At 60.3% G+C, this 115,343-nt stretch carries 94 protein-coding genes (2 of these 94 running past the window's edge); 60 read left to right on the forward strand and 34 right to left on the reverse strand.

Going from position 1 to position 115,343, the window contains the following annotated elements:
• The 3 genes from EWR20_RS13125 to EWR20_RS12765 all read left to right on the forward strand — a co-directional run.
• Positions 1-183: the 3' portion of a lactococcin 972 family bacteriocin gene (locus EWR20_RS13125; RefSeq protein WP_129359525.1), read on the forward strand. 99 nt of this gene lie to the left of the window's left edge; 183 of the gene's 282 nt are visible here — the last part of the coding sequence; the start codon falls outside the window, past its left edge; the stop codon is at positions 181-183.
• Between the two features lie 314 nt (positions 184-497).
• The gene (locus tag EWR20_RS13030; protein WP_202864778.1) at positions 498-2,225 is read left to right on the forward strand and encodes an ATP-binding cassette domain-containing protein; all 1,728 of its coding nucleotides are present in this window, start codon (positions 498-500) and stop codon (positions 2,223-2,225) included.
• Between the two features lie 17 nt (positions 2,226-2,242).
• Entirely contained in the window at positions 2,243-2,710 is a 468-nt protein-coding gene (locus tag EWR20_RS12765) for an ATP-binding cassette domain-containing protein (RefSeq protein WP_202864779.1), read from the forward strand.
• Between the two features lie 73 nt (positions 2,711-2,783).
• Here the strand turns inward: EWR20_RS12765 and xdhC are convergent, their stop codons facing one another.
• The 3 genes from xdhC to EWR20_RS04870 are packed head-to-tail and all read right to left on the reverse strand — an operon-like array spanning position 2,784 to position 7,491.
• Positions 2,784-3,581, reverse strand: coding sequence for a xanthine dehydrogenase accessory protein XdhC (gene xdhC / locus EWR20_RS04860; protein ID WP_129359526.1), 798 nt, complete (start codon positions 3,579-3,581; stop codon positions 2,784-2,786).
• Positions 3,581-6,025, reverse strand: a complete 2,445-nt coding sequence (xdhB, locus tag EWR20_RS04865) for a xanthine dehydrogenase molybdopterin binding subunit (protein WP_129359527.1) — start codon at positions 6,023-6,025, stop codon at positions 3,581-3,583. Before xdhB ends, xdhC begins: the two co-directional genes overlap by 1 nt.
• Positions 6,022-7,491 (reverse strand): xanthine dehydrogenase small subunit, encoded by a 1,470-nt coding sequence (locus tag EWR20_RS04870; RefSeq protein ID WP_129360113.1) that lies wholly within the window; start codon positions 7,489-7,491, stop codon positions 6,022-6,024. The genes xdhB and EWR20_RS04870 overlap by 4 nt, the downstream gene beginning before the upstream one ends.
• A 566-nt stretch (positions 7,492-8,057) precedes the next feature.
• Here EWR20_RS04870 and EWR20_RS04875 point away from each other — a divergent pair.
• From EWR20_RS04875 to EWR20_RS04885, 3 genes are all read left to right on the forward strand, one after another.
• Positions 8,058-9,668, forward strand: coding sequence for a nucleobase:cation symporter-2 family protein (locus tag EWR20_RS04875; protein ID WP_129359528.1), 1,611 nt, complete (start codon positions 8,058-8,060; stop codon positions 9,666-9,668).
• 69 nt (positions 9,669-9,737) lie between these two features.
• Complete coding sequence (gene guaD / locus EWR20_RS04880) at positions 9,738-11,063, forward strand: guanine deaminase (protein ID WP_202864780.1); 1,326 nt, start codon at positions 9,738-9,740, stop codon at positions 11,061-11,063.
• Between the two features lie 163 nt (positions 11,064-11,226).
• Positions 11,227-12,690 carry an NCS2 family permease gene (locus tag EWR20_RS04885; RefSeq protein ID WP_129359529.1) on the forward strand — a complete coding sequence of 488 codons (1,464 nt, stop codon included), beginning with the start codon at positions 11,227-11,229 and terminating at the stop codon, positions 12,688-12,690.
• Positions 12,691-12,786: 96 nt separating this feature from the next.
• Here EWR20_RS04885 and EWR20_RS04890 read toward each other — a convergent pair whose 3' ends face one another.
• Positions 12,787-13,620, reverse strand: a complete 834-nt coding sequence (locus EWR20_RS04890; RefSeq protein WP_129359530.1) for a carbon-nitrogen hydrolase family protein — start codon at positions 13,618-13,620, stop codon at positions 12,787-12,789.
• Positions 13,621-13,745: 125 nt separating this feature from the next.
• Between EWR20_RS04890 and EWR20_RS04895 the strand changes: the two genes are divergently transcribed.
• A complete protein-coding gene (locus tag EWR20_RS04895) occupies positions 13,746-14,402 on the forward strand; it encodes a GntR family transcriptional regulator (RefSeq protein ID WP_129359531.1) in 657 nt (218 codons plus the stop codon).
• Between the two features lie 40 nt (positions 14,403-14,442).
• On the opposite strand, the gene EWR20_RS04900 is transcribed toward EWR20_RS04895, so the two are convergent.
• The gene (locus EWR20_RS04900) at positions 14,443-15,783 is read right to left on the reverse strand and encodes an MFS transporter (protein WP_129359532.1); all 1,341 of its coding nucleotides are present in this window, start codon (positions 15,781-15,783) and stop codon (positions 14,443-14,445) included.
• A 129-nt stretch (positions 15,784-15,912) separates the two neighbouring features.
• On the opposite strand from EWR20_RS04900, the gene EWR20_RS04905 reads away from it, so the two are divergent.
• On the forward strand, positions 15,913-16,593 hold the full coding sequence (locus EWR20_RS04905) for a DUF2848 domain-containing protein (RefSeq protein ID WP_129359533.1): 681 nt from the start codon (positions 15,913-15,915) through the stop codon (positions 16,591-16,593).
• A gap of 143 nt (positions 16,594-16,736) precedes the next feature.
• Here EWR20_RS04905 and EWR20_RS04910 read toward each other — a convergent pair whose 3' ends face one another.
• Together EWR20_RS04910 and EWR20_RS04915 are read right to left on the reverse strand one after the other, a co-directional pair.
• Positions 16,737-17,798 carry a Gfo/Idh/MocA family protein gene (locus EWR20_RS04910; RefSeq protein ID WP_238147590.1) on the reverse strand — a complete coding sequence of 354 codons (1,062 nt, stop codon included), beginning with the start codon at positions 17,796-17,798 and terminating at the stop codon, positions 16,737-16,739.
• Positions 17,795-18,622 carry a sugar phosphate isomerase/epimerase family protein gene (locus EWR20_RS04915; RefSeq protein WP_129359534.1) on the reverse strand — a complete coding sequence of 276 codons (828 nt, stop codon included), beginning with the start codon at positions 18,620-18,622 and terminating at the stop codon, positions 17,795-17,797. The genes EWR20_RS04910 and EWR20_RS04915 overlap by 4 nt, the downstream gene beginning before the upstream one ends.
• A 225-nt stretch (positions 18,623-18,847) precedes the next feature.
• On the opposite strand from EWR20_RS04915, the gene EWR20_RS04920 reads away from it, so the two are divergent.
• Positions 18,848-20,482 carry a glycoside-pentoside-hexuronide (GPH):cation symporter gene (locus EWR20_RS04920; protein ID WP_165000958.1) on the forward strand — a complete coding sequence of 545 codons (1,635 nt, stop codon included), beginning with the start codon at positions 18,848-18,850 and terminating at the stop codon, positions 20,480-20,482.
• Positions 20,483-20,495: 13 nt separating this feature from the next.
• Positions 20,496-21,674, forward strand: coding sequence for a Gfo/Idh/MocA family protein (locus EWR20_RS04925; protein WP_129359536.1), 1,179 nt, complete (start codon positions 20,496-20,498; stop codon positions 21,672-21,674).
• Between the two features lie 105 nt (positions 21,675-21,779).
• Here EWR20_RS04925 and EWR20_RS04930 read toward each other — a convergent pair whose 3' ends face one another.
• Together EWR20_RS04930 and EWR20_RS04935 are read right to left on the reverse strand one after the other, a co-directional pair.
• Positions 21,780-22,637, reverse strand: coding sequence for a sugar phosphate isomerase/epimerase family protein (locus EWR20_RS04930; RefSeq protein ID WP_129359537.1), 858 nt, complete (start codon positions 22,635-22,637; stop codon positions 21,780-21,782).
• A gap of 284 nt (positions 22,638-22,921) precedes the next feature.
• Positions 22,922-24,466, reverse strand: a complete 1,545-nt coding sequence (locus EWR20_RS04935) for a sulfatase-like hydrolase/transferase (RefSeq protein ID WP_238147591.1) — start codon at positions 24,464-24,466, stop codon at positions 22,922-22,924.
• 265 nt (positions 24,467-24,731) lie between these two features.
• Between EWR20_RS04935 and EWR20_RS04940 the strand changes: the two genes are divergently transcribed.
• The gene (locus EWR20_RS04940; protein ID WP_129359538.1) at positions 24,732-26,675 is read left to right on the forward strand and encodes an aconitate hydratase; all 1,944 of its coding nucleotides are present in this window, start codon (positions 24,732-24,734) and stop codon (positions 26,673-26,675) included.
• A gap of 115 nt (positions 26,676-26,790) precedes the next feature.
• Here EWR20_RS04940 and EWR20_RS04945 read toward each other — a convergent pair whose 3' ends face one another.
• The 7 genes from EWR20_RS04945 to EWR20_RS04975 form a co-directional block, all read right to left on the reverse strand.
• The gene (locus tag EWR20_RS04945; RefSeq protein WP_129359539.1) at positions 26,791-28,185 is read right to left on the reverse strand and encodes a D-serine ammonia-lyase; all 1,395 of its coding nucleotides are present in this window, start codon (positions 28,183-28,185) and stop codon (positions 26,791-26,793) included.
• 296 nt (positions 28,186-28,481) lie between these two features.
• Positions 28,482-30,224, reverse strand: a complete 1,743-nt coding sequence (locus EWR20_RS04950; RefSeq protein ID WP_129359540.1) for an FAD-dependent oxidoreductase — start codon at positions 30,222-30,224, stop codon at positions 28,482-28,484.
• Positions 30,225-30,274: 50 nt separating this feature from the next.
• Positions 30,275-31,111: a sugar phosphate isomerase/epimerase family protein gene (locus EWR20_RS04955; RefSeq protein WP_129359541.1), complete on the reverse strand. Its 837-nt coding sequence runs from the start codon at positions 31,109-31,111 to the stop codon at positions 30,275-30,277.
• Complete coding sequence (locus EWR20_RS04960; RefSeq protein ID WP_129359542.1) at positions 31,108-32,244, reverse strand: Gfo/Idh/MocA family protein; 1,137 nt, start codon at positions 32,242-32,244, stop codon at positions 31,108-31,110. The genes EWR20_RS04955 and EWR20_RS04960 overlap by 4 nt, the downstream gene beginning before the upstream one ends.
• Before the next feature lie 163 nt (positions 32,245-32,407).
• On the reverse strand, positions 32,408-34,201 hold the full coding sequence (locus EWR20_RS04965; protein ID WP_202864781.1) for an FAD-dependent oxidoreductase: 1,794 nt from the start codon (positions 34,199-34,201) through the stop codon (positions 32,408-32,410).
• A 191-nt stretch (positions 34,202-34,392) separates the two neighbouring features.
• Positions 34,393-35,727, reverse strand: coding sequence for an MFS transporter (locus EWR20_RS04970; protein WP_129359544.1), 1,335 nt, complete (start codon positions 35,725-35,727; stop codon positions 34,393-34,395).
• Positions 35,728-35,882: 155 nt separating this feature from the next.
• Positions 35,883-36,788: a LysR family transcriptional regulator gene (locus tag EWR20_RS04975; RefSeq protein WP_165000959.1), complete on the reverse strand. Its 906-nt coding sequence runs from the start codon at positions 36,786-36,788 to the stop codon at positions 35,883-35,885.
• Positions 36,789-37,007: 219 nt separating this feature from the next.
• Here EWR20_RS04975 and EWR20_RS04980 point away from each other — a divergent pair, with 219 nt between their 5' ends.
• The 7 genes from EWR20_RS04980 to EWR20_RS05010 all read left to right on the forward strand — a co-directional run bounded on the left by EWR20_RS04980 (position 37,008) and on the right by EWR20_RS05010 (position 44,611).
• Entirely contained in the window at positions 37,008-37,319 is a 312-nt protein-coding gene (locus tag EWR20_RS04980; RefSeq protein WP_129359546.1) for a YciI family protein, read from the forward strand.
• The gene (locus EWR20_RS04985; RefSeq protein ID WP_129359547.1) at positions 37,316-38,374 is read left to right on the forward strand and encodes a zinc-dependent alcohol dehydrogenase; all 1,059 of its coding nucleotides are present in this window, start codon (positions 37,316-37,318) and stop codon (positions 38,372-38,374) included. The genes EWR20_RS04980 and EWR20_RS04985 overlap by 4 nt, the downstream gene beginning before the upstream one ends.
• On the forward strand, positions 38,371-39,999 hold the full coding sequence (locus EWR20_RS04990) for an FAD-dependent oxidoreductase (RefSeq protein WP_129359548.1): 1,629 nt from the start codon (positions 38,371-38,373) through the stop codon (positions 39,997-39,999). Before EWR20_RS04985 ends, EWR20_RS04990 begins: the two co-directional genes overlap by 4 nt.
• 109 nt (positions 40,000-40,108) lie before the next feature.
• Positions 40,109-41,017, forward strand: coding sequence for a LysR family transcriptional regulator (locus tag EWR20_RS04995; protein ID WP_129359549.1), 909 nt, complete (start codon positions 40,109-40,111; stop codon positions 41,015-41,017).
• A 131-nt stretch (positions 41,018-41,148) separates the two neighbouring features.
• Entirely contained in the window at positions 41,149-42,411 is a 1,263-nt protein-coding gene (locus EWR20_RS05000) for a CaiB/BaiF CoA transferase family protein (RefSeq protein WP_129359550.1), read from the forward strand.
• Positions 42,408-43,172 carry a crotonase/enoyl-CoA hydratase family protein gene (locus tag EWR20_RS05005; RefSeq protein ID WP_129359551.1) on the forward strand — a complete coding sequence of 255 codons (765 nt, stop codon included), beginning with the start codon at positions 42,408-42,410 and terminating at the stop codon, positions 43,170-43,172. Before EWR20_RS05000 ends, EWR20_RS05005 begins: the two co-directional genes overlap by 4 nt.
• 248 nt (positions 43,173-43,420) lie before the next feature.
• Entirely contained in the window at positions 43,421-44,611 is a 1,191-nt protein-coding gene (locus EWR20_RS05010; RefSeq protein ID WP_129359552.1) for an acyl-CoA dehydrogenase family protein, read from the forward strand.
• Positions 44,612-44,769: 158 nt separating this feature from the next.
• Here EWR20_RS05010 and EWR20_RS05015 read toward each other — a convergent pair whose 3' ends face one another.
• Positions 44,770-46,146, reverse strand: coding sequence for an NAD-dependent succinate-semialdehyde dehydrogenase (locus EWR20_RS05015; protein ID WP_129359553.1), 1,377 nt, complete (start codon positions 46,144-46,146; stop codon positions 44,770-44,772).
• 62 nt (positions 46,147-46,208) lie between these two features.
• Complete coding sequence (locus EWR20_RS05020) at positions 46,209-47,150, reverse strand: Lrp/AsnC family transcriptional regulator (protein WP_238147593.1); 942 nt, start codon at positions 47,148-47,150, stop codon at positions 46,209-46,211.
• A 243-nt stretch (positions 47,151-47,393) separates the two neighbouring features.
• On the opposite strand from EWR20_RS05020, the gene EWR20_RS05025 reads away from it, so the two are divergent.
• From EWR20_RS05025 to EWR20_RS05045, 5 genes are read left to right on the forward strand one after another with little or no spacing between them, the layout of a single operon-like run.
• The gene (locus EWR20_RS05025) at positions 47,394-48,734 is read left to right on the forward strand and encodes an MFS transporter (RefSeq protein ID WP_129359554.1); all 1,341 of its coding nucleotides are present in this window, start codon (positions 47,394-47,396) and stop codon (positions 48,732-48,734) included.
• The gene (locus tag EWR20_RS05030) at positions 48,734-50,401 is read left to right on the forward strand and encodes an amidohydrolase (protein WP_129360117.1); all 1,668 of its coding nucleotides are present in this window, start codon (positions 48,734-48,736) and stop codon (positions 50,399-50,401) included. The genes EWR20_RS05025 and EWR20_RS05030 overlap by 1 nt, the downstream gene beginning before the upstream one ends.
• Before the next feature lie 3 nt (positions 50,402-50,404).
• Entirely contained in the window at positions 50,405-52,027 is a 1,623-nt protein-coding gene (locus tag EWR20_RS05035; protein ID WP_129359555.1) for a thiamine pyrophosphate-binding protein, read from the forward strand.
• Entirely contained in the window at positions 52,024-53,043 is a 1,020-nt protein-coding gene (locus EWR20_RS05040) for a C-terminal binding protein (RefSeq protein WP_129359556.1), read from the forward strand. The genes EWR20_RS05035 and EWR20_RS05040 overlap by 4 nt, the downstream gene beginning before the upstream one ends.
• Before the next feature lie 20 nt (positions 53,044-53,063).
• Entirely contained in the window at positions 53,064-54,629 is a 1,566-nt protein-coding gene (locus EWR20_RS05045) for a zinc-binding metallopeptidase family protein (RefSeq protein WP_129359557.1), read from the forward strand.
• 439 nt (positions 54,630-55,068) lie between these two features.
• Here the strand turns inward: EWR20_RS05045 and EWR20_RS05055 are convergent, their stop codons facing one another.
• The 3 genes from EWR20_RS05055 to EWR20_RS05065 form a co-directional block, all read right to left on the reverse strand.
• Entirely contained in the window at positions 55,069-56,016 is a 948-nt protein-coding gene (locus EWR20_RS05055) for a fatty acid desaturase family protein (RefSeq protein WP_129359559.1), read from the reverse strand.
• Between the two features lie 330 nt (positions 56,017-56,346).
• A complete protein-coding gene (locus EWR20_RS05060; protein ID WP_129359560.1) occupies positions 56,347-57,717 on the reverse strand; it encodes an APC family permease in 1,371 nt (456 codons plus the stop codon).
• Positions 57,718-57,770: 53 nt separating this feature from the next.
• On the reverse strand, positions 57,771-58,952 hold the full coding sequence (locus tag EWR20_RS05065; protein ID WP_129359561.1) for an FUSC family protein: 1,182 nt from the start codon (positions 58,950-58,952) through the stop codon (positions 57,771-57,773).
• 353 nt (positions 58,953-59,305) lie between these two features.
• On the opposite strand from EWR20_RS05065, the gene EWR20_RS05070 reads away from it, so the two are divergent.
• Positions 59,306-59,767 (forward strand): RrF2 family transcriptional regulator, encoded by a 462-nt coding sequence (locus EWR20_RS05070; protein ID WP_129359562.1) that lies wholly within the window; start codon positions 59,306-59,308, stop codon positions 59,765-59,767.
• Positions 59,768-59,870: 103 nt separating this feature from the next.
• Positions 59,871-61,058: a globin domain-containing protein gene (locus EWR20_RS05075; protein ID WP_129359563.1), complete on the forward strand. Its 1,188-nt coding sequence runs from the start codon at positions 59,871-59,873 to the stop codon at positions 61,056-61,058.
• Between the two features lie 193 nt (positions 61,059-61,251).
• On the opposite strand, the gene EWR20_RS05080 is transcribed toward EWR20_RS05075, so the two are convergent.
• The gene (locus EWR20_RS05080) at positions 61,252-62,166 is read right to left on the reverse strand and encodes a LysR family transcriptional regulator (protein WP_129359564.1); all 915 of its coding nucleotides are present in this window, start codon (positions 62,164-62,166) and stop codon (positions 61,252-61,254) included.
• Positions 62,167-62,237: 71 nt separating this feature from the next.
• Here EWR20_RS05080 and EWR20_RS05085 point away from each other — a divergent pair, with 71 nt between their 5' ends.
• The 5 genes from EWR20_RS05085 (at position 62,238) to EWR20_RS05105 (ending at position 68,855) form a co-directional block, all read left to right on the forward strand.
• Positions 62,238-63,098, forward strand: coding sequence for an amidohydrolase family protein (locus EWR20_RS05085; RefSeq protein ID WP_129359565.1), 861 nt, complete (start codon positions 62,238-62,240; stop codon positions 63,096-63,098).
• 5 nt (positions 63,099-63,103) lie between these two features.
• On the forward strand, positions 63,104-64,504 hold the full coding sequence (locus EWR20_RS05090) for an MFS transporter (RefSeq protein ID WP_129359566.1): 1,401 nt from the start codon (positions 63,104-63,106) through the stop codon (positions 64,502-64,504).
• 497 nt (positions 64,505-65,001) lie between these two features.
• Positions 65,002-66,450, forward strand: coding sequence for a sugar porter family MFS transporter (locus tag EWR20_RS05095; RefSeq protein WP_238147594.1), 1,449 nt, complete (start codon positions 65,002-65,004; stop codon positions 66,448-66,450).
• A gap of 314 nt (positions 66,451-66,764) precedes the next feature.
• A complete protein-coding gene (locus EWR20_RS05100) occupies positions 66,765-67,724 on the forward strand; it encodes an alpha/beta hydrolase (protein WP_129359567.1) in 960 nt (319 codons plus the stop codon).
• Positions 67,725-67,772: 48 nt separating this feature from the next.
• Positions 67,773-68,855 (forward strand): cupin domain-containing protein, encoded by a 1,083-nt coding sequence (locus EWR20_RS05105; RefSeq protein ID WP_129359568.1) that lies wholly within the window; start codon positions 67,773-67,775, stop codon positions 68,853-68,855.
• A 139-nt stretch (positions 68,856-68,994) separates the two neighbouring features.
• Here EWR20_RS05105 and EWR20_RS05110 read toward each other — a convergent pair whose 3' ends face one another.
• The 11 genes from EWR20_RS05110 to pdxR all read right to left on the reverse strand — a co-directional run bounded on the left by EWR20_RS05110 (position 68,995) and on the right by pdxR (position 80,107).
• A complete protein-coding gene (locus EWR20_RS05110; RefSeq protein ID WP_129359569.1) occupies positions 68,995-70,194 on the reverse strand; it encodes a 4-hydroxybenzoate 3-monooxygenase in 1,200 nt (399 codons plus the stop codon).
• Positions 70,195-70,325: 131 nt separating this feature from the next.
• Complete coding sequence (locus EWR20_RS05115) at positions 70,326-71,411, reverse strand: iron-containing alcohol dehydrogenase (protein WP_129359570.1); 1,086 nt, start codon at positions 71,409-71,411, stop codon at positions 70,326-70,328.
• Positions 71,408-72,643: an aminotransferase class III-fold pyridoxal phosphate-dependent enzyme gene (locus tag EWR20_RS05120; protein WP_129359571.1), complete on the reverse strand. Its 1,236-nt coding sequence runs from the start codon at positions 72,641-72,643 to the stop codon at positions 71,408-71,410. Before EWR20_RS05120 ends, EWR20_RS05115 begins: the two co-directional genes overlap by 4 nt.
• On the reverse strand, positions 72,644-73,402 hold the full coding sequence (locus EWR20_RS05125; RefSeq protein WP_129359572.1) for a class I SAM-dependent methyltransferase: 759 nt from the start codon (positions 73,400-73,402) through the stop codon (positions 72,644-72,646).
• 45 nt (positions 73,403-73,447) lie between these two features.
• On the reverse strand, positions 73,448-74,185 hold the full coding sequence (locus EWR20_RS05130) for a hypothetical protein (RefSeq protein WP_129359573.1): 738 nt from the start codon (positions 74,183-74,185) through the stop codon (positions 73,448-73,450).
• 441 nt (positions 74,186-74,626) lie between these two features.
• On the reverse strand, positions 74,627-74,809 hold the full coding sequence (locus EWR20_RS05135) for a hypothetical protein (protein WP_129359574.1): 183 nt from the start codon (positions 74,807-74,809) through the stop codon (positions 74,627-74,629).
• A gap of 44 nt (positions 74,810-74,853) precedes the next feature.
• A complete protein-coding gene (locus tag EWR20_RS05140) occupies positions 74,854-75,849 on the reverse strand; it encodes a glycosyltransferase family 2 protein (protein ID WP_129359575.1) in 996 nt (331 codons plus the stop codon).
• A gap of 9 nt (positions 75,850-75,858) precedes the next feature.
• Positions 75,859-77,427 (reverse strand): site-2 protease family protein, encoded by a 1,569-nt coding sequence (locus EWR20_RS05145; protein ID WP_129359576.1) that lies wholly within the window; start codon positions 77,425-77,427, stop codon positions 75,859-75,861.
• A 76-nt stretch (positions 77,428-77,503) separates the two neighbouring features.
• Positions 77,504-77,662 (reverse strand): daptide-type RiPP, encoded by a 159-nt coding sequence (locus EWR20_RS12655; protein ID WP_165000960.1) that lies wholly within the window; start codon positions 77,660-77,662, stop codon positions 77,504-77,506.
• Between the two features lie 49 nt (positions 77,663-77,711).
• Positions 77,712-77,876 carry a daptide-type RiPP gene (locus tag EWR20_RS12660; protein ID WP_165000961.1) on the reverse strand — a complete coding sequence of 55 codons (165 nt, stop codon included), beginning with the start codon at positions 77,874-77,876 and terminating at the stop codon, positions 77,712-77,714.
• Between the two features lie 740 nt (positions 77,877-78,616).
• On the reverse strand, positions 78,617-80,107 hold the full coding sequence (gene pdxR / locus EWR20_RS13190; protein ID WP_129359577.1) for a MocR-like pyridoxine biosynthesis transcription factor PdxR: 1,491 nt from the start codon (positions 80,105-80,107) through the stop codon (positions 78,617-78,619).
• A gap of 118 nt (positions 80,108-80,225) precedes the next feature.
• Here pdxR and EWR20_RS05155 point away from each other — a divergent pair, with 118 nt between their 5' ends.
• The 3 genes from EWR20_RS05155 to EWR20_RS05165 are packed head-to-tail and all read left to right on the forward strand — an operon-like array spanning position 80,226 to position 83,545.
• Positions 80,226-80,471 (forward strand): hypothetical protein, encoded by a 246-nt coding sequence (locus EWR20_RS05155; RefSeq protein WP_129359578.1) that lies wholly within the window; start codon positions 80,226-80,228, stop codon positions 80,469-80,471.
• On the forward strand, positions 80,468-81,928 hold the full coding sequence (locus EWR20_RS05160) for a sodium:solute symporter family protein (RefSeq protein ID WP_129359579.1): 1,461 nt from the start codon (positions 80,468-80,470) through the stop codon (positions 81,926-81,928). Before EWR20_RS05155 ends, EWR20_RS05160 begins: the two co-directional genes overlap by 4 nt.
• A complete protein-coding gene (locus EWR20_RS05165; RefSeq protein ID WP_129359580.1) occupies positions 81,929-83,545 on the forward strand; it encodes an amidohydrolase in 1,617 nt (538 codons plus the stop codon).
• 211 nt (positions 83,546-83,756) lie between these two features.
• Here EWR20_RS05165 and EWR20_RS05170 read toward each other — a convergent pair whose 3' ends face one another.
• Complete coding sequence (locus EWR20_RS05170) at positions 83,757-84,197, reverse strand: MarR family winged helix-turn-helix transcriptional regulator (protein ID WP_129359581.1); 441 nt, start codon at positions 84,195-84,197, stop codon at positions 83,757-83,759.
• A 147-nt stretch (positions 84,198-84,344) separates the two neighbouring features.
• Between EWR20_RS05170 and EWR20_RS05175 the strand changes: the two genes are divergently transcribed.
• From EWR20_RS05175 to carB, 27 genes are all read left to right on the forward strand, one after another.
• Entirely contained in the window at positions 84,345-85,958 is a 1,614-nt protein-coding gene (locus EWR20_RS05175; RefSeq protein WP_129359582.1) for a DHA2 family efflux MFS transporter permease subunit, read from the forward strand.
• A gap of 626 nt (positions 85,959-86,584) precedes the next feature.
• A complete protein-coding gene (aroA, locus tag EWR20_RS05180; RefSeq protein WP_202864783.1) occupies positions 86,585-89,713 on the forward strand; it encodes a 3-phosphoshikimate 1-carboxyvinyltransferase in 3,129 nt (1,042 codons plus the stop codon).
• 7 nt (positions 89,714-89,720) lie between these two features.
• Positions 89,721-90,890, forward strand: coding sequence for an acyl-CoA dehydrogenase family protein (locus EWR20_RS05185; RefSeq protein WP_129359584.1), 1,170 nt, complete (start codon positions 89,721-89,723; stop codon positions 90,888-90,890).
• The gene (locus tag EWR20_RS05190) at positions 90,887-91,702 is read left to right on the forward strand and encodes an SDR family oxidoreductase (RefSeq protein ID WP_202864784.1); all 816 of its coding nucleotides are present in this window, start codon (positions 90,887-90,889) and stop codon (positions 91,700-91,702) included. Before EWR20_RS05185 ends, EWR20_RS05190 begins: the two co-directional genes overlap by 4 nt.
• Complete coding sequence (locus tag EWR20_RS05195) at positions 91,699-93,744, forward strand: oxidoreductase (protein ID WP_202864785.1); 2,046 nt, start codon at positions 91,699-91,701, stop codon at positions 93,742-93,744. The genes EWR20_RS05190 and EWR20_RS05195 overlap by 4 nt, the downstream gene beginning before the upstream one ends.
• Positions 93,745-93,954: 210 nt before the next feature.
• Positions 93,955-94,350, forward strand: coding sequence for a DoxX family membrane protein (locus EWR20_RS05200; protein ID WP_129359586.1), 396 nt, complete (start codon positions 93,955-93,957; stop codon positions 94,348-94,350).
• Positions 94,351-94,430: 80 nt separating this feature from the next.
• Positions 94,431-94,868, forward strand: coding sequence for a D-aminoacyl-tRNA deacylase (dtd, locus tag EWR20_RS05205; RefSeq protein ID WP_129359587.1), 438 nt, complete (start codon positions 94,431-94,433; stop codon positions 94,866-94,868).
• A 34-nt stretch (positions 94,869-94,902) separates the two neighbouring features.
• Positions 94,903-96,291: a replication-associated recombination protein A gene (locus tag EWR20_RS05210; RefSeq protein ID WP_238147596.1), complete on the forward strand. Its 1,389-nt coding sequence runs from the start codon at positions 94,903-94,905 to the stop codon at positions 96,289-96,291.
• 483 nt (positions 96,292-96,774) lie between these two features.
• Positions 96,775-97,440, forward strand: coding sequence for a hypothetical protein (locus tag EWR20_RS05215; protein WP_129359588.1), 666 nt, complete (start codon positions 96,775-96,777; stop codon positions 97,438-97,440).
• Between the two features lie 290 nt (positions 97,441-97,730).
• Complete coding sequence (gene rpsD / locus EWR20_RS05220; RefSeq protein ID WP_129359589.1) at positions 97,731-98,372, forward strand: 30S ribosomal protein S4; 642 nt, start codon at positions 97,731-97,733, stop codon at positions 98,370-98,372.
• Between the two features lie 150 nt (positions 98,373-98,522).
• On the forward strand, positions 98,523-98,960 hold the full coding sequence (locus EWR20_RS05225; RefSeq protein WP_129359590.1) for a DUF948 domain-containing protein: 438 nt from the start codon (positions 98,523-98,525) through the stop codon (positions 98,958-98,960).
• The gene (locus tag EWR20_RS05230) at positions 98,957-99,460 is read left to right on the forward strand and encodes a hypothetical protein (protein ID WP_129359591.1); all 504 of its coding nucleotides are present in this window, start codon (positions 98,957-98,959) and stop codon (positions 99,458-99,460) included. Before EWR20_RS05225 ends, EWR20_RS05230 begins: the two co-directional genes overlap by 4 nt.
• Positions 99,461-99,532: 72 nt before the next feature.
• Positions 99,533-102,217: an alanine--tRNA ligase gene (gene alaS / locus EWR20_RS05235; RefSeq protein WP_129359592.1), complete on the forward strand. Its 2,685-nt coding sequence runs from the start codon at positions 99,533-99,535 to the stop codon at positions 102,215-102,217.
• A 28-nt stretch (positions 102,218-102,245) separates the two neighbouring features.
• Positions 102,246-102,767: a Holliday junction resolvase RuvX gene (gene ruvX, locus EWR20_RS05240; RefSeq protein WP_129359593.1), complete on the forward strand. Its 522-nt coding sequence runs from the start codon at positions 102,246-102,248 to the stop codon at positions 102,765-102,767.
• Positions 102,764-103,978: an endolytic transglycosylase MltG gene (mltG, locus tag EWR20_RS05245; RefSeq protein WP_129359594.1), complete on the forward strand. Its 1,215-nt coding sequence runs from the start codon at positions 102,764-102,766 to the stop codon at positions 103,976-103,978. Before ruvX ends, mltG begins: the two co-directional genes overlap by 4 nt.
• Positions 103,948-104,904: a shikimate dehydrogenase gene (locus EWR20_RS05250; protein WP_238147597.1), complete on the forward strand. Its 957-nt coding sequence runs from the start codon at positions 103,948-103,950 to the stop codon at positions 104,902-104,904. Before mltG ends, EWR20_RS05250 begins: the two co-directional genes overlap by 31 nt.
• A gap of 74 nt (positions 104,905-104,978) precedes the next feature.
• Positions 104,979-106,199 (forward strand): chorismate synthase, encoded by a 1,221-nt coding sequence (gene aroC / locus EWR20_RS05255; protein WP_129359595.1) that lies wholly within the window; start codon positions 104,979-104,981, stop codon positions 106,197-106,199.
• Complete coding sequence (locus EWR20_RS05260) at positions 106,196-106,732, forward strand: shikimate kinase (protein ID WP_238147598.1); 537 nt, start codon at positions 106,196-106,198, stop codon at positions 106,730-106,732. The genes aroC and EWR20_RS05260 overlap by 4 nt, the downstream gene beginning before the upstream one ends.
• Before the next feature lie 59 nt (positions 106,733-106,791).
• On the forward strand, positions 106,792-107,892 hold the full coding sequence (gene aroB, locus EWR20_RS05265; protein ID WP_129359597.1) for a 3-dehydroquinate synthase: 1,101 nt from the start codon (positions 106,792-106,794) through the stop codon (positions 107,890-107,892).
• A gap of 98 nt (positions 107,893-107,990) precedes the next feature.
• Positions 107,991-108,554, forward strand: a complete 564-nt coding sequence (gene efp / locus EWR20_RS05270; protein WP_129359598.1) for an elongation factor P — start codon at positions 107,991-107,993, stop codon at positions 108,552-108,554.
• Positions 108,551-108,964: a transcription antitermination factor NusB gene (nusB, locus tag EWR20_RS05275; protein ID WP_129359599.1), complete on the forward strand. Its 414-nt coding sequence runs from the start codon at positions 108,551-108,553 to the stop codon at positions 108,962-108,964. The genes efp and nusB overlap by 4 nt, the downstream gene beginning before the upstream one ends.
• A gap of 319 nt (positions 108,965-109,283) precedes the next feature.
• The gene (gene pyrR / locus EWR20_RS05280) at positions 109,284-109,946 is read left to right on the forward strand and encodes a bifunctional pyr operon transcriptional regulator/uracil phosphoribosyltransferase PyrR (protein WP_129359600.1); all 663 of its coding nucleotides are present in this window, start codon (positions 109,284-109,286) and stop codon (positions 109,944-109,946) included.
• Positions 109,943-110,926, forward strand: a complete 984-nt coding sequence (locus EWR20_RS05285) for an aspartate carbamoyltransferase catalytic subunit (protein ID WP_129359601.1) — start codon at positions 109,943-109,945, stop codon at positions 110,924-110,926. The genes pyrR and EWR20_RS05285 overlap by 4 nt, the downstream gene beginning before the upstream one ends.
• Positions 110,927-110,934: 8 nt before the next feature.
• The gene (locus tag EWR20_RS05290; RefSeq protein ID WP_129359602.1) at positions 110,935-112,257 is read left to right on the forward strand and encodes a dihydroorotase; all 1,323 of its coding nucleotides are present in this window, start codon (positions 110,935-110,937) and stop codon (positions 112,255-112,257) included.
• 6 nt (positions 112,258-112,263) lie between these two features.
• Positions 112,264-112,854, forward strand: coding sequence for a PH-like domain-containing protein (locus EWR20_RS05295; protein WP_178945686.1), 591 nt, complete (start codon positions 112,264-112,266; stop codon positions 112,852-112,854).
• Between the two features lie 4 nt (positions 112,855-112,858).
• Positions 112,859-114,046, forward strand: a complete 1,188-nt coding sequence (gene carA, locus EWR20_RS05300; protein ID WP_129359603.1) for a glutamine-hydrolyzing carbamoyl-phosphate synthase small subunit — start codon at positions 112,859-112,861, stop codon at positions 114,044-114,046.
• A 4-nt stretch (positions 114,047-114,050) separates the two neighbouring features.
• On the forward strand, positions 114,051-115,343 hold the start of the coding sequence (gene carB / locus EWR20_RS05305; protein ID WP_129359604.1) for a carbamoyl-phosphate synthase large subunit. 2,022 nt of this gene lie beyond the right edge of the window; the window shows 1,293 of its 3,315 coding nt (coding positions 1-1,293); its start codon is at positions 114,051-114,053; the stop codon falls past the right edge of the window.

Genomic DNA, 115,343 nt, shown 5'->3' on the forward strand with positions numbered 1-115,343 from the left:
GGTCACGGAGTAAGCGGTGGAGGGGTGTTCTCAGATTACCTGTATCACGGGCGATGTCACGGTAGCACGGCGAAGGGGACCTTTGTGGCGAAGTCGGGCAATACACCTGCTGGACATTGGGCTAAGGTCTCTGCGCCGTCAAGATGGTATGCCATTGACAAGGCATATTGGAACTACTGCTAAGAATTTCGAGGTAGAGCGTCCCGATCTGAGCGGACCGGGGCGCCCCCGAACCATGAAAAACAATGTGAGACTTTCCCTAGCTTACTTACTTCTCCCCGTGGTGGCTTTCGTTTTCGTCTTCGGAGCTTTGTTCTCCAGTGATACCGAAACGACCCTGGGATTTGGCGATATCACGTGGTTCAAGAATTCTGAAGAGAATTCAGACCCCCCAGAAATTCCACGATTCGTTGACGACAACGGCAAAACAGCGGGGGGTCAATATAGCCAAGATTGGGGCCGATTCAGAGCGTCCCGAAACCGGTCAACATTTGGAGATGGTGGTTGGAAACCCCGAGCTGCCGTCGGCGCACTGGCCTGATTCCGGGTATCCGGCGTTCAATCTAAGCCAGGGTGTGAGAGTTGCCGTACGGGAAAGTCCTGAGGCGGACCCGCTCGGATGGTACGTGATCTACGGGGACCGTGACCGGGCTGAAAGGTTGGTCTCCAAGGTCGGCGCTCAGAGCGGGTATTCGGGGATGCAATACGGAATGTTTTCTGCGGACAATGTCATGCGCTCCATGGGGCGCACCCCCTTGGTCGCTGCATTTATATCGAGCATCGGAATCATTCTCTTCAGTCTGCGTTCCTCGATCCTACTGGGCGGCCGTCGGTACGCCAGAAAACGCCTCTATGGAGCCAGCCCCTGGGAAGTTTTCAAGCAGGATATTGCCGATATTGCTGTTCCCTTGCTGGGGTCCGCCATCCTCACCGCCACCCTGTCTGCGGCATTTCTCAAAATCTACAACGACCTTGCTTTCGCGTCTCTGTTTCTCCTGCTCGGTGCGGCAATTCTTGGCCTACCCGTCGTTGTGTGCTTGGCCGTTCACGCCGCCACCATATTCTTTTGCATCCGTGTCCCCATTTCAGATGCTCTCAAGCGAAAACAGCCAGCACGATTTGTTTACGCATCCATGGGTTTGGCCAGGGGCTTCGCGCTCATCATGATTCTTGTGACGGCCTTCGGGGCCATCGGAACAGCGCTGATTCTTCGATCCCACGCGGAATCGCGGTCCTCCTGGGAATCCAACCCTCACGCCTACTTCGTCAATATTGCTGGTGCCGATCGTAGTGAGGACGAGGAAAAACGGCTGACGCAATGGTTCGCCGAAGAGATCAAACAGAACAACATCATTGCCGCACACCGGGACAACCTCATTTCCACCTCAACGAACGAACCGTGGCGACCTGAAGGCTCGATACTGTTCGTCAACGATCAGTACATTCATCACAATGCTCAGCGTTTCCCGGATGCGGAAAAAGACGTTCGTCAGGACCCACGCTCGATGAGGCTCACCGTCCCGGACGAGGCCGAGACAACTATCGAGAACGTAGTGGATCACCTCCCGTACGGAGTCGACAGGCCCGAAGAACGCGATGTCCGGGTCTCCCACTACGAGTCGAAGGAACCAATCTTCGACTACGGGTGGTCCCAGGGGCTCGACCGAGTCGACTCCTTCAGTTCCGTGTACTCGATCTGCCTTCTGGTGGTTCTACTCTTCCTCGCGACCGTCGAATTCTCCACAATCCATGTCTCGGAACGGGATCAGCGGCTCTTCCGCGGCCACTTATTCGGAGAATCGTGGGCCCGAGGTTTGCGTCATGTCCTCTGGCTCGAAGTGGTGGTTGGCGTGGCCTTCGGCTGGTGGATTCTGCACAAAGTAGCGGTGGCCTCCGAACTCGACATACTCACCGGAGTGTCATTCCACGAAAACCGTCAGTACTACACGGGAATGTTCGATCTTCGGAGCACTCCTGGTCCTGCTCAATGCTTCGCTCATGCTCACGTCCCTGAACCGCACCTATCGTCACCACATCTCCAGGAGGTCCCGAGATGCCTGAACCGATCGTCGTCGTCAGCGAGGGGGGAGAAAGTCATTGGTTCGTCGACTATTTGGCGCGGCGGCAATCTCACGATCGAACCCGGCGAAATGGTCGCGCTCGTCGGTCCGTCCGGATACGGCAAGACGACCCTGCTGAACTGTCTGGGGGCCTCAGCGAACTGACCTCGGGGCGGCTCACCATGATGGGCCAGGATTTCTCACGCCGCGCGCCACGGAAACAAAGGGAATTCCGACGCCGACATCTCGGCTATCTCTTCCAGAACTACGCGCTGGTCGAGTCGGACACGGTACTCAAGAACCTTCAGGAGCCGTTGCGTCTGCTCCCACGCCGTGACCGGCCCGACCGAGAGGAGATATCGCGGGCGCTGGCCGACGTCGGAATCGAGGGCCGCGAGAACAGCAAGGTCTACCACCTGTCCGGCGGTGAACAGCAGCGGGTCGCGCTGGCCGGTGTGATGCTCAAACGCCCGAGCATGATCCTGGCCGACGAACCCACCGGCGCCCTCGACGCCGAGAACGGTGCGCTGGTCCTGACCAAGGTCCGGGAGATGGTCGCTCGCGGCTGGGCCGCGGCCATCGCAACGCACAACCAGGACGTCATGGATCTGTGCGACCGGACCATCGACGTCGCGCACTTTCGTCCCTGAACGCCGACGGCGCGTGGCGCCCCAAACACCAGCAAGACCGTACCGGGCCCACGGGACGCTCAACCCGCGGCACTCAGGGCCAGTCGATCACCTGGGCTAGGGCCGCCACCACGCTGATTGCAATGACTGCGGGCGATTTTCCATCGATTCCGGGGATACCGATGGGGCACGTGATCCCGTCAAGGGCTGCCTCGCTGTGCCCCAGATCCAGCAATCGCTTCCGAAAGCGTGCCCACTTGGCTGAGGAACCGATCAACCCCACCGAAGCAAGGTCATCGCGTCCCAAAGCCGTATCGCACAGAATGAGGTCCTCGGAGTGGTCGTGGGACATGATCAGAATGTGGCTACCCGCGGGCAGCTCCTTCAAAACTGCTTCCGGAGCCGGAGCATGGTTCACGCGAAGTGTTGCGGAACCGTCGAGGGGCTTGAGAGCTTCGGCCGCATCGACTGCGGCCTGGCGGCTGTCCGTCAGGTTCAAGGTCACGGGGAGGCGGGACAAGGCCCGGGCCACCTCGAGACCCACGTGCCCGGCTCCGAAGATTGCAACGACGGGCGGTGCGGCAATCGGCTCGAGAAGGGCCGTGACCTTCCCGCCGCAGCACTGCTGACCGTACCGGGTCGTGGCGTGTTCGTTGAGGGAGATCTCCTCGGAACGGGGATCGGATTCGCCAGCGCTCAGCATTTCGCGCGCCTGCTCCGTCAGGGTGGCCTCGAGATTCCCGCCGCCGACGGTGTCCCACGCACGGCCACGGGCCACGACCATCTTTGCCCCGGCCGCGCGAGGGGCGTGACCTCGCACCGATGTCAAAGTCACCAGAACCCCCGCGGCCCCTTCCTCGTGCAGCTCTTGGAGACCAGCCAACCATTCCATCAGACGGACTCGGTTTCAGGTTCCGGAGACTTGGCGGCGTGAGGGCCCGGCCCCGGTGCGCTGCCGACGTCTTCTCGATCTTCTTCGGCTCGCACAGCCTCACCACCGGCAACCTTGCCCCTTGCTTCCTGGATTGCCCAGAACACCGCTTCTGGTGTGGAAGGACATCCCAGGTCTACTTCGACCCCCTCGGGGCCGAATGCCTCGACCGCGGTTCGCAGGGCCTCCCGCACGCTCATCGCAAGCATCAGCGGCGGCTCTCCGACGGCCTTGGAGCCGTAGACGACCCCCGATTCGGTGGCCCGCTCGTAGAGGTGGACGTTGAACTCTTCAGGAAGTTCGGAGAAGCTCGGCAGCTTGTACGTGCTCGCTGCCTGCGTCGCGAGGCGCCCCCTCCTCTCGCCGTCGGAGGTGTCCCAGCGAAGCTCCTCGAGGGTCAACCACCCCGTGCCTTGGACGAATCCGCCTTCGATCTGGCCCACGTCCACCAATGGGGACAGCGAGTCTCCGACGTCGTGCACGATATCGGTCCTGAGTACACGGTAAGCCCCGGTGAAAGCATCGACCTCCACCTCGGTCGCAGCGGCACCATAGGCGAAGTACTTGAAGGGGGAACCGTGCATATTCGCAGAGTCCCAGTGGATTCCCTCGGTGCGGTAGTAACCAGCGGCGAAGAGCTGAACCCTTTGCAAGTAGGCATCCGAGACCACCTCTTCGAAACGTACAGGGTCCTTGCCTAGCGCCGCGACGCCGTCATCCTCGAATCGAACGTCGTGTGGATTGGCGCCGAACTTTCCTGCGGCGACCTGTGCCAGGCGCCCCCGAATCTGCTCACACGCGTTCTTCACCGCGCCGCCGTTGAGATCTGCGCCGGAGCTCGCGGCCGTCGCGGAGGTATTGGGCACCTTGTCCGTGCGAGTCGGCGCCAAGCGCACCCGCTCCAGACCCACCCCAAGGGTCGTTGCGGCGACCTGCCGCATTTTGGTGTGCAGCCCCTGCCCCATCTCGGTGCCGCCATGATTGATGAGCACGGAACCGTCCTTGTAGACGTGTACCAGGGCTCCGGCCTGGTTGAAGGCAGCGAAGTTGAACGAAATTCCGAACTTGACCGGTGTCATGGCCAGGGACTTTTTGGTATCAGTGTGCGCGGCGTTGAATTCCGCGATTTCGGCCTTCCGGCGCACCACGTCCGCGCGTTCGTTCAGCGTCCCCCAGATCTCCGCGATCCGTTCGGCATGCCGAACCGGTTGGCCGTAGGGTGTGGTGTCGCCGGGCTGATAGAAGTTACGGCGGCGAAGCTCGCCGGCATCGAGCCCGATCAAGGGAGCGCAGCGGCCGAGAATGTTCTCCAGGACCAGCATTCCCTGGGGGCCGCCGAATCCTCGGAATGCGGTCTGGGAGGTTTTATTCGTCTGGGCGATTCTTCCGGTGACCGACACGTTGGGGATCATGTAGGCATTGTCGATGTGGCACATGGCCCGGGAGAGCACGGGCTCCGAAAGATCCATCGCCCAGCCGCCATCGGCGGTCAGGGTGGCCTCGAGGGCCGTGAACCTGCCTTGCTCGTCGAAACCGGCCTCCCACTCCGCGTGGAACGGATGACGTTTTCCGGTCATGGTGATGTCCTGTGTCCTGGTCAGTCGCAGGCTGACCGGCTTTCCCGTGCGCACAGTCGCGATCGCGGCGATGGCTGCGAGACCATGTGGCTGCATTTCCTTGCCGCCGAATGCGCCGCCCATGCGCAAAGATTGGACCGTGACGTCGTGGCTGGACAGCCCCAGCACGTGGGCCACGATTTCCTGGGTCTCGGACGGGTGCTGGGTCGAGGAATTGACCAGGACCTGACCACCCTCGTCCACGCGCGCATAGGATGCGTGCGTCTCCAGGTAGAAATGTTCCTGCCCGCCGAATTCGAAAGTCCCGCGGAACCGGTGCGCAGAATTATCGAGCGCGGGACCGGATTGACCACGTTCCAAGAGGTGCTGCGGGCCCTGGAAACTGCCTGAATCGATCGCCTCAGGAAGGGTCACGATCGAGGACAGAGGCTCGTAGTCGATCTCCACGGCCTCCGCGCCCTGCCGGGCTGCCTCCGTGGTCTCGCCGATGACCCAGCACACGGCATGTCCGAAGTACATGACCTCGGAGGGGAAAAGAGGCTCATCGTGTTTGACGCCGGCGTCATTGAGTCCCGGCACGTCCTCGGCCGTCAGGACCTCAACAACACCCGGGACCTTGCGGGCACGTTCGGTGCGCAGGGAGGTGACGAACGCGTGGGCGTGAGGGGATTGGACGGGCCAAGCGTGAAGGGCGCTCTTGTCCCGGGTGGCGAGGTCGTGGGTATACAGGGCCTCACCGGTGACGTGTAGCGCGGCGCTCTCATGGGAGACTCGCGTGCCGACGCCGGCAGGGTTCGAGCTGGCTGGGGGTTGGGTGACCGTGTTCATGATTTCGCTCCTATGTATTCGGAGGGACGGTATTGGGCGAAGAATCGCATCATGCTCTGCTCGAGCATTTGTGATCGATAGCGCGAGCTCGCGCGGTGGTCGTCCATGGGTGTGCTTTCGGCGGTCATCAGGGCGGAGGCCTCACGGGCCGTCTCCTCCGTCCATGGCTGGTTCACAAGGGCTCGCTCGGCGGCGAGCGCACGAATGGGCGTGGCCGCGACACCACCCATTCCGATCCGAATCGAGGAAATGCGACCTTGTTCGAGCTGCATGGAGAAGGCCGTTGCGACCGATGAGATGTCGTCGAATCGTCGTTTGGCGACCTTGTAGAAAGCCGTGGTTTCCGAGAGTGGCATCGGGATTCGGACCGCGCGAATGAACTCTCCCGGTTCCCGGACGGTCTGTCTGTACCCGGTGAAGTATTCGGAGATCGGCACGGTGCGCTCGCCCGACGTCGAGAACAATACGAGGGAAGCGTCCAGGGCCAGGAGTACGGGAGCGGAGTCGCCGATTGGCGACCCCGTGCCGAGGTTGCCGCCCAACGTAGCGCTGTTGCGCACCAGCCGTGATGCGAACTGGGGGATGAGCTGGGCAAGCAGCGGAATCCGACCGTCCAGGCCACGCTCCAGTTCAGAAAGGGTCATTGAGGCTCCGAGCTCCACGTAGTCCTCCGCGAATCGGAAAGAGCGGAGCCCCTCGAGGTGATCGATGGCCAGGACCGTCTCGGGGCGAATATGCCGAATATTGGTTTCGACCCCGACATCGGTCCCACCGGCGAGGAGCACCGCATCCGGGTGGTCCGCGCACCGTTGCGCCAATTCCTCAATGCTGGAAGGGCGGACGAACGTCGAGGTCTCGGTGTGCACTTCGGTGCGGCACGCCGGCGGAGCCGAGGACGATTGGCGTTCGAACAGGGGGTCGTCCTTGTCCGGTGTCTCGAGTGCATATGCGGCATCCTTGATGGGACGGTATCCGGTGCAACGGCAGAGGTTTCCCGATAGGGCGTGCAGGTCGAAACCGTTGCCACCCATCTCTTCGGTCGCCTCGGAGACGGATTCGGTGGCGCGTTCGGGTCGGTAGTACTCGGCGGCCATCGAGCAGATGAAGCCGGGGGTGCAGAAGCCGCACTGGGATCCGCCACGGTAGGCCATTTCGCGCTGTACAGGGTGAAGGTCCTCATCGGACCCTGGTCCGGGGCAGGTCCCGAGCCCTTCCGAGGTGATGACCTCCTGGCCGTTGCATGCGAGTGCCGGTGTCAGGCACGCGTTGACGGACGTCCATCGGGAACCCCCGTCACCGTCCGGTCGAGCGATCAGGACGGCGCACGCGCCGCATTCCCCTTCTGCACAACCTTCTTTGGCACCGGTGAGGCCCAGATTGCGGAGCCAGTCCAGCAGATTGAGGTACACAGGTACGTTGGCATCTTCTCGGGGTTGGCCGTTGACGGTGATGTGAAATGAACCCATCATCACGTCCTCCTAGTTCTTCGGATTCTCTGAACGCTCTGAGAGCGGGAGGCGCCTCGGGGGCCTTTTTCCCGCTGCCCCTGACGAGGTGCGTCACAACCACCCCGTAGAGTGTGATGTGGCTCTCCAATATTTGTGTTCCGGTCATGTTAGCACTCCTGATGGAATTTGGAATCCACATCGTGGAAACTCACGTGTCGTTCTGGGTTCCCTTATTGGGGTGTCAGGGGCATCTCTGTGAACTTCCCGGCGGCAGAGGGTGTCGGGTTCCGGGGTCTGTGGATTGGTGACGCAGTGTCCCGGGTTGTGCCGAAAAATGAATGCGCTTCGGCTTGTTCTCGGCATTTCGTGCAAAAAATGCGGCACTGACGGTTGACGAGGTGCCCAGTCAAGAAATCACGAACTTTCTCCTCGAGGGGCTTGTCAAAATCTGAGTGACTCAGGTTACACTGGGTCCACGATGCGGATCTTAGATACCGCATCATGAAATAAATTCCGTATTTCCCACGGACCAGGGACGGGCCGCATTGCCGCTCCGGCCCCTGCGTTCGGGAAGGTTCTATACGATGACCAGCGAGAAAACCGTCAAAAGACCACCTCGGCGGACGTCAGTGCCCGCCTCGTCCGATCGCCCCGAGGATGCTTGGTTGCCCGCCGGCAAGCTGATCACTTTTGGTCTTCAGCACGTCTTGACGATGTACGGCGGAATCATCGCGGTACCCCTGGTCATGGCCAATGCCCTGGGACTATCGGCGGGTCGGACCGCCATCATGGTCACGGCCAGCCTCTTTGTAGGCGGTTTGGCCACAATTCTGCAGAGCGTGGGAGTGCCATTTCTCGGAGCCAAACTTCCCGTGGTCCAGGGCGTCACCTTCGGCGGCGTGGCCACCATGTTGGCCATCCTGGCCACGCCCGGCAGCAACATCACGACCGTTCTTGGGGCGGTGATTGTCGCGAGCATCGTCGGATTCCTGATCGCTCCGTTCTTTGCTTCGGTGGTTCGGTTCCTGCCACCCGTCGTCACCGGAACGGTTATTGCGGGGATCGGGCTGAGCCTGATTCCCGTTGCCTCCGACTGGTCAATGGGCGGCGACGCGAAGGCTTCGGACTACGGTTCCATGGCCAACGTGCTCCTCGCCTTCATGACCCTCGCGATCACGCTGGTCTTCAGCAAGGTCGGTTCGGCGGCATTGTCCCGCCTTTCGATCCTCTTGGGACTCGTCGCCGGCACGATCGCCGGGTTGTTCATGGGACTGACCGATTTCTCCGGCGTCGGGGAGGGGGCATGGGCTGCGCCGCCGGAGATATTCGGATTCGGGTGGCCGACTTTCGATCCTGCCGCGATCATCTCGATGGTGATCGTGATCCTCGTCGCGATGACGGAATCGGTTGCAAATCTGTTGGCGGTCGGCGAAGTGGTCGGGACACGCGTAGGTCGTCGTCGGATTGCTCGCGGCCTCCGGGCGGACATGCTGTCTTCCGCCGCCGCACCAGTTTTCGGGTCATTCACGCAGACCGCTTTTTCGCAGAATATCGGGCTGATCGCCCTAACCGGGGTCAAGAGCCGATTCGTGGTGGCCACGGGCGGAGTGATTCTGGTGGTCATGGGCCTCCTGCCGGTTCTGGGCCAAGTCGTGGCCGCGATTCCCATGCCGGTCCTGGGCGGTGCGGGGATCGTCCTGTTCGGGACCGTTGCGGGCTCGGGCATCCGCACGCTGAAAGGGGTTTCCTACGAAGGGAATATGAACCTCATCATCGTTTCCGTTTCCCTGGCCTTCGGGATGATCCCCATGGTCCAACCGGACATCTACCAAGATTTTCCGTCCTGGTTCCAGACGATCTTCTCCTCCGGAATCTCCTCGGCCGCGATCATGGCCGTGCTCCTGAATCTCATCTTCAATGAGATTCATCTCGGAAATTCCAAGGGTGCGTCGGTATTCGCCGCCAGGCCGGTCCGTTATCTCACGTCATCGGATCTCGAGAAGCTTCAGGAGGGTGACGTCGTGACCGACGGCAAGCTCGTCGACCGGGACGGCGAAGAGGTGCCTTGCGTTCCGGACTCGAGGACAACTGAGGTCCAGGAAGCGATCGCTTCCGGTGAGGTGACCGATACGAGCCAAATCCGAATGATCCTCGACGGAGACAAACCGATAGCACGGAAGGCGCCGCAGGACTAGCCGGAAGCCGGCCCTCACGCGGGCCGACCGGAATCAAGGCAGCACAGTGACCAACGGAGGAATTGCGCCATGAACATCACCGAAAGACACGAGGATGACATGCCCAGGGCGAGATCCGCGGCCATCCGGATCATCACAGGCCACGTGGTAACCCCAGTCCAGGGGTCGGCGAAAGAGACCATGGACCTCGAAAACGGTGCCATAGCGGTGAGGGAAGGTCGCATCATCGCGGTGGGCGAGGCAACGGACATCGTCAAGACATACCCGACGGGATCGATAGAGGCCTATGGCGATCGCCTGGTCGTTCCGGGTTTCGTCGACTGCCACGTCCACTACTCGCAGATGAACATGATCGCTTCGCCAGGCCTACAGCTCCTCGAATGGCTGGAGAATTACACGTTCCCCACCGAAGGCCGCTTCGCGGATCGCGCGCATTGCGCCGAAATGGCGAATTTCTTTACCGATCAGCTCATCGCCCACGGCGTCACCTCGGCGTGCGCTTACTCCACGGTCCATCCGGAGTCGGCCCGTGCGCTGTTCCAATCGGCTCGAGCCAAGAACCTCCGTCTGATGACGGGGAAGGTCTGTATGGACCGCAACGCCCCCGAGTACCTGCTCGATACTCCGGAGCAGGCATACGAGGAGAGCCTTCAGCTGCTGGAAGAGTGGCACGGGGTGGAACGACTGGAATACGCACTGACTCCGCGATTTGCCCCAACGTCGTCATCCCGGCAATTGGAACTTCTCGGGAAGATCGCGGAGGACCATCCCGACGTGGTGGTCCAGACCCATCTTTCGGAGAATCCTGCGGAATGCGATTGGGTTTCCGGACTTTTCCCGGATGAAAGCGACTACACGGCCGTCTACGAACGTTTCGGTCTGGTCAGACGCCGCTCGGTCTTCGGGCACGCGACTCATGTCTCCGCCAACGAACTGGAACGACTGGGATCTGCCAGGGCTTCCCTCGCGCACTGCCCTACTTCAAATCTATTTCTCGGTTCGGGTCTCTTCGAGCTCAAGAAAAACCAACGGTACGAAGGACTGCGGATCGGGCTGGGATCCGACGTCGGCGCCGGCACCAGCCTTTCGCCTCTCGCATCGCTCAACGAGGCCTACAAGGTCAGTCGTTCCGTCGGCGAACCATTGGAATCTTTTGAAGCTCTTCGCCTGGCAACACTGGATGGGGCCGAGGCGCTGGGCACGGACCATGCGGTCGGCAGCCTCGAGACCGGGAAGGAGGCGGACATCGTGATCCTGGATCCCGAATCCAGCCCGGTTCTCCGCCAGCGAGCCGACTATGCACAGAGCACCGAGGAATTGCTGTTTGCCACGATGCTGCTCGGCGACGATCGGACCGTTCACAGCGTCTACGTCGCCGGCTCGAAATCGAGGTGAAGAGCTCAGGGGCGTTTACCGCTCGACCATAAACCACCATCAAATGCTCGGGACTCCTTCTCCGCCGTGACAAGAGTTCCGTAAGGGTAAAAATTCATCGTCGCCAATCCCCACAAACAATCTCCATTTCAATTCTGGGAATGGTAGGGAAAAGAGGCACCCAATGGCTGTAGTCAACCTCAAATCCGAAAAGAAACCGACGGGACGGCGTTCCAACCTGGACCGCTATTTCGAGATCACCGCACGTGGGTCCACGGTCAAACAAGAGCTCCGGGGCGGACTCGTGGCTTTCGTGGCCATGGCGTACATCGTCGTACTCAACCCCCTGATTCTCGGAGCCTCACCGGATGTGGAGGGGAACAGCCTCGACTTCGGACAGCTGACGGCCGTGACGGGTCTTGTGGCGGGTTGCATCACTGTGCTCTTCGGCCTCGTTGCTCGGCTGCCATTTTCTCTGGCTGCCGGATTGGGTATGAACAGCTTCCTCGCTGTCTCCGTGGTGCATGACGTGACCTGGCCGGAGGCGATGGGGCTGGTCATCATCAATGGGGTCATCATCGTGTTCTTGGGGGCCACGGGCGTCCGCACGGCTATCTTCCATGCTGTTCCGGCGCCGCTGAAGAAAGCAATCACCGTGGGCATCGGTCTGTTCATCGCATTCATCGGATTCGTCAATTCGGGTTTTGTCACCCGAACCCCGGACGGCCCACCGGTCCAACTCGGCCAGGGCGGCTCCATCACTGCATTGCCCACGGTCATATTCGTGTTCGCTCTTCTTCTGATCGGCGTTCTGGTCGTCCGTCGAGTGCCAGGTGGAATCCTCATCGGCATGGTGGTCGCAACCGTCGTGTCGATCATCGTGCAGGCCTTTGCACATTTGGGAACGGTGGGGGACCCTGTTCATCCGGACCCCCAGGGGTGGAACCTGAGCGCTCCTGAAGTGCCCAGTCACATCGTTGCACTGCCTGATTTCGGGCTCGTCGGCGCTTTCGACCTTTTCGGATCCATCGAAAGAATCGGCCTGCTTTCCGTGATCATGCTGGTGTTCACCTTGTTGTTCACCAACTTCTTCGATGCCATGGGCACCATGACGGGGCTCGCCGGCAACGCCGGTCTCGCGCGTCCGGACGGCACTTTTCCCAGAATCCGCCAAGCATTCATCGTCGAGGGCATCGGCGCTATCGGAGGGGGCGCCGCTTCGGCCTCGTCCAATACCGTATTCGTGGATTCGGCCGCGGGCGTCGCCGAGGGTGCCCGAACCGGCCTCGCAGCTTGCGTGAGCGGCGGCCTATTCCTGGTGTCTATGTTCTTCACCCCGTTGATCGAGGTGATTCCCATGGAAGCCGGTGCTGCGGCCCTCGTCGTCGTAGGGGCCATGATGGTCATCCAGATCCAAGAGATCGAGATGAACGACTTTCGCGTCTCGCTTCCGGTTTTCCTGACCATCGTCTCCATGCCGCTGACATACTCGATCGCCAATGGAATCGGCGTCGGATTCATTTCCTGGGCCGTGATTCACGTGCTCACGGGCAGAGGCCGTCAGGTGCACTGGTTGATGTGGTTGGTCTCAGCGGGATTCCTGCTCTACTTCACCCGCGACGGGATCACCGCGCTCCTCGGGGGATGAGGAAGCGCTTGTACTGCGTCTCCGGGGCCGATCCTGGTCGGCGGTGAACCCCGAGGTCGGCCGGATTTCCACCGGCCCGGTGTGCAGCGATACCGCTCACTCGGCTACGACCGCCACCTCGCCCTCGAGGAGCGAGTTCGCGAGCACCGGAATCGCAGCACGCGTCTGACGAACGACGTGGGGAGACAGCTCCGCGTAGATGATTTCGTCACCGGCGTCGGCGGAAGCGATCAATTCTCCCTTCGGACCTGCCACGTACGAATGTCCCACTCCCGTCGGGCTGTCCTGGGCTGCTGGGGCACCCGTGATCCTCGGATCCGCCTGGCCGCACGCGAGTACGTATGCCGTCGCATCCAATGCTCTTGCTTGACCGAGCAATTCCCACTGTTCGATCTTCCCGGGGCCGGACCCCCACGATGCGGACACGACGATGGCGTCCGCACCCGAGCGCGCCTGCGCCGTGAAGAGGGGAGGGAACCGCACGTCATAACAGATGGCCAGCCCTATGGTGAGATCACCGAATGAGAACGTGCGGATCGTCTGGCCGGGCGAGACGGAATCTGATTCCTTGTGCCCGAACGCGTCGAACAGGTGGACCTTGTCGTAATGCGCGGCTACGGCGGTGCCCTCGGGATCAACGCCACGGGCCACGAGCGTGTTCTTCACGGTGCCGTCGGTTCCGGGGCGGAACATACCGGCGATCACGGTAACCCCGTTCTCGCGGGCGATCGCCTCCAGGCGCGTTGTCCAAGGGCCACCGAGTTCCTCGGCGGCAGCCATGAGATCCGTGCCAAATGGAGTCTGTGTCGCTTCGGGGAAGACGACGAGGCTGGCGCCGTTCTTCGCTGCCTTTGCCGTGCGGTCGGCGATCGTGCGCAAGTTCGCACGGGGGTCCGCCACCGAATTCATTTGCACGAGTGCTGCCTTCATTGTTCTGCTCCTTCATCGTGTTCGGATGTGTCTTCGTCCTGCGATTTCGTGTGATGTGCTTCCGGTGTGTCCGATGCGGTGGGCACCGGGTTCGTCATGGTCCGGTACCGGTAGGCTTGTGAATCATGCAGAAGTTAACGGGACCCACAGCACGCCAGAACGCCTACGATCGTCTGCGTGATCTCGTTCTGACCGACCCGTCCGTGCAAGGAACCTTTCTCAATGAGGGAGATCTCGTCGACAAGTTCGGGCTCTCCCGCACTCCCATCCGCGAGGCGCTCATCATGCTTGCCTCCGACGGACTCGTGGAACTCATTACCCATCGAGGTGCCTACGTGCGTCCGAGCGATGATCGGGCAATCCGGGAGACGATGGAAATGCGTACCCTCATTGAGCTCGAGGCGGCCCGCCAGGTTCTCGCCTCCGGCCGAGTGCCCTTCGAAACCATGTCCGACCTCCTGGAACAACAGGCGAATCTTCAGGTCTCCTCGGAGACGGTCCCGGACTTCATCTCTATAGATCAGCGGTTTCATGCGGCGATGGTGGACGCCCCCGGGAACAGAGTGATGTCGGATTTCTACACCCGCCTCCGGGTGATGCATGTGCGATTCGGTATCTCGGCGACGTGGACCAGCTCGCAGCGTCCTGCCGAAGTGCTCGAGGAGCATACGCGTATCCTTGAGGCCCTGCGCGCCGGTGACGCAGCAGAGACCGAAGTCGCGATCCGGCACCACATTGAACGGACGCAGTGCCTTCTGCTCCACGAAACCCCGATCCCCTGAGATTTCCGCCAGGTTGCCGTGCTGGCCATTGGTTTCGATCTCAGGCATCGGCAGTGCTCGCCTGTACTTTTTCGAGGTGATCGAGATCTTCCTGGACGTTGTTGTCGCGTCCGAGCAGTAGCCCGATGATCGTGAGGACACACGTTCCGGCCAGGTAAACGGCAACCCACGCCCAAGTGCCCGTCGTATCGAGGAGCAGCGTGAACATCATCGGCGCGATCGCTCCACCGAGCACACCGGCGATGGTGTAGGCGAGCGATGAGCCGGTGTATCGCAGCCGCGGAGAGAATTGCTCGACGACGAATGCCGCCTGGGGGCCGTACATGAGCGAGTGAAAGAACAGCCCGATGGGAATGCCGATGTACATCCACAGCGCGCTGCCGGCCTGCAGTTGGGAGAAGAAGACGAACGTCCACACGACCGTGCCGACGGCCGAAATCCCATAGAGCAGACGCCGGTTGATCAGGTCGGAGACGTATCCGGCCAGCGGAATGCACACGATCTGGAATGCGGAACCGAACATCACTGCGCCGAGGACGGTCGTTCGGTCGAGATCGAGGACGAGGGTGCCGTAGGTGAGGGTGAAGACGGTGAACAGTGCGTACGTGACGTCGGGGCCGATGCGGGAGAGAACGGCCGCAATCAGAGGCCGCAGCTCGTCTCGGAAGAGTTCGGAAATGGGCTTCTCCGCACGCTGTCCGGACTTTTCCACGGCCTTGAAGACAGGGGTGTCCTCGAGCTTGAGACGGATCCACAGTCCGAAGAGGACGAGCACAGCGGAGATGAGGAAGGCCACCCGCCACCCCCAGGCGAAGAACGCGTCCTCTGACAACAGCAGGGTGAGGCTCGCGAAGACACCGTTGGCGAGGAGATTTCCGGCCGGTGGGCCGATCTGCGCGGCGGAGGACCAGAAACCGCGGTAGCGCGGGTCGCCGTATTCGCTGGAGAGCAGGACAGCGCCACCCCATTCGCCCCCGACGCCCACACCCTGCGCAAACCGCAGGAGCACGAGGATGAGCGGGGCGAAGAACGAGATGCTTTGGTACGTAGGCAGCAGCCCGATGAGGAATGTCGAGGCGCCGATCAGGACCAGAGTCCACACGAGGACCTTCTTGCGGCCGACCTTGTCACCGAGACGCCCGAAGACGATCCCGCCGAGCGGGCGGGAGACGTACCCGACAGCGTAGGTCGAGAAAGCGAGGAGAACGCCGACCATCGGATCGCCCGTGGGAAAGAAGAGTACCGGAAGTACGATCGCGGCTGCCGCCGAATAGATCGCGAAGTCATACCACTCGAGCGTCGTGCCACTGAGACTCGCGGCGAATGCCTTGACGAGGTCTTTCTTGGTGACAGGTGGACGGGCAATTGTCGATGTGCTCATGACTGCCTTTCGTGTCGGTGCCGTGTGACGCTTCACACGCAATGATTGCGTCAACGTTATACTGGTTGTATACAATGAGACAACCCCGTCCGATCGGTCGCGGTTACCCGAGAAGGAAGTAGGCCACCAATGCTCAGATTCGAACTCCCCGATGGGTCGACCACCGACGTCGAAGTCACTCGCCTGTTCAACGCGGGATACGCCGGACGCGATCAGTCTTCCGTACAAGCACACATCGATGAACTCGCCGAACTGGGCGTTCCCGTCCCCGCGGCCATCCCTGCGCTCTACCCGGTCTCGCCGTATCTCGCGCAGCAGACGGAAACCGTCGCGGTGCAGCGCGGAAAGTCTTCCGGTGAGGCCGAATGGGCCATTGTTGTGACGGATGGGGGAGTGCTCATCACCGCCGCATGCGACCAGACCGACCGCGACCTTGAGACTTACGGCGTGGCGTGGAGCAAGAACGCCTCGCCGGATGTTCTTGCGAAGAAGGCTTGGCGCCTCGACGACGTCGCGGACCACATCGACGACATCCGGATCGAGGCATGGGTTGCCGACTCCACGGGCGAGGAGACACGGATTCAGGACGGCAGCTTCGCTGAGCTCCTTCCTCCGGAGCATTGGCTCGAGCAGCTTCGGGAAAAGGGATATGCCCATCCCGGGACTGTCCTCATTTCAGGCACGATCCCCATGGCCCCCGGTGTCGACCAGTTCGCCTCGAAGTGGCGCGTACGCCTCACGGACCCGACCAACGGCAACACGATCGAACTCGCATATGCCGTGGAGCCGATGCCTGAGCCCGTCGGCTGAGGACCTTGCGGGGAACAAACTGGAGTGACTGCCCCAAATACTTGTTCAGGAGAACCGATGAACCACGCTCTTAATGCAGATGCGTTCGCCGCGTACGGAAAGGTTCTGGGCAGCACATTCCAGGCCGGCGATGCCGTACGGTTTCACACCAGATAAGGGTTGGTTGAGTCCAATTCCCGTCCGGCCCTCTCGGGGAATCCGCCGGCGCCGTCGTAGGCGGCCTTCACGATGCGCAATGAATTCATCGCTTCGTCCGGGTCGATCCAGAATTTCTCGCCGGCCTCGAAACCCTCGTAGAAATCCCTGATGAGTTCGACGTGGGAGGATCCCAGATATGCCTTGGACCGGTCCGATGGAAGGCGCTCCTTGACCACTTTGTCCGGCGTGCCTTCCCCCGTAATCAATAGTTCGGTTCCGGACCGCATCTGTCCTCGCTCCATGACGACGTCCATGGTCACGGGGAGATTCGCTGGGGCTGCATTGGTTGCCATGAGGACGCTCCGCACGCCGGACTCATGAGTCAGGGTCAAGGCTGCCGTGTCCTCGACCTCAATGATTTCGTTCAAGGCATCGGTGCCGACTCGCCCGCGTACGTCGACCACGGGACCCATAATCCACTGGAGCAAATCCACCGTATGGATTGCTTGGTTGATCAGCAGCCCGCCACCGCTTCCGGACCATGTGCCGCGCCACGGTTTGTCGGTGTAGTACTCGGGCGGACGGTGCCATGCGACGGTCGCCACGGCTCCTTTGATCGCGCCGAATTCGCCGACCTCCACGACCTCTTTCATAGCCCGTGCCGAGAGGTTGTAACGATTCTGGAAGCACACGCCGACGCGCGGCCGACGTCCGGCACGGCCGAGGCCCGGGGTCCTGGCGGTCTCAGCAATCCTCTCCGCACTAGCCAAATCGGAACTGAGCGGTTTCTCGGTCAGCACGTCGCACCCGGCTCGCAATGCCTCGAGAATCACGGGCTCGTGCTGACCATGGGGTGTCGTGACGTGTACGACGTCGGGGGTGAAACTCTGGAGTGCGTCACCGACGGATTGGGCGGTGGGCACCCCGAGTTCGAGTTCGGCTGCCGTCCTCCGCTCCGGGTTCACGTCGCACACGCCCACGATGCGGGCGTTGGGCATGGACGTGAGCGCCTCGGCGTGCACAGCGCTCACGGAACCGTAGCCGACAATCAAGGCACGAAGAGTCACTGGTACCGGATCCCCTTCTCCTTGAGCAGGTTCGTGAAAGCCGTGTGTGCCTCGGTGAACAGTTCGGGTCCGGAGAAGCCTCCGAGCTCGTGCGTTGTGGACAGATGCGGTTCGAGTGAGAAGAACCCGTCGAATCCGTCCGCGACCAGGGCATCCAGGGTCTCGCGCAGCTCGCCGTCGCCCTCGCCGGTCACGACCACTTCGCCGTCGGACAGGTGCGCGTCCTTGACTTGCACATACTCAAGATACGGGCGGATCTGGGCATAACCCTCGGAGTAGGGGCGCAGACCGCACTGCACGAAGTTCGCGGAGTCCCACGCCGCCCGGAGCCGCGGTGAGCCGACGCTCTCAAGGATGTCCGCGCACCGACGCGGGATGTCGCCGTAGATCTTCTTCTCGTTTTCGTGCAAGAAGGTCACGCCGCCTTCCTCGGCGACGTCGGCGAGTGCCCGCATGCGTTCGACGACCTTGTCCCGATGGCCGTCCGGATCCTCGCCGTCGGGCATGAAGAAGGAGAAGATGCGCACGAACGGCGCGCCAAAGACGTGAGCGACGTCGACCGCTTGCCGAGCACGCTCGAGGTGGGGGTCGATGGGGTCGTGGATTCCGATCTTGCCGATCGGTGAGCCGATGCTCGAGACCTTGAGTCCGTGTCGATCGAGGATTTCCACCGCTTGCTCGAGCTGCTGGTCGTCAAGGTCCAGAACATTGGTATCCCATGCGCTGCGGAACTCGATGTATTCGAGCCCCAAGGAGCGCGCATGGGCGCACTGGGTTTCGAAATCCGGCGAGATTTCGTCGACAAATCCAGACAGAGTCCACATGTACTTCTCCTCATTGAGTGACGTCTTCCGGTCTCCAGCCTGGCCTAACCGGGAACGCGCGACAATCGGTTGCCATTTGTTGCCTGGATCACAGATCTGACGTGGGAAGCGGCGACGACAACAAATGGCAACCACTAGTTCGCAGGAGCGGCCGGCCCCAGGATGTAGGAAAGCAACGGCCACTTGTGGCTTGCGACACTTTTTTGACAGCGAAGGATGACAACGATGTCACACCCATCCGTTTCCGAGACCGAAGCGTCGACCGCTACGGCCCCCTCGAAAGGCGCAACCCAAAAACTCCCGCTGCGGTCCTTCCTGGGTTATGCGGCCGGCGACGCGGGCAACAATCTCGCGTTCAACATGGTCAGCACGTTCCTGCTGCTCTACTACACGGACGTCGTCGGTATACCGGCCGCTTATGCTGCCCCGATCTTCCTGATTGTCCGCATCTGGGACGGGATCGGGGACATCGTCGTCGGGCGCTGGGTGGACAAAACGGTCAGCCGGTGGGGCAAATTCCGTCCATGGATCCTCTGGTCCTGCCTACCGCTCATGCTGACCTCGGTATGGGTCTTCTCGCTTCCGGAAGCGGACAGCCTCACGATGAAGCTGTTCTGGGCATATCTGTCCTACGGAATCATGATGATGTTCTATTCCATGGTCAACATCCCGTACGGCTCGCTCGCCTCGGCGATGACCCAGGCGCCCGTCGAGCGTGCAAAGCTCGCGACCTTTCGAACCATCGGTTCCCAGGTCGCGGTCATGTTGATTGCTATCGTCGTGGCCCCGCTCGTACAACGCTTCAGCGCGGCGAACCTGTATCAGGACAAGGTGTCCGCACTAGGCGGCGAGGAGAACGCAACGGATGCGCAGCTGTCCGCGGCCAAGGCCGCGGCGGCCCACGACGCAACCACGGGCCTGCAGGGATCGTTGACCACGATCACCCTGGTCTTCGTGGTGTTGGGCGTCGCCCTGTACGTCTTCACGTTCTTGACCGCCAAAGAACGTGTGGTGCGCCCACCGGAGGATCAGGTCAGCCTGAAGCAGGCCGTGGTTGTACTGGCCAAGAACAAGGCGCTGATTTGGCTGTCCGTTGGTTCGATCATCGTTCTGACCTCCCACGTATCGCTGCAGACAATGGGCATTTACTTCGCTCGCGACGTCATGGGCAACGCGGGCTTGTTCTCGATTCTCACGCTCATCCAGACCGCGTCGATCTTTGTTGCCGCGCCATTCATCGGACGCGCCGTCGCGCGGTACGGCAAACGCTTCGTTTACTTGTCCGGAGCCGTCGCTTTCATGCTCGGAGGGATCCTGGTGTTCCTGTGCCCGCCGTCCATGCCCTGGCTCGCGTGCGTCGCATTCTTCTTCCTGGGCCTTGGTGTCGGGTTGCTCAACACGCTGATGTGGGCCATGGAAGCGGACACTGTCGAGTACGGCGAGTGGAAAACCGGTCGCCGCACCGAGGGCACCACATACGCTGTTTTCTCGTTTGTCCGGAAACTGGGCCAGGCATTCGGCGGTGCCGCCGCGGCGGGGCTGATCGGCTTGACCGGATACGTGGGAGGCGCCGCGGTGCAGTCCGATCACGCTGTCTTGGGCATCCGGCTGACCGCGGGGATTCTGCCGGCAGTCCTATGTTTGATCGCTTTCTTCGTGATGCTTCGCTATCCGTTGACCGATACGTTGTTCAGCCGGATCGTGGAGGAGAACGAGACGCGCAAACAGATGAAACTCGCGATGTCCGACGGACGAGCCGTTGTTCCGCCCGACACGGACGCCGCGCAGGGCACGGAGTCCGGAAACGACAATCACGGCGAACCGGTTCCGGAGACGACATCACAACAGACCGAGAAATAGAAAGAAGACACACATGACATCCACGGGAACCCAAGACACGGTTCGCCTCGGCATCATCGGATACGGCGCGCAAGGTTCCACTTATGCGACATTCATTGCCGAAGGCCGCGTGCCGCACATGAGAATCGGTGCGGTCTGCGACACGGACCCTGAGCGCCGCGCACAGGCCGAGCGAGATCACCCAGGGGTCACGACTTTCTCGAGCTATTCCGACGTCCTGGCATCGGGGAACGTCGACGCCGTGGTCACGTGCGTACCGCATTACCTTCACCCGGAGATGGGAATCGAGGCTCTTCGTAACGGGACACCCGTGCTGGTCGAGAAGCCAGCGGGCGTCTACACGAAGCAGGTGGCCGAGCTCAACCGGGTCGCAAAGGAGACTCCCGACGTCCCGTTCGCGATCATGTTCAATCAGCGCAACAATCCGCTGTACCGCAAAATCAAAGACGTCATTGATGCTGGGGATATCGGCACCCTGCGTCGCACCAACTGGATCATCACCACGTGGTGGCGCCCCCAGGGCTACTACGACCAGTCCGCGTGGCGGGCCACCTGGGGCGGTGAGGGAGGCGGCGTCCTGGTCAATCAGGCTCCGCACCAACTCGATCTGCTGCAGTGGATGTGCGGGGTTCCCCGCTCGGTCTTCGCCAAGGCCGCTTTCGGTTTCCGACGGAACATCCCGGTGGAGGACGAAGTGACCGCCGTTCTGGACTACGGCAACGGCACGACCGGTGTCTTCATCACCGCGACGCACGATCTGGTGGGCACGGACCGTCTCGAAATCCTGGGCGACAAAGGCAAGATCGTGGTGGACGGCTCGAAGAAGGCGCACATCTACCGCCTGCGCGACGACGAGCAGGAGATCTCCAAAGGACTCGATATGGAGGCGGTGCGAGGACTATTCCAGGGTTCGCTCGATCCGCATGATTTCTACGAGGAGGAGGACCTCGAATTCGAGTCGGTATGGGGCGAACAACACACCGGTGTCCTGGAGAACTTCGCGCTCCACGTGCTGGATGGGACGCCGCTTCTCGCGCCGGGCTCGGACGGGATCAACGGGGTCCGGCTCGCCAACGCGATCCACCTGTCCGCGTGGAAAGGGGAGGAGGTGCCCCTGGATTTCGATACCGAAGAGCATTTGGCTCTGCTGAATCGGCACATCGCCGAGGAAGGGACGTACCCTCAGCGCTAGTCGGGCTGCTCCTCGTGGGCCACGTGCACGGGCCACGCGCTGCAAAGGGCCTGCCGATGACCATCGGCAGGCCCTTTCCGTGATAGCCGTGTCAGGGCTCAAGCTTCAGTAACCGATCGAGCGGAGGTATTCCCTGGAATCGGCGAGGCAGTCGAAAGGATCGCGTCCGTAGAGCTCATCTTGCTCAACGAAGAAGTGTTCCGCTCCGGCTTCGAGCGCCGCCGGCAGGAGCTCCGGCCAGTTCATATTGCCGGCACCGACTTCCGCGAATTGGGGAAGAAGGGCGAATCTGCGCATGAACTCTGCGTGAGCCTCGGGCGTTTGGTCCTCGAGGAGCGCCATATTCTCCGCAGGCAGCGGGACCACCCGATAATCCTTGACGTGGATGAGCTTGCAGACCCCCGAGTACTCCTTGAGCATGTCCAGCGGGTTCATGCCTCCGCGCTGCACCCAATGAAGGTCCACCTCGAATCGCACACTCGGGGCGAGACGCCGAACGATGTCGAAGATGCGCTCGCCGTCGAATTGGGCCAGATCCACGTGGTGGTTGTGGTAACAAAGCGTGATGCCTTCGGCGGCCAGACGTCGCCCGGCCTTCTCACACTCGCGCCCCCACGCTTCGCAAGCCTCCTTGGACGCCATCGCATCGAACGGCATCATCCCGATGCGGACGAATGAGACGTCGAGCCGCCGGCAGTCCGAGACGACCTTCTCGAAATCGGTGTCCAGGGCGTCGCCGGTGGCCGTTGCGGTTTTCTTGAGCGCTACGGAGAGGGCCCCAACGCTCAGGCCGAGCTCGCGGACGCCGCGCTCGAGATCGTTGGTATTCGCCTCGTTCATCGGGATCTGGGAGACCTCGACCGACTCGTATCCGAGGCCCTTGATCCTCTCCAGGACAGGGAACATGCCCTCCACGGCAACTCGGTCCTTGAGCATCATCATCTGAACACCCAGCGTCGTCATCTTCGCTCCTCACGTTCCGGTGCCCGCGGCGGTGCGGGTTCGGCTTCAGGTCTACCGGCGGGGTGTAGCGCAGGTCACGCGATTGCCGGGGGTTGCCGCGGCCTGATGGTCGATCCGCGACCCCGCCCCAGCTGCGCTCGCCGCCGAGGCGACACGGACTCATCGTCGCTGATGCAGGGGGTGCGACGAACGACCGTGGGTTCACGTCTTTCCTCGCAGCTGCCGGAAGGTCGGCTTCATCCTCAGGCGTCGGTCGCCCGCCCACATGCTCGTCTTTGCGGTTCCTAGCTCCTGACGTGCTCGCCGTCCCACGCCTTCGTGTAGAAGTTCTTGGAGCGCGTCGTCAGCAGCTCTCTATATTCCTGAGCGGTCAGGGCCTGAGCTGAATCTTGAGGAATACTGTCCGTGAATCCGGAGACGCCCAGCCCTGCCGAATGGTCCTTCAATTGCAGGCCGGCGGCCTCGAGCATCGTCGGATACATGCTGAGCTGGTCCATACCGGGACGCAACTGACGATTCCGGTCTTCACCCGGCACCCACACACGATTGAAGATGCTGCGGTTGTTGTTCTTGTCCAGCTCCTTGTGGAAGGAATCACTGGATGCCATGTGCTTGAGATGGTCTCCCTGGATAACAACGGCGGTGTCGTCCAGATAGCCTTTTTCCTCCATGTAGTTCACATAGTCGACAACTTTTTCCATGGAACACTGGTAGACCGATGTCAGCTTTTTGTTCGTGTCCACCTGACAATAGTCGTATACCGTGGTGGGTTCGTGGGTGTCCAAAGTCAGCGTCGAAAGATTGAATGGCTGTCCAGTCTTTTCGGAATCGGCGTGCAACTGGTCGATCTCGTCCTTGGCGTGGTCCAATAGTCTCTCGTCGCTGAGACCCCAATCCTCCCGGAAGTTCTTCTCCGGCTCACCGGCAGCCTTCCAATCTGCCAGGTCCTTGGTCTCGTCGAAACCGTGGTTTTGCAAGAACGTGTCCTTGCTGGCGAACTCGCCGCCGGCTCCGCCCATGAACACGTTCTTGTACCCCTGTTGTTTGAGTACGTCACCCAAGCACGTCGTGCCGTTGAGGTAGGAATCGATGCCGTCCGGAGGAGCGGTGTTCCCACCGCCGTACCACGGTGAACTGGTTCCCTTGAGCGGGATACCGCACTGCGTCGAGACCATCCCGGCCATGGTCCAGCCTCCGCCTTCGTACTGCTGATAATTCTCGACGCTCTGCCAATCTGCCGTCCGATCTTCGAGAGGGGCATAGGGATCCTTCTCGAACAGGTTTTCGTCGCCCAGGGTCTGTTCTCCGGATTCGAGATAGATATTCACGATATTGCGTTTGTGCGTGGAGTCGGTGATCTCCGGCTCGGCGTAGTAGTCTCCGATGTCCATGTCGGAACTCGCCGCGCGGACGAAATCGGCCAGACCCACGCTGCTCGAAAACACCGATGTTCCGGTCACAATCAGGATCAGGACCAAGCTCGCGGAGAGTGCCCGGGTCATACGACGTGTCGTCCGCGGACGCGGATCCCAAGAACCAAGCCGCCTTTTCCGGATACGGAGGAGATGGACAAGCGCAATGGCAAGAGTAATGACCGCCGGGACGACGACGATTCCGAAGAACCCCAGCCATTCACTGGCGAAACCGTGCGATAAGTCGACGTCCTTGACGCTGGTCGCCATCTGTCGAACACTGACCTCACCCCAGAACCAATGGATTCCGAGGCCGGCAACGAGCAGCACGAGCCCGAACCAGATCACGAGATAGAAGAGGACCATTCCCAAGATGGCGCCGATTCGTCGGCTCGGTTTCGGATACTTGGTGGGCACAGTCACTCCTCGGCTTCAATCGCCCGCATCGGTCTCGTCCCGCGTCTCGGCGGCCTCACACGATCGCCCAGCCTAGCGAATTTTGAAAGGAATATGATGTCTCATGCGGGGGCGAAGACCCAGAGTGGCCCCGGACCCCGGGCACGACGCGGGCGGGACGGTCCGACATCCGCGCTTAACCTTTCGTTTCCTGGGGCATAGCCTGGGGTCAGGGGCCCGGGTCAAAGTTGACTCGGTGCTCATCTCGAGCCGGGAGGGCAGGATAGTGTCTCAGAACGTCACCCAGAAACTCATCGCGAATCATCTCATCGAGGGGGAGATGACGCCAGGCGAGGAGATCGCCCTGAAAGTTGACCAGACCCTTACCCAGGACGCCACGGGCACCATGGTGATGCTCGAATTAGAGGCCATGGGCCTGGAACGCATCCAGACCGAGCTGTCGGTGCAGTACGTGGACCACAACCTGTTGCAGACCGACGAGAAGAACCCTGACGACCACCTGTTCCTGCAGTCCGCGGCGCAGCGTTTCGGCCTGTGGTTTTCCAAGGCCGGTAACGGGGTTTCGCATCCGGTGCACCAGTCTCGTTTCGGCCGGCCTGGGGCCACTATGATCGGTTCCGACTCGCACACGTGCGCTGCGGGCGCTCTGGGGATGCTCGCGGTGGGGGTCGGCGGCCTGGAGGTCGCGATGGCAATGGCCGGTCAACCGCTCTACGTGACCATGCCCGAGGTTTGGGGTGTGGAGTTGACTGGCGAGCTGCCCGACTGGGTCTCGGCCAAGGACGTGATCCTGGAGATGTTGCGTCGTCACGGTGTGAAGGGCGGTGTAGGCCGCGTGATCGAGTACCACGGACCAGGCCTTGCTGGACTCACTGCCATGGACCGGCACGTGATCGCGAATATGGGAGCCGAACTCGGAGCCACCACGAGCGTGTTCCCGGCCGATGACGCTGTGCGGGATTACCTCGCCGCAGTCGGCCGCGCCGACGACTATCAGCGGATCGTGGCTGACGACGATGCAACGTACGACATCGAGGAGCACATCGACCTGTCCTCCTTGGAACCGCTCATTGCCAAGCCTTCTTCCCCGGGAAACGTGGTTCCGGTGGCCGAGGTCGGAGACGAGGACGCGTTCCAGGTCGTCGTCGGATCCTCCGCTAATCCTGGGCTCCGGGATTTTGCGGTCTTCGCGGAGATCCTGGAGGGTCAGCAAACAGACTCGCAGGTTTCTGTTGACGCCAACCCCACCTCACGGGAGGTGCTCGCGGATCTGATCGCGGGTGGCTGGTTGACTTCGCTCGTTGCCTCGGGGGCCCGTATCCACCAGTCAGGCTGCATGGGATGCATTGGTATGGGTCAGGCCCCGGCGAGTGGCCGGAATTCGTTGCGCACCATGCCACGCAATTTCCCGGGCCGTTCGGGCACGGAGGAGGACGCTGTGTGGTTGTGCTCCCCGGAGACGGCGGCAGCCGCGGCCCTGACCGGGAAAATCACGGATCCGCGAACCCTTGCCGAGAGTCACGGCATTGAATACCCGAGACCGGAGATGCCCGAGAGGTACAGCGCCAACGAGGACATGCTGCTGCCTCCGCTGGACAAGGACCAGGCGCTTCAGGTTGAGCTTGTGAAGGGTCCAAACATCTCATCGCTGCCGGAATTCGAGCCGCTCGAAGATCGACTCGAGGCTCCAGCGCTTTTGGTTATGGAAGACGACGTCTCGACGGACGAGATCATGCCTGCCGGTTCGCGCGTGCTGCCGTACCGCAGTAATATCCCCAAGATCGCGGAGTTCAGCTTTACCCGGATCGACCCGACATATCCGGAAAGGGCAGCCCAAGCCGACGGAGATCATGTGGTGATCGCAGGAGACAACTATGGCCAGGGTTCATCCCGCGAGCATGCCGTGATTGCCCCTCGCTATCTGGGGTTGCGTGCCGTGATTGCCAAGTCCTTCGCGCGGATCCATTGGCAAAATCTTGCCAACTTCGGCATCCTAGCCCTGGAATTCGACGACCCGGCGGACTACGACGCCGCTTCACAAGACGACGTGGTAGTGCTCGAAGGACTTCACGACGCCCTATCAACCGGCCGCGACATCACGGGGACCATCGGCGGTCGCAAGACGTTGCTGCACCATAGGCTCTCGGACCGCCAGGTAGAGATGGTGCTGGCCGGTGGTCGAATCCCGCTGACCGCGCAGGCCGTCTAGGTTTGCCCGCCCATGGCGGATTCCGCACTGGTGGCCCTCCGGTGCGGAAACCGTCCGCTGTTCCGGAGCCTGCCTCTGCGCATGACCTCGTCAAGCGCGCAGCATCCCGGTGACGTTACATTTCCTGGCTGGAGCCTCGGGCGACGAGTGAGCTGAACTCGGCATCGGGCATCATGTTCCCGCCGGTGAGCCAGGCCATGTGAGTACCGTTCTCGATCTGGGACCGGGTGATGCCGCGAATGCCGAGAGTCGAATCGTCTAGGGCAGCAAAACGAGTTGCACCCACGATGCCGGCGCATGCGGAGGGCTCAACGCGGAGGCCTTCGGCATGGTGGGCAGCGGCGAGGGTCCGGATCAAAGCCTCGTCGTCAACGGTCACGAACCCCGTGATCTCGGAGCCTATAGCCTGGCCTACCAACCCGGAAGGACGCTGCACGGCGAGCCCGTCCGCCTCGGTGGAGCCGTCCAGCCCAATTTCCTCGACGTGGACTCCGTCATCAAGCCCGGTCAGGCGCCCCAGAAAAACCGCGGGCGCGTGGGTCGGCTCAACGAAGATGCAGTGTACGTTCTCGCCGAATTCCTGTTTGAGCCCGTAGGTGATTCCACCCGGCGCGCCGCCCACCCCGCAGGGCAGATACACGAACAACGGCTGGTCCGCTGTCACGTGGACGGCAGCAGCGCGCAGTTGACCGGCCACCCTTGCGCCCGAGACGGCATATCCCAAAAAGAGGTCCAGGGACCTCTCGTCGTCGATGAAAAAGGCGTTGGGTTCCAGCTCGGCCGTTTCGCGTGCCTTGGTCACGGCCACGCTGAAGTTGCCCGCATGTTCTACGACCTCAGCCCCCGCTTCGCGCAGTTTTGTCTTCTTCCAGGCCTTGGCATCGGCAGACATGTGCACGGACACGCTGAACCCCAGAGTCCGACCCATGAGCCCGATGGATAACCCCAGGTTGCCCGTGGATCCGACCACCAAGCGGTATCCGGAAACGATCTCGCGAATGTGGGGATCCATGAATTGAAGGGCCCCCTCGCTCAGCGGGAGACCGTGTCTTTGCAGCACACGGTGGCCCAGAGCAAAGACTTCGTGGATGCCTCCGCGAGACTTGACCGAAGCGGTTACGGGCAACTCGTTGTCGCACTTGACCCACAAATTCCCTGGGATTCTTGAGCCGAGAACCGGATGCAATGCCTCCTGCAAGTCTCCGACGCTCAGAAGCCTCGACTCGATGATTCCGTTCCACTGTTTGGTCTCCGCAAACATCTCTCGGACCAGTGGTGCGTACCAGCGAAAGCGCTCGGCGGCTTCGGCCAAGTCAGTCGGGGAGGGGACAGTTGCGGGGCCCGACGACGGGGCCGGTGCTGATGTACTCCCGAAAGACTCGGCGGCCTCGCTCGTCTCTTCTGGGCACGGGATGGTTTCCGGTGGTTGGATCCATGCCGTTTCGGTTCCGGTCCGCAAGGCGTTCAGTACGCCGCGCGCACCCGATTGGAGTTGGCTGTCGTCAAACATCGGATCCCTTTATGCATTCACGGTTGGTCTTCTGCCTCGAGTATGTCAGTTTGCGGCCATGGCCTCGTAGCCGGAGGTTCTTCTGGGCCCGATCCGCTCGACCCTGCACGCAAGGTGGCCATTGAGCAGAAAGCTTGGTTATTCGCACTTTTCGAACGCCTCGCCGCCTCAGCAGGGGCCACCGATTCCAGTGCGCTTGAGACCCGGCTCTCACTCGGGCGTGCCGACCGCTGGTAGATCGGGGAGCCACTCGGCGCGGTTCGCTCATTCGACCGCCAGGCTTCGGGCACCCGAGCTCACAGCTCCGACTCGGCCGCAGCGACCTCATAGGCGGAGGCACCGGACAATTCTCGACCCACTACATATCCGAAAGTCAACGCCGGGCCCAAATTGGTGCCTCCCGCGGGGTAGAAACCGCCCATGATCGAGGCGCGGTCGTTGCCGGCGGTGTAGAGACCCGGGATAGCCGTACCGTCTTCGTCCAGGACATTTCCATGCCCATCGGCTGCAATACCGTCGAAAGTTCCGAAGCTGCCGGGGACGACTTTGACCGCATAGAACGGTCCCTTCTCGATCGGCGCGAGACTTGGGTTGGGCTGGACCTTTGGGTCTCCACCGTACCGATTGAATTCTGTCTTTCCGCGGTGGAACTCGGGGTCTTGACCACGGCGGGCCGCACGGTTGAAAGCACCGACCGTCTCCTCGAGATTGACAGGGTCGATCCCGCATTTCTGCGCGAGCTCTTCGAGGGTCTTCCCCCGGATCAGATAGCCGCTACGGAGGTATGGGGTCAGCGGAATGGGCAGTGGTTTGGCCATCCCGAGCGGGTACTTCCGGACGAATCGTGAATCCGCGATCTGCCAGGACTGGACCGGTTCCCCTTCAGGAACGGTCTTGAACATGGCATCCACGTAGTCGTAATAACCGTTCGCCTCGTTGACGAACCTCTTGCCGTTTCGCAGCACACCGATCGACCCGGGTTTGGCGCGATCCATGATGTGAGGGAATATGCCTGTGGTTCCGTTGGCGTAGGGAACGAGCGAGACGGGACACCAAGCGGCCGGAGAGGCGAGGTTCTTGGCAAAGGCTCCCCCTACACTTTGTGCCAGCTTCAGGCCGTCCCCGGTGCACGCCTCCGGCGCAAGGGAGTGGTGTTCGTGGCCAGAGGGCGTACCGGGAAATAGTTCTTTGCGGAGTTCGACGTTCTGGGGGAAACCGCCAGTGGCCAGGACGACGCCGGAGCTTGCGCTGATCGTGAATACTCCTTCGGGGCCCCGAACCTTCGCGCCGCGGATACGGCCGTCCTCGGTCATCAGCATCAGGCCCTCGGTGTTGACCAGGTACTCGACTCCCAGGTCGGCACCGGATTGGGCGAGGCGTCCGATTAGTGCGGTTCCATTCACCAACTGCATATTTCGGCGGTGAGCGAGAAGATCCCACATGTGGGGGAGTACCCGCTTGGCCGAGTGAAGCCACCCTTGTGGGCTGAATTGGGAAGCGGCCAAGAACTGAGAAAGGTCCGGTCCGGCCATGATGCCCATTCCGAGGAAGGATGTTTCATATTTTTGGTGCCGCAATTTCTTCAGCAAATCGGGGTCGATGTTGCGTGCATTCCACGGTTTGGGGCCCACCGAGCGGTGCGCGGTGCCCGCTCCGGGCAATTCTCCGTAAATGTCCTTGATCTTGGCTCCGGGAGTCCATTGGAGTCGTGTCTTCTTCTCGAAGAATTCCACCATGCGCGGAGCGGCGTCGATGAATGCGTCGATGTTGTCGGACTGGTAATAACGGCCGATCACGCTTCTGAGATAGGTGCGGAATTGCTCCGGAGCCTCGACGAGGCCATCGCGTTTGGCGAAATGTGTGCCAGGCGTCCATGCCCACCCGCCCGACCAGGATGTTGCGCCTCCCATCACGGCATCTTTCTCGGCGACGATGACCTTCATTCCGTGATATGCGGCAGTGACTGCGGCAGCGAGCCCGCCGGCGCCGGAACCGATCACCAGGACGTCGCAAGACAGGTTCGAGGGTGTGCAGGACATGAGTCGTCTCCTTAGGCGTCAAGAGGTTGGATCGTGGAGAGGGGCAGGCTTTAAACCCTCGGGCTCTCGGTCGAGGCGAGGACCGCGGTCGTACTTTCGTGCAGGAAGCGCAACCACTGCCGTGGACCGTGCCGCCGGACGTAGTCGTCCGAACAGGACTCCACACTGACCGGAAGGTTCGTGGGGAGGTGGGCCAAATAATCTCGTAGCGGAAACTCGCCGTGCCCTGGTGCGAGACGGTCCGAACGTGACTCCGTGACGAGCCCGTGGCGATCCGAAGGCCCTGCCCTCGGTCCATCAACAAGCTGAATTCCACCGACGACGTCGTAGACGGCATCGAGCTCGTCGAGGGTTGCTCCGAATCGGGTCAAGTGCAGGGTGTCGACGAGGATCTTGGCTCCCGTGTCCCTGGCGAGGCAAGCAGCACCAGGCAGAGAGTTGACGGCTTGGTAGCTGATCGGTTCCACAGTGACCGTGAGGCCGCGCTGCCCGGCGTACTCAACCATGCCGGTCAGAGAGTCGCGCAACCGATTCCCTTCCGTGTCCGCAGCGGCCACGGTGAAGGTTCGGGCTGTTAACCCGGCAGCGTGGTCCAGCGCTCGTTCCCAGACTTCTTGTTGATTCGGGCTTCCGTCGAGCAACAGAAATTCGGTGTCCAGGACACGCAGTCCGGTTTCGGACAGCGCCGTGAGTAATCGGCGTCGCAATGGGGAGCCGGGGCTCAGATCGTAGGAGGGTTCCGCATCCGTGACTTTCTGGACCCGGATGCCGACAACGTCGAATCCTGCGTCTGAGGCTAAGTGAATCAGTTCGTCCGGGGGAGTCGTCAGGGAGGAGAGCGCCGCCAACCCGAGGGTTCGGCGAGAGCTTTCGTGTGAAGTCATCATGACCTTTCTCCTGGATTGGTGGTTGAACGGACATCGTCGGGAACCCGAACGCGGGTTGCGATCGCTTCCTCGTTCAATCGCACGGGTGCGCCGGTGCGGGCAGACTCGTAGATTGCCAGCAGGATCTTCAAGGCCCGAACCGAATCGGATCCGGTAATCGCGGGTTTCCTCGATCGCCGCAGAGCATCGACGAAATCCTCCAGCTGGGAACGATGATGGGGAATCAGGTGATCGTTGATGGCAGAAAGGGACGCGTTGGGTGGCACGTTCTCCGGGTGCGTGAGCAAGCTGGTGATCGATTCGCCCTCTCCCCAGATGTCCAAGCGACCATCGGTGCCCTCTGGAAACTCCGTCAACTGCGCGGTGGAGCCGTTGCTTCCCGTAACGCGCACTTGGGCCCCCAGGGCGGGAGATGCGGCGGTGCTCGCCTGAATCGTGGCCATGGCCCCGGTGGCGAACACGAGGGTTGCGACTGCCGAATCCTCGACTTCGATATTCGTTCCGTGCTTGTAGGTGTTCACCCGGCCGAAGACTTCTTGAACATCTCCCATGAACCACTGCAACAGATCGATGTAATGGATCGCTTGGGTCATCAGGACGCCGCCGCCATCCGTGCGCCAGGTGCCTCGCCAGTCGTCCTGGGAATAGTACTCGGGGTCACGATGCAACATGACCGAGCAATGACCGAGTACCGGGTTCTGAAGCGGCCCGTCGTCGAGGGCCGCCCGGATCTGCTGCGCCGCAGGCCAGAACCTGCGTTGGAAAAGCACGGTGAGTTCGACGCCCGCTTCCTCGCATGCCGCGACCATGCGAGAGGCCGCGGCCACATCGATGGAAATTGGCTTCTCGCACACCACGTTCACGCCGTGGCCCGCAGCCGCCAGGACCAAGGCTTCATGCGTCGGGTGCGGGGTGCAGATCGAGACGACGTCGAGGTCCTGGTCCCAGATCCGGTCAATGTCCACCACACTCACCGGGATCTCGTAGGTCGCTGCGACCTTCTCCGAGGCCTCAGGATCCAGGTCGGCGACCGCGACAACCCGGACGTGTTTCATTGATTGATACGACTCGATGTGGTTTCGGCTGATCATCCCGCAACCGATGATCCCGACCCTCAGTTCACGCTGTTCCATGGGTGTCCTTTCTTCGAGCTGGCTGCCCGCAGACGCCGTCTTCTGCAAAAGCCGGTGTCAGCGGCTGTGGCCGTTATTCAGTTCCTCCGCCGAATGAAGCTCGTTCTTCACCGGGATTGCCCACGTCTCCTCGGGTCCCTTGGACCCTTCCGGAAGGCCGGTCTTATCCGCGCTCTTTCCGTGGGTGGGGGTGCCCGTGGGCCGGCCGCGACTTCGAGGTTCGGCCTGCGGCATCCTGAGCCGCGACCCAGCCGAAAGTCATTCCGGATCCCACCTGGGTACCGGCGCCGGGATATTCGGAGCTGAAAACGGATTGGGCATCGTTGCCGACGGCGTACAGACCGGGGATGAGGTCCCACGACTCGTCCACGACCTGTGCCTTTTCTGTGATGGACGCACCGAACGACGTTGCCAAGGGGGTCGGAACCACGCGAATTGCGTAGTACGGAGCTGTGGAGACCGGCCCGATATTCGGATTGGGCTCGTGCTCGGGATCTCCGGCTACACGCCCGAATAGCGACTCGCCCTTGTGAAAGTCCTCGTCCTTGCCCATTTCTGCGAAACCGTTGTAGCGCTCGACGGTCTTCTCCAGAGAATCGGTTGAGATACCGATGCTCTCGGCCAGCTCCCTGAGAGTCGCTCCTTGATGCAGATACCCTGAGTCGACGTACTTTTTCAAGGCGATACGGGGCAGATGCGGCATCGTGATGATGCCCAGGCCATAGGTGGCGAGGGCCTTCGAGTCCACGATGAGCCAGGCAGGAACGCTGTCATGTGCGTACATCGCACGGACGAACCGGTGATACGACGTCGACTCGTCTACGAATCTCTCGCCTCTCTCGTTCACGGCCATGACTCCTGGCTTTCCGCGGTCCCAGATGTGGGGAAACACGGCCGTTGAGCCGTCTTTGCGCGTACCCACCGAGGAAGGAAACCACAGGGCATTTTCCCGGTTGTCATTGCCCAGCCGAGCCCCGATCGACGTCGCAAGCTTCAGGGTGTCTCCTGTCGCCCCTTCGTTGGCCCGCGAGAACTGTGGTGTCGGGTCCGGCATGTACTTCTCGCGCATCTGTGGGTTCTGCGAGAATCCGCCGCCGGCGAGTACGACGCCGTGCGTCGCCCGGACGGCGATCTCTCGTGACTCGTGCTGAACACAGAGCCCGACGACACCGCCGCCTTCTTCGCGATCCTCACGAAACAGCTGCGTGACACGGGCGTCGAGCCACACGGCTCCGTCCATCTCGAGGAGTCGGTTGTAGAGGCGTGCGACCAGCGCGTTACCCATGACCAGACGGGTTCCGCGGGGGTATTGCAGGCGGTCCACGGCCCACCGCATCCCCAATCTGAGTGCCGTGAACACGGCCTTGGTCGTGGCTCCGGCCTTCTTGGAAAACAATCCCAACAAGGTGTTTACCTCGGGGCGTCGAACCATGAGTTCCCCGTTCATCAGGGAAAATTCGGGCACGGGACGGCGCACGTGGCGGAAGTTTTCCCGTCCTAATCGACGGCCGTCGAAGGGCTTGGGTTCCAGTGCGCGTCCCGTCATACCGGATTCGAGGAGTTCGGAGTGGTAGTCGACGACGCTTGGCGAGTGCAGGAATTCGACCCCCAGTTTTTCCATGTATTTGAGCATCTTGGGCCCATTGTCCAGGTAGGCCTGGCGCATCGACTTATCAGATTTGTCGCCGACCAACTGGTCCAGATAGCGCTCGGCCTTCTCGGAGTCGTCAGTGTTTCCGTTGGCCACTTGGAACTGGTTGTTCGGGATCCAGCAGGTTCCCGCCGAATATGCGGTGGTACCCCCGATGTAATCGGTCTTCTCGATCGTGAGGACTTTGAGTCCTTCGCAGGCTCCTGTGACGGCTGCGGACAACCCGGCGGCCCCTGTTCCGAGGACCACCAGGTCGTATTCCTCATCCCACGCCTCCGGAATTGTTCCTTTTTCGATCTGGTCCACTGCTAGGGCCTCCATAATCTTTGGGTCGTGGTCGTGCATTATTCGGCCGGGGAACGCCGGATCCGACGTTGCTGGGTCGTGAGCCACTGGTGGCTTAATGATTGAATGATCGGTCGGTTGCGGGCGCGAGCGTTCGGAGCGCGAGCCTCGCGGCGTGACTCGCGCGAGTGAATCGGGGTTCTCAGCGAGGCTCAAGCGCCGCTTCTACCGAGTTCCGAGGTCGGAGTCCGGTACGTTTCCGTGCTGAATGCTGCACAGACTCCGGAGATGGCGACGCAGATTGCAGAGAAGAGGGCGACGCCAAACCAATTGTGGTGCGGGCCCGAGATGGACTCAGCGATCGCGGGGGTGAAGCCGGCCAGGAGCAGACCGATCATGAGGCAGATCGCCATGCCGGAGTAGCGCACGTTGGTGGGGAACTGTTCGGGGAAGTACGCGGGATAGACCGCATTGCTCATCGAGTAGCCGCCGGCGATCAGCAGGATTCCGATAATCCAGACCCACCAAATATTAGCCGTGACACTTCCGGCCAGGATCCAGAAGAACGCGAAGATCAGAATCACCTGGGCGATGATTCCAGCAATGAATACCGGTTTTCTTCCGATCCTGTCCGAGAGCATGCCCCATAGCGGCAGCGCGAAAACGGCAATGAGGTTGGCGACGCTGACGAAGGTCAGCATGTCCTGCCTGGGGATACCGGCCACGTTGGAGCCGTAGGCGAGGGCGAAAACATTGATGATGGTGTTGACCATCGTGAAAAGGGTCATTCCGGTGACCAGCAGAAGGGTCTTCGGATGGTGGCGGAAAAGTTCGAATGCAGGAACCTTGACGACCAGGTCGAGCTCTTTGGTCTCTGTGAATTCCTCGGGCTCATCAAGGGTGCGGCGCAGTACTAAAGCTATTGCCGTCACCAGCGCGGAAAGTAGGAATGGCACGCGCCAACCCCAGCTCATCAAGGATTCCTCGGGCAGGGCCTGCAACGGGATGAAAACCGCTGAAGACAGGACGATTCCGAAGGTGACTCCGGAAAGCGTCCAACTCGAGAAGAAGCCTCTGCGATGGTCGGGGGCATGTTCCATGGTCAGCGAGGCCGAGCCGGGAGACTCACCGCCGGCGGACAAGCCCTGGGCCAGTCGCAGAACAACCACGATGATGGGAGCCCAGATGCCGATGGACGCGTACGTGGGGACCAGCCCGATCACGAATGTGGAGGCGCCCATCAGGATGAGCACCATAATCAAGACTTTCTTGCGTCCGATGACATCACCCAGATGACCCCACAGCAGTGCGCCGAGCGGACGGGTGATGTAAGCGACACCTATGGTTGCCAAGGAGAACAATTGTCCGGTGGTTCCGCCACCCGGGAAGTACAAGTCTTGAAGGTACAGAGCGGCCGCTGTCGCGAAGATGAAGAAGTCGTAGTACTCCAGGGCACTTCCGGCAAATCCTGAAATCGCCGCGGTGCGGGCATTGCGGCGTTTCTTCTCGCTGTATATCTTGCTCGGATTCAATGACTCCGTCGTCATCGTGGTCTCCTTCTCGCCCAGGCTCGGGGTACACCGGAGGTTCTCAGATGAACGACCTGGCTAGGTGTGATATGCGATACCTTACGAGAGTATGTACAGAGATTGTTAAAATCCAAGACTTAATAGCACTCGGACTATGTGGGCCCGGAACATAGTTACTGGAGTGTCGGTTCGGGGAAGACAGAGTCCAGGATGGTCAGGAATGCCTGAAGGGGTTCGGACTCGTTGTCATCGGACCATACGACTCCGTGGCTGAACGGCACTGGATCACCCTCGAGCTCGATCCAGGTTGCGGCCTCGGGCAGGATCGGCAGAACCTCCGAGGGTAAGATCGTGATGCCGACCCCGGCGGCCACCATGGATACGATGAGGAACGGATCACTGACGGCTTGTGCTATTTCGGGTTGGAATCCGGCCGCGTGGCAGATTTGTAGGGCCGCAACGGTCATTGAGGAGTTGCCGTCGACCGGACCCATGACGAAAGATTCTCCACGCAATTGATGGATCGGAATCGCATCTCGATGGGCGAGCGGATGATCCGTCGGTACCACGACCCCCAAGTGGTGGCGCGAGATTTCGCGAGCCCGTAACGGCGGGCCAACGTCGCCGATGATGCCTAAGAAGCTGGCGTCCAAATCTCCGTTGCGTACTTGGCGCATGCCGTCAAAGGTGCGGATGCCGCCGACGAGGTTGAGATCGATACCAGGAAAGTTTTCTCTCAGGGCTCGAGTGATGCAGGGGAGAGTGTCGTGATTGTGCATCCCTGAGAATCCAAGGGTAAATCGTCCCGTGGGCACGCCTTCCGCGCTGCGGGCCGCGTCCATAGCGTTATTCAAGCTTCGCAGGATTCGGTAGGCGTACGGAAGCAGGGCCTGCCCTGGGGCGGTCAGCTCCACGGTCCGGGTACTCCGTTTGAAAAGCGGTGAACCGACGTTTTTCTCAAGCTTGCGAATAACTTGGCTCAGCGGAGATTGTGCCATGTGCAATCTCTCCGCAGCTCGTCCGAAGTGAAGCTCTTCCGCGACCGCAACAAACGCTTCCAGCCACCGCAGTTCCATCATTTGGCCCCCTCGAAGATTATGTGCGGATATGTACACAGTATCGGACTCATTATGAATTAATGAGCGAAAGGTATTGTCCAGTCTCGATTTCTCCCCGGAGGATGTTCGTTGAGGGACGGCGGCCATAACGGCCGTCACGGTGATCCTCGGGTCGGCCTCCGACGCTGTGCTTCGACCCGATTCAACGCACATTTTCTCCTAATGAATTGAGGAATCAACATGGGACTTTTCGCAGTCGACTACCGCTACGCCGAGGGATCCGAAACCGGTCGTGCGGAGCATCAAGAAGAGCATCTGGCATTCCTACAAGAGCAGTTCGACGCCGGGCGCCTGGTGGTTTCAGGGCCGACCGACATCGATGGTGGCGACAAAGGAGCGCTCCTGATCATCCGGGCGGACTCCGCGGCTGCCGTCGAGGAGGTCATGGATCAGGAGCCGTTCAAGCAGCACGGCTATGTTGCACGCATCATCCGGACTTGGACTCCCAAATTCGGAGCGGATCGTCTCGTCTCGGGCAAGGACGCCTCATGAATACAGAGACCATGCATGCGGTTCGGACCGTTGCGGCGCACACTCTTGAGTATGTGACGGTCCCCCTGCCGCCGGTGTCTGCCGGAGAAGCGCTCGTGCGCATCGAGCACGTCACATTGTGCGGGACCGATCTTCATATTTACGAGGACGACTACACCTCTGAGCTGCCCCTGATCCAGGGCCACGAACTATCCGGAACGGTGGCCGAGGTGGCTCCGGGCGTTGAGACCGTGGCGGTCGGGGATCGCGTGGCAGTGGATCCGTTGATCGCCTGCGGGCAGTGCCGGGCGTGCCGATCGGGTCACGACAACGTATGCCCCTACCTGACCGTTTTCGGTTGCTACTGCGACGGCGGACTTGTCGAATATCTTCCCGTCGCGGCCGTGCGCTTGCACCGTATTCCGGAGGGAATGCCAACGGAACTGGGGGCCGTCGCGGAGCCGGCCGCGATCTCCCTCGAGGCAGTCGCCCGTGCACAAGCGATCGAGGGGGAATCTGCCCTTGTCCTGGGTGCGGGGCCAATCGGGCTGTTGGCGACATTGGCATTGCATGACCTGGGGGTCACGGTCATCACCGCGGACACGATCGCCGATCGGCTAGAGCTCGCACGAGAATTCGGCGCCGATGGAACACTGCTGATCGTCCCGGATCAACAATTTCCTGCGGCCGATCTCGCTTCGGCGCTGGAATGTTCCGCTCCGGAAGGGCCGCAGCTTGTCATCGAAGCGACGGGCGTACCGTCGTCACTGGGCAATGCGATCAATGTGGTCGCTCCCGCCGGACGTGTAGTCCAGGTGGGTATCTCCACCCGTCCCGCGAATTTCCCCCTGAACCTCCTCCCGTTCAAGGAGATCTCCCTTCTGGGCAGCCGCAACAGTCGTGGCCTCATCCCGAAAGCCCTGGACCTGATCTGCCGATACCCCGAGACGGTGGACGCGTTGATCACGCACCGATTCGATCTTCGGGACGTGAACGAAGCCTTTGAAACCATGCGTGACACGACTCGTCGTATCGGAAAGATTCTCATCGACATGCCTACGAAAGAGGCTCCATGATCACCACACCCCTCCGTGACCTGCCGGAACGGACTGACATCGTGGTCATCGGTTCCGGCGCGGCCGGCCTGACCGCCGCGACGCGGGCAGCTGACGGCACCCACGAGGTCGTTGTCCTCGAAAAGGCCGAACAACTCGGTGGTACAACCGCCGTTGGCGGAGGCGTCCTGTGGGCCCCTGCCAATTCGCTCGGAACGAAGGCCGGTTATGAGGATTCTCGTGAGGAGGCGATCGAATATCTGACTGCGGCTACTGGCGCGAAGATCGATCGAGAAGACATTGAGTGGTATGTGGATTGTTCTGCGGAGGCCGTCGACTGGTTGGTTGAGAAGACCCGTGTAAGTCTTACTCCGTTGGCGCGCCCCGATTACCGTCTCGAGTTCGAGGGGGCGAGCAGGGGCGGGCGAAGCTTGGACAACGACGCCTTTGACGTCGGTTCGGTGGACGGGCTCCAGGAGGCCTTGCGACCGTCAAGCTATTTCCCGTTATTGACTATGGCGGAACGGGACGGTCTTGACGGTGCGGCGCCCGATGCCGATCTGCTCCAACGACGCGCAGAACACGGGATACGAACCATGGGAGGCGCCCTTGCGGCCAGTTTGTTGGTCTCTGCTCTGGACCGCGGGGTCACGGTCTTTTCGAATGCACGCATGACAGGCCTTGAACAAACCGAACACGGGGGATGGCTCGTCACCGTGGGGAATCAAAGCATTGAGGCTGACATCATCGTGATGGCTTCCGGAGGGTTCGAGTGGAATCAGGAGCTCCAGAAGGCTTTCTTACCCCACCCCATCGTGCCGATCTCCGCGCCCTCGAATGAGGGAGACGGCCTACTGCATGGCCTCAGTATCGGTGCGGCCGTGGCGTCCATGACGACGTTCTGGGGCGTCCCCGTGATTACCCCTCCGGACCAGACCTATGACGGGAGGCAGTCCGGAAGGATGGGCAATGTGGAAATGACCCTGCCCGGTTCGATCACCGTCGGCCCTGATGGGCGAAGGTTTGTCAACGAGGCGCTGAACTACCACGATGCGTCGTTGGTGATGGGTTCAATCGATCAACACCGACTCGAGCCGAAAGGGCAGCCGGCGTGGCTGATTTTCGATCAGCGCTACATGGAGCACTATCCCGTGGCCGGTTCGACCCCGGGAAAACCTGCCGAATGGATGATTGCGGGCTCGTCCCTGGCGGAATTGGCAGAACGGATCGGTGTGGACCCGGAAAATCTGGTCGACGAGGTGCAGGCTTTCAACTCCGATGCATCTTCGGGCAACGATCGCGCATTTGACCGAGGCTCCTCCGCCGAGGACCGCTTCCTCGGAGACTCAGCCGTCACCCCGAATCCCTGCCTCGCGCCCCTCGTCGAACCACCCTACTTTGCGGTGCCAGTTCACTGTGGGGCCTTGGGAACATCGGGTGGCTTGGCGACCGATCACCACGGACGGGTCATGCGGTTTGACGGCTCACTGATCAGTGGACTGTATGCAGCCGGGAACGTTTCTGCGACCGTGTTTGCCGGCGGCTATCCCGCCGGGGGGTCAACGCTTGGTCCGGCGATCACTCGCGGGTTCGCGGCGGGGAAACACATTGCCTGCTCCCTTCGAGACCCCAAAACATCCCTGTGAGGCAGTGCCCAGCGGCCGCGGATCGAATCGGCCGGGTGATGACGCGAGACTCTCGGCCATCAGACAAGTCAACTCCGTGCTGGTCCTTGACTTGGTACAGTGGCAACCTATGGAGGTATACCACCTGCGCTACTTCGTGGCGGTAGCAGAGAACCTGAGTTTCTCCGGGGCAGCCAAATCCCTTCACATGGCTACCTCTCCATTGAGCCAAAGAATCAAAGATCTTGAGCGCGAGCTCGGCCTCCAGATATTCGAGCGAAATTCGAGAAACGTCTCGCTCACCGTGCACGGCCGCGCTCTTCTCCCTATGGCCCGCCAAACCCTCACGGACTTCGACACACTCGGAATACGCCTGAAACAACTCGACGAAACTGCGCTCCCACGGTTTTCGATAGGTGTGCCTCCGTGGCTGCACCCCAAAGTAGACCAAGCGCTTTCGGAATTCGCATTCGAAAATAGTCATAAATTCACCATTGAACGATGGCCGGGTGGCAGCAGCGACTTGGTTCGCGCGGTCCAGTCGAAAGTTTTGGGATTCGCGTTGGTCCATCTTCCCGCCCAAGGCGCGGACGTTATGTGTGAGCAAATATTTAGCGAAGATGTGGGTATTCTGCTCCCGTCACGTCGGTTTCCTGAAAAGCAATGCGTCAGCATTTCAGATTTGTCGGGAATGGTTTTTGTCAAACCGCCGATGTCCTTGTCTCCAACGTATTTTGAACAAATTGCCGTGCGTTTGACGGCCGCAGGTTTGGTGGACCACGTGACTCTTTCCTCCGGAGATTATTCCAGTCCGGCCGAATTGGTCGCCAATGGCAACGCTTTCGCGCTGACGACACTGGATCATAATGCTCACGGAGACATGATCCGGCAAGGGCTGGTGACCGCCCTGCCGTTCAGTGACTTCGCGCCGAAATTGGCAACCGGGTTAGTGATGAATACTTCGTCGGAGAGCCCTGAGAGTCCGTTTCACGACTTAGTCGCTGCCGCCCGAAATCATTTCCGCATATCGATCCGATAAGCCTCCAATGTCGGCTGATATCGGCTTCCGGTACCTTTGAGCGGACCGTGATCGCTGTGGTCACAATACTATTCTCCCATCGGTGATATTTAAACGATCGCAATTGGCCCCAAGAGCGTTAGAGTCATCCCATGAGTTGTGAAGGGGAGACAGTGGAAAAAAAGTTCTCGAATAATTCAAACAACGCCAATCATGGACCTCTTTCGGGAGTTCGTGTTATTGATATGGCGACAGTCGTGATGGGCCCCTATGCCGCGCAAATTCTCGGCGATCTGGGTGCGGATGTTATCAAAATCGAATCGCCACGAGACAGCGCCCGCAATGGCCTCTACGCCCGAACCCCCGGCATGGGCCCATTGCACTTGAACGTCAACCGAAACAAACGCAGTATCAACCTGGATCTTAAATCTGAAGACGGTCACGAGGCTGCTATGCGGTTGCTCAAGTCCGCCGATATCCTGATCACTAACATGCGCATCTCTGCGCTATCCCGTTTGGGACTTGACTATGAAGCGATCAAGGACGCCGTTCCACACCTCGTCTATGTCCATGCGCAGGGTTTTCGCCCCGATTCGGATCGTGCGAACCTGGCCGCATACGACGAGACGATTCAGGCGGCATCCGGATTATTGGACGTGTCCAGTCGCGCGGATGATATCCAGAAACCGGTTATTCTGCCGACGATCATCGCAGACAAGGTATCGGGCCTCACCATGGTCTACAGCGCCTTGGCGGCGTTGTACAACCGCGCTCATGGCGGCCCAGGTCAGCTCGTGGAAGTGCCCATGGCCGATACGATGATTGCCTTTACCCTCGTTGAACACCTTCAGGGCAAGTCCTTCGATCCACCGTTGAGCGACACGGGTTTCCCGCTGTCCTTGAATAAAGGGCATTACGCTCGCACGACGCGAGACGGCCGTTTGGCCGTCGTCTTGCCTTACACCGGCCAGAATTTCAAGGACGTATTCGCCGCCGCGGGGCGGGAGGACTGGGCCGCCGATCCTCTGCTCGACGAGAGTCCTTTCAGCCCCAGGGAACATGGCCAGTTGATGAACTCGCGACTCGACGAGTGCATCTCAGCCTTGAGCCTGGAGGAATGGTCTGCGGTGTGCTCTGAGAAAAATGTCCCGTTCGGTCCCGTGCTCAAACTTGACGACGCCGCGGAGGACGAATACGTCCGTTCAGGTCATCTCCTTGATACCGCCGAGCACCCCACCGAAGGGCCGACCAAGGTCATCGGTATTCCGATGCGGTTCTCGGAAACCCCCTCTTCTGTGCGTCGTCTTGCACCCGTGCAGGGAGCGGACACAGAAGCCGTTCTGACGGAATTGTCGCAACAGTCCTCTACTCCGCATACAGTCGACATCACATCGGAAGGAAGTGAAGTCGCATGAACCAAGCTGTAGAAATGCAAGCAAAAGACTCCATTCTGGTTATCACTCTGAATCGACCGGAGAAGAAAAATGCCGTCAACGCGGACCTTGCCCGCGGGCTACGGGCTGCGATCGAGAAGCTGGAAATCGATCCGGCGTTACGAGTCGGCATTATCACGGGTGCCGCTGGGACATTCTGTGCTGGAATGGATCTCAAGGCTGCAGCCGATCATGAGCCGGTCAGCCTACCCGAACATGGATTTGCGGGGTTCGTGCAAACTGTCACTGCAAAGCCGATCATCGCCGCGGTCGAAGGCTACGCACTGGGCGGTGGTCTGGAGGTTGCCTTGAACTGCGACCTGATCGTCGCCTCCACCACGGCAACCCTTGGCCTGCCTGAAGTCAAGCGCGGGCTGATACCGGGAGGCGGTGGGGCGATCCGGTTGCCTCAGCGCATTCCTCACCACCTGGCGATGGAGCTGCTCCTGACAGGCTCGACCTTCAGCGCCCAGCGTGCTTCGGAACTCGGCCTGGTCAACCGCCTGGCAGAGGAAGGACACGCGCTGGAAGCTGCACTCGAGCTTGCGTCAACCATCTGCGCCAATGCTCCGCTCGCACTCGAGGCGGTCAAAGACGTCGTCCGTATGGCGGACAACGCCACGGAGGCCGACGCTTTCGCCAGCCAGGCGCAGATCGTCGAGAGGCTGAAGCAATCGGAGGATTTTGCCGAAGGCATCGCTGCCTTTTCCGAGCGTCGGGAGCCCCAGTGGAAAGGCCGCTGACAGGCTGAGAGTCGCAGCGGCAGAACAGCAGTTTTGTCTCACCTGGGGCACCGGCGCATTCCGGTTTGCCCTCATCGGAGTCTTGTGGACCAGGAGCGACCACGGATTGTCCGGGGCAACAGCAGTGCAGACGCGACACGCAGGACAACCAACGGGTCCAAACCGGTCTTGAACAGGGGCGCAGCACAACAGCAGACCCGCCCGATGTCATCGGAGGGGTCCAAGAACACCAACGAAAAGGACAACGCATGTCTAAGCCCGCCAACACAACATCAGACTTCCTCGACTACGCATCGCTGCTCAGCGAGAAGGAGCAGACCGAGCTGGATGGAATCCGACACTATTTGGCCACTGAGATCAAACCTCTCGCCGAGCAAGCGTGGGACGCTGGGCAGTTCCCTCAGGGACTGTTCCAGAAATTGTCACCACTCGGAGTCGCGGAAGGACGTTACCCGGAGTACAGCAGGGTCCCCGCGCAGCCTCGCAGCGAACTGCTTGCGGGTTTCATCAGAATCGAGATGAACAAGACCGACCCGTCATTCGCCGTCGCCGCGGGAGTCCATACCGGTCTGGCTATGGGGTCCATTGCGGGTGGGGGCAACGAGGAACAGCGCCAGCGGTGGCTGCCGGATATGGTGGCCATGTCGAGCATCGGCGCTTTTGCCTTGACCGAGCCCGAGGGCGGCTCCGACGTAGCCGGGGGCATGCGCACGACCGCATACCGGGAAGGCAACGAGTGGGTCCTCAACGGCGCAAAACGGTGGATCGGCAACGGTACCTTCGCGGATCTCGTCGTGGTCTACGCTCGAGATACCGAAGACGACCAGGTCAAAGCCTTCGTCGTCGAAAAAGGCACCGAAGGATTCCAGGCGGAGAAAATCCAGGGGAAAATTTCTTTGCGAACCGTGGAAAATGCCGATCTGACATTGTCGAATGTGCGTGTTCCCGAGGCAAACCGTCTTCAGAACATCAACAGTTTCCGAGACGTAGCGAAAATCCTGCGCGCGACCCGAGGGGATGTGGCATGGCAAGCCACCGGCGTCGCCATGCGCGCCTACGAGGTAGCCAGGAATTACGCAACCACCCGAGTCCAGTTCGGCAAGCCGATCGGTGGTTTCCAGATGATTCAAGACTTGCTGGTCAAAATGCTGAGCAACGTCACCGCGATGCTCGGGATGGTCATCCGCATGGGACAACTGGCCGAGAACGGTGAGGACACGGCTGCGCAGGCGGCCCTGGCCAAAGCGTTCTGCACCACCAGGATGCGGGAGACGGTGGCCTGGGGTCGCGAACTGTTCGGAGGCAACGGCATTGTGCTCGAGTACGAAATCGCCAAGCTCTTCTCGGATGCCGAGGCCATCTATTCATTCGAGGGGTCCCGGGAAATGAACACCTTGATCGTTGGCAAGAGCATCACGGGCTTGTCTGCCTTTGCCTAAACAAAGTCTCTGACCAATGCCGTCGGAGCAGGCAACCGCGAGCCTCGGGAATGACTTCACGAGCTTTCTGCGCGACCGGGGGGTCCCCGTCAACCGGATTGGTGCCGTTGTCCAGCCAATGGCCAACGGCACCAACTAAGGTCACCTGCGTGCTGTTGTTATTTCAACGCGGTGCGACGGAGCCGGGTGTTGACGAATTCGCCCATTCCCCAGCGGCCTAGTTCACGGCCGAACCCTGAGCGTTTCACACCTCCGAAGGGTAGCCCGGGAAGAGTTGTGCCGTGTTCGTTGATATAGGCCATCCCAACGTCCAACCTGTCTGCCACCTGCTGGGCGCGGTCAATATCAGGGCTCCAGACCGAACCGCTGAGTCCGAAACCGACATCATTGGCCAGCTCGACTGCTTCATCGACGGAATCGACGCCGTAGACCACAGCCACGGGGCCGAAGATCTCTTCAGAGTAGGCGTCCATGTCTCTGGTGACGCCGGTCAGCACCGCAGGCTGCATGAATGCCCCGGGCCCGTCGAGAGGTTGACCGCCGGTATGCAGTCTCGCGCCTTGCTCGACGGCCTTTCTGACCTGTGCCACGACATTGTCCCGTGCCACAACGGAAGACAGCGGTCCGACCTGCACCTCGGAATCTGTAGGATCACCGATCCGTGCTTCGCTAAAAGCCGTGGTGATCTTGGAGACGAAGGAATCCAGGTGGGCATTCGGTACGATCATCCGTTTGGGCGAATTACAGGCCTGCCCGGTATTGGAAAGTCGCGCCTTCGCGGCTTTCCTTGCGACCCGGTCGATATCGGCGTCGTCCAGGACAATCAGAGGATCTGACCCGCCGAGTTCGAGCACAACCTTCTTCAGGTTCCGGCCAGCAGTCTCGGCCACCGAGGAACCGGCCCGCTCGCTGCCGGTCAACGAGATGCCGCGCACCCGCGGATCGGCGATCATGTCAGCGATCTGTTCCTTGGAAGCGAAGACATTGATGTAAGCGTCGTCGGGTACGCCTGCCGTGTGGAGGATTTCGGCCATCACTTCCGAGGAGGCTGCGCAGATCTCGGCGTGTTTCAGAATGATGGTATTGCCAGCCATGAGGTTGGGGGCGGCGAACCTGGCGGCTTGGTAGTAAGGATAGTTCCACGGCATTACGCCAATGAGCGAACCGATCGGCTGAGTCTGGACCAGCGATTCGGCGGCACCCTGAGGATCGAGTTGTTCTTGTTGCAGCAGCTGCGGGCCGTTCTCGGCATACCAGCGGAAAATCGCACCTGCCAATTCCGCCTCGCCCATTGCTTCTTGCAAGGGTTTTCCCATTTCGGCAGCGATCAGCCGCCCCAGCTCTTCCTTCCGGGCATCATAGGCGTCAGCGGCCCGCGTGAGGATCGATGCTCGCTGATCCGCCGGCGTCGCCCTCCAGCCGGCGAATGCGTTGGCCGACCGGTCGAGCACTTGCTCGACACCCGTCTCATCCAGCGAGGGAAATTCGCGTTCGGTTACTCCGGTGGTCGGGTTGGTTGTCGTATAAGTAGACATAAAACAACCCTACTCCGCTTGTGAAGAGGGCTCTCAGGGGGGGGGCACGAATCGCCGTTCTTTCACGGTCTCAGAACTTGCCCCACTCGGCGGGCGTACTCCTCCTTGATGAGGTCGAGGTGGGTCCAAGAGTCCAATGACGCGACCCCTGGCAGTGCTCTGAGATCCTCAATGACTTCGAGGACTTTACTCGACACATGGCTGTTGGCAGTTGCAATGAAGTCGTAGTTGCCATAAGTGCGTGCCGCGAAGTCAATATTCGGTGTGGTGCGCAGATGTTCGCGGATGTCATCGATGTTGCCGCGGGCGGAGATCCCAAGGCCGATGGAGAACCGACTCCGAGAAATCCCGCCCGGTTGGATGGCGGAGATGCGGATGACGCCGGCATCGAGAAGTTTTGCGACGCGTTCGCGAACCGACGAGGGGGAGAGGTGGACTGCTTCGGACAACACGGCATAGCTGGTTCGGCCATCCTGTTGCAGCATTGCGATGATATCGAAGTCGATGGGGTCTGGGGAGATCTCCTTGCGGGTCTTGGCGACGAAGAACCCTTTGATGACTTCGGCATACGTGGTGATGCGGATGGAACGGACGGAAGGGATCGCTCGTACCTCGTCGAGCAGCATTTCCATTTCCTCGTGGTTCCCGTGCCGGGATTCGAAGACGATGGGACGTGGTCCGCTGACCATGGACACGAGTACCGTGTCGGTGAATTGTGAGAGCTTCGATGCCACCGGTCTAGCGGCACCGTCGATGTCGACCATCGCGTGGATCAGCACTTGTCGACCGGCATGACCAGGGTCAACCGCCGCTACAATCTTGAGACCGTCTTCGTCCACAAGACGACGGACGCGCTGAGATACCAGATCGCGTGAGGCATCCAGGGTCTGTGACAGTTCGTGGATGCTTGCCCGGCCGTTCTCCTGCAGCGCCCGAATGAGAGCGGCATCAAGGTCCCTGTAATCCTTGACATCTCGGTGATTGGCCCGCGACGACTTTGCCAATATGTCCTCCGTTACAGTTTCACTCGATAAACACTGATTCTGCCCAACACTAGCCGCAAAAATTTGGTATATCCCCGAGATTAGCAATCGGTCGTCACTAAAGTGCCCGAAATATTTCTCATTTCCGCGGCAGATACCCGGTTTCCCCCATGATGCAGCGTGTTCTTATGACGCGGAATCACCTATATTCGGTGGGGCAATTACAGGACGTCTGTAACCCACACTTGAGCAAGGGAGCTCGACATGTCGTCCACGAATCTGGGCCGGGAGAAGACGCACAAAAAGGCGTTGCGATCAGGTTTCGCCGCTGCCGTCGGCACCACAGTCGAATGGTATGACTTCTATGTGTACGCCACAGCGGCGGCCATTGTCTTTCCACAGCTGTTCTTCCCGGAGGTCGACAGGTCTCTGGGAACTCTGGCGTCGTTCGGAACGTACGCGGTTGCCTTCTTCATGCGTCCCATCGGCGGTGTTCTCTTCGGTCACATCGGAGACAAGCTCGGTCGTAAGCCCGCACTGACAATTACTCTTATGGTCATGGGCGTGGCCACCGTTCTCGTCGGCTGTTTGCCCAGTTATGCCATGGCGGGGATGCTCGGACCGATACTTCTCATCGTGTTACGGATGTTCCAAGGACTGGCCGTTGGGGGCGAATGGGGCGGCGCCAGCCTTATGGCCGTCGAGAGCGCGCCCGAGAAATGGAAGACCTTCTACGGCGGTTTTACCCAGCTTGGCAACCCGTTCGGTGCTCTCTTGTCGTCGGGAGCCTTCTGGGTGCTCGCAGCCATGGGCGACGATGTGCTCATGACCTGGGGCTGGAGGATTCCTTTCCTCTTCTCCCTGGTGCTTATCGGCGTGGGTATCTGGGTGCGACTCCGGGTCGAAGAGACCCCGGTCTTCGAAGACAAAGTCGAGGGGGCCGAGCAATCGACACCGATTCTTTACGCGCTGAAGTTCAACTGGTGGCCGATTCTGCTCGGCTTCGGAATCGTTGCCATGTCGTCCGGTGGCTACGTCGTGGCGACAAGCTTCGTTCAGAACTACGCCACCGACCCTGAAGTGGGTGTCAAAGCCCAGGTCATCCTCGCAGCCATGACGGTTGCGTCCTTCATCGAAGCCATCGTCACCCTCCCCTTGGCCTGGCTCGGTGACAAATGGGGCGGTAAGACGATCATGTACTTGGGCATAGGGCTGTCATTCCTGACCATGATCCCGCTCATTCTGGCCATCGAGGGCCGGAACGTTGTGCTCATCTTCCTCCTCGTCTCGCTCGTCCGACTGACCCTGTCCGGTGCCTGGGCACCGTTGTCGACCTTGATGGCCCAGATGTTCAAGCCTCAGGCAAGGTACACCTCGATGTCATTGGCCTACGGCGTCGGAGCGGCGGTTTGGGGCGGTCTTTCACCTGCGATTGCAAGCGGACTGCTGGCAGCCACTGGCAGCATCTGGTCGGTCGTCGCTTTCTTCGGACTTCTCTCGCTCGTCGCCTGGCTGGGCACAGCGTTCGCACCCCAGTATTCCGATTCAAACGGCGCCAGCACTCCCTCCACCAATTCGACCATTCAACCCATAGGAGAGAAATGATGCGCAGGCTCGCCACATTCGACGATCGCAACTCTGAACCGACGATCATCACGGCCGGACATATTCACACCATCGACGATGACAAGCCGGACGCCGAAGCCATGTTCGTTGCAGGGGGCAAAATCGAAGCGGTCGGAACCCTGACCGAGGTGGAGCAGGCTGCAGCAGGATACGAACCCGTCCGCGTCGAGCGCCCAGAAGCGACGATCGTCCCCGGATTCGTCGATGCGCACGCACACCCACTCATGTACGGACAGTTGCTGACATGGATTGACATCACTCCCGGCAACGCCGGGTCGATCCCCGAAATCATCGAGCTCATGCGTCGGGGCGCAGATAAGCTGCCCGCGGGGGTGCCGATCCGCGGCTTCGGATACGAACAACGGAACCTCGTCGAACGTCGACACCCCACTAAGGAGGAACTCGACCAGATCGCCGCGGACCGTGAGGTTTACATCATGAATGCCTCCGGGCACGGCGGAGTCGTGAATTCTTTCACCTTCGAGAAATTCGGGATCACCAAGGACACCCCCAACCCCGAGGGCGGAGAATTCTTCCGTGATTCGGACGGCGAACTGACCGGTGAGCTTTCCGATGCGGCGTGCAACGTGCTCACGGGCCTGCACGGGGTCAAAATAGGTCATCACGGGCCCAATTTCCATCTTGGCGACGAACCGGCCGAGCATCAGCGGCAACTCAACTTGGTACAGCGTGAATTCCTCGCAGGCGGAGTCACCGCGCTTGGAGACGCACAAGTGTCCAAACGAGAATTTGCAGCCTACCTCGAGATGATTGATCGGGGTGCGCTCGAGATTCGCGTATCCATGTATTTCCTCTCCCATCTCCTCGACCAGGTCATCGACCTCGGCCTGACCGGGCCCTTCGGGAATGCCTTCCTGTCCGTGGCGGGTATCAAACTCTATGCCGACGGCACACTGGGCGGCTGGACCGCATATTTCCCTGAAGGATACGTAGGTGATCCTTGCCGCACCGGTCAGCTTTATCATGATCCGCGCGAATACAGTGAATTGGTGTCCAAGGCGCACTCCAACGGATTGCAGACCGCCACGCATGCGCAATCGCCGACGGCGATCGCCATGGTCGTTGATGCTATCGAACAGGCTCTCGCAGATCGCCCGGACCCCGATGCACGGCACAGGATTGAACACTGCGGACTGCCCACTCCGGAGGACATCACCAGGATGTCCGAACTCGGTATCCGCCCCGTCAACCAGACACAGCACTATTACAACTGGGGAGAGGGCGTCGAACAAGCGATCGGGACCCCCGGCGAGCGCTTCAACCCTCTGGGCGAATTTCTCGCAGCCAATGTCCCAACCACTATTTCCTCCGACGCCCCTGTTGCAGAACCTCGTCCGCTCGAGGCGATCCAGGCCGCAGTCACTCGGGTGACGCGACGGGGTGCAAAACTCGGGCCTGACTCCCTCAGAATCACGGCCGCCGAAGCGTTGAAGGCTCATACTATCGAAGGGGCAAAGAGCCTGGGACGCGAGGACGAGTTCGGGACGCTCACCGCCGGGAAGCGCGCCGACTTCGTCATTCTCGGAGACGACCCGTTGCTCGTCGATCCGGCAGAGATCGCAAGAATCCCTGTACTGGAAACCTGGGTTGATGGTCGGCGCCGTCATCAGTCGGAAGAGGTCTGAACCATGGAGACGCAGAAGAAGAGGACCACCGGTTGGGCCGTCATGGAGATGCTGAGAGGTTACGGCATCGACACCGTCTTCGGCATTCCCGGGACTCACAACCTCGAGTTCTATCGTCCGCTGACTGACTTGGGCATTCGAGCCGTCACGACCCGGCACGAGCAAGGCGCCGGATACGCGGCCGACGGATGGTCACTGCAGAGCGGACTTCCCGGCGTCGTACTCACGACCAGCGGGCCCGGCCTGCTCAATGCGCTTTCGGCCGCAGGCACGGCCTTCTGCGAATCCCGGCCCATGATCATCCTGTCACCGGGACAACCGCGTGGAGCCAGGTTCGCCGACGCAGGGACTTTGCACGAGACCAAGGACCAATTGGGTGCTGCCTCCGCGGTCGTTGAATGGGCGCGTCGCGTTACGACGGTCGAAGAAGCGATAGGTTCCATTCACGACGCCTTCGAGCTGTTCGCGACGTCCCGGCCCCGGCCCGTCTACATTGAGATCCCTCTCGACCTTCTCGACGAGGTCACCGAGGTAGACTCATCCCTCCTCAAGCCCCAGACATTCGACCCCGTGCCTCCTCCCGGCGCTGAGGCCATTGCCGAGGCGGCGCGAAGGCTGACCACAGCCGCGTCCCCGACGATCTTGGCCGGAGGCGGTGCCCGATCTGCCGCCTCCGAGGTGCGTCACCTTGCTGAGCGTTTGGGAGCCCCCGTGGTCACAACTCTCAACGGCAAAGGCGTGCTCGACGAGACGCACCCGCTCTCTCTGGGTTCCAACCTGCGTTTGCACTCGATTCGCGAGTACGCCAGGTCGGCAGACGTGCTGCTGGTCATCGGGTCGAAGCTCGGAGACGCCGAACTCTGGGTTGATCGTCTTGACGCAACCGGTTCCGTCATCCGGGTCGATATCCTCGAATCGCAGATCAACAAGAACCAGCAGGCAGAACTCGGCCTCGTCGGAGAGGCCTCCGCCGTGATCGGCGCTCTTGTCCAGGAGCTCGGAGACGGCGAGGCAAGTAACCCGGAGCCCATCGTTGCCGAGCTCTTGAACTCTGCTCACGACGATTGCCGGAAATTGTCCGCGCAGAACACGCAACTATCTGAGGACATCGTTTCTGCGCTGCCGGATGATGCGATTCTGGCAACCGACTCCTCACGGATCGCCTACGGCGGCCTGCTTAATGTTTTCTCCGCGTCGAGACCGAACTCGACTCCGTACATGGGGACCTTCGCGACTCTCGGTTATGGACTGCCCGCCGCTCTCGGCGCGCGGATCGCCGCCCCCGAAAGGGCGTCTTTCGCCGTGATCGGTGACGGTGCGCTGATGTTCTCCGTGCAGGAATTCATCACAGTGGTCGAACAAGACCAGGACGTCACCGTCGTCGTTGTCGACAACGGCGGCTACGGAGAGATCAGACAGAATGAGGCCGATCTCGGTATACCTCCGATCGGTGTTGACCTCCTCCAACCCGATTGGGTGGGACTGGCTGCAGCTTTCGGAGGGGCTGGGACTCGTGTGAGGACACGGGCAGGCCTGGCGGCTGCAATGGATTCCGCCATGGTTGCCGGAGGTCTACAGGTGATCCACATTGACGTTGCCGAGTACACACACGAGGAGGATCTGTGACCACGACGAATCCGATTCCACCAGTTGCTGTCTATACCGATGTCGATGACACGGACATCACCCCGGGCATCACGCTGCTCGAAGAAGCCGGATTCGAGGTCCGGGTACTCGGTACTCGGGAGCCTGAAGCGATCGTCAGTGGTGGACAGGGTGCCGAAGTCCTGCTGCCCGGCTACTCAGAGATCACCCGAGACATGATCGAAAGGCTGCCGAGTCTGAAGCTCATCTCGTTGATGTCCATGGGAACCGACAACGTGGATGTCGAGGCCGCGACCGACCATGGGATCTTTGTGACCAATGTTCCTGGTGCAGCCACGGAAGAAGTCGCGACACATGCTCTGTCCATCCTCCTGGCCGGCCTCCGCCAGTTGCCTTTCTACACGCACTCAGCCAATCCACTGGATTGGAACGATCGGGCACCGGTAGCCCCGCGACGGTTGAGCGAACTGACGCTCGGAGTGCTCGGCCTCGGCCGGATCGGAAAGAAATTGGCACACATGGCGTCTCCGTTGTTCGCCGAGGTCATCGGATACGACCCGTACCTGCCGAACACTGCAGAGGTTCAGTCGGATATTGAACGGCTCGGGATCCGCCGGTGCGAACTGGCAGACGTGCAAACCCAAGCCGATGTGCTCTGTCTACATCTTCCTCTGAGCCAGACCACTCAGACCATGATCAATGCGGATTTCATGGCGCGAATGCCGGAGAAGTCCTTCCTCGTCAACGTTTCCAGGGGAGGCCTCATCGATCACTCGGCGCTTGCCTCCGCACTCGAATCCGGGCATCTGGCCGGCGCAGCACTCGATGTACTCGATGAAGAGCCGCCTTCTGGCGAGCATCCGCTCGTGGGTCGAAGCGAGGTCATCATCACTCCGCATATCGCCTACTACTCCGATCGAACGCTCATTGACTATGTGCGAATTCAGGCTCAGAACGCCATCAGCTTTGTTCGGACCTGCCAACCCGATTCACCGGTAAATGCCCCGAAGCCCCAGGGTTTTCCTCCACACGACTGAAATATTCGAAAGAAGACTCCATGTCACCCATGCACACCTCTGCCAAGGAGACCGCTCGTACCTGGATTGACGAGCACCTCGACGAACTCCTCGAATGGCACACGCACATCTGGGAACTGGCCGAGCCTGCATGGCGCGAATACAGGTCCCAGCGTTGGTACGTCGAGCTCCTACAGGATGAAGGCTTCGAGGTCGAGGACGGATCGGCAGGAATGCCGACGGCATTTTCCGCGGTGTGGTCAAACGGAGAAGGACCCAGACTCCTGACGTACGCCGAGTACGATGCCGTGCCGGGAAACAACCAGGCTGCCAGGACAACGGAAGCTCCGCGTGAGGGTCTGAGCCGGTTCTCTCCGGGCCACACGGACCCGCATTCGGCCCTAGGGATCTCTACACTGGCAGGTTTATTGGCCACCAAACACGCCATGGAGGTCCATCAGATCCACGGAACTCTGAAATACACGGGCGAGCCCGCAGAGAAAATGCACGGTTCAAAGGTCGTCCACGGTCTACGGGGCTACTACGACGACGTCGACGCCATCGTCTCGTTCCACCCCTTCTACATGCTTCCCCTGTGCAACACCGCTCGATGGGACACCCACTGCGGGGCCTACTACTCCAAGGTCTACAGCTTCGTCTGCGATCACCCCGAAACCTGGCAGATTTCGACGGCGGATCCGAACTCGCCCATTCCAGCGTCACACTCCGCTGCTCGGGCGCCGGGAGCAAATGTAGCGCTGTCACAGATGTACACCGCATCCCGAACCATGCTCGATTCGATGCTTCCGGCCACCGGAGGCTGGAGCTTCTCCGATGCGATCCTCAGCGATGGGCAGGCCACAGCGGACAATCTGCCTCAGCGAGTAGCACGACTCCAGTTCTCCTGGCGCACACCCGACATCGAAATGGCCGAACACATCCTTGCAGTGCTCGACCGCAATGCAGCGGCGGCGGCGGTAATGGCCCATTGCGAACTTGAGGAGAGGTGGGTTGCAAGAAGCCGCCCAGGACGAACGAATCATGTCCTGGCACAGGCGCTGTATGAGAACCTCGAACAGGTCGGTCCACCTTCCTACGGTCCCGAAGCGGTCGCGGTGGCACATAAGATTCAGAAGAGTCTGGGCCTCGAACCCATGGATCGTCCGTTCCTCGACAAGACCGAACAGCTCATCGAACCGGCCGAGGCGGAACGGTTGCTTCGTGAGCAGATGCCGGCTTGGCAACGGAATTGGACAAGCGATGACTACGTCGAAATGTCGCATTACGCCCCGCTTGTGCGTTTTTATGTTTCTCGCCCGACCCTCGCGACAGCGAAAGGCGGAGGCCAATACCCGGCGTGGGTGATGAACGCTCTCGGTGGGATCCCCGAAACGATAGCCCCGACGATCGTCACTGCGGGAAAGACCGTCGCCGGTACATTCCTCGATCTGTTCGACCGGCCGGAAATCCTCGAAGAGGCGAGAGCTGAATTCGACCGACGAACCGAAGAGAAACCGATGCCCGCATTGCTGCCGAAAGATTTCGAGGCGCCGATCGAACTTCCCTGGCCGGACTACTCGGTGCGCGCAAATGCCCGACAATGGTGAGTCGGGCCGGGCCGGCGAAGCCTCTGCCGGTCGCCGGTGACCCTTCTCAGCAACGGCCTGGCAACGGGCGAAACCGTAGTTGATGTCTCACGCGTCAGTCACGCGGCTGCGTCATGCTTAACCTGAAATTCGCTTGCGGATGGGGAGTTTCGCGCCAGGCTATTGGGGCGGCAACGGGTGCCCGTCGATTTGGATGGTTCCCGAGGGGCACTGGATCTCTGCGAGCCGCGTGGCGGTCCACTCACTCTTTGGCGGGTCCGGGTTCACAAGTTTCACGAATCCGTCGTATTCTTCTGGGTTCTGGAATACGTTCGGTGCTACAAGTCCACAGTTTCCTGATGCAACACACATTTCCGCATGGACGGTAACTTTCATGATAATCCTCCGTTTCGGTCCTCAGAAGATACTGCATCTCCCCGGGATGGACATTGATCGTTTTTCAACCTCGGTATTGCTGCACCAAGGGGCAGACATATGGGTCCCTGTTTTTGAGCCCAACTTGATTCAAATACGACACGACGGTCACTGCCGCCTCGGGCAGGGTTCTTTGTTCATAAGGGATGTCGTATTGCTGGCAGTATTTGCGGACTATTTTTTGTAAGGCGGGAAGGCTGGTCCGCGGCGCGGCGGGAAATAAGTGATGCTCGATCTGGTACTGGAGACCGCCCATCAGAACTCGCACCAGCAGTCCGTCGTGGATATTGCGTGACATGACCACCTGACGACGGAGAAAATCGATGCGGGTTCCCGACGGGACAGTGGGCATCCCGATGTGGTTCAGAGCGAAGGCACCTCCCAAAAGGAGGCCGAAGGAGCCGACCTGGACACCCACAAAGGCAACCGCCATACCCGCAGGCAGCATGGTGAACAACAGTGTCAAATATGCGATGTGTCGAATGAGGATGAGGCTTATTTCTACGACCCGGTGAGGTACTGCAGGGGAAGAGAAGAGCATCTTCAGAGATTGGACGTGCAGGTTGAATCCCTCGAGAAGCAACAGTGGCACGAAGTAGACGCCTTGACGTGCGGCCAGCTTGGCACTCAGCCCGGTCCTCCGCTGACTGGCTTCGGGAGTAAACGTCAGTACCGTCGATTCGACGTCGGGATCCTTGCCTTCCTGATTGGGATGGGCGTGGTGGGTGTTGTGCTTGTTCATCCACCAGCTGTAGCTCATGCCCATGAGCGTGCCGGACAGGATTCGAGAAACCCATTCGTTCCATGCCCGGGATGCAAAGACCTCTCGATGGGCCGCCTCATGAGAGAGAAAGCCTATCTGGGCCAACACGGCTCCGATCAGGGCGGCGGTTATCATCTGATACCAGGTCGCACCCAGGACGATCACGACGGCCAACAGTCCCAACAAGACCGCTACACACCCAAGGATCATTGACCAATAGAAAGTGTACTGCCGGCGGATCAAACCGGCCTTATGGACTTATTCACTCAGGTTCCGGAAGGCTCTGGCGTACTGGTCCGTGTTCATCGAGCTCTCCTTTGTGCCCTGATCTTGCGATCAACTCACCCTTTGACTCAGCGGGGCAACACATCGCGACTTCCTCAAGACTAGCAACAAAGCAATCTGCCGCTACAGGCCCAGCGTCGCGATCAGATGGGCCCGGACTTATTTCGCTTCACTATCCAGATACAAGGTGACGAGTGAATAAACCGTGATTGTCGTGGCTCGAGGAATCCGTCCCCCTCCGTCTCGCTGATACTTTCACCGTCGGCCGCGGTATCGCTTACTGAGACCAAGGGCCGCGTAGATTACTAAGCCTATGACCATGATGGCCGCCCCTCTCAGCCAAACCTCACCTGTCTGCTGAGAGATCAGGACCAGGCAGGAGATCATGGCCAGGACCGGCACGAAAGTCCACGCACGGAAATGCTGGTGTGGAACCTCTTCGCGCCTCAGGACCAATACCGCGACGTTGGTACTGAGAAAGACGAGCAAGAGCAATATGACCACGGTCTCTGCCAGGACGGCCACGGAACCTGCCACCGTCAGGCCAATGGCGCACACCGTCGTCACGAGGATGGCAATCCATGGAGTTCGCCTGCGTGGAAGCACTCTTGCCAAAGGGGATGGCAGGATCCCTTGCCGAGCCATTCCATACGCCAGGCGACTGGCCATGATCATGGTCAGCAAAGATCCGTTTGCCACAGCCACTAGCGCAATCAGACTGAAGATCCAGGCCGGGATGGGCACACCTGTCGCACCCATCACAGTACTCAGCGGCCCCGAGGACTGCGCCAACGTATTCGAATCCACGGCAACGGACGCGGCAGTGCCGACGAGTGCGTACATCACGCCCGCCGTGATGAGAGCGCCGAAAAGCGCGCGCGGATAAACCTTGCTGGGATGTCGGACTTCCTCAATGATGTTCGCTGAGGTCTCAAATCCCACGAATGAGTAATAGGACAGGATGGCCGCCCCCAGCACAGCCGGAATAGGCTGGACATCATTCGCAAAAGAAGTTGCCCGAGTGAGATCGCCCCCGTGGTTCGCCACGAGAACACCTACGCAAATGATGACGACCAGCAAACCACTGAACTCGATCATGGTCATGATCACGTTGGATCGCAAAGATTCCTTGATTCCACGCATATTGAGCGCTGCCACCAGGCAAAGAAATATAATTGCGCCCATTACTGGATTGATATGCACGAACGAACCGAGGTAATCCCCGGCGAAAGCAAGAGCCAAAGCCGCTGCGCTGACGACGCCGGCGGCCAGCATGGCAAAACCCACTAGATATGAAACCAACGGAGAGTTGAATGCTCTTTCGGCGAAGACGGCTGAGCCGCCGGCACGGGGATATTTGGTTACCAGTTCCGCGTACGAGGCCGCGGTCAACAGAGCCAAAAGCAGAGCGACCGTCATCGGAATCCACGTAACGCCGCCGACCTCGCCAGCGATTTGGCCGACCAAGGCGTAAATGCCAGCCCCCAAGACGTCGCCGAGAATGAAGACGTAGAGCAGGAATCCGGTCACATTCCGTTTGAGGCTTCTCGTGGCCGGGTCACTGGATGGAACCCGGGCTGCGGCGGACCTGGCGGCACCCGGCCCGTCTTGCGGATGCTTCGTCATGATGCTCCCTTGAAAGGCTTCTTGAGGGCCACGGTACTCCGGGCCTCAATCTTCTAATCCGCATACCCTCTCGGCGTCGTCGCAAGCCGTTTGAGACTGCTCTGGGCGTGGGTGAGCTCTTCGATCAGACGGTGGCCGTCGATCTGCATGGAGCCGTAAACGGGCCACTGATCCGGGTCGTCCAGTTGGTAGTCCCTGGCGCGTTCAGCGATGGTGGAGTAGGCCGTGCGTGCTCGGCCAACGATGGTGTCGAGGCGCTCAATATCATCCGTGTCTTCGGGGCGACGCAGTCCTTCCATCACGCCAACGGCTTCACCTACTACGGGTAGGAACTGGCTGTAGTCGATGCAGAATCGGTCGTGCTCGGTTTTCGATCTATTCTCTGTGTCGCGGATGCTGGCCATCGCCCTGGTGATGGAGAGAACTTCGCCGCCCGCCCGGTCCAATGTGTTGACGATAATGCGGTGACCCTCGTATGACCCCGAGCTGTGTTGGAATATTCGCCGTGGGTTGAACCGCATTTTCTGGGCAACCCCTTCGATTCCGGCGCGTGCTTGAGCCACCAGTCTCGAGTAGTCTTCGGCGCGTTGGACCCACCCATCGGCCTGGTGCTGGTCGGGGATTCCCTCGCGCAAACCTTCCGAAACGTCTGTCAGCAAGCTTGTCATGAATTGCGATAGCGCGCTGATACCGTATTCGGCGGAACGGTAACGCAACGGCGGCACGACCACCATATTCGTGACCACTCCGAGGCAACAGCCGAGTAGGGCCAGACCTACCATGCTCGCGACGTTGTACAGATCGATGGTGGGGGAATCAGACTGCAGGAGCGCGGCGAAAGCGAACAGAGCGGACACCGCTACTTGGGTCCCCTGCGGAGCCAGCCTCCGCCACCGACCCAAGGCCGAGGCCAGGAGCACGAGGCCCGCGAAGCTGGCCGTTGAGGTGCCCACGAGAGCCGTTACGAGCGTCGCCAACGCCACTCCACATACCATGGCGACCGCGAATCGCACCCCGTCTTTCAGGGACCCAGAAATGGTCGCCTGCACTGTGAGCAAAGCGGCGAAGGGCGCGAAGGTCGGCGAGGGGGCCCCGAGCAGGGTGTCGGCAACAAACCATCCTGCCGTTGCTGCGAGGACGCCCTTGAGCAACAACAACAGGCTGTCCCGGTGGGCGCCGGCGATTTCGGTCGCTTTGCGTATCCCGTCAGCTGGCTGGCGTAGCCACTCTGGCATCACAAGAATCACCCTTGCCGTGCGTTGGTACTGAAATCGAGTGGGAAAACGGCGCGGGTATCCGGCGGGCCCCGCGTAGGGTTCCTATCCCGGCCATTCAGGTAGAAGGCAATGGCTGTCGCTCTGAATGCGGTCCAGTCTACTCACGGCCACGAGGATTGACGTGATCAGCACCGACGTAGCACGGACGCCGATTTCGGAAAGAACGTTCGCGAACGGCCATGCCAGCGCTCGTGGTGAGGCGTGCGCAGAAGACTAACTCTTGCCGATGCGGATACAATAAGTTCTCCCATTCGAGCACAGCGCCAGCCCGCGGCTTCGGGGCCGCACCCATAGAATCCCAAAGGAGGGCAGTGCGACTCACAGCATTCTCCGACGTCACTCTCCGGGTCATGATGTTGCTCTCCGCAACCGAGTCCGGTACAAAACTCACCTCAGCGCAGATCGCAGACGGTGTGGGCACTCCTTATAACCACGTGACCAAGTCCGTCACACGATTGAGCTCTCTCGGTCTTGTCGATGCCTCGCGCGGTCGCGGTGGAGGAGTCAGCATTACGGCCGTGGGACTCAAGGAAACCGTCGGTCATTTACTTCGCGAGCTGGAGCGGGATCAGGCAATGGTTGAGTGCGAAGCCTCCAGTGGGACGTGTCCCATGGACCACGACTGCCATCTCCGTAGTGCGCTCCGGCGGGCCCGTGAGGCCTTTTACGCTGAACTGGATGACGTGATCATCTCCGAGCTGCCGCACCGGCGCCAGATGGGCCCAATTATGATCCCACTCGGTCTGGAACCTCCGCCCGACTGTCTCGTCTGAGATCAATCTCATGCCGTTGAGCGGCACTCGAAGCCTCGCTATTTAATTGGCATGAAATATGCTTATTTAATACCGGTTCAACGAGAGTAGTAAAGGAGTTCCTATGCTGTCTGACAAGGCCAGGCCCGTGATCGAGGCGAGTCTTCCGATCATTGCGGAACGTATCCCGCAGATCGCGTCCGTTTTCTACGAGGACATGTTCCGGGCGCGTCCCGATCTGATGGATGGGCTATTCTCCCGCTCATCCCAGGTGGAAGGTACTCAGCCTCGCGCTCTGGCAGGATCCATCGCCGTTTTCGCGCAGTGGATTATTGAACACCCGGACTCGTACCCGGACGAGGTGCTTTCCCGCATCGCCCACAAGCACGTCTCCCTGGGGGTCCCGGAGTCGGAGTATCAGACCGTGTACACGTATCTTTTCGGCGCCATTGCCAAGGATCTAGGGGAGTCCGCAACGGAAGAGATCGTCGACGCCTGGACTGAGGTCTACTGGTTGATGGCCCATTCCTTGATCAGCCTCGAGAGAGACCTGCGTGCCCGGCAGGCGAATCAAAGATCGCGCTCCCCGTTCATGATCATCGGGCGTGAGGAGACCGGTCGAGACGTCGTCGTTCTGACGCTTGAGCCCGCGGACAAGACTCCTATGACCCCGACGGTAGCTGGGCAATACATCTCGGTGTTTGCAACCACTGATGATGGGCTGCTTCAGCCGCGGCAGTTCACTCTTCTGCCGTCGGGACCGAATCAACGCCGCATCGCGGTCAAGCGGGACGCTGATGGCGAGATAACCCCAATCATGCACCGTGACTTCCAGCCCGGCTGCGTCATCGAGATCTCGAACCCCTACGGCGACGCCTTGCTGTCGAATATTCTTCCCGATGATGACTCACCGCTTTATCTGTTCTCCGCCGGTATCGGGATCACCCCGATGGTGGCCTTCTTGGATGAGTTGGTACGTTCAGGCACTAACCGTCGCGTGACACTGATTCATGCCGAGCACACCATGAGTGAATGGGCTTTGAGCGATGAAGCCTTGGACTTGGTCCGGCGTCTGCCCCAAGGCAGCGCCATCTCATTTATGGCCGAGGGCGGTGACATCACGGGACGGGTTGATGTATCACTTCTCGACATCCCCTCGAACGCCGTCGCCTACCTGTGCGGCCCCTTGGGCTTCATGCAGGACCTGCGTACGCAACTCGTCGATTTCGGCGTATCCGGTCCTCGGATCCGTTACGAAATCTTCGGCCCTGATCAGTGGATGATCCACGATAGGGAGCTCGCCTTGGTGTGATCCGATCTGCCCTGACTCGGATGTTCGGACTATCCGCGCTGAGAGTCGCCCGCCAACGGTGACAGCGGCGGTGAAGAAGCCCGGCCGGCTTTGCCCGGCCGGGCCGCGTGACCAGGACGTTGCATCGTAGCTTACATGCAGAGTCATGGTGCTGAATGTCGGTCGCAGTGTCTCGGTGCCACTTTCGCAGGTATTAAGAAATCGACGACCCAGTCACTTCAAAACCAGAGGCCTGGGCTAGTACTTCGAGGGCGGTCGAGGCGAGAAAATTTACGCGTTCTTCGGACAACCGACGTCGGTGTGCCAAGTAGACCCGCAGTTTCCGTAACTCAGGAGATGCGCTATGACGCACAATGCCTGGCGTGTCTTCTGTCGAGGTCATGCAATGCGGTATGACGCCCGCCCCGATGCCGTCACGGACCAGCCTCATCGTTACCGGAATACTGTCGCAGGTGTTGGTCTCTGACCAGCCGTCTTCAGGGGAGAGCCAGTCGGCCACAATGGTGTTGATCGCAGATGGTCGAGGGTTGAGCAGAGTCTGATAACCGGCAAGATCCTTCGGTGTCACCACGTCAGGGAGCCCGATGTGTCCGTTGCTGATGATTTCGAGTCCCGTCGTGGCAAGTTCGAGGAGCACGCAGTCCGCAGTTGGGTCGGGATCACTGACGAACGCGGCATCGAGTTCACCCCGTTCAAGAGCCTTCATCAAGAAGGTGCTTGCCCGGACCGTAAGGTTCGTTTTGAGCGTCGGGTGCTCGGATTCCAGGGCCTGGAGGACTCCAGGAAGACCTGTCATAGAGAAAAGCTCAGAGCTGCCGATGCGGAGTAACCCCGTCCACGGTTGTTTGTCTTCGAGATAACTGTTGAGCGAATCAATCGCCTGGAGCGCACGTTCGGCATAGGAGAGAAGTGAAACACCTTCTGTACTCAACACCACGGTGTTGCCGTGTCGGTCGAACAAGGTCGCACTAGCTAAATTTTCAAGCTGACGGACCCGTAACGATACTGCTGGCTGAGATATGTCGAGAGCCTCAGCAGCGGCGCTGAAGGTTCCGAGCCTGCAGATCATGACGAACGTGCGCAGCAAGGGTATCGAAAGGCTTTCCATAAGCTGAGCTTATACAGATTATGTACCTAGGTTGATAGGTGTTCGCGCTCACGATATTTATCGTGAAAAACATGCCCCAGTTACAAACGCCTCTTTGCATCTCGTCAGCTCCCGGCCAACCAACCGGAATCGACTGCCATGCGCACGTCGTGCGTCGGGATGCCCCTCTATCGCCTCTCCGTCACTCCAGCCCAACGGCAGACGCTTCGGCAGACGAGCTACTTGCGAATATGGATCGCAACAATATTTCCAATGCCGTCCTGACTGCGCCGAGCTTTTACGGGAATGACAATTCACTGCTTCTGGAGGCGTTGGCGCAAGGCAATGGTCGATTCTTGGGTACTGCACAAGTGGCTCCGGGAACCAGCGAAAGTGAACTCATCGAATTGGCCTCGCACGGGGTCTGTGGGCTTCGGCTGAACTGGTGGCAGCTCCCTAACAGGCCGGACCCGGCAGATGCTGAGTATCAGCGGCTCTTTCGCAATGCGTCGAAGTTGGGGATGCATATCGAAGTTTTGATTGAACCAGAGCATTTATCCGGAGTCGGACAAGTAGTCCTTGATGCTGGTGCGGATCTCGTCATTGACCATTTCGGTCTCATCAATGACTTATCGACGCCTTCTGGAAGCGTTGTAGCCGAGTTTCTGGCTACGGGCCGTACATGGGTGAAGCTCTCAGCTCCGTATCGACTGGCCATCAGCGACCACGCTCTCCAACTGGCTAGGCAACTTCAGGAAGAGAGAGGGGACAGGATTCTGTGGGGCAGTGATTGGCCGTGGATCAGTCACGAAAACGTGGGACTCCGGTACGACGACCTGTTGGGGCAACTGGGGTTTTGGTTCCCCGAACTTGAGCGTCAGCGTCAGATTCTCGTTGAGAATCCGACGAGGTTGTTCGCTGACTTTCTTCAAAACGCAATTAAAGGGGCCTGACCTTGATGACAACGAGCAGCCCGCATACATATGGCACGGCCGAAAGGCTGGACCGGCTGCCACACTCACGGCATATAACGCTGATGGTCTTCCTGATCTCCCTGGGCACGTTCTGGGACGCTTACATGCTGTATTCCATCGGTCCTATCTCCTCGACTTTTCTGTCGTCACTCGGGGACGAGCAGCTGGCAACCAGAGCGCCCACCGCCCTGTTCTTCGGAACGTTCCTCGGCGCGATCATATTTGGCCGGCTAGCTGACCGCATTGGACGACGCAACGCATTTACCCTCAACCTGAGCATCCTCGCAGCCGGCAACATCTTCGCGGTCCTGTCACCTAACGGTGTCATCCTGATTATCGCCTTGATCATTGCGGGCCTGGGCACGGGTGCGGAAATCCCCTTGTCGTCGACCTATACACAAGAATTCATGCCTGCGGGTCGGCGCGGTAAGGCAACTGCGCTCATGCTTGCCTTTGGGTTCCTCGGTGGCACCGTCGGCGGATTCATTGCCCGCTTCATTGGGCCGGCAGAGAATTTGCCACTGTCTGGGTTCAGGATCGCGCTGCTGATCGGCGCAGCAGGGGCATTGGTGACGATCTTTATTCGCCGGCATGTCCCCGAGTCGCCGCGTTGGCTTGACCGGAAAGAGCGCCATGCCGAGGCGGACGCGATTCTTTCTCGTATGGAACAACGTGTGATGGCTGAACGGAACCTTTCCGGACTGCCCGAGCCCCAACCGGCCCCACCCATGGACTCCACTCTGCAGAAATCGAGTAAGACTGTTGATTTGTTGCGTCCGGCGTACCTTCGGCGAACCCTGAGCGTGTGGATCATCGAACTCTTTCAGGGATTCGGTGCTTACGGTTTCACGACGTTCGTCCCCGTCATCCTGACTGCCAAGGGATACTCGATTGTTGACGCTCTCGGATATACGGCTCTGATCCAGATTTCTTACCCCATCGGTTGCCTGGTCGCCTCGCAAATAACCGACAGGATCAACCGCAAATGGGGGATGACTGTCTTCTACACGCTAAACATGCTCTGTGGCATAGCTTTCTACTTCTCCGACTCGGTACCTATGATCCTGCTCTTCGGGTTCCTGACGGAAATGCTGGTTTTCATCGATGGACCAATGCTCCACACTTACGAGGTGGAGATCTACCCCACCCACTTGCGCGGGCTGGGAGCCGGCACAAGTTTCGGGCTGAGCCGGCTAGGAGGCTTCCTCGCCCCACTCGCGGCCGGAGGAATCCTCGCTCTGGCTGGACAAAATGGAGCTACCTACCTCATTATCACCGCGGCAGGAAGCTGGTTGGTCTGTGCAGCTACTGCAGCGGTTCTGGGTATTAGAACCAAAGACGTGAGCCTGGAGAAACTAGAATCTTCGCTCAAACGCATTTCGTGAAACAATTTTGCTCCGCCCCAGTTTATACAAAGGACCTATTGGGTACGGTGGGATTTATATGGACAGCGACCCAGAAAAACCTCTGGCCTTGCACAGTAACGTCGGACAGTATTGCTTCATCGCACGGTCGGTAAATTTCCCAGTCGAGCACAAACCGAAGATCGCATAGGAATGAACCAGGCTCGTATGGTCTCGAGGCGTTGCACCATACGGATTTTGCCTTTGAGCATACGGCCATTTTTGCAGGTCGCCCCAGCTGCGTCCGCCAGGTTCCGGTACATTCATCCGGATCGCCAGCACAGGCGTTGATGAGCGCGTTGTTCCGAGAAGCCTCGTGGCGCTCGACGTCGCTGATGCGCCCGTTCAGCTATCTGTAGGAGGGACGGCGCGTCACTTCCGGCCTCTGTTGAGTTGACGGCCTGTCGGAGTATTGTTGCTGGCGAAACTTGCGCTGAGCCTTAACGGTCGCAGGTTGCAGTCGATTGGAGATGGGCAGAATGATGGCGGATTCTAATAAGAGCATCAATGCGACCAGTGGCCATGGGAAGGCCGTGGGTGTCTCGATTGCCGCCGCAGTTGGCGGCTTTCTTTTTGGCTTCGACTCCTCAGTCATCAACGGCGCCGTCGATGCGCTGAGCTCCCACTTCGAATTGGGCTCGTTTCTCTCGGGGTTTGTCGTCTCGATCGCATTGCTGGGCTGTGCCGTCGGTGCCTGGTACGCCGGAAGGCTGGCGGACAGTTGGGGTCGCCGTAATGTGATGCTGCTTGGTGCCGCCATGTTCATCGTCAGCTCGGTCGGGTCGGGCTTGGCTTTCTCCGTGGTCGACCTGTTGATCTGGCGTGTGATCGGTGGCCTGGGAATCGGTATCGCTTCGGTGATCGCCCCGGCGTATATTTCCGAAGTGGCGCCGGCCAAGGGCCGTGGTGCCCTCGGATCCTTGCAACAGTTGGCGATCACGATCGGCCAATTAGTCGTACTCAGCTCCAATAAGGGCCTTGCCGGTGCCGCCGGCGGTTCATCGCAGGATTTGTGGCTGAACATCCCGGCATGGCGGTGGATGTTCTTGGTCGGTGTTATCCCGGCGGTCGTGTACGGCGTCTTGGCTATGTCGATACCCGAATCGCCGCGTTTCCTCGTCTTGCGTGGTCGTTACGACCAGGCCGCGAGTGTCCTGAAGCGTGTATCAGGGGAATCCGACCCGGACGCCAAAGTCGAAGAAATTCGTCAAACGCTCCAGAAAGAACACAAGAGCACATTCAACGACATTCGTGGCAATAAATTCGGCCTTCAGCCGCTGGTATGGGTTGGAATCATCATCGCAGCGTTCCAGCAGCTCGTGGGCATCAACGCGATCTTCTACTATTCCACGACCCTGTGGAAGTCCGTCGGGTTCAGTGAATCCGACTCCTTTACAACGTCGGTCATTACTGCGGGCATCAACGTCGTCATGACCGTGATCGCGATGCTGCTCGTTGACCGAATCGGCCGCCGGCGACTGCTGACCATCGGATCAATCGGGATGTTCCTGTCGCTGCTGCTCACCGCGATCTCCTTCTCCCAACAACTCGGCAGCGGCGACAACGTTTCGCTGCCCGGCGCATACGGACCACTTGCGCTGATCGGGGCCAACGCCTTCGTCGTATTCTTCGCCCTCTCTTGGGGCCCGGTCATGTGGATTCTGTTGGCTGAAATGTTCCCCAACAGAATGCGCGCCATGGCACTCGCCATCGGGACTACCTCGAACTGGATCTTCAACTTCATCGTCACGTTCGCTTTCGAGCCGATGACGCAACGAGTCGGTCTGTCTTGGCTCTACGGAGCGTTCGCCTTCTTCGCGCTGGCCTCATTCTTCTTCGTCCTGCGATTCGTACCCGAGACCAAACAACAAGAACTCGAAACCATGACCGGACAAACACACCAGCGTCCCACGACTCCGCAAGCCTAAGTTCGTGGTGCACCAGAGCAACCTCTGACCGAGGGGCAACAGTAGTTCTACTGTTGTCCGGCGTGTGCTCGGTATGGCTCTTCGATAATCCGCGCGAGAATTCGGGGGAGCATCTATCGTTCTCGTCGAGCCGTGACGGCGAGTTTCCTCGGACGTTTTCCAGTTCCTGGCTGAGCCCATATTGCCCACCCCTCTCGGGTGCGTTGAAACTGGGCACGCGGGCCAGGGGAAGTGTACCGTGAGACCATAGCTGGCGTTTCGGTGGGCCTTAAAAGTCTTGAACACCCGGGCCCGGATACCAGCCAAGGGAATTGATGAACGTCAAAATCGAGACTCTCCCCTTTTCTCCACGTCACCCTCATCTGAAATTGGATGTGGTTCGTCCGCAGGGACCGGAACCGCCTCAAGGCTGGCCCGTGATCATATGGTTGCACGGTGGCGGATGGCGTCTTCAGAGCCGAACCGCGAGGCCAGATTTTCCGAAACACTTCGCTGCTGAAGGTTTCGCGATGGTCAGTATTGACTACCGCCTGGCGCCAGCCCATCCACATCCCGCCCAGGTTCATGATCTACGGCAGGCGATCCGATTCCTCCGATTGCATCATGTGGATTTGATCCTTGATCCAGAAAGGATTGGCTTATGGGGTTCTTCCGCGGGTGGGCATATCGCGGCCATGACTGCCCTTAAGGGCGACCTGAAATACACCGACGCTGAAGCCGTTCCGACGGATTATCGGGACATTCCCACCCATGTCAGTTGCGTTATGGAAGGTTATGGTCCCGCTCGAATCGAGCAATTGCTGCCCGCCTACATGGGGGCCGAAACACCTCAGGACATGCCGGTAACGACGCCCGAGCAGGATCTTTTGGGCGGAGCCGCTACCTCCCCAGAAAACTACGATCATCAGCTGAAATGGGCTGCCGCCGCCAGCCCGGTCCACCAGGACGCAGCGCAAGCCCCGCCCTTTCTGATCATGCACGGCACAGATGACTGCATGGTTCCTCCGGGACAGTCGATCGCTTTGCACACTCACCTCGCACAGGCGGGACGGCAATCAACCCTGGTGCTCATCGAGGGGTTCGGTCACGGCTTCCTCAACCCCGGGGAAGTCGCTGAACTGGGCCCAAACGTTCGCCTGGACAACGGGCGGCTCGAGAGAGAACCTCGGACAGCTTTCCGGATTGCACAGAGTCCACGAAATCGGTTTGAGCTCCGAAACCTTGCGGCTGACCATGAGATGATCCTTCGGTTTTTTGCACTGTACTTGCGCTAGGACACAGGCCTGGAGCACATCATTATTTATCGAAAGAGGAATTCTACGATGACTACCACTTCCGCTATCCCCGCTAGTATCACTCCAGACCCGGAAGAGATCATAGAAAAGCGTCACAGTCTGGTCCCCGTCCTGGACTCGCTTCCCGGAGATTCCGTCCCTTATGCCCTGGCCGCGGGGGAGGGGAATCAGCTCCAGCTGGGTCCTTACCATGTGACCGTCATGTCCCGTCCCGAAGACAACGGTGGCGTGTTCTCCCTGGCTCGCGTGAGTTCCGGAACGGTCCCGGCCACGCCTTTCTTCTCCGTTCCAGGACCTACCTTCGTGCACGTCATGGAGGGCCGACTGACTCTGTGGTTCATGGACGGTCGTCGGGAAGTCATTGCAGGCGGTAGCGCAACCATCCCCGCGGATACTCCCTGGTCCTTCGCCTCTGAAGGTCTTATCAACTCCGCCTTGGTGTATTCCTCTTCAGACGCCTTGCTGCGAGCGGCGCGGAGGTTGGGTTCATCCTCGTCCTCCCACACCTTCCGGGTCAGCGACGGCATCACCGGAATTGCTCATGAGGAGCCGGAAGCCTGCGGGTTCACATTCTATAAACGGGACTACCTCGCCGAGCTCGGACCTCGCTTCGCCCGCCTCCCGCAAGAGATGCGGGCGTTTTCCCTGGAGGACGGTGAAGGGGATCGGTTGGAGCAATTTGAGCAGATCAACAGTTTCGTGTGCCGGCCGAGGCACACGGACAATCAGTTCCTAGCAGTGCAGACCCGGGGAGCCAAGGCGCCATATATTCCTCGGCACTTCCACCGTCTTCACACCGAGAACTTCATCTGCCTGGATGGTCACGTCACTTTGAACGTCAACGAGCGAGAGCTTGTTCTTTCTCGTGGAGACTATGTGCATGCGCCCGCCGGCACAATTCATTCCTTTGCTTTCACGGGACACAACACCCAGATGCTCGGTGTGTTGACCACCGGGGTGTTCGAAAAGTTCTTTGACTACATGAACACTCCCACGGATGCCCGAGTCCAGCTGGAGAACGGGGGCGAGCCGGAATTCCCCGCTGAGGCATTCGTCAAGGTTCAGGCGGAGCTCGACGTCGAGGTAGTGGGTCCCCCTCCGGAGGGCTGACGCAGGGATCAAGGTCCTGTGTGCCGAGATCGGCTGACTGCCGGCCTTGCGATGCCTCGTGTTTGACCGACGGAAGAAAAAACCACAATATTGCGCCACTCAGAAGGGCGGTGGGATCCCCATGATGGCTGTCTGCCCATCAGATAGCGGACGACGGCGTGTCCGGCCAGCCGGTGTACTGCTCGGCCAAGAACGCCTTGCCGTGCTGTGAATCGACAACGGCGCGCAGCTCTCCCAATCGCCGAGCCGCAATGAACTCATTCTCGTCCGGCTCCTGGTGCAACATACCAGTCATCCAATACGAGAAATTCTGTGCCTTCCAGACCCTGGCCAGGGCCGTGTCCGAGTATTCCTCGAGCAGGCGCTCATCCTTGTCACGAACCGCGACGGCCAGGGCCGGAGCGAGTACGCCTACGTCGGCCAGCGCCAGATTGAGGCCCTTCGCTCCGGTCGGCGGGACGGTGTGGGCGGCGTCGCCAGCGAGGAAAAGATGCTTGTGGTGCATGGGATCGCACACAAAGGAACGGAATTTCAGCACGGATTTGTCGAAAATCGGACCGGTCTTCAACCGCAGACCATCCGGACCGTCTACACGCTTCTGAAGCTCGGCCCAAATATCCTCATCGCTCCAGGAATCCGGATCCGTTTCAGGATCGCATTGAAAATACATGCGCTGAACATCGGCACTGCGTTGTGAGATCAACGCGAAACCGTGCGGAGACCGTGCATAAATGAGTTCGGGGGCGCTCGGAGGAGCTTCGGTAAGGATTCCGAACCACGCGAACGGATACTCACTTACGTAATGGCGTCGGAGATCTTCAGGAATCGACGCGCGACACGTCGACCGGGAGCCGTCCGCGCCGACGACGTAGCGTGAGCGAATCTCGTGAGGAATTTCGCCGTCGTCGACGAAATATATCCCCGGACGATCTGACTCGACGTCCACCGGCCGGGCCTCGGTCACGTCATAGCGGACGTCCATCCCGTGGCGATGGGCCGCCGTCGAGAGGTCGTAGAAAAGCTCATTCTGCGGGTACAGCCAGACCGATTCTCCCACCAATGCTTGGAAATCCACACGATGGGATTGCCCGCCAAAGCGCAGATCGATACCGTCATGCCTGTGGCCCTCGGTCAGAACACGTGAGCCGAGGTCCTCGTGGGAAAGCATTTCGACGGAACCGTGCTCAAGAATCCCTGCCCGGTGGGTCCGGTGGATTGTCTCCTCTGACCTGGAATCGACGTTGACCGTGGACAATCCTTCGCGACGCAATAGGTGGGCGAGCATCAGTCCTGCTGGGCCTGCCCCTATAATTGCCACGTCCACCGAACGATCACTCATGACTTTCCCTCCTGAATTTGTGCCAGCTCACACCGAGTCGGCCCGAATCCCTAACCAGTGTTCGCATCTCGCACATGTGCTCGAGCAGAGGTCGCGTCGTTGGCGCGGGCCACGGACCGGCCAGGGTTGCCTCACTCCTGCGATACGAGCATGTCCGCCAGATGGTCGGTGGACCAGTCCTCGCCCGGTGCGACTATGCTTCCCCAACGTTTCCTGCACGTACCACAGGCTTGTCGAAGATCAGTTTCTGCAGGGTGCCATCCTGACGAGTCTGCCCCGAGGCGTGAAGCAATAGTCAGAAGAGGGTTCCCGGAGCTATCGATCTCGTTGCTGCCGGTCCCCAAGTCTTTGTGAGCGTGGCGGATGTGCCGGTTCAGGTTTTCCAGGGCGTCGGGGTCGACGAATCGGTTGGTCTCACCGTTGGGCCGCCCCCAGAGACGCGGGACGAGGTAATCCGTCGCCTGCATTTTGGTGGTGTCCGCCGTCGTGGACAACTCATGTGCCAGATACCAGATGCGGTGGCCGAAGGATCCGGTCACAGATCGATTATTGCGGTGGTGCAGTTTGCCGGAGAGCTCAAGCCACGTCGTCAGGTCATTCCGTGGATCTTCTCCCATGGCAACGGCAATAGTTTTGTGAAGGACCAGAGACTCAAAGGGCGTCGGTTCAGTCCTCTCCATGGTGAGTGGCCCGACGAGTCTATAGAAGATCTCCCGAATCCCGTCCGAAAGTATCCGCAACGGCAGGCTACGGAAAAGCTCAGGGACCGTTTCGTACGTTGAAGCTTTGAGTGAATCACCGATGATCAGCTTCTTGCGTCCGGAGTCGGACCGATGGACAGCGACTGTGCTGGCGTGAGAACCGGTGCCGATCGTGCTCGGAAGCAAACACAGACGTGCCCGCATCCTGTCATTCGTGGCTTTCGCGAACAAGAGGGGCGAACGCGCGGAGGAATTGAGCGCTCGAATCGAAATATTGCCGTTCAGCACAGCACACGCCAACTTGGCGTGATCCATCACGGCCCCGCCTCCCATGGCTGTGATCGGGAGGGCCCCCTGCAAGGCGTCTCCTCGCAGCGCATTGATCGTTTCGTCCAAGGCGCTCTCCGGGCCGATGAGCCGAACTGCCGGATACTTCTCGGCGATTTCCTGAGCGTAGGGATTCGTATTGAGCAGGTGGGCGTCCGCCAGAATAACGCCCCGTTCGCGCGAGTTCACGTCCGATGCGTCGTCATCGCCGACAGGGTGACCTCAAAGATCCTTTCGAGGTCTTCAACCGGCGAAATCAGGGGTGGAACGATTTGCACACCCCGGACCGAAGGATGAACGACGACCCCGTTCTGCCTGATTTCATCTACTAGCCCGGCAACATCGATGGATCTGTTCGAGTCGGGGGAGTACTGGATCGTCTGAAAAGCCCCCGAGCCGACACTTTCCAGGCCGGGGACGTCTTCTACAATTGACCGGCTCAACTCCGTGGTCTCGCGTCTGACGTTCTCGTGTTCTTTGAGCTCGTGGTCGTTGTCAAAAATAGATGCTGTCACTGCGACGGCTGCCCCAACGAGCGGATGTCCGGCGCCGGTTTCCGCGTGCCAGATACCGACCTGCGGGTGATCGGAATAGCAAGCGTCCACGGTCTCTCCCAGAACCACGGCGCCACCGGGGACGGCCCCGTTGGTCAGCGCCTTCGATACCGCGAGGAGGTCGGGCCGAAATCCCCATTCGTCGGAGGCCAGCACGTTCGAGACCCTGCCGAAGCCCGTGGCGACTTCGTCGGCGATGACCAGGACGCCCATTTTCTGAAGCTGGCTCAGATTATCCAAGGCAGTCGATGAGAGGGGAACGGTTCCGGTGCCCGTGACGGGTTCCACTAGCACGGCCGCGATCCGAGGGATTTGTCGTTCCAACCGATTCAGAAGGTCCGGATCGTCGAGCTCGACTTTGAGGTGGTCGGACAGTGACACTCCGTAGAAACGCTTGTCGATGTCTTCATCCGTGACGGACATTGTGCCAATGGAGATTCCATGGAATGCATTCCCTACCGAGGCAATTTTTCGACGTGCCGGCTCCTCCTTCAGCAGGGAGTAGACGCGAGCAATTTTGATGGCCGCTTCGACACTCGAGGAACCACCTGTCGTCCAAACCACTCGCTTCCACGTTGTTCCGAGCGTTCGGAGCAGGGCGGCCGAGGCCTTCTCGGCGAACTCCGAGGAATAACGGAAGCAAGGGTAGAAAGAAAGCTGTCCGGACGCCTCCGCTATTGCGTGAGTGTAATCTTCACGGGAGTAGCCGAAGTTCACGTTCCACAGACCACTGGTGGCGCAGATTCTTTCCTTGCCATCGGCGAATGTGATCCGATTGCCGCGTGCACGAACCGCGACCTTGGAATCGTCCATGACGTCGCCGTATGTCGTGAGCCCTGGCCATGAGGGATTGGTCTGGCGGGTCATTTAGGCTTCTCCTTCCATGATGGTGGTATGCCCGAAGGGCCCGGAATCTGCCACGGGATGACGATGAATATCGGTGAATCCCGCTTCCCGCATTTCCTCGATTGCTTCATCCGGCGAAAGCACGGCTACGGAGTGGGTGAGGGCCACTTTTGATACGGCCTCGCCCTGGAAAGTGTGGGGGATGATGAGGACGTCCCGCTTACGCTGGTCTGGATCGGCCTCAACGCTGAACGTAGCCACCGTATCGATCTCGGGCAACAGGATCAGGGAATCGTGGCGCCCCTCGCCCATGGGGCTGAATTGCGTGACTATGACTTTTCCGCCCGCTGTGGTCGCCTCCCGCATTCGCCGCATGAGGTTGATCCGCTGTTCACGGGAGAAGAGAGTGATGGTCGATGCGGCTATGAGGGCTGCGTCGAAGTCAGCTCCCGGTATGGGATCGTGAAGAATGTCGGCTTCTTGGACTGTCAGCCTCGCGGCGAGCCTGGCTTTGCCAGACAATTTACCGGTCAGGAGACGGAGCATCTCTGCAGAGTTGTCGAGCGCCGTCACCCGGTGACCTCGTGCAAGGAGAGGGAGAGTCACACGGCCGTCCCCGGATGCGAGCTCGAGGATTCTGTGGTTGCTTCCCAACAACTTCAGAATCGCGGATGGTTCGGCGTGATCTTCCCGAGTCATGGCGGCGTAAATGGCCGCACCCATGGGCCCGTACATTTCGTCGAATCTGAAACCACGGTCACGCAAGAAATCGGTGATCACTGTGCTCTCCTGGGTGTCGCCGGCTCTTCGGAACCGACCGGGACATCACGAGTTTTCACGAGACACCTTCCCTGTGCGAGGGTCCACGGATATGGTTTTTCCGTCAACCAGAAAAGGAATGGCGGACCCCTCCGAACCGTTGAGATAGTCACCATCGGCGGCCCTCATCTCTATATCGCTGCGGGTCTGAGCACCGAGCGCACGGCGAACGTCAACGATTTCGAGGAACCGGGCAGCGCCCGCGTGGATCAGCTCTCGGGTCATTTCCTGATCTGGAGAACAATTCCACGTGCACTCTTTTGCCGCATCAAACGGAGGCCCGACTGGTGTCGTGCGCTGCGTGCCGTCTTCGGCGGTGATGTCCCGACGACTCGTCCCGCCGCAGTCACCTCTTCCGAGACCGCATTGGTCGGCGACTTGGACGAGAGGATTTGCCAAAAGTTCCGGAATGCTCCCCGATTCCTTGAATTCTTGCAGGTGTTCCAGAAACTCTGCGGCGTCATCCCCGTCGAGGACGCGCAGAATAGTGGGGCCTACAATCGGGATGAATTCGGCCCCTGAGTAGTTCTCCAGTTGCACGAGCAGTTCCCCACCGATCGCAACTTCGGCCGCAGTCTCCAGTCCATCTTCGGCTTCGAGGGGGAAGATATTGGACTCACCATCGGAGGAGATCAGCGTGATGTGGGGGTCCTTATCGCGGAGGTCGATTGTGACCCTGCCGCTTGAGCCGCCCAACAGATCGACGCCCTTGAAGAATTCGAGGAGATATTGTTCGGTATTCATGGTTCCTTCAGCAATAACAATGGGTACACGAATTCTGCCATGACCCTGAGGGCCGAATAAGGGAATGAGCCTCTTAAAAGCCTCCGGTATTCAGATCTGTGGCTGGAGGATTGGCATACTCGGTTGCTCAGTTGATCGCGGTGCGCTGCCCGAATACGGCAGGTTGAAAACGGGCTTCTTATGAATTGGCGTACGTCAGGCGGTCATCTCATTGAGCCTTGTGGAGGCTCTGGATTGTATGGGGGAGGAGACTGCGCCTGCGGTGAATGGAGGTCCGTCGCTTCGGCACATCCGGCCTGTCCTCAGGGGCACGTGCTCGCGGTGACGCGTGGCGTTCCCGATCAGCTTTGGCGCCATGTTCACACGATGTGACCAGGATTGATGGCCTTGCCGTGCGACGCTCCTGGACCGGTTCGAAAGAGTCAGGTGTGGGGCCCTCGATCAGGAGGGGCGGTGAGCCAGGTACCAGACTATTCCTAGACCGACGACGATCACCGCGGCAAGCGCAATGAGCGGGGCCACCACGGCGTCAGTCGATGCCGAAAAAACTACGATAATCGCGGCGATGAAAGCCATAGCGATGAATACCGCGCTGATTGCTCCCGTGTTCTGAGTGAATTTCATGCAGTCCTCCGTGGACAATTCTTGGTTTTTACCTCGGACAAAGCCTATCGAGTCGTCTGATTGGCATCAACAGTCCCCGGTGGCTCGAGGAGTTCGGCCATGCCACAATCAGTCCGTAAAACCGTGGAAATTTCGTGGGCGTGGTGTCTCGAAAGCACGGGTACCGGTATGCCGAGAAACCAGCCGGTATGGTCTCTCGACATGACCGGCCGGGGCAATTGCATGGGGTCCAGCTCCGACAATTTCTGCGCGGACGGGTAGGCCATCATGACTGCCACGTGTTGATAGAAGATGTTTTTCACGGCCTCCCACTCGGAAGGATCACGATATTTTTCTTGGATGTCTTGTAGACATTTCTTGTCTTCTCCGCGAACTACCGGTGCGAAGTATCGGGGAACTACGCTATGCCTGCGCTGCTCGTCGTGGAGAGTCAAAGTATTCGGCGTTGCACTGAGAAATTCCGGAACAAACCCTTGATGCGTCATCCTCCACCAGTAGTCCCAGTCTTCGAGGCCCCACGGCTTGTCGCTCCACGGCCCGGTGATGTTCGCGGCGTCGCGGGTGAGAATCACTCGGCTGGGTTCGAAAAGAGGATTGAGGGTTTGTAACGAGGGTGACCAGGTGATCTGGTGAAGGGGGATACCTGGCGGCTCCGTAGTTTGCCCCCGATCGTATACCGCGCTGGCCACGACCCACGAACAGTTTGTCTTCTCGAGTCTCTCCAACCCGGCTGCCAGCCAGTCTTCATGGAAGGTGTCGTCGTGATCCAGCAACGCAATCGAGGCAGCGACGCTGCGATCAATCCCGTATTGCCGCGTGAGCCCTGCACTGCCTTTCCTCGGTGCAACCATGAATTCGAAGCGATCGTCGTCTGCCATGTTCGCGGCGATGACCTGGAACGCCTCATCTGGGGGCCCATCACTGACTACCTTCGCCGTGAAGCGCTCGTATGATTGGGCCGCCACGGAGGCGAGCGTTTTTGCTAGGGCGTCACCTCGCCGATAGGTAGGGATGACGACCACGACATCGGGAACGAACATGGTTTCCGCCTACCTACTGAAGTAATTCGCGACGTGGGCCCACAACGGGGTGTTTCCCTTCAGTGTGGTGGCAGTACCTCCGGTGCAACCGCTCAGCGCCGTAGGCGAGGTGGGCGTCTCGGCGACAGACCCGGGGCTCTGGACCGGGAGGGGGACGACGAATGCGGACGTGAAATCGATCTGGCCCGATTTCTCGAAAGATCCTTGGATCTCCGCACAGTGCTTGGGCAGCAGTCCATTGCTTCGCAAACGGTAGGTACGGTCGGCCACCACGGGAGGTTCCCCGATGGCGCTCCCACTGAGATGAACGGTGTTGCCCTCGGACCACCATATGGCTGCGTCGTGCTGAGGTGTCGGAATCCAAGCCATTGCGCAGACTCCGGCAACGACGACTACAAGACCGGCAAGCCGTCGGGTCAGAACAGAACCGCGCCGGTGAGCCGCTACGAGTTCGCGTCGGGCCCACCCAACGATCACGGATAGGACCCAGAAGATATACATCAAGAGGATCAAGCCCTGCGCGAGGGGCAACGAGGCGAAAAGGGAAGAAATGTACAGTACGGCGAAGGTGAGAGCCGCAAAGATGGAAATGATGCAGGCGGCGCCGAACGCGACCAGGCGAGGTTGGTGCGATGGTGCTTTCCCTCGGGCTCCGAACAGGAGCGTTCCCAAGGTCGATGAGAACGCGGTCATGGAACGCTGGTGAAGAAACGGAAGGTCCAAACCGGAAATGATGGCCACATACCCATCGAATTTCAGGAAGGGGTAGCAATTGACCATCGCCTGGAAAAAAGCGGCGATGCCAATGGTGGAGAGAACAGCTCCACTGTGTGAGCTCAATGCGGCTCCCAGCACACTGAAGATTCCGGCGAGGGAGGCCTGCGTGAGCGGTCCGGCGGCGGCAACCCATACGCGTGATCTGCGGCGCGGAAGAGCCCAGGCTGCGGATACGTCGCAATAGAAGGCGGGCATCAGGTAGATCAGGAGAAAACCCATGGAACGTGGCTTTCCTCCTTGCCACGCCAGTGTGAGCGCGTGCCCGCATTCGTGGAGAACATTGATGACGAGAAGACTGGCGAGAATGCCGATGACCTGCGATGGGCCGGTCTGTTGGGTAACGAAGTCGAACGTTCTGCGTGCTACGACGAACTGTGCGATCAAACCGGCGACCATCAGGAACAAGGCGCAACCGAAGTAGAAACGACCTGGTAATCGACGCAATTTAACTGCGAGGGGGCCGACCAGGCGATGGCTATTGAGGATGACACGGAGCTGAATTCGGAAACCAGGAAGGCGACGCACCCGACCGGGGCGATCGCCCGGTGCCGGTTGTGAAGCCGGGACGATCAGGCCGAGCCTTTCCAATTTCTCAGTGGAGGCCCGAACGGTGGCTTCATCCCATCTCGCGTCGAGGGGAAACTCCTCTGGGCCAGCCGTCAGGTGTTGAATGAGATATCCGATGTCGTACCCGAGTCTCTGGATTTTTCCTGACTCGGACACGAGGACCCAATATGCTGGCTGGCCATCGGCGTTTTCGGCCTTGTGCAGGTCACCGTGGACCCGGTATCTGGAAGTCACAGTGTGGAGCTCCTCATGAGCCGGGCGTGAGGAATGATCCTCACGCCCGGTTGGCATAGTTGTACTCGGTCGGCATTCAGGTTGCGATAGCCGCAGCCGCGCCCACGTATGCCGCTCCTGCAGCGGTGCCAATACCGGCACCTACTTTAAAACCGTCCCAGAAAGTGGGAGCCTCCAGGGATTCGAGGTCATCGATGTCGAGCATGAGTTCATTTGCTGGCATTGCAGTGGCCATTCGTGTCACCTCCCTCCGAATTTCAACTGACTGTTGGCATTAGGGGTGATTAGGTGAGCGCGAGTGCGCCTCCGCCGTACACAATGGCTCCGGCGACTACCGTTCCAGCTCCGACACCGGCCGCGGTGCTCCAGAATCCGGGAGCCTCAAGGCTCTCCAAATTGTCAATACCAAGATCAAGATCGATATTCTGGTTTTCGATTTGGGCTGTCATCTTACCCCCTCTCCATAATGAGTTGACACGAGTAGCATAGTACTGAACCGTCAGGGGAATGTCGATGACTGATAGAGTTTCCCGTTGATTCGGGCTCGGCAATCGAATAACCACGTCGATTTGAGCTGGGTCTCGGCGGGCAATGGCGATTGATATCCATACGAGTCGAATTTTGTTCCACAGTAAAACTATGTGTAATGACTCCCTGGCGAACTTGATTCCACGTGAATGCACTTTGTTTTATGTACGGTCGATTGTCGCAATTGATGAGGGATGTCTCTGGCGGGTGATCCTGGTCAACGCGATGCCCGCGGTGCCGCCCCTGGCCAAGGACGTTGCCACGTGCGAAGAGGAACGGGGCCGTGCCGACCCGCCGGGCCTCGTCCATCCATCGCCCAAGGTTCGCCGTCGATGTCGGTGGGAAAATCGGCCCTCATTACTAATTGGTGTGTCTGACGCCGAAAACGAACCATGCCACGCTCGTCGTCCGACCCCTTGATTCGTTCAATACTCTGACGACAGTTAATTCGGATGATTCTCATGGAATGCGCTCTCCTATGGCGCCCTTGGCCGAATGCGGTGAGGGTACCTATGTATATAGGGCACAAACAGACGTGACTCAACGGCTTGACGGGGTGTAGCGATCTTCTCCTGGCGTCTCAGATCCCCCTGGGCTTGCTAGCGGTTGTGGGGCATTGCGCCCCAGGTCCCTCGGCCTGTAGGAGGTACAACTGGTCCGGTCAAGGACGTGAACTATCGAACAAATGCGCAAGTTTTAGGATGCCGGATTCGATCCGCTCATGGGGAATGGACGCGAAACCGATCCGTAAATAGCAATTGTCGGGGTGGGGTTCAGCGAAATATTTTTCGCCGGAATCGAATAGAATTCCCTGCTTTTTGGCTCGGTGTCGCAGTTCCCTCGTGTCCACGTGATCGGGAGCTTTGAGCCAAAGCCCGGTGCCTCCTGGTGGGAGCATTTGCCTGCCGGGGAACACCTCGCGAGCGATCTTCGCTGCGGTATGCCATCGAGTATTTAACGCTCGCCTATATGACTGCAATGACGCCTTGAAATCGCCGCTTTGGTACATCAAGGCAACGGCCCGCTGAATCTGTCCAGGCGGTTGCCTGTGTTGGTATCGTCTGATTCTTCGCAAGATGGTGATGAGAGGCTCCGGCCCAACCAAAAAGCCGATTCGGATGCCTGGAGCCAGAACCTTGGACATGGTGCCAAGGTAGATGGTCCGCCCGTTGGGGTCTAAAGCCGCCATGGCAGGGGAGGGCTGTCCCTCATAGCGCAATTCCGAGTCGTAATCGTCCTCGATAATGATGAAATTGTGCCGTACGGCATCGGCGATAAAGTCAAGGCGACGCTTGGCCGACAACGTGACATTGGTGGGATGCTGATGACTGGGCGTCAGATAGACCAATTTGGCGTGCGAATAGGACTTCTGCGGAACGGCTCCCTCGTCGTCCACGGGAAGGGATCCGAGTCTGGCGCCCGCCCGCGAGAAGACGTGACGGGCATCCATATAACCTGGGCTTTCCACCAACGCGGCATCACCTGGATGCAACAGACATTCACTGAGAAGCTGTAGTCCCTGTTGACTGCCCAGAGTCACGAGTACATTTTTCGGTTCAACAAAAATCCCCCGTGCCGGCAAAATCTGCTGACAGATGTTTTCCAACAGCAACGGGTCGTCCACAAGGACATCGTCCAAGCTGGCGTGACGGTGCTCATCACTGCTCAAGGAGGCCTTGAGTGCCCGTAACCAAGCCGCTGTAGGAAAGTGCATAGGGTCGTGTTGACCGGTGACGAAGGGGTAGTCGTACGTCCACCACCGCGGCTGCCTGTCCAATTCAGGCAGTGGCGGAGCTGCTGTGGAAGCCAGCTGAACCCAGTCGACCTCGCGGCAGGTGCCATGAGGGCCGGAATCATCGTCGTGGCCAACGGTAATAGGGCTGATGTGGTGGCTGACAAAATATCCAGATCGTGGTTTGGCCACAATAAACCCATCCTCGAGCAGCCCACTGTATGCAACTTGGACGGTGGTTCTGGAAATGCCGAATATCTCTGCAATGTGGCGCCCTGAGGGGATCCTTGTGCCGGTGGGCCAGATGCCAGAAGCGATGAAACCCTCCACCGTCCGGCGGACACGGAGGTGCAACGGCGTCCCTGGCGGGGCCTGAACCAACGTCAGATCCTTCGGCATCTGTTGCCGTGTTCTAGCCATGTGTCGAGAGTAACAGGCCGGTTCTCATTCTGGCATGGTAAATGGTCAGCATTCTGGCCCTTGTGCAGGCCAGCAGGCGCCAGAATAATGTGACACGGTCCACTTCAAAGGAGAGGCAATGATTCCCAGGATGGCGAGTGTGGTCATCGCTCTAATTGCACCAACCATAATTGTGACGGTCGGAATTCTAGTGCTCGGCGGATCGACCGCCACAGTCTTCGGCATACCGTTGGTTCTGCTGTTTATGTTTGTGATGTTCCCGGTGATGAGCTTCGCAATGTGGATGAGTTGGCACCTCTTCGACAAGCACGCGGACTACCAGCTTGACGAACTTGAAGACCCGGTCTCGGAGGTGTCTTCATGACGATTGTCATGTTTGTGGTGGTGTTACTGCTCGCCGTGGCGATCGGTCTGTATTCTCGCGTCGGTGCCGGCAAGTCGACCGCGGACTTCATGGTGGGTGGCAGAAGCTTCGGTTCCGTAATGGTGTTCATCATGGTTGTGGGAGAGGTCTACTCCATCGGTACCATTATCGGTTTTCCGGGAGGCGTATACGCTAACGGTGTTGGTTTCGCGGTGTGGTTCATGGGCTACATCCTCTTGGGATACCCCATCGGTTATTTTCTGCTGCCTTTGTTGTGGAAAGCCGGACGCATGTACAACGCCATGACTTTGCCGGACATCTTTCGGGGGCATTTCAAATCCCGCTCATTGGAGCTAACGGCCGCTTTGATCGCCGTTATTTTCCTGGTGCCTTGGGCCCAATTGCAGCTGACAGGCCTGGAGGTTGCTCTCAACGGCCTTGGTTTGGGCTTGACGCCACTGGCTACGGTGCTTATCGGGGTAGGTATATCCCTGGTCTTCGTTCTCCTGTCGGGGATCAGGGCGCCAGCCTTCGTCAGTTTCCTGAAGGATTTCGCTTTGATTGCCGTGATCCTGGTAGTCGCCGGTTTCGTGCTGTACAAGGTCCCCAACGTTGCCACCATCGTTGCCGATGCCAACCTGGGCTCAGCGCACACCACAATCCCGGGCGGGGCGCCGATGGTTAGCACCATCTCGACTCTCTTGTTCCAAACCTTGGGCTTCTATATGTTCCCGTTTGTGATCCAGGCTGTGCTCAGTGGCAAGTCGCCCATTAGTATCAGGCGCACCCAGATCGCGATGCCGCTTTATATGCTCATGTACCCGTTCATCCTGCTGACCTCTTTCTTTGCGATTTCTGCGGTGCCCGGCCTGACCGGGGCGGACACCAACCTGGCCTTCATCGAGGTGGCACGCCAGCTCTTGCCCGACTGGCTGGTGGGTTTGGTCGCCGGCGGAGCGGCTCTGTGCGCGATCGTGGTTCTTGCGGCCTCAGCATTGGTCATTGGTACTTTGTTCTCCAGAAATGTTTTGCCCCATGTCAGCGAAGCCAAGCAAAAGCCCCTGACGCAGGTGGTGATCTTCGTTTACCTGGCAGTCTCCATTGTGTTGACTCTCGTTGTCCCTACCATCATGGGGACATTGATCAACACCTCTTACTACGGGCTGACTCAGTTCATCGTTCCCGTCGTGCTAATGATTTTCCCGACCCGGGTCCGGCCGGGCGTGATGGCCCTCGGACTTGCGGTGGGCGCTCTGGCGTCCGTCGGGATCTACCTCTCGGGAGCCACGTTGGGTGGGCTCAACATCGGCGTTCCTGCCCTCGCGGCGAACTTGCTGGTGCTGGTCATCGGGAGACTGGTGGTTCCAGCCGCAACCGCTTCCCGGTCCCTCGCCGCACGGCGGCGCACTTTACCTTCCGATGCAAGTCACACGACCAAGAAAGTGGGCGCTTCTTAAATGTCAGCTACTATCTTCGCCAACGGGACTATTCGATTGGATGCTTGGGGCGATCCCGTAGAGGCCCTTGCCGTGAAACAAGGCAAAGTCATCGGCGCAGGGCCGCTGGAGGAAGTTGAGGCGACAGCCGGGGCGGCGCCGCGGCGTGTCAATCTCGACGGCGCCACAGCGGTCCCGGGGCTGATCGAGTCCCACGTTCACCCCGTGTTCTTCGGACTGACCAGGAACTGGACTGATTGCCGGAGCCCCCTGAACGGTTCGATCGCAGATATCCAGGGCGCATTGCGACGAGACCTGGCCACTGTGCCCACTGGCAAGTGGCTTCGCGGTTGGGGCTATGACGACACCATGCTGCTCGAAAACCGCCATCCTCACCGAGACGACCTGGATGCCGTCAGCCGTGAGGTCCCCTTGGTGGTCTCTCACATTTCAGGGCACTTTGTTGTGGCGAACTCCCTCGCTCTTGAGCTCGCCGGCATTCATGAAGATCGGGCAGATCCCGCGAACGGGCACTTTGTTCGAGATGAATCCGGAAGATTGACCGGCCTGTTGTGGGAGATGGGGGCAGTGCACGCGGTCCTTGACGCTATGCCACAGGCTTCGGCATCCGATGTTGAAGAGGCGGCTCTCTACGCGGCTCACGTGGGCGTCCAACGCGGCATGACATCCATCCATGACCTCGGCGTCGGCATCATGGCCGGGGACCTGGAGATTCAGGCGTGGCGGAAGCTGGCCGCAGATTCCAAGATCCCCCTCAGGGTGACCGGCTATGTCAGGGCAGATCTCGCACAGGGCTATGTGGAAAGCGCGCCCGACCTGTTCACCCGTCCCGCGTCGGGAAAATATCGGGTAGCCGGGGCCAAGTTCTGGTCGGACGGATCGATCCAGGGGCTTTCGGGCGCGTTGAAAGAGCCATATTCATGTCAAGATTCCGAATGCGGAGAACTGCTGTATTCCCCCGAAGAATTGGTGGAACTCCTGGGCCACGTTGATGCCGCGGGCGGCCAATGCGCGGTCCATGCCAACGGCGATCGTGCCATCTCTACAGTGGCAGGGGCCTTTGCCGCCTTGCACGGGAGCTCGAACCAGAGCGATCCGAGGCACCGGGTGGAGCATCTGCAGATGGCATCGGATGAAGACATCTCGTCGCTGGTCGAGTCGGGCTCGGTGGCCTCCATTTTCGCCAATCACGTCTACTACTGGGGCGACCGTCATCGCGATCGTTTCATTGGGGCCGAACGTGCTGCCAGGATCGATCCCACGCGGGACGCTCGGAACGGTGGCCTCCACTTCGGCATGCATTCGGATTGCCCGATAACACCGATGGATGCTTTGGCTACCTTTCGTACGGCGGTGACGAGGCAGACCAGCGGTGGCTCAGTTCTGGGCGAGGCACAGCGAATTGACCAACGTGCAGCATTGCATGCCCTGACTGCGGACAGCGCCTACCTGACCCACGACGAGGGTCACTTGGGTACGCTGACCACCGGAATGGACGCCGACCTGAGCATCCTTGACCAAGACATCGTGGGCTTGGGCATCGAACAAACCCAGGATGTCTCAGCCGTAGCAACGGTGGTAGGAGGAGATTTCGTTTACAACCATGGCGGATTCTGAAGATGACGACTTGATTATCCGGTCCATTATTGTCCCCGATGGCCTTCGGTCCGCCTGAACACTGTGGATGTCGCCCCAGGGCAGGGAACGCTTCGCGGTAAAGTACGGCGCGTGTCTTCTGGCGGCCCATCATCGGGAAACCAGGGCTATCTTCTAAACCGTCACAGTCCGCAGCATGAGTTCGGATGCGAGGTTTGCGCATACCCAACCTCTAGCTGTCAGTCTTCTCGCCAACGTAGGCTTCCATGGTCGATCGAAGCTCAGAGATGAATTCCTCGAGTTGCAGTAGCACGTCATCTGGATATTTGCTCATCACGTCGTCGATCCGCGTACCGAGAGGGTCGAAAAAATCGTCGGTGACCTTCTGTATTTCGGCGGTTGAATGCAGGGTGACAATGCGGCGGTCGGCGTGCTCATGCGAGCGGATCACGTAACCGGCTGTTTCGAGGCGATTCAGCAGCGACGACGTCGCTCCGGCAGTCAAGCCGACTCGTTCTCTGAGACGAGCGGGGGAGAGCGGGGTTCCGCGCTCTTCGGCAGCAAGAATTTCGATGACGGCGGACGCATCCGTGTGGTGCAAGCCAAGACTGGCTGCGAACCGACGTCCTACCTCACCGTAGGTGCTCCCGTAGCCGCGGAGTACCTCGATCATACGTTCACGTTGTTGCACCACGGTCTGGCGCGCCTCATTACCCAAACTTACCTACTTCGTCAGAGGACCTCATTTGACAAGATATCATCGCACCAAATAGTTTCACTATGAAACTATTTGGGCGTGTAAATATATGTGGAGGTTTTGATGGCGGCAGTATCGGCAACGGCTCGGCGTTGGTTGGGCCTGATAGCCCTGGCCCTGGGGGTCGCATTGATCGTCGTGGATACCACGGTCGTCAACGTGGTCATCCCCCCAATGATTGAGGATCTGGGGATTGATTCGTCGCAGGCCCAATGGGTCCAAGAGTCCTACGCCATCGTGTTCGCCGCTCTGCTGCTCGTCGTCGGACGTATCGCTGACCTGCGAGGGGCGCGGTTCATATTTGTCACCGGTGTGATCGCCTTTGGCGTCACGAGCCTGCTCGCAGCCATAGCCCCAACTGGCGAAATTCTCATACTCGCTCGGTTCTTGCAGGGCGTTGGCGCGGCCTTGATTCTGCCGACGACGTTATCTTTGCTCAACTACATGTTCACCGGTAAGGCTCGCGGCCAAGCGTTTGCCGTATGGGGCGCAACGATCGGTGCAGCCACCGCTCTTGGGCCGGTCCTCGGTGGGTGGCTGTCCGAGCATGCGTCCTGGCGGTGGGCTTTTGGCATCAATATTCCGCTGACGGTCCTGATTCTCCTGCTCTCCCTAGTTTTCATCAGTCGTTCCCCGCACACATCGGGCCGCGTGGATGGCATGGGCGCTCTGCTGTCGGTCGCAGGGCTGGGACTGCTTGCCTTCGGAATAATCGAGGGTCGCGTCTATGGCTGGATGACGAGCCAGCACGAATTTTCACTCTTCGGACTCACCTGGGACAATGGGCTTTCACCAGCATTCGTCGCTCTGCTCGTGGGTGCAGTTGTCATGGCGGCGTTCGTATGGCGACAAGTCGTCCTCAGTCGCGGCGGCCACAATGACAAACCCCTCATGGACGTCAGGCTGTTTTCGATCGCTTCATTTCGTAACGGCAATATCGCAACCGTGATCATTGGCCTGGGGGAATACGGAATCATTGCTGTCATGCCCCTCTGGCTGCAGTTCACCCTCGACTACTCGTCGCTCCAGGCCGGACTCGCGCTCGTCCCAATCGCCATCGGAAGCTTCGTTGCCAGTGGCGTGACCTTTCCTCTTGCACACAGAATTTCGGCTCTGGCATTCGTGCGAATCGGCCTTATCGTAGAAATCATTGGGCTGGCCGGCCTTGGCACCGTCGCTGCAACCACCGATTCGCCCTGGTGGCTGATTGCATTCGTATTGTTCATTTACGGGGCCGGTGTCGGCTTTGCGACCGCTCAAGTCACCAACGTAGTGCTCGCCGATGTCCCCGAACAAGAAGGGGGACAAAGCTCGGCGATCCAGAGTACGTTCCGTCAACTTGGCTCAGCTCTGGGCATCGCCGCCCTCACAACCGTGTTCTTCTCCGCCATTAGCGCGAAGCTGAAAGCTACCCTGGTTGACGCCGGCATGTCCTCTCAAGAGGGGGACAAATTCTCCAGTGCAGTCACAGACAGCGGCGGAGCAGCGATTGCGCCGTTGGCCCAGAATCCGTCCACTGCTTCCATCGCCGATGCTGCCCACGATGCCATGACCCACGGACTCGCCCTCGGTTCCTACCTCGCGGCAGCATTCCTGGTTCTGGGCGTCATCGCGACATTCTTCATACCGAATGGACCTGTTTCAAATGATAGGCCGGATGAGTTGGAATTAAGATGATCACGAAGAAATGTTCGCCCTAAAGTATTCGATTATATCCAAGGCTTAATTCATATGTTTTACAATCGACAAGAAAGTAGAGTGAATAATCAAGGTGTCTTATTGGCGCGACGTTGTTCGGCCGTTGAGTAATCGCGTTCTTGATGTCGTCCGCAATATCGTGGAAATATTCAAAAGCCATACAAGAGCACCTTCTGGAAAAGAAACTTTCAGCCCGGATCCGGTTTTGGACTGGTCCAAAAAGTCCGGGAAATAACTGGCTGGACTGTTGCTGGATTCGAAGGTGGAGTTGCATTTCCCCTTGATATTCCTGGGTGCTTGCGTGAGAGGTCGATGAGGGCCCGTTACGTTGATTTGAATTCGTTGCCAAAGTAACTCGGAGCCTCGGTATGTATTGCGTGCCTAGTCATCGGAATAGCGAGCCGCAGAAGGTCCGGGCTGGTGCGGCGCTACGGTGAAAACATTCTGGCTCAGGGATTCGTATTCGACTTGGACTACGCCGTGCAACCGGATATTTCGGCGGTCGCGAGCTGACGGACAAGCACTCGTCCACCTTGGATCGGTGCTGATTTGTTTCCTGGTTCACGGATGGGCCCGGACACAGTGCTAACGTCGAATACGTGCAGTTGAATTCCACAGAACATCAAGGATCCGTCACCGGCACTCTGAGCATTCCAGTGTCCAAGTACCATGTGCATCGCGCGCTGGTTCTGGCCGGGCTAGCCGATGGCGTCAGTATCCTGCACGGTGTCTCGCACACCAGGCAGGCCGAATGGACTATCGCATGTTTGCGGGCCCTCGGAGTAGGAATCACCGTCACGAAAGACGCGTATATCGTCACCGGGACGGGTGGTCGTTTCCGTAGCGTACCGATTCGAGAGCGTGGATCGGACGGTGGTGAAGGTCTGCTCGATGTCGGGGCTTCTGGTACCACCCTGTACTTCCTCACTGGCTTGGCTTGCTTGGCCGATAGCCCGATAACCCTGACGGGCATGAAGTATTTCCGGCGACGGCCGATCAAGGCCCTCCTCGACTCTCTCCAGCAAATGGGCGTTGAGCTCTCATCCGAGGATGACTGCCCGCCGATCACCGTCCAGCCCGGTCGTCCCCGAGGGGGCGACGTCGAGATCGCCGGGACCCTCTCTCAGTGGATCTCAGGCCTATTGCTCCTGGCTCCTTTCGCGGAGACGGACACGACGATTCACGTGACCGGCGGCAAGCTCAACGAGGGATCCTACGTGGATCTGACCTTGCGCCTGATGCGCCATTGGGGTCTGGACGTCGAGGTCAGCGAGGACGAGCTGACTTACCGAATCCCTGCGGGGCAGACCCCGAAGGCTCGGGACTACACGATTCCGGCGGATATTGGATCGGCGGCTTTCGGGATCGCGGCTGCTGCGTTGCACCCGGCCGACGTCCTGCTCGAAGGACTCACTACAGCAACCTCCGCCGAGGCGGATCACCCGGAGGCCGAGTTCCTCGACATCGTCACCGAGATGGGGGTTCCTCTGACCAGGGATCCGGAGACCGGATGGGTGCGTATCCACCATGATGGCCTGACCCTCCAGCCCTTCGATCTCGACGCGACGACCTTCCCTGACCTGGTCCCCGTTCTTTCGGCTCTTGCCTGCTTTGCCGATGGCACGAGCCATCTGCGCAACGTTGGCCATGCTCGCCTCAAGGAATCAGACCGGGTTGCAGCGATGCTCCAGGTCAACCGACTGGGCGGGCACGCTGAGCAGGAAGCTACCGCCCTGCACATCACCGGCATCGAGAATGGAAGGGGAACCGGAGCCGCGCTGTCGAGCTTTAACGACCATCGTGTGCTCATGGCCCTGGCCGTGGCCGCTACGAGGTGTCAGGGGGTCACCAGCCTGACCTATCCCCATGCGTATCGGACCTCATATCCGGAGTTTCTCGACGCGATGGAGAGCATCGGTCTGAGCATCGGAGTGGGCTCGGACCCGCGTCGGGAGAAGCATTCTGAACCCGCGCGCGGCACCGAACCCGCACTCGAGTCTGCTCCCCGGCATCCGGAGGAGGCCGTGCCCCACGAGGACGCTGTATTCCCTCGTCTGGTGCGAGAACGCGCGGAGCGGAGCCCCGAGGAGGCTGCGGTGATCGAGGTTGCCGCGGCCGAGGCCGCCTCCACCACGAGCTGGGCCGAGCTTCAGGAGGAAGCCGACCGGATCTCGCAGATGCTCATCGAATTGGGCACGGTCCGCGGCGACGCCATCGCAGTGCAACTGCCCAACTGGCGCGAGTTCGTCGCCGTGTCACTGGGGGCGATGCAGATCGGGGCAGTCGTCACACCGATCATGCCGGTCTTCGGCCCGCGGGAAGTCTGCATGACCTTGGTCCGCTCGAAGGCCAAGATCCTCTTCCTGCCCGACCTGTTCCGCGGCCGCCGCGCCGCTCTCGAACTCTTGGCCGTGGCCGACGAGGCCGAGGCCACCGGCCGCAAGCTCGCGCTGGAGAACATTGTGGTCGTTCAGTCCGCGGCCCGCGGCGGCGAGGGGATCAAGGGTCTGTCGCCCATTCCAGAGGAGGCGGCAGCTCGTTGGAACGCTTCCGACTGGACCTGGCGCTATTACGACCGGGCTCTGGCTTCGGTAACTCCGGATCGGGGAACCATTGCCGACCGAATGCCCAGCGAGGAGGACATCTGCCAGTTGCTGTTCACCTCCGGTACCACGGGCGAGCCCAAGGGTGTTCAGCATCCGTATCGTACTTTGGGCCAGGCCACTTCCATGCACGTTGCCCGCTCGGGTCTGGGCTCGGAGGATCGGATCTTCGTGCCGAGCCCGCTGGCTCACCAGACCGGTTTCCTGTATGGGATGTTATTGGCCTTCCGGCTTGGCGTCGCCCAGGTGATCCAGCCGATCTGGTCAGGAGAGAAGGCCCTGGATCAGGCCTTCGAGCAGGCTAAGGTATCCTTCGTCCAGGCCGCGACCCCGTTCCTGATGGACCTCGTCGGGCTCGTGGAGTCCGGACAGAGGGAAGCGCCCGAGAGCCTGACGACCTTTGTTGCTACGGGGGCTGCGGTTCCGCGCGAACTGGCCCAGCGGGCTACGAAGGTTCTCGAGACCTCCGTGCTCGGGGCCTTTGGCACCACGGAGACCTGCCTGGCCACGTTGTCGGGCCCCGCCGATGTCCCGGAGAGCATATGGGGTACCGACGGACGGGCCCTTCCGGGGATCACCCTGCGCATCGTCGACGATGAGGGGCACGAGGTTCCCGCGGGCGTCGAGGGAAACTTCGAGTTTGCCTCGCCGACCCTGTTCGGCGGCTATCTCGAGCGTTCGGACCTCACCGCGGAGGTCTTCACGGACGATGACTTCTACCGGACGGGCGATCTCGCCGTCATCGACGAGAACGGTTATCTCAAGGTCACTGGCCGTGTCAAAGACATCATCAACCGCGGAGGGGAGAAGATTCCGGTCAGCGAGATCGAGAACCTGCTCTTCCGGCACCCTTTGGTGGCCGACGTCGCCCTAGTGGCGATGCCGGATCCGCGGCTCGGTGAACGCGGTTGTGCTTACCTGGTTGACGCCCAGAAGGACCGGACCCTCGACCTGTCCGGCATTCAGGAGTACCTCTCCGGTGCTGGCGTGTCGAAGTACTACTGGCCCGAGCGCGTCGAGCATATCGACGAAATGCCGCGCAACGCCTCGGGGAAGATTCAGAAGAACGTTTTGCGCGAGGCCGCAGCGGCCCTCGCCGCCGACGGCCGCGATGGCCGGAAAGAGAGCTGATATCAGCATGGTCGATAACAACACCCTGAACCTTGGCGAGTTCCTGGACGAGGTGCGAGCTTGGGTCGCCGGACCCGGCGAGGAATGGGCCGAACGCATCGAGGACACCGGCACGGTACCGGATGAGCTGGTGACCGAACTTCGCGAGCGTGGATGGCTGTCCCTCGCGGCCCCGCAGGAACTCGGTGGGGCCGGGATGTCCTTCTCCGATTACCTTCAGGTTCTGGAAGTGATTTCCAAGTCCCACGCATCCATTCGAATGCTCGTGCACGTGAACAACGGGACGTGGCGGGCGATGGCTCCTTACGCCTCCCCGGAGCTGCGGGATGAGGTCCTCATTCCCGCGGTCAAGGCAGACAAGCGCGTGGCCTTCACCCTGACCGAGCATGACCGCGGATCGGGAGCCGATATCGGCACGACGGTTCGCCGCGAAGGCGACGAATACGTGATGAATGGTGAAAAGCATCTGATCACCTTCGGGGTGAAAGCCGATTACCTGCTGATCACCGCACGCCTGGAGGGAACCTCCGGCAAGGACGGACTCGTGAGCTTCACGATGCCCAATCATCTGCCCGGCGCGGAGGTCATTGACGACTCCGAGACGATGGGTGTGCGCGGAACCGATCACGCGACCCTGCGCTTCGAGGAGACACGTTTCCCGGCCCGCTATCGCCTCGGCGCGGAGGGACAAGGTCTCGAGATCGCCCTCGGCGGATTCCTGACCCCCAGCCGGGTCGGAGTGGCCATGAGTTGCGTCGGGCTGGCCGAACGTGCCCAGGAACTCGCCATCGAATACGCGAACGAGCGTGTGACCTTCGGGAAGCCGTTGGCCAAGCGCCAGGCGATTCAGTTCATGCTCTCTGAGAACTATGCGCGCCTTGCCGCGGCCAAAGCGCTGGTGATGCAGGCGGCTCGTGCCTACGAGGTTGGCGCTCCGGACGCCGGCGAGCTCTCTTCCGCTGCGAAACTCACCGCCGTGGATATGCTCACTTTCGTGACCGACAATGCCCTGCAGGTTCATGGCGGCCGCGGATACTGGAAGAAGAACCCCATCGAACGCGTCTACCGGGATGCCCGTGCCCAGCGTTTCGAAGAGGGAACCAACGAGATTCAGAAGCAGGTAATCTCCCGAGGCGTTCTCTCGGGAACCGTCTCTACCGAAGGAGGACAGTGGTGAGCGAATCTCCTCGCGTCATCGTCATTACCGGGGCCAGCCGAGGAATCGGCAGGTTGTTGGCCCAGCGGCTAGGTTCGCAGGGTGCCCATCTGGTCATCAACTACAAGGCCAATTCCGAACTCGCTGAGGAGTCTCTTGCGGCCGTGCGTGAAGCGGGCGGTGGCGGGATCACGGTCCAGGCCGACGTCGAGTCCCCCGAGGGCGTCGACGAGCTCTTCGCGGCAGTGGATGCCGCTTATGACCATGTGGATGCGTTCGTAGCCAATGCCGCGGCCTCTGCATTCAAACCGGTCAAAGACCTGAAAGTTCACCATCTGGACCGAAGCTACGCGATGAACGTCCGCAGTTTCGTGCTCGGGGCGCAGCGCGCCGCCGAACGCATGCGTGACGGCGGAAAGATCGTCTACATGTCCAGCTACGGATCGCATTCAGCCTTCCCGACGTATGCGGCCCTCGGAGCCGCCAAGGCCATGGGCGAGCAGTACATGCGTTACATGGCCGTCGAGTTCGGTCCGCGCAATATCACTGTCAACGCCGTCAACGGCGGCCTGATCGACACGGATTCCCTGGACTTCTTCTACAACAAGGTCCCGGGCATGGCAGACATCGACTCCGTGGTGGAGAAGTTGCCGCTGGGCCGTCCGGCCACCGCTGAGGACATGGCCCAAGCGGCGCTGTTCTTGCTTTCGGAGCAGGCCGGATACATCACGGGCCAGGTGCTTAACGTCGACGGTGGACTGTCCGTGATCGCCCCGCCCTACTGGGCCGACACCAAGGAACCCTTGCGCGAGGCGGTGTTCGGGCAGGAGTGAGCACTCCTTTTCCTCGCATCGCAACACCCCTCGCCGTCGGGAACCTGCGGCTTCCGCATCGCATTGTAATGGGCTCCATGCACACGGGCCGCGAGCACGATGCAACCGCCCTGGGCGCGTTCTACGCAGAGCGTGCCCGGGGCGGGGCAGGTCTGATGGTCACGGGCGGACTCGCAGTCAACCAGGCCGGATCCGGTGGCGAGGACTACGTAGTGCTCACCGATCCGGCCGTGATCGCGAGCCTCGCGGAGGCCGTCAAAGCCGTACACGCCGAGAATGGGCTGATTGCCGCCCAGCTCTTCCACGCCGGTCGCTACGCGGTCGGCGACTGGGCCGTCGCGCCGTCACCGATCCCGTGGGGTGCGGCGCGCGGCATCGTTCCCACGGAGCTCGACGAGGCCGGGATACGCTCTACGATTGACGATTTTGCCGCAGCGGCCGCAGCGGCCCGAGCTGCTGGCTTCGATGCCGTGGAAATCATGGCCTCCGAGGGGTACCTGCTCAATCAATTTCTCTCCCCGCTGACCAACGTCCGAGAAGATGCCTGGGGTGGAGATGCCGGGGCCCGAATGCGCTTTCCACTTGCAGTCTTGCGGGCCGTGCGGGAGGCCGTAGGCTCGGACATACCTGTGATCGTCCGGCTCTCCGTTGAGGACCTGATGCCGGGCTCCACGGTTCCCGAGGAGGTCGATGCCTTCGCCCTGGCATTGGCGGATGAGGGAGCCGATGCGCTGAGCATGGGGGTGGGGTGGCACGAGTCCCGGGTCCCGACCGTACAGTCCTCGATTCCTCACGGTGCTTGGGTCGCGTATGGTGAGCGCGTCGCCGACGTCGTTCATGCCGTTCATCCGGATCGGCCTTTCATCGCCTCCAACCGCATCGTGGATCTGACCGAAGCCGAAGAGATTCTGGCCCGTGGTCGCGTCGATGCCGTGGCGATGGCCCGGCCTTTCCTCGCGGATGCGGACCTGATGGCCCGTTCCTTGGCCGGAAACGCCAGCCTGGTCAACCGCTGCATTGGGTGCAATCAGGCCTGCATTGACCGTTCGATGTCTTTTACCCCCGTATCCTGCCTGGTCAATCCGCGGGCGGGGCAGGAATCCAGCTTCCCGCTGGAGCCCTCGCCCGAGCCCCGTTCCATGGCTGTGGTAGGCGGTGGCCCGGCCGGGCTGGCCGCGGCCGAGGACCTGGTTCTCCGGGGTCATCGTGTAACTGTCTTCGAGAGTTCCCCCGCACTGGGCGGTCAGTTCAAGCTTGCCGCCCGGGTTCCCGGCAAGGAGGATTACGGGGTCATGGTCGCGGCGGCCGAGGAGCGGCTCAAGCGGGCAGGCGTTCGTCTCGAGCTCGATCATGCCCCGGATGCGGGCGAGCTCGCCGGTTTCGACGGCGTCGTGCTCGCAACCGGCGTCAGGCCTCGCGGTATCGATCTGCCCGGCGCCGACCAGGCCCATGTCATCGGTTATGAGAAGGCCTTGCGTGACGGAGTCGCCCCTGGTCCTGTGGCGATCATCGGCGGAGGCGGTATCGGCGTGGATGTGGCTGCCTCCCTGGTGGAGACCGAGTATCCCGCTTGGCGGTGGGTCGGTTTCGCGCAGCGATTCGAGGTCGAGCCGACGGTTCTTGCCCCCACGAGCGCTCTCGCCGAGCGACGGGGGACCCCACGGCCTGCTCCCAGACCAGGCCAGCAGGTGACCCTCATGCGACGTTCTGGACGCTTCGGCCAGGGGACAGGCAAGACGACCCGATGGGTCAACGTCGGAGTACTCCGTGATGCCGGGGTCTCCATGCTCAATGACCTCGACTACGTGGGCATCACGCACGATGCCGTCGAGATTTCCCGCGAGGGGAAGACCGAACGGATCCCCGCTAACACCGTGGTCGTCTGCGCGGGCCAGGAATCCTCTGATCCGCTCTCAGCACGGCTCGAGGCCACGGGCGTTCCCTTCGAAGTGGTCGGCGGGGCACGAGAGGCGCGCGCCGTGGATGCCGTACGCGCGACGAGCGAAGGCCTGGCAGCGGCCCGCCGTCTCACCGCGATCTGAGCGTTCGTGCCTTGACGCCCTTTTAAAGGGGGCGCTGATGCGGGCTCATCGCAGAGGGGCCTTCGCGGGGATACCTACCGGGGCTTATCAGAGCTTGCTAGAGTTGTTCTTCTCTAGCGTCCTCGAGCACAGCATCTTCGATGTGGCTAGGGAAGTGAGGTACCGGTGTTCGTTCACGAGCGGTCCTCGCTGCAGAAGGGATGAATGAGGATGATGACTGTTCCACCGCTCATCGCAGCGGTTGTTCTTTTGCTGGTACGTGCCGTGCTCGCCGTGGCGTTTTTTCGTGAGTTCTGGGTGAAGGCCAAGGACGTCCGCGGCTTTGCGAAAAATGATGGTCTCAATGTTCCGGCGGCGTGGTTCGTCACCGTTGCCGAACTCGCCGCGGCGCTATCCTTCACGACCGGTGTTCTGGCGCAGTGGGCCGGAATCGGAGTGATCTTGCTGATGATGATCACGACGAGCATGCATGTTTTCAAATGGCACAGCACGTACTGGGCATCGTCCGGTGGGCCGGAATATGACTTACTCTTGCTGTGTTTGGCTGCGGTCGTCCTGGCTTTCGGAGCCGGGTCCATCGCCATCCCGACTCTGTTTGGATACTGACACGAGAGCAAGAAGTCGTCTTTCGCCGGGCCAGTGAGATCGACGCCAGAGAATTTCAGCCCCTTGTCTAAACTGGCCGCATGCGAATAATTCTGCAGAGAGTCGAACGCGCGAGTGTCACGGTTTCAGATGAGGTCGTGGGAGGAATCCAAGAGCCTGGTCTCCTCGCCCTCGTCGGAATCACTCACCACGACGGAGACGCCGAAATCGCCAAGCTCGCGGAGAAGACTTGGAACCTCAGGCTTCTGGACGGTGAGAAATCTTGCGCCGACGAGGCGGCTCCGGTTCTCGCGGTCAGCCAATTCACTCTCTACGGTGATGTCAGGAAGGGGCGGCGTCCGTCGTGGTCCAAGGCGGCCCCAGGGGCCGTATCCGAACCGCTTTTCAATCAGTATGTCTCGGCCCTTCGGGAATTGGGCGCGAGGGTTGAGACCGGCCGATTCGGAGCGGATATGAAGGTAGAACTCGTCAACGACGGCCCATTTACCGTGATTTTGGACAGTGAGGACCTTCTCTGATTCCGGCTCAACCTCGCTCCGATAGGCTGAGTCTGTGACGCAATCACTATTCGACAGTCCCGACGATTCTTCGCCGAACGAGCCAGCACGCGGTCGTTCTGCCGGTCCCAAGAGCCCTCTGGCCGTCCGGATGCGGCCGCGCTCGGTGGATGAAATAGTCGGTCAACAGCATGCCCTCAAGCCCGGGTCACCCTTGCGGGTTCTGGCAGGGGAGGACGCCGGCCCGGCGGGACCCTCGTCCGTCATATTGTGGGGGCCTCCAGGGACGGGGAAAACGACGATCGCGCACGTGATCGCGAGAGGTTCGTCCCGCAAATTCGTTGAACTCTCCGCTGTGACCGCGGGCGTCAAGGACGTTCGTGCGGTCATGGATCAGGCCTTGAACGATCGCGACATCCGGGGAATCACCACCGTCCTGTTCCTCGACGAGATCCACCGGTTCACCAAGGCTCAGCAGGATGCACTGTTGCCGGGCGTCGAAAACCGGTGGGTCGTGCTGGTCGCGGCGACCACCGAGAATCCTTCCTTTTCGGTGATCTCTCCGCTGTTGTCCCGCTCAATACTGGTGACCCTCAAGCCTCTGGAGGACGAGGCCATCGGGGATCTCTTGGACCGGGCGGTCTCGGCCGAGCGCGGATTGCGCGACCAAGTCGTCCTTTCTGAAGCGGCTCGCAAGCATGTGGTGGAGTTGTGCGGGGGAGACGCCCGGCGGGCACTGACCGCCCTCGAGGCGGCGGCGGCCGTCGCTTATGGTGAATCCGAGGACCAGGAAGCCCCTGTTGAAATCACGGACAAGCATACGGAAGAGGCCCTCGACAAAGCGGCCCTGCGCTATGACAAGGGCGGAGACCAGCATTACGACGTGATTTCGGCTTTCATCAAGTCGATCAGAGGTTCCGACGTCGACGCCGCACTCCACTACCTTGCCCGCATGATCGAAGCGGGGGAGGACCCGCGTTTCATCGCTCGGCGGTTGGTAGTCCACGCGAGCGAGGACATCGGGATGGCGGATCCGACTGCGCTCCAGACGGCCGTGGCCGCGGCCCAGGCGGTCCAGCTCATCGGGTTGCCCGAGGCGAGGATCAACCTCGCCCAGGCGGTGATCCACCTGGCTACCGCGCCGAAGTCCAACGCGGTCATCACCGGAATATCGGAGGCAATAGCGGATGTTCGCGGAGGAAAAGCCGGTGCGGTGCCTCCGCACTTGAGGGATGCTCACTACGCGGGCGCGACACGCCATGGTCACGGCAAAGGTTACGTATACCCCCATGATGTACCCCATGCCGTGGCACCACAGCAATATGCGCCGGATGAGCTCAAGGGGGTCGAATACTATCGACCCACTGAGTATGGCGCCGAAAAGCCATTACGGCAACGACTAGGCATAATACGAAGAATCCTGGGTGGATTCCGGTCCAGTTAGTTAGCTAAACCAATTAAGAGCATCACTAACTGGTTTCTGAGAGGGCGATCTAAGGTTTAGTAACGCGTCCGAAAGAAAAAAATATTTTATACCCGCGTCCCGAAAGAGTATTTCCAAGTCAACTAAGAAATCTCCTCAATCAGGGTTGCCCTGGAGGCTCTGCGAGCCTTTCTTAGTGCAGGCCTAAAGAGTTGAATTCTAGTAATATACTTTCCAGTAGCCCGACGCATGATCTTGACTGCGGAACAAGCCGAGGGTTATGCCGTAGTTGATTTCCCGGACACCCAGTCCGCCTGACCAGAAAGTAGAGTATGACTCAGAACATCTCTCGTAGACTTACCACGGGCGCCGCTTGGTCCGTCCCTGTCCTTCGGGGGACGTGATCCTGCATTGACAGGGTCATATTCTCCTGCGAGTCTTCCGGCTCAAGTCTATGCCCTACAACCCTTTCGGATATAGTCTCCGACCGATATCAAAGCACCTATGACACAGAACAAACAGAATATTTCTCGCCGCACCCTTGCGAAAGGTGCAGCATGGTCCGCTCCTGTGCTGGCAATGTCTGCCTCCGTGCCCGCGTTCGCAGCTTCGTCGTCCCCGCCACCCTCTCGCGGCAGATGCTTGACCCCTGAGGAAGTCCGATCGGGCGACTGTGCCCGCATCCTGCAGGCCTTTGACACCTTCGATGGACTTCGGAACTACAACACGAGTTTTGGCCGCTGGGCGCCCGCGAACCTCCAGTTCAACATTACTGTGCAGGCGGAATGCTGGCCCTATGCTCAGGTGATGTCGGTCAAGAGCTACGGTGGCGGCGGAGCGGGATACTGGATACCCAGGCCTACGATTGTGCTGCCTAATGCGGGCTGGAAAAAATTCACCGGCCGTACAACGATCGGGCAAGTCGGATCCTGGGGCGTCAGGCAAGGGATCCCTTTGTCCAAAACCATTCAGTGGGAGAACTCGGAGTATTCTGACAAGTTGGATTGGACCGGAGCCATGGTCACCGTTCCTCTGGAGTTCAACTGGACTGATCATGGCGTCCACACCTGCGGCTTCGACCTTAAATTCGAGTTCTCCAAGGGGTGGACGGGCATCTTCGGAGAACGTCCGAAGATGCGTAACTATCGCCTCGTCCTGCGCGGTCAGTGATCCGGAATTGAAGGGCACAGCATAGGGTGCGTTGCATACCAACCGCATGTGACGCACCCGTCTCGCTGCCTCCTGGCCTTGAGAACGTCGAGGGATTAGACTGGCTCGTTGGCTGGCAAGCTCCCCAAAACGCACCTGCGGGTGATCACCGGGGTAGTTGTAGCGAGGGTTGCGGCTGACCCGAAGCTCTCCACCGTGCGAACCGTGCACGGAATCATGGAGGCCAGTTACACCAGAACAAATGATCGTGGGCCACCGCGCCAGACGATCAACCGCATGAAAGGCACAACGTGGCAACTACCACTAAGAGCAAGCGCGCCCGTAACTTGGTGCGCAAGTCTCGTGCTCTCGGAATCCCGCTGACTCCGAAGGCCGAGAAGTACTTCGAGCGTCGTCCCTACGGCCCCGGCCAGCACGGCCGTGCCCGCAAGAAGGCCGACTCCGACTACGCCGTTCGTCTGCGCGAGAAGCAGCGTCTTCGCGCGCAGTACAACATCCGCGAGGCTCAGATGCGTCGCGCATACGCTGAGGCCAAGCGCGTCGAGGGTCAGACCGGTGAAAACCTGGTCCAGATGCTCGAGACGCGTCTGGATGCCCTGGTTCTCCGTGCAGGCTTCGCCCGCACGATCTCCCAGGCACGCCAGATGGTCGTTCACCGCCACATCATGGTGGACGGCGTTCGCGTGGACCGTCCGTCCTTCCGCGTGAAGGAAGGCCAGCTTATTCACGTTCACCCCCGTTCCGAGAAGATGGATCCGTTCCAGATTGCCGCCACCGGCGCCAACCAGGACGTTCTTCCGGATACTCCGGCGTACCTGAATGTGGAGATCGACAAGCTTCACGCAAAGCTTGAGCGTATGCCCAAGCGCAGCGAAGTTCCCGTGACCTGCGAGGAACAGCTCGTGGTCGAGTACTACGCCCGTATGGTGTAAGTTTTCTCACCTCGCTCTGATGGCCCGGGCATATGCCCGGGCCATCACGGCTTTAACGGCCCCCATGCCGTAAACTGGCACAGGTCCCGGTGAAAGCCCCTCTCAGGAGCCGGGAACCAGACGATTCCATCAGAGGAGACGGGTGCATTCATGACGGGCGGAGCAATCGCAGGGCTTATCGCGGCCGGAGTATTTGCCATCCTTGTGGCACTGCTCGCGATGCCCATCATCAAGCTCGGCAAGGTCTTCGACGAAGTCCGGGAGACGGTACGGCAGATCAACGCCGGAACCGGTCCCCTCATCGACGAGGTCACACGCACAGTGACCACAACCAATTCACAATTGTCCAAAGTGGACGGCATCACCGACAACGTCTCGGACGCCTCCGCCAACGTATCTGCGCTCTCGAGCCTCGTCGCCTCGACCGTGGGCCAGCCGCTCATCAAGATGGCATCATTCTCCTACGGAGTCCGCAAGGCTTTCCGTGGGGAGGCCGCAGAAGACAAAGACGCCGCCAGCAGCAGCCAGGCGCCCACCGGAGAAACAGGGCACGCTGGTGCCCACCAGACCCCAGGAGAAGACCGATGAGCTGGTTGTCCAAAGCCGGTCTGTTGCTCGCCGGCGCCGCAGCCGGTTACGTCGCGTCAAAACGTGGCGGACAGATCGTTCACACCGCCCAAGAACTAGTGGTGAGGGATCCCATGCAGGTCAGCAAGCGTGACGGCGGCGAAGGAACCGTGGACAAGATCTGGTCTTCACCCGCTTTGACCCCCGTACGGAATGGTGCGCTCAAGGCCTTGAAATTCGCGGCGACCGTGAAACAAGGAATGGCTGAACGAGAAGAACAGCTCACCGAAAAGTACGCGAACCAGAAGAAGGACATCCGTCCGGGCTCCTTGGACACATGGGATCGGCCCCGAACCGCAGAGGCGGAATCGCGAAGCGGTGAGGCACTGCCAGGAGAGCAAGGATCCTCAGAGGTTATCGAGCACTCCGCACCCGAGGCGTCGGGCAGCCCTGCTCGGGACTCGGATCTTCCTCCGGACTTTTTCCTCGACTCCGGAAACGACCCCCAGAATTCCCGTTAGCGCGCAACAGAACCGCGCCCACGGACAGAAAACGCTCAAACAGGCACTCAGGACGAAGGACTTATAGCCGATATGCTCTCCCAGGAAATTAAGCAGCGCTGGATCGAATTCTTCGAAGAGCGTGGACACACTGTGGTCCCCTCTGCTTCCTTGGTTTCGAACGAAGCCGGAGCGATGTTCACGATCGCCGGCATGGTCCCGTTCATCCCCTACTTTCTCGGACGGGAAAAGGCACCGTACAGCCGAGCGACTTCTGTGCAGAAATGCATCCGTACGCTCGATATCGATGAGGTCGGCAAAACCGCGCGTCACGGAACGTTCTTCCAGATGGCCGGCAACTTCTCCTTCGGCGACTACTTCAAGGACGAAGCGATTCCCTTCGCCTACACCCTGCTGACCACTCCGCAGTCCGAGGGCGGATTCGGCCTGGATCCCGATCGCCTCTGGGTGACCGTGTACGAAGGCGACCAAGAGGCCTTCGACATCTGGACCCGCAAGGTCGGTTTCCCAGAAGAACGCATCCAGCGCATGAACATGCAGGAAAACTACTGGTCAACCGGCCAGCCCGGGCCGGCCGGCCCCGACTCGGAGATCTTCTACGACCGCGGACCGGCCTACGGCAAAGAAGGCGGCCCCGCCGCCGACGACGACCGCTACATTGAAATCTGGAACCTCGTGTTCATGCAGTTCCAGCGTGGCGAGGGCATCGGCAAAGACGACTTCGAAATCCTCGGTGAGCTGCCGAAGAAGAACATCGATACCGGTATGGGACTCGAGCGTCTCGCGATGCTGCTGCAAGGAGTCGAGAACTTCTATGAGACAGACCAGGTCCGCCCGGTTCTCGACGCCGCATCCGAGCTCTCCGGAAAGAAATACTTCGGTTCCGAGTCCTCCGCGGACGAAGGCTACGAAGACGATGTGCGCCTGCGCGTCGTCGCCGACCACATTCGATCGTCACTCATGCTGATCTCCGACGGCGTGACGCCGTCGAATGAGGGGCGTGGGTACATCTTGCGGCGCTTGCTGCGTCGAGCCATTCGGGCCATGCGCCTTCTCGGCGTGACCGAGCCCTGCCTGCCGGTGCTGTTCCCCGCCTCCCGGGACGCGATGAAGGGCGCCTACCCCGAGGTCGCCGACGACTTCGACCGGATCTCGCGCATCGCCTACGCGGAAGAGCGGGCGTTCCTTCACACGATCGAGTCGGGCACCACACGCCTGAACGAAGCGGTCCAGCACGCCAAAACCGGCGGGGGATCGGTGAGCGGAGAAGAAGCTTTCGCTCTCCACGACACCTACGGTTTCCCGATCGACCTGACCCTCGAAATGGCCAGCGAAGCCGGCGTGGCCGTGGACGAGAAAGCATTTCGTTCGCTCATGGAAGAGCAACGTCACCGGGCCCAGGCCGATGCGAAGGCCAAGAAGGGCTCCCACGCGGACCTCGGCGCCTTCCGGCAACTGGTCGATGAGCGCGGTTCCGTTTTCACCGGTTACACCCAGCTCAGCGGTGAAAGCACCATTCGCGCAATCCTCCAGAACGGCGTGACCGTGCCTGCCGCCTCCAAGGGCGAAACGGTGGAGATCGTGCTCGACGAGACCCCCTTCTACGCAGAAGCCGGCGGCCAAGCCGCAGATACGGGCCTCATTAGCGGAAACGGTTATTCCGTCCGCGTTCACGATGTTCAGCAGCCCGTTCGCGGTCTCAGCGTTCATAAGGGCGAAGTCATTGAGGGCGAGGTTGTCGCGGGCTCGGAGGCAAGGGCCCAGGTGGACGTCCAGAGACGCAAGGACGCGGAAAAGGCCCACTCCGGAACCCACGTCGTTCACGCTGCACTGCGTCGTGTCCTCGGACCGGAAGCCGTTCAACGAGGCTCCTTCAACAAAGAGGGCTACCTCCGCTTCGACTTCGCCTGGACCGAATCCCTCTCGGACACGGTCCGCGAAGAGGTTGAAGGCCTGTCCAATACCGCGATCCGTGACAATTACGAGGTCATCACTCGTGAGATGCCCCTCGACGAGGCCAAAGCCATGGGGGCCATCGGTCTGTTCGGCGAGAAATACGGCGACGTCGTACGAGTTGTCGAGATGAACGGCGACTTCTCCCGCGAGTTGTGCGGCGGTACCCACGTGTCAAGCTCCGCGGAGATCGGTTCCCTCTCGTTGCTCTCGGAGCAGTCCGTGGGCTCCGGGAACCGCCGCGTCGAGGCCCTGGTCGGTTTGGACTCCTTCAACCATCTGGCCGCCGAGCGCACGCTCGTCAACCAACTGACAGATCTGTTGAAGGTCCAGAACTCCACGGACCTCCCCGAGAAAATTAACTCGACCCTGAACCGCCTCAAGTCTGCGGAGAAGGAACTAGAAAAGCTGCGCAAGGAAAAGCTTCAGGCGGAAGCCGGGCGCTTGGTCGAGTCCGCTGAACTCATCGGCGGCGTCCGTCTGCTGACCCACAATGCGGGGGATTTGGCCGCCGACGACGTGCGGAACCTGGCCACCGACCTGCGCCAACGTTTGGGCGAGGACGCGGCCACCGTCGTCGTCGCAGGCACCAATAACGGCAGGCCCGTGGTGGTTGTTGCAACCAACCAGGCCGCACGGGATCTGGGTGTCAAGGCCGGTGCACTTGTCCGCACCGCTGCCGGCGTCCTCGGCGGCGGTGGCGGAGGCAAGGACGATCTCGCCCAGGGCGGCGGGCAGGAGACGGCCAAGATCGACGAGGCCTTCACGAGTGTCAAAAGCCAGGTTGCTCAGGCCGGCAAGTAAGGAATCTGTGTTCACACGAGGAGTGCGCATGGGGGTCGACGTGGGCAACGCCCGCGTCGGCCTCGCTCTGTGCGACCCGGACGGCATCCTTGCGACGCCTCTGAAGACACTGAAGCGCAATGCCAACACCAATTCGGATCGCCGCGTATTAAGAAAATTGATGGACGTGCATAATGTTACGGAAGTATTCGTAGGCCATCCACGCACCATGCGTGGTGGATCGAGCCCGTCGACGCAAATGGCGGAAGACTATGCCGAGGGGCTCGTCTCCGAGCTGGCCGACGAGGGCAGAGGCGATATACCAGTGTGGTTGGTGGACGAAAGACTCACGACAGTCTCGGCCCATCGGTCGCTCCACGAGGCCGGCGTGTCCTCTCGGGACTTCAAGTCCATGGTCGACCAGGTTGCAGCGGCTAATATTCTTCAACAGGCGGTCGACGCGCTCAAAGCTGATCGGTCTGTCGCCGGATATTGTGTTAACCCAGAGCCACGCGGCGAGTCTCCCGAGCCGTTACCCGATGACGTCGAAAAGAATGGAGAACCTTCGTGAGCGAAGATTCATCACGAAAAAACCGTGGAGAGTCTTCGGGTGATGACAATGAGTCCTTTCACGGGCTTTTCTCCCCGACAGAAGCCGAGCGACGCGCCGGCATCGAGGGTCTCCGCATCGAGCAGGAGAGTCTGACTCCTGACCAGATCCGTAGGCGTTACGCACGACGCCGCCAAGTTCTGGTCTCGGCCACGATCATCTTTGTGATTGCTCTGGTGGCATCGCTTGCCATCATTGGACCGCAAACCGGACTTTTCGAGGTGAAGGATTACCGCGGCGACGGCAACGGGAAGAACGTCAGCATCACCGTGAGCGAGGGCGATACCAACGGAACCGTTGGGCAGAGACTTGAGCAGAAAGACGTCATCGCGAACGCGGACAAGTTCGTCGAAGTCATGGAGGACAAAGGCTCCGGCAAATTCATTCAGCCCGGAACCTTTGAACTGCAGCAGCACATGAGCTCCGAATCAGCGATGAACTCGCTGACCGGCAGCGGCAGCGCCAAACATTACGTCGCGATCAACCAGAACCAGCGCAAGGATGAGACATTCGACGCGTTGGCCAAGGGAACGGGAATCAGCGTCGACAAATTCAAGACTCTCGACAACGACCCGGGCAAGTTCGGCATACCGAGTCAATTCGACTCGTTGGAAGGCTTCCTGCACCCCGGTGAGTACCGTTTTGCCGCGGACGCCTCCGCCGACGACGTCATCCAGGAAATGGTCGACAAGACCAAGAAGGATCTCAAGGACGCCGGGGTCGAGGGAGACGACGAGGTGTTCCACACCGTTACGGTCGCGTCGATTCTAGAATTCGAAGCAAAGCCGCGGGACTACAAGGGCGTGGCCGGTGCCATCGACAACCGTGTCAACAATGTCGACGGGGAGACACAGGGATTCCTTCAGTCCGACGCAACCGTTGCTTACGGGCTGGGGGAGAAGACCTACCAGATCAGCAACGAGCAGAAGCAGGATGCGTCGAATAAATACAACACCTTCGCGAACAAGGGCCTGCCCGTAGGCCCCATCGGTTCCCCGGCCGCTCAGGCGATCAAGGCAGCGGCCCACCCGGACCACAACGATTACTACTACTGGGTGACCGTGGACCTGGATACCGGTGAAACGAAATTCGCGAAAACCTACGAAGAGCACGAGAAGAACGTCGAGGAATACGACAACTGGTGCTCCGAGCACGAGGGCAAATGCGTCTGATCGAAACCCCGGGCGCCCCCTGGGCCGCGGTTCTGGGACATCCGGTAGGCCACAGCTTGTCGCCGGTGATGCACCGGGCCGCGTACCGTGTGCTCGGCTCCGATATCGAATACACCGCGGCCGATATCCAGGAAGAAACCCTCGCCGACGTCGTGGAGCCAGCACTCCAGGACGGCAATTGGCGCGGTTTCTCCGTGACCATGCCGTTGAAATCGGCGGCGTGCCGCTTCGCCGGACGGCTGACCGAATTCGCACAAACGGTCGGAGTGATCAACACCCTGGCACCCGTTGGTGGAGCGGATGGTCAGGTCGTCGGGCACAATACCGATGTCTCCGGCATCGTCAACGCGCTGCTGAGGACCGGGGCGTGCACGAGCAAGGAACCCGAGGCAGCGATCATCGGCGGCGGTGGCACCGCAACCGCAGCGGTCGCGGCTCTCCACGTACTGGGAGCGGCACGTTGCACGGTCTTCGTCCGGGATTCCGCTCGGGCAGGCCGCGTCGTCGACGTTGCCGGGCGGCTGGGCATGGAACTGAGCTTCGAGCCTCTGGACGAGGCTGCTACCAGTCTCTCCGGATTCGACCTTGTGGTCTCCACATTGCCAGCCCGAGCTTTCGACACGTATGCCCAGTCGATTCAAGGCGATCTCAGCCGGACCGCGGTCTTGGACGTCTCCTACGATCCGTGGCCTTCCGATCTTGCCCAGGCCATCAGCGCTTGCGGCGGCACCCCGGTCTCGGGACGTGAAATGCTCTTGTACCAAGCCGTTGACCAGATCAAACTGTTTACCGGGCAGAGCCTTTTCGAAGCTTTGCCGAACCAGGAGGCAGTGCTCTCGGTCATGGCCGAGGCTCTCGGCCTCACACCGCGGACCGATGAGCCGCGCCTGGTCTGCGACGACAAAATGCTTCGGCCCAGAAACTAAGGGCCGCGACGACGTCGTTGCGCCGGGGCCCCGAGCCCGGGCCCCAGACGATCACCGAAAGATGAGGTAACACCGTGACATTGCGTTGGCTGACCGCCGGAGAGTCCCATGGAGAGGCTCTTGTCGGAATCATTGAGGGCGTTCCCGCGGGCGTCGAGCTCACCTCGGAGGACATCCGCCGTGCCCTGGCCCGGCGCCGCCTCGGATACGGTCGCGGTGCCCGCATGAAATTCGAAGAGGACCGCGTCAGGATCCTGGGAGGCGTCCGGCACGGGCTGACCCAGGGCGGCCCCGTGGCGATCGAAATCGCCAATACGGAGTGGCCGAAGTGGACCGACGTGATGTCCTCAGATCCCGTGGATACGGAGGTGCTCGAGGGGCGGGCTCGCAACGCTCCGTTGACGCGCCCCCGCCCCGGTCACGCGGATTTCACGGGAATGCAGAAATACGGTTTTTCAGAGGCCCGTCCCGTCCTGGAACGCGCCAGCGCGCGAGAGACCGCGACACGAGTAGCACTCGGTGTGGTCGCCTCCCAGATTCTCAAATCTTTGGGCGCCGGGCTGGTCAGCCACACCACGGCTATCGGGTCGGTTTCTGCCCCGGAGGACGCCCCACGGCCGGTGCCTCGCGACGTCGGCGCGCTCGACGCCGATCCTCTTCGGTGCTTCGACGCGTCCACCTCCGAAGCGATGGTCGCCGAGGTGGACGCCGCGCACAAGGACGGCGAGACGCTCGGTGGCGTCGTGGAGGTTCTTGCCTACGGACTGGTACCGGGCTTGGGCTCATACGTCCACTGGGATCGCCGCCTCGACTCCCGCTTGGCCGGTGCCCTCATGGGGATCCAGGCGATCAAGGGTGTCGAAGTGGGGGACGGTTTCTTGACGGCCGCCCGCCGCGGGACGGAAGCCCATGACGAAATCACCCAGGACGAGCAAGGTCGAGTTCAGCGCGCGTCGAATCGCGCCGGCGGAATTGAAGGTGGCATGAGCATCGGAGACGCCCTTCGAGTGCGCGCCGGGATGAAACCCATCGCGACGGTGCCCCGGGCACTGAAAACCGTGGACACGTCCTCCGGAGAAGCGACCACGGCCCATCACCAGCGGTCGGATGTATGTGCGGTGCCGGCCGCAGGCGTTGTGGCCGAGGCAATGGTGGCCCTGGTTCTGGCGGATGCCTACACCGAGAAGTTCGGCGGCGATTCGATCGCGGAGACACGACGAAACGTCGATGCTTACCTCGCATCGATTCCCGAAGAACTGGATTTCGCCCCGAACATCGAAGGATGGGACTCATGAGCTCCGGACAACAAGGACCTGTGATTCTGATCGGGCCGATGGCCGCAGGCAAATCCTTCCTAGCCCTGCACCTATCTAAATTCTTCGGCTACGGATTCGTGGATGTCGACCAACTGATCGTTGAGCGCCACGGCGTCATCGCGGAACTGTTCGTCGAATACGGCGAGAAGTATTTTCGAGATATAGAAGCCGATACCATCGAAATGCTTCTTCGCTCCCCGGACCATCAGAACTCCGTAATCTCCATCGGTGGCGGCGCCCCCATGACTGCGCGTGTGCAGGAGCTCCTGGACGCGCATACCGTGGTGTATGTGCTGGTGGATGATGAAACCGTGCGGCCTCGTATCGAGGGGAACACCACACGGCCGATGCTCCAGCCGGATCCCATTGCACGGTGGCACGAGCTCTTCGAGGCACGCCGCGAAACATACGAGCGGCTCGCGACGATCGTCCTCGATGGACGCGGCGACCGGGAGATCGTATCGATGGCGGACGAACTCCACCGCAACATTCAACAGATTCGTTCCGCCTGAGCGCGGACAAATGGCAACGGGGCAGGAACGCTCCCGACGCAGCAGACCAGGAGGATCACATGGCCGACGGGCCCTCAGACGCAACGCGCATTCCGGTCACCGGAACACAACCCTCGGAGAACTACGACGTTCATGTGGGCCACGATCTACTCGGGAAGCTCCCCGAAATTCTCGGGCCTCGCGTGCGTCGAATTCTCGTGATCCATCCACGGGCCCTGCGCTCGACGGGTGAGCTGGTCATGAACGATCTCAAGGCAGCCGGTCTCGAATCCTTCAGTGCCGAGATCCCGGATGCCGAAGAAGGCAAGCACGTCCAGGTCGCGGCATTCTGCTGGCAGGTGCTCGGCCAGAACGACTTCACGCGTTCCGACGCGATCATCTCCGTGGGCGGAGGCGCCGTGAGCGACGTCGCAGGGTTCGTGGCGGCAACGTGGCTCAGGGGCGTGCGCGTCGTACACATCCCGACGACGCTGCTCGGAATGGTTGACGCAGCCGTGGGAGGCAAAACGGGCATCAACACCGCCGAAGGCAAAAACCTCGTGGGCTCATTCCACCCTCCGGCAGCCGTCCTGTGCGATATCGGTACGTTGAGGACTCTTCCGGTCAACGAATTGGTCACCGGACTCGCCGAAGTGATCAAGTGCGGCTTCATCGCAGATCCGGAGATCCTCGACTTGATCGAGGCCCAGCCGGAAAAAATCCGTGATTCGCAGTCTGCCGTGATCCGAGAACTCATCGAACGATCCATACGCGTCAAAGCCGAGGTCGTCTCATCGGATCTCAAAGAATCCGGGCGTCGGGAGTTCCTGAATTACGGGCACACCCTGGGACACGCGATCGAGCTGAATGAACGCTACCAATGGCGCCACGGCGCCGCGGTGGCGGTCGGGATGATGTTCGCGGCAGAACTTGCGAGCACCGCGGGCAACTTGGAGGAAAGCGTCGTCGAGCGCACGCGTTCTATCCTGGAGAAGGTCGGGTTGCCGACGACGTACCGTGGTGACCAGTGGAAGAAATTGCTCGACGGCATGCACCGGGACAAGAAAGCCCGCGGGAACCTGTTGAGATTTGTGGTTTTGGACAAGATTGCTTCCCCACGAATCATGGAAGTTCCGGATGAGTCCATCCTCTTCGCGACGTATCAGGAGATCGCTTCCTGAATCGTCTCTCACAAGGGCGTTACAATAATTACCGATTCATTTTCATGGTGCACGCGTTTCGCAGCGTGCCATCGAAAAATCTGCCAAAAGGAGTGTTCGTGGCAACGACCAACGACATCAAGAACGGAACCATCCTCAAGCTGGACGGAAATCTCTGGGGCGTCATCGAGTTCCAGCACGTCAAGCCGGGTAAGGGCGGTGCGTTCGTGCGCACCAAGTTGCGCAACGTCAACAGCGGCAAAGTAGTCGACAAGACTTTCAATGCCGGTTCCAAGGTCGACCTCACCACCGTGGATCGCTCGGAATACCAGTACTTGTACCAGGACGGTTCCGACTACGTCTTCATGGACAACAAGACTTTTGACCAGATTTACGTCCCGGGGTCGGTCGTTGGCGATGCCGCCAACTTCATGCTCGAGAACCAGAACGTGACGTTGGCTCTGCACGACGGCGCTCCTTTGTACATTGAGCTGCCCCCGTCGGTTGTCCTGGAGATCACTTACACCGAGCCCGGCCTTCAGGGTGACCGTTCGACCGGTGGCAACAAGCCCGCGACCCTCGAGACCGGCGCGACCATCCAGGTCCCGCTGTTCGTTGAGCAGGGGACCAAGGTCAAGGTTGACACTCGTTCCGGCGATTACCTGGGTCGCGTCAACGAGTGAATTCGAGGACGAAGGCGCGCGTTCGCGCCCTGGAAGTTTTGTTCGAGTCCGAGGAACGCCAGCAGGACACCCTCGAGGTGCTTCGTCGCCGGCGTCTCCATACGGCCGCGATCATTTCGGAGTATTCCGAGCGGATCATCCGTGGGGTAGTCGACCATGATGAAGAGATTCGGGAGTTCGTGGAAACGTACTCCAAGGGCTGGACCATGGACCGCATGCCGTCCGTGGACCGGGCGATCCTGCGCTTGGGCGCATGGGAATTGCTCTACAACGACGACGTACCGGACGCCGTAGCAGTTTCAGAGGCGACTGGCCTGGCCAAGACGCACTCAACCGATGATTCGCCTCGGTTCATCAACGGTCTGCTGGGCAGATTGCAGAAGGTCAAACCGACCCTGTTGACGGATTAGGAAGTCAACGACGCCGCTGGGCAGCCTGCCTGGCGGCGTCTTTCGTATGTCTGAGGAACGTTCTGCCCGGTGAGGACGGGACGATTCCGCGGCGGCGTTGGGGAGCCAGATCGCAGGGGCCAAATCGCCGGATGCATGAGGCAAAGGCCTGTTGCGTGCTGGTCCGGCCCTCGACGTGCGATTCCGCGGCGGACCGCCGAAGACACATTTCGGTCTCGCGGGTCGTGCCAGCGTGACCCTGTGATACTTTTGGCCCAGATGAGAACATCTTGCTGACCTTTAAATTCCGTCCTGTGAGGCGGGGAAGGAGGCAAACGCGATGACCGAGAACTCACGCCGTGAAGGCAATACCCGAAATCGGGTATCCGAACACGCGCGCGTCATTCTGGATTCTGCGGATGTCAACCGGGTGCTAACCCGTATCGCCCACGAGATCGTCGAAGCCAACAAGGGCACGGAGGATCTCGTTCTCCTGGGCATTCCTCGGCGGGGCTTTCCGCTCGCCGAACGTATTGCCCAAAAAATCTCTTCGACCGAACCGGGATTCGATCCCAGTTCTTCTCTGGGGCAACTCGACGTCACGATGTATCGGGACGACCTGCGCCGCAACACCTCCCGGACGCCGCAACCGACCAGGATTCCGGCCGGCGGCATCGACGGCAAGAACGTGGTGCTCGTGGACGACGTGCTCTACTCGGGGCGCACGATCCGTGCTGCCTTGGATGCGTTGGGAGACTTCGGGCGGCCCGCGGTGGTCAGGTTGGCCGTGTTGGCCGATCGAGGGCACCGCCAGTTGCCGATCCGTGCGGATCACGTCGGCAAGAACCTGCCTACGTCCCAGGACGAGTCCGTTCGCGTCTTCCTCCGTGAAACGGATGAACCGGTCGCCTTGAATACAGGAGACGTCGACCGGGATCTGGACGACTGTGTCCTCCTGGACCCAGCCCAGGCACCCGCGACCGTGGAAGCGAGCCACGCATGAGACATCTTCTCGATACCAAGGACCTGAGCCTCGACGAAGCGGTCCAAATTCTCGATACCGCCGACAGTATGGCAGAGGTCGGGAACCGCGAAGTCAAGAAATTACCGGCGCTGCGCGGGCGAACCGTGGTCAACCTGTTTTTCGAGGATTCCACGCGAACTCGGATCTCCTTCGAAACTGCGGAAAAACGACTTTCGGCCGACGTCATCAACTTCGCGGCCAAGGGCTCTTCGGTCTCCAAGGGAGAATCCCTCAAGGACACGGCGCAGACCCTGGAAGCCATCAACGCGGACGCCATCGTGATCCGTCACCCCTCTTCGGGAGCTCCCGCGAGGTTGGCTGCGAGCGGGTGGATTTCTTCTCCCGTGATCAACGCGGGGGACGGAACGCACGCCCACCCGACGCAGGCCCTTCTGGACGCCATGACCCTCCGGCAGCACCGGTCCCGACTCACCGGTGCCGAAACCCGAGGGTCGGATCTCGATGGAATGAACGTTGCAATCGTGGGAGACGTCCTCCATTCACGCGTGGCCCGATCCAACGTGTGGTTGCTTGCTCTGCTCGGAGCGCGGGTCACCTTGGTCTCGCCCCCGACCTTGCTTCCCGTGGGCATCAAGGACTGGCCGGTCGAGGTGCAGTACAGCCTCGACGAGGCCATGAAACAGGACCTGGACGCGATCATGATGCTGCGCATACAGCGTGAAAGAATGCATGCGGCTTTCTTCCCTTCCTCGGAGGAATACGCGCGCCTCTGGGGTTTGACCCCTGAGCGCCTCGCCCTGCTCGATGCGCAAGGGGCCGAAACCGCGATTCTTCACCCCGGGCCCATGAACCGTGGCCTAGAAATCAGCGCGGCGGCGGCCGACTCACCGAGATCGCTGGTCCTGGACCAGGTCACCAACGGCGTCTCGGTCCGCATGTCCGTTCTCTACCACCTGATGACCGGTCCGCAGGACCAGCCCCAGACCTCCGCACTGTAAAGGACCTCATGAGCACTCAGAAATATCTCATCCGCGGTGCGCGCCTTCTCGGCGAAGAAACCGTCGATCTCCTCATCGGCAACGGCACAATAGCCGAGATCGGGGAGAACCTGGAAGGGCACGATGCCGACATCATCGAGGCCGCCGGCCTGATCGCCCTGCCCGGGCTGGTCGATGTCCACACCCACCTCCGGGAACCGGGACGCGAGGATACCGAAACCGTGGAAACCGGCACGCGTGCAGCCGCGGCCGGCGGATACACCGCAGTGTGCGCGATGGCGAATTCGAATCCCGTGGCCGACACCGCAGGTCTGGTCGAACAGGTTTGGGAACTCGGCCGTCAATCCGGTTGGGTGGATGTCCACCCGGTCGGGGCCGTGACCGTCGGTCTCAACGGTGAACGACTCTCTGAAATCGGTGCCATGGCCGATTCGCGGGCGCAGGTCCGTATGTTCTCCGATGACGGGAAGTGCGTTCACAACGCCGTGCTGATGCGGCGAGCCCTCGAGTACGTCAAGACGTTCGACGGCGTCGTGGCACAGCACGCTCAGGAGCCTCTCCTGACCGAGGGAGCGCAGATGAACGAAGGCAGTGTCTCGGCTGACCTCGGGCTGACCGGTTGGCCCGCCGTCGCCGAGGAAGCCATCATCGCTCGGGACGTTCTCTTGGCTCAGCACGTGGGCTCTCGCGTGCATATCTGCCATCTCTCGACCAAAGGATCCGTGGAGATCATCCGCTGGGCCAAGGAACGGGGGGTCGATGTGACCGCCGAGGTCACACCGCACCACTTGCTCCTCACGGACGAGTCGGTTCGCACCTACGATCCGGTCTACAAGGTCAATCCTCCGCTGAGAACACGGGAGGATGTCGAGGCCCTTCGCAATGCCGTGGCCGACGGAACCATCGATGTGATCGGTACCGACCATGCGCCCCATCCCACCGAAGCCAAGGAATGCGAGTGGGCTTGTGCAGCCATGGGCATGACGGGATTGGAAACAGCGCTGTCGATTGTCCAGCAGACTCTCGTGGAAACCGGAAAAATCCAATGGGCCGATGTCGCTCGCATCATGTCGTCCGAACCGGCCAAGATCGCGCGCATCCAAGACCAAGGGCGACCCTTGGTTACGGGTGAACCCGCGAACATCGTCCTGGTCGATCCCGAGGCACGCCGCGTCGTCGAGCCGGACAAGCACCAGTCCAAGGGCCGCAATTCGCCGTACCGGTCGATGGAGGTCCCGGGAGCGGTCCGAGCGACCTTCTTCAAAGGCCATCCCACTGTTGTGGACGGCCATATCAATTCGCCGCGGGCGCTCGTCGCCCCGGCAGACTAGGAACACATGTCCTTCAATCATTTGCTGACCCTTGTCTCCTCTGTGGTGCTGGCGGTCCTCGTGGTACTGCTGATCACCTGGGGGTGGAGGTCGCGTGCAAAACGTCAGTCGGGCATTTCAGACATTCCGGAGGTTCCGCGAGAACTCGACGGGGCAACGGCCGAATTCGCGTGCGACGTGCAATACGTGTGCACCACTACCGCGGGAGACTGGCTGGACAGAATCGCGGTACACGGGCTGGGCATGAAGTCCAACGGCAACGCCCTCGTGTACCCGAGCGGTCTGATCGTGACCCGCGACGGCGCGCGGGACCTTTGGATTCCCCGAGAAGACATCGAGGTCCTGCGCCGCGAATCGGGAATGGCCGGGAAATTCGTCGAGAAGGATGGTCTGGCCGTGATTTCGTGGCGGTTGGGCGACCGATTGGTCGATACGGGTCTCCGAACCCGAACCGCGGCCCATACGCCCGAGCTCATGGACCGACTGCGCGGCATCGCTCCGCAAGCACAATCCGAGCTTCCGGCAACTCATAGCACCCAGGCCTCCGAGCCCAAGCAGGATTCGTCGGATGCGTCCGCCGACCAGAAGAGGAAGTGAACTCATGACCAACGTACACAAGGCACCGGAACGGGCGCTCCTGGTCCTCGAAGACGGCACCGTTTTCCGCGGTCGTTCTTACGGCGCCGTGGGGGAGACCCTTGGCGAAGCGGTATTCTCGACCGGAATGACCGGTTACCAGGAGACGCTGACGGATCCCTCGTACGCGGGACAGATCGTCGTCCAGACGGCTCCCCATATCGGCAATACCGGCGTCAACGCCGAAGACGCCGAGTCTCGTCGCATATGGGTCAACGGATATGTGGTTCGGGATGCGGCTCGAGTGCCCTCCAATTGGCGGTCGGAGCGCTCACTGGACGATGAGCTTGTGGAACAAGGCGTGGTGGGAATCCAAGGGATCGATACCCGTGCGCTGACGCGCCACCTGCGAAACGCCGGCGCCATGCGTTCGGGCATCTTCAGCGGAGAGTCCGCCAGCGCGCCCGAGTCTGAATTGCTCGAGCGCGTCAAGAATTCGTCCGAGATGAAGGGGCAACAGCTGGCGGACCAGGTCACGGTGGCTTCCCAGCACACGATCGAACCTCGGGACCACGGGTGGACACAGGAGCCCCTCGGCACGCTCGTCGCCGTGGACCTCGGCATCAAATCGATGACGCCGCGGCGCTTCGCTGAGCGGGGCATCCGTGTGCACGTGGTTCCCGCGGACAGCACCGTGGAGCAGATCAGACAATTGCGCCCCGACGGAATCTTCTTCTCCAACGGCCCCGGAGACCCGGAGACGGCCGTTCAACAGGTCGAGGTACTGCGCTCAATTCTGCGCGCGGGCATCCCGTTCTTCGGAATCTGCTTCGGAAACCAGCTCCTCGGCCGCGCCCTCGGATTCGGCACCTACAAACTGCCCTTCGGGCACCGCGGCATCAACCAACCCGTGCTGGATCGCTCGACCGGCCGGGTCGAAATCACGGCCCAGAATCATGGTTTCGCCGTGGATGCCCCCTTGGACGGGCCAGTCACGGCCCCGAAATCGGAGTTCGGGCGTGTGGAGGTCTCACACATCGGGTTGAATGACGACGTCGTGGAAGGTCTCCGATGCCTCGATATCCCGGCTTTCTCCGTGCAATATCACCCGGAGGCAGCTGCCGGCCCGCATGACGCCGCCTACTTGTTCGACCGTTTCATCGAACTCATGACCGCAAATGACTCCGCTGCCCGCCAGAAAGCAGGAAAGTAACTTTATGCCTCGTCGTCAAGATCTCAAGAGCGTCCTGGTTATCGGCTCGGGACCCATCGTCATTGGCCAGGCGGCTGAATTCGATTACTCGGGTACCCAGGCCCTTCGAGTCCTCAAGGAAGAGGGGATACGAGTCATCCTGGTGAACTCGAATCCCGCGACCATCATGACGGATCCCGAATTCGCGGATGCCACTTACATCGAACCGATCACCCCGGACACGATCGAGCGCATCATCGACCGTGAGCGCCCCGATGCGATTCTGCCGACCCTGGGCGGTCAGACCGCGTTGAACGCCGCTATCGCTCTCGATGATCGCGGAACCCTGGCCAAATACAACGTCGAGTTGATCGGCGCGAATATCGCCGCGATCAATCTCGGTGAGGACCGTGAGGCTTTCAAGGGCGTCGTCGAACGGTGTGGAGCGGAATCGGCCAAGTCGATCATCGTCCATTCCATGGACGAGGCCTTGGCCGCGGCGAACAAACTCGGTTACCCGATGGTAGTCAGGCCGTCTTTCACCATGGGCGGGCTCGGTTCGGGCATGGCCTACAACGAGGAAGACCTGCACCGCATTGCGGGGGCCGGTATCCAGTACAGCCCCACGTCCGAGGTCCTCCTCGAGGAGTCGATCCTCGGGTGGAAGGAATACGAGCTGGAGATGATGAGGGACAAGAACGACAACGTCGTTGTCGTCTGCTCCATCGAGAATTTCGATCCGGTAGGCGTTCACACGGGAGACTCGATTACCGTGGCGCCCGCGCTGACCCTGACGGACCGTGAATACCAGAAGATGCGCGACGTAGCGATCGCTGTGATTCGCGAGGTGGGCGTGGACACGGGCGGTTGCAACATCCAGTTCGCCGTGGACCCGGCAACCGGCCGTGTGGTGGTCATCGAGATGAACCCGCGTGTATCTCGGTCCTCTGCGTTGGCGTCGAAGGCCACGGGCTTCCCGATTGCCAAAATCGCCACGAAGCTTTCCCTGGGATACACCTTGGACGAGATCCCCAACGACATCACTCGCAAGACGCCGGCTTCCTTCGAGCCGACCCTGGACTACGTCGTCGTCAAGGTTCCGCGATTCGCCTTCGAGAAGTTCCCTGCGGCTGACCCCACACTGACGACCACCATGAAATCCGTGGGCGAAGCCATGGCTCTGGGACGTAACTTCACCGAAGCACTGCAGAAGGCCATGCGTTCACTCGAACAGAAGGGCAGCACCTTCTCCTTCGCTGAGGACGAGCTCGCGCCATCGGAGCTGCGAGAACTCATCGAAGCGACTAAAACCCCGACG

The organism is Rothia uropygioeca, assembly GCF_004136585.1.
In the GTDB taxonomy this organism is placed as follows: domain Bacteria; phylum Actinomycetota; class Actinomycetes; order Actinomycetales; family Micrococcaceae; genus Rothia.

Excerpts from the sequence above, each read along its gene's own strand:
- EWR20_RS13030 (WP_202864778.1), top strand. The coding sequence starts at position 498 with ATGGTGGTTGGAAACCCCGAGCTGCCGTCGGCGCACTGGCCTGATTCC.
- EWR20_RS12765 (WP_202864779.1), top strand. The coding sequence starts at position 2,243 with ATGATGGGCCAGGATTTCTCACGCCGCGCGCCACGGAAACAAAGGGAA.
- xdhC (WP_129359526.1), bottom strand. The coding sequence starts at position 3,581 with ATGGAATGGTTGGCTGGTCTCCAAGAGCTGCACGAGGAAGGGGCCGCG.
- xdhB (WP_129359527.1), bottom strand. The coding sequence starts at position 6,025 with ATGAACACGGTCACCCAACCCCCAGCCAGCTCGAACCCTGCCGGCGTC.
- EWR20_RS04870 (WP_129360113.1), bottom strand. The coding sequence starts at position 7,491 with ATGGGTTCATTTCACATCACCGTCAACGGCCAACCCCGAGAAGATGCC.
- EWR20_RS04875 (WP_129359528.1), top strand. The coding sequence starts at position 8,058 with ATGACCAGCGAGAAAACCGTCAAAAGACCACCTCGGCGGACGTCAGTG.
- guaD (WP_202864780.1), top strand. The coding sequence starts at position 9,738 with ATGAACATCACCGAAAGACACGAGGATGACATGCCCAGGGCGAGATCC.
- EWR20_RS04885 (WP_129359529.1), top strand. The coding sequence starts at position 11,227 with ATGGCTGTAGTCAACCTCAAATCCGAAAAGAAACCGACGGGACGGCGT.
- EWR20_RS04890 (WP_129359530.1), bottom strand. The coding sequence starts at position 13,620 with ATGAAGGCAGCACTCGTGCAAATGAATTCGGTGGCGGACCCCCGTGCG.
- EWR20_RS04895 (WP_129359531.1), top strand. The coding sequence starts at position 13,746 with ATGCAGAAGTTAACGGGACCCACAGCACGCCAGAACGCCTACGATCGT.
- EWR20_RS04900 (WP_129359532.1), bottom strand. The coding sequence starts at position 15,783 with ATGAGCACATCGACAATTGCCCGTCCACCTGTCACCAAGAAAGACCTC.
- EWR20_RS04905 (WP_129359533.1), top strand. The coding sequence starts at position 15,913 with ATGCTCAGATTCGAACTCCCCGATGGGTCGACCACCGACGTCGAAGTC.
- EWR20_RS04915 (WP_129359534.1), bottom strand. The coding sequence starts at position 18,622 with ATGTGGACTCTGTCTGGATTTGTCGACGAAATCTCGCCGGATTTCGAA.
- EWR20_RS04920 (WP_165000958.1), top strand. The coding sequence starts at position 18,848 with ATGTCACACCCATCCGTTTCCGAGACCGAAGCGTCGACCGCTACGGCC.
- EWR20_RS04925 (WP_129359536.1), top strand. The coding sequence starts at position 20,496 with ATGACATCCACGGGAACCCAAGACACGGTTCGCCTCGGCATCATCGGA.
- EWR20_RS04930 (WP_129359537.1), bottom strand. The coding sequence starts at position 22,637 with ATGACGACGCTGGGTGTTCAGATGATGATGCTCAAGGACCGAGTTGCC.
- EWR20_RS04945 (WP_129359539.1), bottom strand. The coding sequence starts at position 28,185 with ATGTTTGACGACAGCCAACTCCAATCGGGTGCGCGCGGCGTACTGAAC.
- EWR20_RS04950 (WP_129359540.1), bottom strand. The coding sequence starts at position 30,224 with ATGTCCTGCACACCCTCGAACCTGTCTTGCGACGTCCTGGTGATCGGT.
- EWR20_RS04955 (WP_129359541.1), bottom strand. The coding sequence starts at position 31,111 with ATGATGACTTCACACGAAAGCTCTCGCCGAACCCTCGGGTTGGCGGCG.
- EWR20_RS04960 (WP_129359542.1), bottom strand. The coding sequence starts at position 32,244 with ATGGAACAGCGTGAACTGAGGGTCGGGATCATCGGTTGCGGGATGATC.
- EWR20_RS04970 (WP_129359544.1), bottom strand. The coding sequence starts at position 35,727 with ATGACGACGGAGTCATTGAATCCGAGCAAGATATACAGCGAGAAGAAA.
- EWR20_RS04975 (WP_165000959.1), bottom strand. The coding sequence starts at position 36,788 with ATGATGGAACTGCGGTGGCTGGAAGCGTTTGTTGCGGTCGCGGAAGAG.
- EWR20_RS04980 (WP_129359546.1), top strand. The coding sequence starts at position 37,008 with ATGGGACTTTTCGCAGTCGACTACCGCTACGCCGAGGGATCCGAAACC.
- EWR20_RS04985 (WP_129359547.1), top strand. The coding sequence starts at position 37,316 with ATGAATACAGAGACCATGCATGCGGTTCGGACCGTTGCGGCGCACACT.
- EWR20_RS04990 (WP_129359548.1), top strand. The coding sequence starts at position 38,371 with ATGATCACCACACCCCTCCGTGACCTGCCGGAACGGACTGACATCGTG.
- EWR20_RS04995 (WP_129359549.1), top strand. The coding sequence starts at position 40,109 with ATGGAGGTATACCACCTGCGCTACTTCGTGGCGGTAGCAGAGAACCTG.
- EWR20_RS05000 (WP_129359550.1), top strand. The coding sequence starts at position 41,149 with ATGAGTTGTGAAGGGGAGACAGTGGAAAAAAAGTTCTCGAATAATTCA.
- EWR20_RS05005 (WP_129359551.1), top strand. The coding sequence starts at position 42,408 with ATGAACCAAGCTGTAGAAATGCAAGCAAAAGACTCCATTCTGGTTATC.
- EWR20_RS05010 (WP_129359552.1), top strand. The coding sequence starts at position 43,421 with ATGTCTAAGCCCGCCAACACAACATCAGACTTCCTCGACTACGCATCG.
- EWR20_RS05015 (WP_129359553.1), bottom strand. The coding sequence starts at position 46,146 with ATGTCTACTTATACGACAACCAACCCGACCACCGGAGTAACCGAACGC.
- EWR20_RS05025 (WP_129359554.1), top strand. The coding sequence starts at position 47,394 with ATGTCGTCCACGAATCTGGGCCGGGAGAAGACGCACAAAAAGGCGTTG.
- EWR20_RS05030 (WP_129360117.1), top strand. The coding sequence starts at position 48,734 with ATGCGCAGGCTCGCCACATTCGACGATCGCAACTCTGAACCGACGATC.
- EWR20_RS05035 (WP_129359555.1), top strand. The coding sequence starts at position 50,405 with ATGGAGACGCAGAAGAAGAGGACCACCGGTTGGGCCGTCATGGAGATG.
- EWR20_RS05045 (WP_129359557.1), top strand. The coding sequence starts at position 53,064 with ATGTCACCCATGCACACCTCTGCCAAGGAGACCGCTCGTACCTGGATT.
- EWR20_RS05055 (WP_129359559.1), bottom strand. The coding sequence starts at position 56,016 with ATGATCCTTGGGTGTGTAGCGGTCTTGTTGGGACTGTTGGCCGTCGTG.
- EWR20_RS05060 (WP_129359560.1), bottom strand. The coding sequence starts at position 57,717 with ATGACGAAGCATCCGCAAGACGGGCCGGGTGCCGCCAGGTCCGCCGCA.
- EWR20_RS05065 (WP_129359561.1), bottom strand. The coding sequence starts at position 58,952 with ATGCCAGAGTGGCTACGCCAGCCAGCTGACGGGATACGCAAAGCGACC.
- EWR20_RS05075 (WP_129359563.1), top strand. The coding sequence starts at position 59,871 with ATGCTGTCTGACAAGGCCAGGCCCGTGATCGAGGCGAGTCTTCCGATC.
- EWR20_RS05080 (WP_129359564.1), bottom strand. The coding sequence starts at position 62,166 with ATGGAAAGCCTTTCGATACCCTTGCTGCGCACGTTCGTCATGATCTGC.
- EWR20_RS05085 (WP_129359565.1), top strand. The coding sequence starts at position 62,238 with ATGCCCCAGTTACAAACGCCTCTTTGCATCTCGTCAGCTCCCGGCCAA.
- EWR20_RS05090 (WP_129359566.1), top strand. The coding sequence starts at position 63,104 with ATGACAACGAGCAGCCCGCATACATATGGCACGGCCGAAAGGCTGGAC.
- EWR20_RS05095 (WP_238147594.1), top strand. The coding sequence starts at position 65,002 with ATGATGGCGGATTCTAATAAGAGCATCAATGCGACCAGTGGCCATGGG.
- EWR20_RS05100 (WP_129359567.1), top strand. The coding sequence starts at position 66,765 with ATGAACGTCAAAATCGAGACTCTCCCCTTTTCTCCACGTCACCCTCAT.
- EWR20_RS05105 (WP_129359568.1), top strand. The coding sequence starts at position 67,773 with ATGACTACCACTTCCGCTATCCCCGCTAGTATCACTCCAGACCCGGAA.
- EWR20_RS05110 (WP_129359569.1), bottom strand. The coding sequence starts at position 70,194 with ATGAGTGATCGTTCGGTGGACGTGGCAATTATAGGGGCAGGCCCAGCA.
- EWR20_RS05120 (WP_129359571.1), bottom strand. The coding sequence starts at position 72,643 with ATGACCCGCCAGACCAATCCCTCATGGCCAGGGCTCACGACATACGGC.
- EWR20_RS05130 (WP_129359573.1), bottom strand. The coding sequence starts at position 74,185 with ATGAATACCGAACAATATCTCCTCGAATTCTTCAAGGGCGTCGATCTG.
- EWR20_RS05135 (WP_129359574.1), bottom strand. The coding sequence starts at position 74,809 with ATGAAATTCACTCAGAACACGGGAGCAATCAGCGCGGTATTCATCGCT.
- EWR20_RS05140 (WP_129359575.1), bottom strand. The coding sequence starts at position 75,849 with ATGTTCGTTCCCGATGTCGTGGTCGTCATCCCTACCTATCGGCGAGGT.
- EWR20_RS12655 (WP_165000960.1), bottom strand. The coding sequence starts at position 77,662 with ATGGCCACTGCAATGCCAGCAAATGAACTCATGCTCGACATCGATGAC.
- EWR20_RS12660 (WP_165000961.1), bottom strand. The coding sequence starts at position 77,876 with ATGACAGCCCAAATCGAAAACCAGAATATCGATCTTGATCTTGGTATT.
- pdxR (WP_129359577.1), bottom strand. The coding sequence starts at position 80,107 with ATGGCTAGAACACGGCAACAGATGCCGAAGGATCTGACGTTGGTTCAG.
- EWR20_RS05155 (WP_129359578.1), top strand. The coding sequence starts at position 80,226 with ATGATTCCCAGGATGGCGAGTGTGGTCATCGCTCTAATTGCACCAACC.
- EWR20_RS05160 (WP_129359579.1), top strand. The coding sequence starts at position 80,468 with ATGACGATTGTCATGTTTGTGGTGGTGTTACTGCTCGCCGTGGCGATC.
- EWR20_RS05165 (WP_129359580.1), top strand. The coding sequence starts at position 81,929 with ATGTCAGCTACTATCTTCGCCAACGGGACTATTCGATTGGATGCTTGG.
- EWR20_RS05170 (WP_129359581.1), bottom strand. The coding sequence starts at position 84,197 with ATGATCGAGGTACTCCGCGGCTACGGGAGCACCTACGGTGAGGTAGGA.
- EWR20_RS05175 (WP_129359582.1), top strand. The coding sequence starts at position 84,345 with ATGGCGGCAGTATCGGCAACGGCTCGGCGTTGGTTGGGCCTGATAGCC.
- EWR20_RS05185 (WP_129359584.1), top strand. The coding sequence starts at position 89,721 with ATGGTCGATAACAACACCCTGAACCTTGGCGAGTTCCTGGACGAGGTG.
- EWR20_RS05200 (WP_129359586.1), top strand. The coding sequence starts at position 93,955 with ATGATGACTGTTCCACCGCTCATCGCAGCGGTTGTTCTTTTGCTGGTA.
- dtd (WP_129359587.1), top strand. The coding sequence starts at position 94,431 with ATGCGAATAATTCTGCAGAGAGTCGAACGCGCGAGTGTCACGGTTTCA.
- EWR20_RS05215 (WP_129359588.1), top strand. The coding sequence starts at position 96,775 with ATGACACAGAACAAACAGAATATTTCTCGCCGCACCCTTGCGAAAGGT.
- EWR20_RS05225 (WP_129359590.1), top strand. The coding sequence starts at position 98,523 with ATGACGGGCGGAGCAATCGCAGGGCTTATCGCGGCCGGAGTATTTGCC.
- EWR20_RS05230 (WP_129359591.1), top strand. The coding sequence starts at position 98,957 with ATGAGCTGGTTGTCCAAAGCCGGTCTGTTGCTCGCCGGCGCCGCAGCC.
- alaS (WP_129359592.1), top strand. The coding sequence starts at position 99,533 with ATGCTCTCCCAGGAAATTAAGCAGCGCTGGATCGAATTCTTCGAAGAG.
- ruvX (WP_129359593.1), top strand. The coding sequence starts at position 102,246 with ATGGGGGTCGACGTGGGCAACGCCCGCGTCGGCCTCGCTCTGTGCGAC.
- EWR20_RS05260 (WP_238147598.1), top strand. The coding sequence starts at position 106,196 with ATGAGCTCCGGACAACAAGGACCTGTGATTCTGATCGGGCCGATGGCC.
- aroB (WP_129359597.1), top strand. The coding sequence starts at position 106,792 with ATGGCCGACGGGCCCTCAGACGCAACGCGCATTCCGGTCACCGGAACA.
- pyrR (WP_129359600.1), top strand. The coding sequence starts at position 109,284 with ATGACCGAGAACTCACGCCGTGAAGGCAATACCCGAAATCGGGTATCC.
- EWR20_RS05285 (WP_129359601.1), top strand. The coding sequence starts at position 109,943 with ATGAGACATCTTCTCGATACCAAGGACCTGAGCCTCGACGAAGCGGTC.
- EWR20_RS05290 (WP_129359602.1), top strand. The coding sequence starts at position 110,935 with ATGAGCACTCAGAAATATCTCATCCGCGGTGCGCGCCTTCTCGGCGAA.
- EWR20_RS05295 (WP_178945686.1), top strand. The coding sequence starts at position 112,264 with ATGTCCTTCAATCATTTGCTGACCCTTGTCTCCTCTGTGGTGCTGGCG.
- carA (WP_129359603.1), top strand. The coding sequence starts at position 112,859 with ATGACCAACGTACACAAGGCACCGGAACGGGCGCTCCTGGTCCTCGAA.